Genomic DNA, 112,721 nt, shown 5'->3' with positions numbered 1-112,721 from the left:
TTCTGGCCGGCCCCGAAGCAGTCGTACACGGTGCAGCCGGGGAAGCCGCGCTGCCTGAGCTCGGCGTGGATGGAGCAGCGGAAGTCGTCACGCAGGTTGCGGCAGGGCTCCCCGGCCTTCTTGTCCACCGCGAAGTCGGCCGACGCCGAGAACGGCAGCGCGACGCAGCACAGCCCGAAGCAGCTCTCACAGTCGGCCAGCAGGCCGAGCTCGCGCGGGTTCGTTCCGGGCAACGTGCGGGCCTCCTTCGACGGGATACGACCTTCAAAGGGTACTCACTCGTGGACGTACGGCGTCGTCGTGGTGATCGCCTCGAACCCCAGCCGCAGCAGGATCGGGCGGCTCTGGCTGGAGGCGTCCACCTGCAGATGGTCGTAGCCGCGCGCGACCGCCTCGCGGGCCCGGTAGGCGATCAGCGCCCGGTAGACGCCCCGCCCGCGCCATTCCGGCACGGTGCCGCCGCCCCACAGGCTCGCGAACCGGGTGCCCGGATGCAGGTCCATGCGGGCCGCGCTCACCGGCGTGTCGCCGGCCATGGCGAGCACGGCGACGACCTCGCCCTCGGCGAGCTGGGCGAGCAGCCGTTCCCTGAGGTGGTCGCCGGTCGCGCCGAAGGCGCTCTCGTGGACGTCGACGACCAGCTCCACGCCGTCGGCGTCGGTCACCGGGACCAGCCGCACCCCCTCGGGGGGCTCCCCGCCGACCGGCAGGCGCCCGATCTCGGCGATCATCAGCGTCTCGGCGGGCTCCGGGGTGAACCCGGCCGCCAGCAGGCGCCGATCGAGGCCGGCGGGCCGGTCATAGCCGTACAGCTTCCATTCGAAGGGCCGCCCCAGCTCCCCGAAGTAGCGCACCTGCTCGGCGATCGCCGCGTCCGCGGTCTCCTCGTCGAGGCCGGACCAGAGCACACCGTTCCAGCAGTGCTCGGGCCCGACCTGGCGCACCACGTTCCCGGCCCGCTCCACCCTGGCCTCCGGCGCGTCGGGGCGGGCCCCCTGCCGCAGCTGCCGGTCGAACAGCTCCAGCACCTCAGCCCCCGAACCGTCGCTGCCGGGCGGCGAAGCTGCGCAGCGCGCGCAGGAAGTCGATCTCGCGGAAGGCCGGCCAGTACGCCTCGCAGAAGTACAGCTCGGAGTAGGCGGACTGCCAGAGCAGGAAGTTCGACAGGCGCTGCTCGCCGCTGGTGCGGATCACCAGGTCGGGGTCCGGCTGGCCGGCCGTGTAGAGGTGGGGCGCGATGTCGTCCACGCTCAGCGTCGAGGCCAGCTCCACCATGGACTGCCCGGCCTGGGCCCGCTCGTACAGCAGCTCGCGCAGGGCGTCGATCACCTCCTGGCGGCCGCCGTACCCGATGGCCAGCGTGAGGTGGAAGCCGGTGGCACACGTACGGGTGGCCTCGACGGCGCTCTTGAGCGCGCGGGCCGTGGTGTCGGGCAGCATGTCGAGCAGGCCCGCGACGTGGACGCGCCAGCGGGCGTCCGGCCGGTCCAACCGTTCGGCGACCATCTGCTCGATCACCCGCAACAGGTAGGCGACCTCCTCGTCGCCGCGGCGCTGGAGGTTCTCCGTCGAGCACAGGAACACCGTCACATGCTCGATGCCCAGGCCCTCACACCACGACAGCACGTGGTCGATGTGCTCGGCGCCGTACTTGTGGCCGATGCTCGGGCTGGCCAGGCCCTGCTTCCTGGCCCAGCGCCGGTTGCCGTCCATGATCAGGCCGACGTGGCGGGGCAGCGGGCCCGCCGTGACCTGGCGGCGCAGGCGCTGGGCATATAGGGAATGAAGGAGATCAGTCGTCCACATCCCTCAAGGATGGCCCACCCGGCGAACCGGGGGCCGCCCCTTCCCCATTTCGTGGCCTGGATCTGTGACGGTCAATCCGCGTCGGTTTCAGCCGGTACGGGCCAGCCGTCGCCCCAGTCGGCGTCCCTGGCCGCGCGGTAGAGGTCGCCCTGCCGCTTGGACACGATCACGTCGGAGATGCCCTCCTCCCCGGCGCACAGGCGCATGGACACCACGCCCTTGCGTTTGACCGGATGGCGCAGGATCCGGGCGGCGGCCCGCTCCCCCGGGGTCGTCGTGGCGGCCACGTAGGAGAACTTCTCGTCCTCGAAGCTGAGCGTGCCCGCCTTGATCCGGCGGTGCAGGGACGTCCTGGGGAGCCTGACGGAGAAGTGGCACCAGTCGCGCCCCCGCTGGATGGGGCAGCGGCCGTCATGGGGACAGGGGGCCGCGACACTCAGCCCCTGGGCGAGCAGGACCTCTCTGGCCTCGGCGACGGTGGCGTACCCGGCCGGGGTGCCGGGCTCGATGACGATCACCATGGCGGCGCCCGCGGCCAGCCAGCGGACGATCTCCGGGCGCTTGTCCTGGGGGAGCTCGCCCAGGGCGTACGACATGGTCACCAGGTCGGCCACGGGCCGGTCGAGGCCGGGGCGCACCGACGCCTGCCGCCACGTGGCCCCGCGCAGCGACCCGGACGTGCGGGCGAGGCGTTTGCCCAGGTCGATGATCTGCGGGTCGTGCTCGATGACCGTGACCTGCTCGATGGACGGCCAGGTCTCGCCTGCCGCCCAGATCGCCGCCCCGGTGCCGCCGCCGACGTCGAGGTGGCTCCCCGGCCGGAAGCCCGGGGTCAGGACCGCCGCCTGGCGCATGGCCGTGGCCGCGGCGGCGTAGGTGGCGGGCATCCGGTACGCGGCGTAGGCCGCCACGTCGGCCCGGGACCTGATGTGGGTGCCACCGCCGGTGGCGGCGTTCGTACGGTAACGCTCGGTGAGCCGCGCGACCGAGTCGGACAGCTCCTGCGGCGAGTAGCCGGACAGGGCACTGTCCAGGGCGGCTCTGAGTTCTTCTGGAAGCATGGATGGGTTCACCTGTGGTCCGGACGTGGCTTGCCTGCATTACATGATGCCGTCCCCACCAGCCCGCCCATCCCGGACATGGTCGGCGGCGGCCCGTCCCCCGACCGCGCCGGCTCGCCCGGCTGTGCCCCTGGCGAACAGGCCGATCTCCCGATCACGCACGGCAGTAGCGTGGCAGGCATGCTGCTCATCGACGGCGTCAAGATCGCGTACGAGGAGGCCGGCCCGGCGACTCCCCTGGGCACCGTCGTGCTCGTGCATGGCGCGACGACCGACCTGCGCCTGTGGGAGCACCAGTTCCGGGCCCTCTCGCGGCGCTACCGCGTGATCCGCTACGACAGGCGCGGAGCGGGCCGGTCCGGCGACGCCGAGGGCGAGGTGTGCCATCACGAGGACCTGCTCGCCGTCATGGACGCGCTGGGGGTCGAGCGGGCGGCGCTGGCAGGCAGCTCGCTGGGCGGCGCGTACGCGACCGAGGCCGCCCTGGCCGCGCCCTCCCGGGTGGCCGCGCTCGCCCTGATCGGCTCGGGCCTGACCGGCCACCAGTGGCCGCGGGAGATGCTGGAGCAGGCCCGCGACCGCGTCCACACCTCGGTCCCGGCCGACCGCCTGGCCCGCTACCGCGCCGGCACCGCCGACCACGTCGACCCCGCCGACGTGCGCGCGATGGCGGAGGCCCACACGCTGTGGCAGACCGCCGGCCCCGACCGCCGCCGCGACGCGCTCTCCGACGAGGTCTGGGGGTCGGCGGTGGAGATGTGCCGCCTGATGTTCGAGCGCTCCTGGAGCGGCCCCCGATCCACGGAGCGCCAACTGGTCCCGCCCGCCGCCACGCGCCTGTCCGAGATCACCGCCCCCACCCTGGTGGTCAACGGCCTGTCGGACGTGCCGGGCATCCAGCAGGTGTCCGGCCTGCTCACGGCCGGCATCACCGGCGCCCGCCGCGTCGACCTCCCCGAGACGGGCCACCTTCCGCCGCTCGAACGCCCCGCAGAGGTAACCGAAGCCCTGACGACGTTCCTGTCCACCGTCCCCACCCCCTGACCCACACCCGGCGAGGCTGGCGGGTCGACCGGCAGGTGGAGCCCCGGTCAGGCCGGTGAAGCCGGGGTGCGGTCCGGCTGGGGGCGGGTGCGGCCGGCGTACCCGGTCAGGATCCCGTCGATGGCCGACGTCAGCAGCTCCCGGTGCACCTCCGGCAGCTCCCCCGTCAACGCCTCCAGCCGCGCCGCGACCCCGTCGTGCGCCAGCGCCCCGACGCGCTCCCCCTCAGGGGTCAGCTCGATGAGGCAGGCTCGCCGATCCCGGGCGTCACGCGTACGAGCCACCAGCCCGCGCCGCTCCGCCCGGTCCACGAGCCCCGTCAGGCTCGACTTCTCCAGGTGCAGCGCGCGCGTCAGCTCCGTCATCCCCACCGGCCCATCGACGAGCAGGCACAGCAGCTGCGCCTGCTGCGGCGTCAGGTCCTGCTCCCTGCCGACGTCACCGAACACCTGCTGCACCAGGTGCCCCAGCCGTACGAGAGCGGTAGTGAACGTCGTGACCACGGGATCGAGTCTAGTTGACAATGGTTCACAATACGAACTAATTTAGTTCTCGTTACCAACTGTTCGCACTACCAACTAAAGTCCGGCGGCGAACGGCACACCCAAGGAGCCACCCATGCCCGACTACGGCCACGAGCTGCTCTTCAGCGTCAGCTTCGCGCCCTCCGTCTCCCAGGCCGACACCGTCGTCGCCCTCTCCCAGCTCGCCGAGCGCACCGGACTCGACCTCGTCACCTTCTCGGACCACCCGTACCAGCCCACGTTCCTCGACACCTGGACCCTGCTCAGCTACGTCGCGGCCGCCACCGAGACCATCCGGCTGGCGGGCAACGTACACCCGCTGCCGCTCCGGCCGCCCGCCATGCTCGCCCAAGCCGCCGCCAGCCTCGACCTCCTCAGCCACGGCCGCTTCGAGCTCGCCCTGGGCTCCGGCGGATACTGGGACGCCATCGCCTCCATGGGCGCACCGCGCCTGACCCCCGGCCAGGCCGTGGACGCGCTCGAGGAGGCCATCCCGATCATCCGCGCCGCCTGGGACACCGACGCCCCGGGCAGCATCCGCCACCACGGCGAGCACTACCAGGTCACCGCACCGCGAGGCCCGCGCCCGGCCCACGACATCGGCATCTGGCTCGGCGCGTACAAGCCGCGCATGCTCCGCATGACCGGCCGCCTCGCGGACGGCTGGCTCCCCTCCCTCCCCTACCTCGAGAACCTCGGCAAGCTCGGCGAGGGCAACACCGTCATCGACGAGGCCGCGGCCGAGGCGGGCCGCTCGCCCGGCGACATCCGCCGCATGCTCAACCTCGGCGAGGAGCTGCCTCCCGCCCAGCTCGCCGAGATCGCCCTCACGTACGGCGTCAGCGTCTTCATCCTCGCGGCCAACGACGCCCGCCGACTCCAGCGCTTCGCCCAGGAGACCGCCCCGGCCGTACGCGAACTCGTCGCCACCGAACGCGCCCGAGCCGACCAGCCTCCCACCACCGTGAGCGCCACCCCCGCAGCACAGGCCGCAGACCCGGATGCGGGGGCCACCACAACCCTGTCCCCACGAGCCGCCACGCCCAGCGCCGGCCTGGCCGTCACCCCGACCCCCGACAACGGTGTACGGCTCACCGACGTCCGCGTCTGGGACGAGACCACCCGCCCCACCGGCCCCACCCCCGACCCCACCCGGCGCTACACCCCCGCCGAACAGGCCAACGGCCGGCACCTCATCGACGTCCACGACCACCTGCGCGCCGAGCTCGCCCAGCTCCGCGACCTCATCGACCAGGTGGCCTCCGGCGCGATCGACGCCGGCACCGCCCGCTCGCACATCAGCACCATGACCATGCGCCAGAACAACTGGACCCTCGGCGCCTACTGCGAGTCCTACTGCCGCCTCGTCACCATGCACCACTCCGCCGAGGACGCGATGGTCTTCCCCCACCTCCGCCGCACGGAGCCCGGCCTCGCGCCCGTGCTCGACCGCCTCCAGGAAGAGCACCACGCCATCCACAAGGTCCTCGAACGCGTCGACCGCGCCCTCGTCTCGCTCGTCGGCGAACCGGGCGGCCTGGACAACCTGCGCGACACCGTCGACCTGCTCACCGACAGCCTGCTGTCGCACCTGTCGTACGAGGAGCGCGAACTCGTCGAGCCCCTGGCCAGGCACGGCATCTAGGTTCGGCGGGCGGGGAACGCGCGCCGGCGCGCCGCGACCACGATCACCAGTGCCCCCGCCACCAGCGGCAACGAGGTCCACGGCAGCGCACCCGCCCCGGCGCCCTCCAGCACCAGCCCGCCCGCCAGCGACCCCGCGGCGATCCCCGCGTTGTACACGGTCGTCTGCATGGACGTGGCCGCGTCCGCGTTCCCCGCCCCGGAGGCGTCCACCAGCGCCGACTGCAGCAACGTCGGCACGCCGCCGAAGGCCGCCCCCCACAGCCCGACCGCCCCCAGCGGCGCCCAGCCAGGCCCTCCGGAGACGGCCAGCACCGTCATCGCCCCCGCCACCACGGCCAGCACCGCCACGAGCGTCACCCGCGGGAACCGGTCGATCACCACCCCGGTGACCCAGATCCCCGCCACCGTCCCGGCCCCGAACACGAGCAGCACGACACTCGTCCGCCCCAACCCGGCGAAGGCCACGAACGGCGCCAGGTACGTGTACATCACCTGATGCCCGACCAGCACCAGCACCGTCACCCCCAGGATGGTCCGCACGCCGGGAAGCACCGCCACCGTCCGCAACGGGACCCGCACCGTGGCCGCCTCACCGGGAAAGTCCGGCACCTTGAGCAGCACCCACCCCACCAGCGCGACCGCGACGACCGCCAGCCCCAGGAAGGCCGTCCGCCACCCGAACGCCGAGGCCAGCGCCGCCCCCGCCGGAATCCCGGCGCACAGCGCCACCGTGATCCCCGCCGAGACGATCGCGATGGCCCGCCCCCGCCGCTCGACCGGCACCATCCGCGCCGCGTACCCGACCAGCATCGCCCACAGGATCCCGCCCATGACCCCGGCCAGCACCCGCGCCCCGAAGGTCACCGCGTAAGACGACGAGACCGCGGTCACCGTGTTGAACAGGGCGAACCCCGCCAGCGTGCCCACCAGCACGGGCCGCCGCGGCAGCCCGCGCAGCAGCGCCGTCAGCGGGATCGCCGACAGGGTCGACGCCACCGCGTACGCCGTCACCAGGAACCCGGCCCGCCCCTCCGGCACCCCCAGCGCCGCGCCCAGCTGCGGCAGCAACCCCGCAGGAAGCAGCTCCGTCATCACCGCCGTGAACGCCGCCGAGAACAGCGCCAGCAACCCCGACCACGGCATTCTCCCGACGCGGACGGCGTCGGCGATCGTCGCACCAGACATGTCGAATATGCTGAAACCTTCACATCAATGTGAAGGCAAGCCGGGAGGCCACACCGTGAAGATCGGTGAACTGTCGCGACTGACGGGCGTGCCGACCCGCATGCTCCGCTACTACGAGGAGCAGGAGCTCCTCCACCCCGAGCGCTCCGAGAACGGCTACCGCCATTATCCGGAGTCGGCCGTCTACCGGGTGCAGCAGATCCGCGGGCTGCTCGACTCGGGCCTCACCACGGAGATCATCCGCCGCATCCTGCCGTTCCTGAACAAGCCGGACGAGATCCATCTGCACCCGCAGTGCCTCACCCCGGAGCTGTCCGACCTCCTGGAGGCCGAGGCGGACCGCATCCAGCAGCGCATCGAGTGCCTCTCCCGCAACCGCGACGCGATCCACGCGTACCTGGCGGCTGTGCGATCTTCCTGACGCCTTTACATTGTAGATCACTAGAATAGGCCCGGCGTACAGGGCAAAAGGGCCAGGTTCCCCGTACGTCCGAGTTTGCTGGCCAACGGCGGCCCGTTGATCGAAACGGGGCGTGGCGCTGCACCCGTCCCCCAAGATCGCTACGTATAGTGATCTCCGATGTCACTTCGTGATTACAGGGGGAGATCATGAGGAATAGCCTCATCGCCGTCGGCAGTGCGCTGCTCGCCGCGACCGCGCTGTACGGCAGCGCCGCGCCCGCCACGGCCGACACCTCGAAGAGCCACGACTCGATGCACTGCGGCCTCGGGGTGGACGACAGCCTCACCTACCACCACGTCACCCACCACGGGGTGTTCGCCGGCACCCGCGAGACCGAGGCCTGCAAGAGCGGCGGCGGCTGGAGCTGGGGCTGGGACAGAGGCCACGACGACAAGCACTGGAGACACCGCAACTGGCCCACCAGCGGCAACGGCAACTTCGTCGGCTCCTGGCCCCAACACGGCTTCCACCACGACGACTGATCAACCCCACATCACGCGTTCGTCCCGGTGCCCGCAACACGAGCACCGGGACGAACGCGTTCAGGCCCCATTGCCGAGCGCGCCGCACTACTAGAACGGCGCGCACGGGCCCGTTGCTTGGACAGCGTCCGCAGGCCCCGCCGCCGGAACAGGCGCGTTCAGACCCCGGCCACCGCTCACCCTCCCCCAGCCGGTTCGGCGTTCGGGAGACGTTGCCGCCATGCTGGAGGGATGGATGATCCACTGAGCTGGTTGGCACAGGACGCCGCATCCGGACCCCTCCCCATCCGCGAAGGCCAGTTCCACCGGGTCGTGATCGGCTCGGACCGGGTCGTGTGCCTTCCCCGCACCGAGGCGGCGGCAGTCCGGCTGCCGCAGCGGGCGGCCACGCTGCGCGTGCTCAACGAGCTCGCCCTCGGCTTCCACATCCCCCGGCCGCTGTTCGAGGGCGCGGGCGAGACGCCGTACCTCGTGCTCAGCCGCGTACCCGGCGCACCACTGGAGGGCGGCGTGCTCGACGACCCGGCAGCGGCCGGAGCGGTGGCGAAGCAGTACGCCGAACTGCTGAGCGCGCTGGCCCAGGCGGGGGCCGACGAGCAGGCGCGGGCGGCGCTGCCGCGGACCCCGCAGGACCGGTGGCAGCGGTTCGAGGCGGACGTCCACGCAGAGTTGTTCGAGCTCATGTCCGACGCCGGACGCCGACGAGCCGAACGGGAGCTCGCCGCGGCCTCCCGTCTCCCCCACGTCGCCACGTCGGTGACGCACGGTGACCTCGGCGCCGAAAACGTCCTATGGGAGATCGACAGCGGGCGCCCCCAGCTCACCGGCGTGATCGACTGGGACGAGGTCACGATCGGCGACCCCGCCGAAGACCTCGCGGCCATCGCCGCAAGCCACGGGGACACGTTCCTTGACCAGGTGCTCGCACTGGGCGGCTGGACCGACAACGAGACGTCGGCCCGCGTCGCGGCGATCCGCGGCACGTTCGCACTGCAGCAGGCCCTCGCCGCGCACCGGGACGGCGACGCAGAGGAACTCGCGGACGGCCTGACCCACTACACCTGACCGCCCACCTACGGCACCACTCCTCACCCCGCCTTCAGAACCCCCTGACACTCAACGCCCGCCTTCGACACCGCTACCCAACCCACCCACGAGACCCACTTACCCTCAACGCTCACCCACCTGCGGCACCGCCACTCACCCACCCGCAACAGGCAACCATCAAGCAGCAGCCACCCGCCGTTTGCCACCTGCCGCCGATCCTGGAGGAGCCGCTGTACGTGCCGGTGCAAACGAGCCACCGGCCGACCGACAGCGGCTTCCGTCCTGACGTGCCGTCCCGCACCAACGACGACAACCTGCCCTTCGAGCTGGTACGCAAGCGGCTGGACAGCGCGACCGTGCCGAAGCTGGCCATGATCGAGTCGCACGACATCCCCCCGGTTCAAGCTCGACCACCCGCCCGCCCCACGTCCGCGGAGTCTTCGCCGCGCGCCACGCGGCCGCCCCCAACCCACTCTTGAGCCAAGTGATCAGCAGACTCGGGACCCCCGACGACCCCGTCGGGCCCATCACGAGACACACCGGACAAAAAAGAATCTCACCACAACGGGACATCCTTTCCTTTTTCTAGAGCAATATCGCCTTTGACGTATATGCCGATTACCCGGCGTTGGGTCCGATCTGGCGGGATTATGACTAGTTTTGAAACAGGTCCGGTCATACCACGCCAAAGACCGGAACCCAAGACTGAACGAGCAGGTGAGGGCAGAGACGACTCTCGCCGCGTTACGCGCTAGACCGGGCGCCGATTCGGTGAGGCCGGAGGTGTTCCAATGAAGGCTGTCATCGTCGATTACGGGCTACGGGATCATGCCATGACGGCCGCGAAAATCCTCACCGTCGCGATCGCCTATTTCGTGGCCGCCGAACTGGGGCTGCAACAACAGCTGGTCCGAGGGCAGGTGACGCCGCTGTGGCCCTCGACGGGAATCGCTCTGGCCGCCATGCTCCTCCTCGGCCTCCGGATCTGGCCGGGCATCACCCTCGGCGCCTTCCTGGTCAACGTGTCGATCGGGCCGACGATGGCCGCCGTCCTGAGCATCTCCGTGGGGAACACGCTCGCGCCGATCTGCGCCTACCTCCTGCTCGAGCGCGTGGGCTTCCGCATCGAACTGGACCGGCTGCGTGACGCGCTCGCCCTGGTGTTCCTCGGCGCCTTCGCCGGGATGCTGGTCAGCGCGACCGTGGGCGCCGGCTCGCTGGTGCTCGCCGGCGGGCTGCAGCCCAGCGAGTTCTGGCCCGCGTGGTCGGTGTGGTGGGCAGGCGACGCGATGGGTGTGCTCGTGGTCACGCCGCTCCTGCTCGCGAGCCGCACGACCCGGGTGCCGTGGAACGCCCACCCGCTCCGCTGGGTCGAAGGCGCGGCGCTGCTGCTGGGCACCTTCCTCGTCACGCTGCTGGCGACCTCGGGCCCCATCAACCTGCTCTTCCTCGTCTTCCCCTTCCTGATCTGGTCCGCCCTACGTTTCCAACTCCTCGGGGCCGCGGCGTGCGCGCTGATCACGACGACGGTGGCGATCGTCTCGGCCGCGCACCACTCCGGCCCGTTCGCCCAGCACAACCTCTTCCTCAACATGGTCGCCCTCCAGGCCTTCAACGGCTCCGCGGCACTGACCGCACTGCTACTCGCCGCGATCATCGTCGAGCGCAACAAGGCCCACCAGAACATCAAGAACGTCTGCGCCCGACTCAACGAGGTGGCGGACCGGCTTGCGCGCGACAAGAAGCTGGACCTCCGCCTACCACCCCCACGCGCTGGAGAGCGGAGCAGGCACAGGTCGCAGTAGCCGGACAATCCCTCTCACACCCTCGACACCGAGGGGAGGCCGATCTTCCTCGAAGCGACCTTGGCCACGGCAGGCGCGGCCGAAGTCTCCATACGGAAAGCTCATAGCGACCACATCCCCGTCCGGTAGGCGAGGCTGTGCCGGACGGTCAGGGTGTCGGGGCGATCAGGGCCAAAGGCGCACAAGTTGTGGGTGTGGGCATGGCGCTGGATGTCCACGACGGTGGCTTTGCAGGTAGTCGACTACGTGCGTAAACCGAATGAGCCTGGGGGCAGACTGCGGTAGATGGGCCAGTTGGCCAAGCGCTTGGGGATGCCGGGAGCGCCGCTTGCAGTAGGAAAGCTGCCCAGCGGCGGACGGTGTCGCGCTGGTCGTTCGCGAGTTGGGCCAAGGTTGTGGCTTGGATGAGGCGGTACATGCCGATCAGGTCCTCCGGCCCGCCACTGTCCTGTCGTTGGGGCTGCTGGTCAGCGCGATGAGGCTGCAGGAGCCCGGGGCGCCGTCCACGGCCAAGTCGTCGGCCTCGTTCAGGCCGCTGAGGATGGTGCGGGGCAGGCTGCCGGGGGGCGTAGCAAGCCAGCAGGTTGAGCAAGCGCACGACCAGCGGCTTGACGGAGCTGACGCGTTCATGGGAGAGCGCCCACGTCGCGGCCACCGCACATAGGCCGTTTCCGCCGGCGGCGCGTCTCCGGGTGGGCGCGTCCCTTGGCAACTGCAGATAGCGAGCGTTGCGGTCCGTCGCCGACACAAGGCCGGTAGCTAGCCGGACGGACACATCGGCCGGATCTCCATGAACCGCGCGATCCGCACCCGGAGCACCTGCCCAGAATGCGACCATGACCATGCTCTTCCCGGACTCCGTCCCGGCGATGGTGCCGCGATCTGCACCACCTGCGCCAGCCTCTCCCAAACTTTCGACTGCTCACGCTGCGGTTTGAGGGCAAGCTCCGGGGAGAACGTTTCCAGACCGCGCGCGGGCCAGCTCTGCCACCCGACCACTTGTCCGCGCTCCTCAACGAGATCGGCCGCGCATGGAGCCGTTACGCCGTCCAAGACCACGCAAAGGCACCATCGAGCCCGTCCTCACCCACAGATCGCGACACCTCTCACAGGCGCGCGAACGTGAGCCGACACAACCGTTAGGTGTCTTTCCTGAGCCGGCTACGCACGAATAGCGCCACACCCAACCAGACAAGCACTTCGATCACGCCGGTCCTGACATATCGCCACCAGGGGATGGGCTGTTCTCCCGTAGCTAAGGAGATCGCGACTCCGAGAAGAAATAAGCAAACCGCGGCGATCACCCCAATGATCATCAGCGCGGCGATGGGACGAGCGACTATCCGCCTGCCATACCAGTTCCCGGCAGTGATGATTCTTTTCCGCACCACACCGATCAGCTTCATGATCACGATCATCTCACATTGCTCAAAGGCTGGAAGAAGGACGACTTGCGAGGTCAAAGCCGGTTTCGATGACAGGCAGACCGTTGCACGGACCCTCTGGGCCATCACGGCAGATCCACTGCCCATTGGTGGCCGGTGAGGCACTGTGGGAACTACTGGCCAGCCTCCAGCCCTACACGATGCAGATAGCGTCCGGGTTCGTGCCACCGGACAGTCACAGGGCCACCGCGCCGGAGCTGACGCCGCCGCCGACGAGGCGACCCACCTGCCGCCCGCGATCCAGGACGTGCCGCTGGTGTAGGCCGTCGACCCCGCGATGATGTCCACGGAAGAGATCGCCGAGCCGGTGAACGCGGACACTCCCGACGCCGGTCTGGCCGAAGCCGCGGTCCGGCTGTCGGCTCGCATCCCGCCCTCGACGACGGGCGGCGTGGTGTACGTACGCGACGTGCAGGAACGGACTCAACGGGTCAGGGTGCCGGCTCGCCGCCCAGATGCGGTCGCGGCTGGCGATCGTCGCGGCCATGTCCGAGGGCGGCCGCCAGAAGCGTGACGGGTTGATCCGCAGGATCAGCGCCTGGCACGACCCGGACGACACTCACCACTCGGCACGGCGGCCAGCCTGTCCCATCACGCCGGCCAGAAGATCATCAAGAGCCTGGCGGATCGGCCGTCCGAGCATGCGGCTCTTCGGCCGGCGCCGGTTTCACCCGCCAGACAGGCTTCCGAACCTCCGCTATTGGACTGAGCCAGGCGAAGCCGCACGTGCTTGGAGGTATCGGCGGAGCGCCTCCTGCCCATCTGGAATGAACCGGTGCCGCCCCACGACTTCGCTCAGCTCGGCGCTCGTCAGCCAGCCCACCCAGCTCACCGCCTTGGGATCGGGCGAGACGTCGCCGACGATGACCGCCTCGTACACCCCGAGCCAGTACGAGCCGATCTCGCCCCGGCACAGGAACGTGACCACCTCACGCACCGGGACGTCGACACCTAACTCCTCCGCGAGTTCGCGCGCGGCCGCCGCCTGGTAGGACTCCCCGACATCGACCGCCCCGCCGAAGGCCACCTCGTAATAGCCGGGATATCTGGACAGTCCCTCAGCCCGCCGGTACACCAGGAATCTTCCCAGCTCATCACGGCAGACAGTGGTGGCGATGCGGTGCAGCCAGCCACAACGAACCGCATCATCCCGGGCCACGACGCCCAGCACGCGGTCCTGATCGTCGACGCGTTCCACGAGTTCGGTCACAGGGCCATGATCTCGGCACCGACGTGAAGCCGCCTCCTCAACATGGTGGGTGTGCCACGCTCGATCCACCAGTGGTCAAGATCCCGCCTGACAGCGCCGGCTACCTGCCCAAGAGGTCTACATACCCCAACGGGCGGCAGGACGCATGTGACTTGGGTAGAGGGACAACCGGCCCTCGGGAAGGCTGCCCCGCGAGGCAGGGCCTTCCTGTACCAGGTGGAGTTCCTCTCCGGCGTCGGCTACCGGACTGTCGAGGATCAGCAGCGCACCACCGAAGCGGCACCCGCTGGCCAGGCCGTCATGGCAGAGCCACCCGCTGGCCCGGCCCGACCAGGCGCCGCTGCCCGCTGATGATCCCAACTGGACCACACGCCATGGCGTATCTCCTGGACTTCCTTCCTGCCAACTTCCGGGCCTACCCCGTGTGGTTCATGACTCGCACGTGCTGACGCGGATGGCCTCCAGCCACATCCGGCACACCCTGACCCCGTTCCGCACCGGCTACCGCGCGGCGGCCATCAAGGTCATGGGCAGGGCATTGCGCAAGCATGCGGGGATCCGGCAGTTCGAGAGCCTCAAGGGCGGCACAGCTCAGCGTCGTTGCGCCCTGGTCCGCCAACGATTGCGGCGAAACGCGACAGTCTCTGCTCCGGATGAACAGATCGTGAGCTTACGCAGGATCCTCATCGCCTTCGGCCCCATGATCATTGCCGTGCTGCTGGCGATCGTTCTCTTCATCCCTGACGCTGTCGGCAAAGATACCGCCCTGGCCTTCATCTGGACGCTCTCGGCGGCAATCTGCTCCACCCTGCCATCGGTCGCCCACGACACCCCTCTGAATACCCTGGACACAGGATGGCAACGATGGACCTACGCAGCTTTGATACACGCGGACGTGGTTCTCGCCAGCTCAATTTCTGCGATCCTTGCGATCCTCAACCTGTTCTTGGACGACGGCATGTTCTTGGGGAGTCTGAATCTCGGGGCTGTCCCCTTGGTCCTCGGGCTCGGGTCGATGTCACTGGTGCGTGCTCAGATAAGGAGGCGCTGGGAAGCCGTCCAGTTGCTACCGGCGGATGAACTTGAGCATCGTCTTGGCGTGGTTGCCCGGCGGCTTTCAGAGTCGGCAGAGGAGTTCGCCCTGCTGCAGAGCGAGGTGCAGGCCCGCACAATGGTGGCGCAGCAGCTGGCGCGGGAGGCTGACGAAAATCACCGCTATGCCGCCGAGAAACGGGCAGAGGCCGATGCCGTGGACCGCCTGGTGGCCACGCGCGCGGAGCCTCTGCTGCGCGAGATCGACCGCCGTGGCCGTAAAGGGCAGATCGCATATCTCGTCATAGGCGCCGCCTTGGGAACGCTGTTTCAGCTCATTGCCGACAGATTCTTCTGAGCAGGTGCTGGCGGCCATCAAGGTCGTGGGCAGGGTATCGCGCATGAGGGAGGTCACTGGAACAGAGCCGGAATGGACCTCCAGCCAGCCGCGGAGTTGAACGGGCTCTCGGCTGGCCCACGCCGTACGCGTAGCCCGGGTCGGTCCGGCACATCCCCCAGCCGCCTTCGGGCGATCGGCCCGTGCGACGCACTTTATGACGACGACCTCCAGGTGGAAGCAGCAGGCGGTCGCCATCTCCGGCGTGTACCTGCCACTGGTCAGGTACGGGGGTTTGCGCCTGCACCAAGCCCCCGGCGACCATTACTTGCTCCGCTTCTTACGCCTGATCATGCTGATGTCCCCCAGCAGTCCCCGCAGACGTTCCACCGGCGTGTCCGACTCGCAGAACAGAGCCGGTCAGCGCGAACCACTGTCATGGATCGCGGTGAGAAGGAACCCAGCCCCACCCCTACTATCGCGATTACGAGCGGAGCAGCGTCCGCCGTTACGCCTCCGAGGAAGGCGAAGCCAAGGATGATCCATCCGATGATCAACAAGCCAAACGCCTTGCTGCTGCGGTTCACTTGCGTCCTTCTTCGAGAGGGCAGGGCGAGAAGATGGTCACGCGAGATCAGCCACTGGGGAGGATCTCATTCAATACCTCGACACCATCCAGGAGGCTCTGACCGCGAACTCGAAGGACCAGGTGGCAGCACCCCAGACGTGTGCGGCCAGGCGGACAGAGACGCTTTCCCGGAAGGGTGTAGCTCTTCTTAAGGCAAGCGCCGAGCCGGGGAGCGGTCCCGGACCGCTGGTATAGCGTGCGGTGCATGGCTGGTTGCGCAGGATGAGCACCATCGGTTCCAATGTGAGGCCGCGACGCCGCCGGTCGTCAAAGCCGGCAGGGCGGAGCGGTTTGCGGGAGTACGCGTGCGGGCTAAGTCAGGCTGGCCATGTGACAGGCACGCCCCCGAGCTGATCACGTGGTGATCGTCTTTCGGGTGACATACCAGGCAAGATCACGCCACACAGTGGCCGCACTGGCCTTGAGGGCGGAACTTACTCCTTGGAGGAGCGTGACTTATGCAGGTCTTTGCCCGACGCGTGGAATGCCAGCACATCGTCTGGGCCGGGCCGCTGGCCGACACGAGGGCGACGTTGAACGTCGCCGACGAGCTACGCGGCCGTTCCTGTCCAACGTGTGGCGAGATCGTGCGCAAGGTCGACTTCGTGGCGATCAAGAAGTCGACCTCGACGTTCGACGAGCCACCCGCACCGCGCAACGCCGAGAACAAGCTGAAAAGGGCATCGAAAGCCGACGTCAAGAAGACCCGGCAGAGGTTGGCGGGGCTGGGCGCGGAGACCGCCAACCTCGCCGCCAACCTCAAGGAGGCTGCGCTCGGGCTGACCCCGCCGCAATGGCGCAGCCCCTTGGCGAAGATCCCCGTCGGCATCCTGCAGACCTACGAGCCCAACGCGGAGTGCATCAGGTTCAAGGACTCCGAGATGCCGGCGATCGTGTTCCACCAGGGTCTCGCCGGCTATCTGTTCAAGATGAACAGGAGCATTTTCCCACTGCTGCGCATGGGCTCGATGAACGGGGGCGCGAGTCGCTTCGTCGAGGATGAGAAGACCCGGTCGGCGTTGCGGGTCCAGGCGGTGGACACGGCACTTGAGTTCCTCGGCGTGGGCAAGCCGAGGTCCAAGGTCCTCGTGGAGATCCCCATGATCACGAGGTTACTGGAGATGCCGCTGACCAGGACCATGTCGGCCTTCGTGCTGTGCCACGAGTACGGACACGCGGTGCTGAACCACGCCGACGAGCTCCGTTCCGTCGGCCGCGACTCGAAGTTCTACCTTCTCGAACGCTCCAGGGCGATGGAGTTCGAGGCCGACACCTGGGGCCAGGACGCGGTGATCGGCGCGTTCACCGGCGGGAAGAACCTTGAGCCGAGCCTGGCAATGCTGGACAACCTGTCCCCCGACGGCGCGCCGGAGCTGAAACAGGACATCTCCCATGCCGCCCCGTGTGTGGCACTGCTGTACTTCGAGTTTCTCGACGCGATCGAGGAGCGGCTGGCCCGCCACGGTATCGACGTCACCAAGCGGGACGCGCTCACCAGGCGTCGTGCTCGAATGGCCGAGAAGAAAGCAACCGAGCACTCGACCCACCCCTCCAACAAAGAGAGGTTCCAGGCGCTTTACGCGCACTTGTCGGAGCACAGCAACTTCACCGCCCACACCTGGGTGGAGGCGTTCGAGATGTTGCTCAACGAGATCAAGGATGACCTCGACAAGCACATCGACAAGACCGGGGCGGTCGTGGGGAAGAGGCTGACGCCTCGCTTCCAGTGGCCGTGGGGCAAGGCGAAGCGCGAGTCGAGTTCCTGGCGCGACACCATCATCCAAATCGACGACGACGATGACACCCGCATCAAGCTGCAAGAAGCGTTGCAGAAGGTGGAGGGGCAGACGCTCAAGCTCGACGAGGCCGAGCTCTGGCGCCGCTTCGAAGCGCAGAAGGACAAGGCGGCAGCGCATTACGAGAGGAAGGAGTACGCCGAGGCGGAGAAAATCTACACGCAGATACTCGACTCCGGCGAGACGACCGAGACCGTGCAGCTGTACCCGCTGCTCGGGATGTGCCGCGAAGCGCTCGGAGACCAACAGGGTGCCATCGTGGCGTACCGCCGTTGCCTCGAGTTGGTGCCGGGTAGTGACTGCGCCGCCATATGCGGGTTTTCTCTCGGCCGAATCCTGCTGTTCGACACGAAGGATCTGAGCGGCGCCGAGAGTGCGCTTGCCGCCGCCACCACGTCGCATATCTTGGACATCCGCGCGCAGGCGATGTTCTGGCTGGGCACCATCGCGCACGAACGGCGTGACGTCGAGGCGGCGCTGGCGAGGTACCGGGACGTCTACGCGCTACGCGACAGCGAGTTCACCCTGCTTCCCTCGGTGATCCCACGCGCGGCGCTCAACATCGGCGGCGTGCTGGAGGAACGCGGGCAGTTCGCCGAAGCTGCGAAGATGTTCAAGTACTCGCGGGACCACCGCGCCATCGACCCGAAGAACCGCGCTATCGCCGAGCAGCGCCTTCGGGGAGTGCGTGGGAGGTAGCGTCAGTTTTCCCCTTTCTTCTTGCCGTTCTCGACCGCCTTCACCGGATTGTGCAGCAACGTCTCCAGCTCGTCGGTCGGGAAGAGCATGTGCATGCCGATCACCTCGTACATGCGGTTGCGGGTCTGACGGTCGCCGATTTCGGCGGTCGCCGCCAGCGCCCCCTGAACCGCGTTGAACCGCCGCACACTGTCCTCGAGTCCACGCAGGTTCTCCGCCGCACGGCCACCGACGATGTTCGCCTGGCGGAACAGCAGCCGTCCTGCGGCGACCGGGATGACACCGGCCAGCGCCGTCACCGCGCCGACGTCGAGTCGAACGAAGTAGGTGAGCGCCCCACCGAGGAGTACGACCGAGAATCCCAGCAGGCCTGACCACAGCGACGCCTGCTGGTAGGCGGCGTGATGCTTGAGCGCGATCCGGTGGTGCTGGAGGTAGATCTCCGCTTCCTGCAGCGCGGTCCGTGAGATTGCGGCCATCCCCTCGGTCTGCACGATCTCCGGGTCCGCGTCGATCCGGGCCTTGCGCCGGGCGGACAGTCGGATCTCCTCATCGTCCGGATCACGGTGGATGCGTGCGAACACATGCTCCGCGTGGCCGGATTCCTCTTGGAGCCGCCGAGCCTGGGTCCGACCGACGTACACCACGCCGAGCACTGCCACCAGGATCGCGAAAGCAGCGATGACGAGGGTGACCTCCGCTGTGCCGACCTGAGGGAGCAATTCGAACCGCTGTCCTGTCATCGCCGTCCTCTCGGGTACTCAGCTCCATGTGCCGTCACCAACGCAGGAGCCTACCTTTCACAGGACTTCCGGCTGCTGGGATTGGCCGAAGGGTGCAGTGCCTTTCCAGGAAGGGTGTAGACCCTCTACCGGGACTCTTGCGATTACGAATCCTGCCTGGTAGCGGATGTTCATTGGCCATCATCTCCATCAACGCCGCGACCTGTTCCCGGAGTTCCTCAACCTGCGGTCGGCGGCTATCGCAATGCCCACGGCGCCGAGCAACGCGAGCCCGTTCACCGGGTCAACTTATAAGCGCAACAGCTTTTGGGTGTAGCTCGTTTTCAGTGGTGACACCTGAGCGATCACGCAGTGAGGAGCCTGCCGCGTCAGGAAGCGATTCTGTACGCGGCGGCCACCGCAGTGCAGTTGGGCTGACTACGGACGGGAAGATCACTCCCTGCGGCACGCTCGGCTCGGCGCTGCGGTCCTGTCCTTGATCAAGGCGATGCCGGGCAATGTGAACGTGGACTCGATGCTGACGGAGATCCGCAAGCTGAACGCGATCAGGGCCATCGAGCTCCCGGCCGGGTTTTCGCGCCCTGCTCGGCGTCACACTGCGGGCCGAGCAGGCAAAGACCGGCGCCAGCGCCAACGAACTCGCCGAGCGCGTCCGCGGCGCGATGTCCCGCCCCCTGGTCCTCAAGGCCCTTCGGGGCAACGGCTGACGAGCTGGCTGGGGTGCGCTCCGCTACCCGGGAGTGGTGAACGAGTAGGTGGCGGTGCCCTTGAAATGGGTGCCGTCGTCGAGCTTGCCGAGCTCGAATTCGTAGGTTGACATATACCCCCAGCCGGTATAGAACACTCCAGACATGAGTACCCCTAGGGGGTATGTGGTCGGTGCTTGATGGTGACTGCGGTTGCCCGGGAGGAGACGGACATGGGATTGTTCGCGATTCGCGACTACCGGCGGCTGTTCAGCGCTCAAGTCATCGCGTTGTTCGGTACCGGTTTGGCTACCGTCGCGCTGGGGCTGCTCGCGTACGAGCTCGCAGGTCCGCGTGCCGGTGCGGTGCTCGCCACCGCGCTGACGATCAAGATGGTCGCGTACGTGGTCGTCGCACCGCTCGCGGCCGCGTACGTCGATCGGCTGCCGAGGCGTTGGTTTCTCACGATCCTCGACGTGGTGCGCGCTCTGGTGGTGATCGCGCTGCCGTTCGTCACCGAGGTGTGGCACATCTACGTCCTGATCGGGGCTCTCCAGACCGCGTCAGCGGCATTCACCCCGACGTTTCAGGCGGTCATCCCCGACATCGTGACCAAGGAGGCCGACTACACCCGCGCCCTGTCCGCATCGCAGGTGGCCTACACCATGGAGAGCCTGTTGAGCCCCGTGCTCGCGGCTGTGGCGCTCACCTTCATGTCGTTCAACCTGCTGTTCATCGGCACCTCCGTCGGGTTCGCCGTGTCCGCGCTGCTGGTCCTGTCCACGCGCATCCCCAACGCGCGCCCCAGCTCGCACACGAACGCCTGGGACCGGGCCATGGCGGGGATCCGTACTTTCGCGGCCACCCCGAGTCTGCGCGGCGTCATGGCACTGAACCTCGTGGTCGCCGCCGTCGGCTCCATCGTGGTCGTCAACACCGTGAACTACGTCCGCGACGTTCTCGGCGGCGCCCAATCCGACGTGGCCTGGGTGCTCGCCGCGTCCGGAACGGGGACGCTGCTGGTGGCCCTCGTCCTCCCGCGCGTCCTGGACCGGGTGGCGGACCGGTTCGTGATGCTGATCGGTGCCGCCGTGCTGGTGTTCGCGGTCGGCGCGGCGGTCACGATGTCCGCGGCGAACGTCGCCGCATCACTGCCGACCGGGGTGATCTGGGTGGCGATCGGCGGCGGGATGGCGCTGATCGTCACGCCGACCGGACGGGTACTTCGCCGGGCGGTCGATCCCGCCGGAATTCCCGAGGTCTTCGCCGCCCAGTTCTCGCTGTCCCACCTGGCCTGGCTGGTCGCCTATCCCATCGCCGGATGGGTCGCCACGCAAGCGGGCTTCACGACCACCTGGACCGTGCTGGCGGGCCTGGCGGTAATCGGAGCTGTCACGGCGCTGGCGGTCTGGCCGCGCGACGAGAAGGCCGAGGTCGGAGGGCGTACGGCGGTTGCGGTCCAGCCACGCATCAGGAAGGCCGAGGCCGAAGACCCCGCCGGAGCGGTGGTTGCTTCCGCCAGGACCGAAGCCGCCGTGCGGGAAGCCGCAGAGGCTGCGGAGGGCACACTCGCGGCAGGCCAGTGCGCCTGCGTTCGCACTGTCTGAGTTCGCCGACCGACACCGCGTGGACAACGACGTATGAGCGTCGCCATTACCGCGTCCGCCCCATGAGCGTCGGATCAGCGGGGCCGCTGTGGTAGCAGGGGGCGGCGGCGTGCTGTTGCGCGGGCTCCTCCTGCTGGTGCTCCTGGGCGGCGGCGGTTCGAGCTCGACGGGTTCCTCTGGAACAGGCTCTGGCGTCATAGCATCCCTACTGTGACGATCATCTCGGAGTGCTACACCTGCCAGAACGAAGCCCGGTTTCCCGACCTGCCGCCCCGAGAGATGATCGCCGCGGACGATCGCTGGAGGGTCGCCCACGCCTTCAACACCGCCCTACCCGGGTGGTTGGTGCTGGTCCCGCGCCGTCATATCGGTTCCATCGCTGATCTGACGGATGCAGAGATGCGTGACCTCGGCTCGTGGCAGGTACTGCTCTCCCGGGCACTGCGGGACGTCACCGGGTGCGAGAAGACCTACGTGATGCAGTTCGCCGAGATGGAGGGCTTCAGCCACGTCCACTTCCACATCGTCCCGCGGGCCTCGGATCTGGGCGCCGACCTTCGCGGCCCTCGGGTGTTCGGGCTCATGGGCGGCGACCATCCCAACGTCTTGACCTCCGATGAGATGGACGTGATCTCCACGAAGCTCAGTCAGGCGCTGTCCGATGTACGGCAGAGCCATCCCGGCTAGGTAGTACTCGATCGCCGTGTTGGAGAACACCGGACAGATCGAGCCCGGCGAGCTGTCCGCCCCGCTCGCCGGAGGCGCTACGACGACTTCAGACCGTGCTCGCCCCGCGCAGGGCGGGCGCGCCATCAAGGCCGGCGCCCCGAGCCCGTGTTCGTCAGGCGGGCGGGGTGAAGCGTAGTCATCGCAGCTCGGTCATCAGTGCCACGCGGCCGGTCGCGACGTCGAGGCCGAGTAGAGGATCTTCCGATCCTCCTTCTGAGGTCATCACCACGGGTTTGCGCAGGCAGCGGCCGATCGCCCGCAGGAAACCGCACAGCACGTCCAAGCGCTCCTGGCCCTGCAGTTGCCGGAGGTCGACGTCGAAGTCGACGGTTTCTTCCGCGTACGAGCGGAAGATCGCCAGCACGTCAGGGTGCGGCCAGACGTTCAGCCGGGGACTGGCCTCATCACGGAGGGCCAGCATCAGCTCGGCGCTCGGCAGCCGGAGAGGGACCCCATCGACGCAGTATTCGTATCGCCAGCCCTTTGAGCGTACGAGGTCGAACACCGCTTGCCAGTCCTCGATCGAGGTGTTCGGGACGCACACGTCCGGCAGTACGCCGTTCACTTCGGGATCGAAGAGGTCCTTGACCTCTTCCCACAGCAGATCTGCCACCGCCTCATCATGCCGGATACCGACGCCGGCCCGGCGAGGTCGGTGACGCCACACGGGGGTGCCACTCCTCAGAGGTGTTCTCCATCGGTCGCGCCACCGTCTACCGTGTCTTGACCGTGCAGCGACCTCGGCCTCATTCGGGGTGGCGCCACGGAGATCGCCGATCGAAGGGCGGCCGCTATCCTCGCGGCGAGGGTGCTGGTGGAGATTCGATACCTCGCCGGGCCCATCCGGCGCGAGGAGCCGGACGCCTCGCTGGATGATGACCTGGAGCGAATCAGGGCCCATCGCAGAGCTGCTGATGGGCCAGGTCCGGGTCCTGGTCCCCGGCCGGGGACGCTCCTGGGCAGCTCGCGCAGCCCAGCCCGGCGGCCACGGTCGTGGCGGGGGTCGTTGGCGGGGGTCGTTGGCGGGGGTCGTGGCTATGGTGCGGTGGTCGGGTGGGTGAGTGGTTGCAGGAGGCGGTCGATGGCTGCGCGGCCGGCTTCGAGCGCGGCTTTGAGGGGTTTGCCGTTGCGGGTGAGGCGACCGACTTGCGGGGCGTCAGGTGCGGGGCGCACGGACAGGACCGCCGGGTCGGGCCGGGCCTGGCCGTTCGTGGGTGGGCGGGTCGTCGGGGGGACGGGTTGGTCGTACTGCGCGAGCAGCACGTCGTCGTCCAGCAGGCGGTGGTCGCGCGTGTAGAAGCTTCGGTGCAGTGCCTCCGGATAGTCCCGTAGGACGGTCGCGGCGATCAGGCGCGCCCCGTAGGACGGTCGCGCGGCCTGGCCGGCGGCGGACGGTGTTGCGATCGCGGTCGGAGTTGCGGGACGGGACCGCAGTACGAGGACGTGGCTGGCGCCCTGTGCCAGGGCGGTGCGGTAGGGGATGGACTCGGCGAGCCCCGCGTCGTAGAAGAGCCGCCCGGCCAGTTCGACCGGCGGCCCGGCGAGGAACGGCAGTGCGGCACTGGCCCGCAGGGCCAGCCGCAGTTCGGCGGGGCCGGTCAGGTGCGGGCGCAGATCCGTGGATTGCCCGGTCTGTACGTCGGTGGCCAGCGGGTGGTACTCGATGGGGTTGGTCAGGACGGCGTCGAAGTTCATGCGGGTCACCTCGCAGTACAGGTACTCGACGAGGTTCCGCACATCGACGATCGGGCGGCCGCGCAGGAGGTTGGAGGGGCGGATCATCGCTCTCGCGTAGACGGGTTCGGCCCAGCCGGTCAGTTGTTCGGGAGTCCCGCTGAGCAGCCACGCGCCGGTGATGGCCCCTGCCGATGCCCCGTAGATCGCGTCGAAGGCGTGCGCCACTCCGGCCTCGTGCAGGGCCAGGGCCATGCCGGCGGAGACCGTGCCGCGCATGCCGCCGCCCTCGATGGCCAGTGCCACCCGGTGGCCGTCCTGGCGAGCGCCGGGACGGCTACCGTGACGGAGCCGGTCGGTTATGACCCGCAGCACTTCGTGTTCGAGCATTTGTCCTGCCTCGTGTGGTGTCGCTGGTCACGATGCCCGAGTTTCGTCGCCGGACAGGTAGGCGCGGGCCTGGGCCCAGATGCCGGGGTCGGGTTGGGTGGTCGTCCACGTGGTGGACCTGAGCCGTCCGCGCCCGCGGTAGCGCCGCACGATGGCGACGTGGTCCGGCCAGGCGACGAACTCGCGCAGGGCCTGTTCATCCTGCCAGATCGACACCGAGCCGCACCTGCCACGCAGCGGCTCCGTCCACAGCCACATGCCGACGGCGCCGGGCAGGTCGGGCCAAGCCCGGCGCAGGGTGAGCCCGGCGCGGTAGACGCCCGGCAGGTCGTGCAGCCGGCTGCTCCGGAAGTCCGTGACGCTGACCAGCACCGAGCCGGTGGCGCCGGCCGCCGATCCAGGAGTCCAGCGGGATCTCAGCATGGCGCCGCCCACGGCCGGGAGAGGTCGCTTTCCCGGCGACGTCCGACGCGCGCCGGTCCGGGGTCCCGGAGGGCCACGGCTGGGAGAGCGGTCATCGTCAACCTTTCTTTGTACGAACGTTCGTGCCGAGAATAGGGACGTACCGAAGGCGACGTCAAGCCGCTATCCTGGGCCGAACGTTCGTACGCGGAGGGGTGGAGATGGCGGGACGGCCACGGGACGACCGGGCACGCAACGTGATCCTGCGCCGGGCGGCGGACCTCGCTTCGCGGGACGGGCTGGAAGGGTTGTCGATCGGCCGGCTGGCCACGGATCTCGGCGTGAGCAAGAGCGGCCTGTTCGGCTACTTCGGTTCCAAGGAGGAGCTTCAGCTCGCCACGATCCGCACCGCGATGAGCGTGTACCTCGACGAGGTCGTCCAGCCCGCGTTGGCCGTGCCGCCGGGCCTGGGGAGGTTGCGACGGCTGTGCGAGAGCTGGTTGAGCTACTCGCAGCGGCGGGTCTTCCCTGGCGGCTGCTTCTTCTTCACCGTCGCCGCGGAGTTCGATGCCCGACCGGGCCGGGTACGGGACGCCGTCGCCGCGGCCGGCCTCGACTGGACCCGCTTCGTGGCGCGTACCGTCGACGATGCCCGCCAGCTCGGCGAGCTCGCGGACGACACGGACGCCGACCAGCTCGCCTTCGAGCTGATCTCCTTCATGGAGAACGCCAACGCCACTTCCTTGCTGCACGACGACCCGAACGCCTATGAGCGAGCCAGAACCGCCATCCGCAACCACCTGGCAGGCAGGGCGGGAGCCGAGCCTGGGAGGTGAGCGCGCGTGGCCTCGGCTGCCGGAGCCCGAGCCCCCAGAGTCCGACGGCCGGGGGCTCGACGGGCGGGGTGGTCAGGTTCGTAGGCGGGAGGAGGGGGTGGTGGGGGATCTTGGGCGGCCGACTCTGGCTATGTGGAGGAGGGTGCGGGGGTCCGGGACGTTCAGCCGGTCCGCCAGGGTGTTTCTGGTCGGCTCGCAGTCGATGATCTGGCTCAGCGGGTGCGTGGCGTACCCGTGGGCGGACAGGGTGAGCCAGTGCCGCATCAGCACGCGTCCCATCTCCAGCTCATCCTCGACCCGCCCCACCAGCACCAGCACGTCCCCGTCGTAGTCCAGCAGGTCCCGCGAGGCCCCGGCCAGCACCCTCGGCAGGCCCAGGTGACGCAGGGCCGGGTAGAGGGCCAGGGACGCGCGCAGGCCGATCGCCTCCGCCCGGCTGAGGGTCAGGGCGCGGTCGGTGAGGCCGTCCATCAGGTAGCGGCGGTGGCGGCGGGTGAGGCGCAGCCAGGCGCGCAGCTCCCGCGTCACCTCCCGGTCGCCGAACTGGTGCAGGTCGGCCGCGTGCAGCAGGTCCGCGAGGTCGCGGCAGGCCAGCCGCCGCATCCCGGTCAGCTCCGCGACCATGGGGTCCGGCAGGCGTCCCGGGTGGTACTCGCCGCGGTTGGCCCCGCGCGCCCGCACGTCCGCCGTCGTGAAGGGCGTCCGGTACGGCTGCGCGGCGGCGTACAGGACGCCCACCCGCAGCGGCCCCGGATCGGGGCGGAAGCCGACCGGCAGGCCCGCGTCGGCGCAGACGATCAGGCAGCACTCCACGAACGCGCCCAGGCTCAGGCGCAGGTCGCGGCCCGTGGGGTCGCTGATGGGCAGGGCGCGCGACGGGTCCCAGCCGACCTCGGCCCCGTCCGCCGTGTAGGTGAGGGTCCAGGGCTGGGTGTTGTGGGCGCTGGGGGCGCGCCAGAAGTCCGGCTCCAGTGGCCGCAGCCGGTCCTTCACGACGTCAGGCCCTTCTCGTAGAAGGTGTAGCCGTGCAGCGGGCGGCCGCCCATCGCCGTGTACTGGGCGGCGGAGCCGGGGTTCGTGCGCTCCACGTACGTGCTGCGCAGCGCCCGGTAGCCGCCCCGGCGCAGCCCTTCGTGCACCTCCCGGGACAGCAGCCGCATGTAACCGTGGCCCTGCTCGCCGGGGACCGTGCCCTTGATGATGAGCACGGCCTCGCTGCGGTAGCGGGATCGGGTGGCCAGCAGGCGGAGCTGGTTCAGAAAGTGCAGGTTTCCACGAATTTTCACGATAAATCGGGAAATGTCGGGGAGGCACAGCACAAACGCGACCGGCCGCTCCCCCTTGGTCAGATACAGCAGCAGCGACTCGTCCAGCAGGTACGCCAGCCCGTCCGTCTGCGCCGCCAGCTGCTCCGCCGAGATCTCCGTGTAGTAGCCGAGCTGCGCGAAACTGGCGTTCAGCATCTCCCGCAGGATCGGCAGCTGCTCCGCCACGCGCCGCCGGTCGCCCCGGTGCACGCGCAGCCCCTCGGCCGCGATCCGCTCGTCGTCGAACGCGAACACCGGCTCGTCCGGCACCGGGCAGATCCACGTGTCGGACTCGAAGCGACGGGCGAACCCGTGCGCCTCGTAGGCGACCGGGTAGTACGGGTGGTTCCAGGCGCTGTCGATGAAGCCGCGCTCGCCGAAGCCGGAGGTGATGACGCCGCCCGACTGGTTGGGCAGCAGCGACACCGGCCCGAACACCGCCTCCTTCCCGGCGGCGCGCCCGGCCGCGAGGATGCCGTCGAACAGCTCCTCCGCCCCCTCCTCCGCGAACTCGGTCAACCCGAACAGCTGCGTGGCCCGGCCCAGCTTGGCGTCCAGCGCGGCGTCGGTGTGCAGCGTGGTCCGCGCGACCACCCGCCCGCCCCGCCTGAGCAGGAACAGCCGTACGCCCTGCCGGTGCCATGTGCGTACCTGCGCGTGCAGCGGCGGGATGAAGCGCGGCTCGCCCGCGTAGACGCGGTCGGTCAGCGAGAGGAAGTCGCGCAGGTCGCGGCGGCTCTCGACGGGATGCAGCCTCACCCGCGCCTCACCTGAGGCCCTTCGCCGTTCTCCGTCGACAGCGGGGTGAACGTCGCGATGTGCGCCATCGGCCCGCCCTCCGCGCGCCAGACCCCGTTGCTGTAGCCCTCCGGCTCGGCGTTGTAGAGCCGGATGTATCCGCCGGTGGCGTTCCTGGTGCCGTCCGTCACCCACTGCATGAGCCTGCGGTGGTGGCGGCTGCGGGCGAAGCGCAGCAGCGCGTCGCGGTCCTCGAAGAACGCGAGCGTCCCCAGCGTGAACGGGAACTCCCAGTAGACCTTGTGCCAGCAGTAGCCGCGCATCCGCTTCATGTCCCGCACCATGCGGAACCACGTCAGGGTGAGCGTGACTATCGACAGCGGCCCCCGGTAGCGGGTCGCGCCGACGAACATCGCCGTCGCGCGCCCCTGCGGCGGGGCCTTGCTGAAGTCCGTGGTCCTCATGCGTCCTTCACCAGGTAGACGTTCTTCATCTTCGTGAGACCGGCGAACGGCCCCTCGCCCGGGTCGAAGACCTTGACGCGCAGGTCGGCGGCCGTCGGGTCCTCCTTGAGCGACTCGGCGAAGTCGCGCGAGACGGCGCTCAGGTGGGCGACCACGCCCTTGCGGCAGATCTCCGCGAGCTCGCCGCGGTCGGCGGCGTCCGGGGCGCGGAGCTCGATGTTGATCACCGGGCGGTATTCCAGGCCCGGCAGCTCCTCCAGCGACAGGCAGAACCGGTTGATCGCGGCGGCGTACGGATTGCCCTGGTAGAGGCCGTACTCGACGTCCTGCGGATACAGGTTGGCCCCCATGTAGGAGATCGTCGAGTCCTTGCGGCCGAACAGGAACAGCAGCGGCAGGTTCATCCGCTCGTCGGTCCACGCGCGCTCGTACTCCTCGGCGCCGAGGGCCCGCTTGACGTCGGCGAGGGTGTGCAGCCTGGCCTCGTCGCCGACGTTGTAGCGGAGCTTGGGCTGCAGGCAGCTCTTGGTGTTGATGGTGCACAGCAGCTCGCCCGCGCCGTTGACCTCCAGGAACGTCTCCAGCGGGTTGTAGTGGAAGATCATCGGCAGCCGCTGCTCCCCCGGGCCCAGTAACAGCTCGCGCAGCCGCTGGTCGGTGGCCAGGCGCCGGCGCAGCCACACGCTGAACCCGCTCTCCGCGCCCATCCCGATCGTCAGGTCGCTGGCGCCGTAGCCGGAGCGGACCTCCTCGAAGCGCTCCTCCAGGTAGTCGCGCAGCGCCTCGGTCATGCCCTCGCCGCCGACCATGCCGCGGATGCGGTAGTCCCGCCACGGGAAGCCGCTCTCGTCCAGGCGGTCGCGCAGGTGCTTGAGGAACGGCGGGTACGCGGCCACCACGTAGTCGTAGCCGGGCCCGAAGTGCTCCAGCGTGTCGGCGATCTTCTCCAGATCGGGGCCGGTGTTCTTGACCATCGCGACGCGCGCCATGGCGGTGCCCGTGGTGGTGCCGGTGGCCCAGGCGCCCATCGAGTACGCGTTGATGACGAACAGCCGCTTGCCGGGGAAGACCAGCTCGATGTATCCGGCCGCGTTGCGGTAGATGCCCTTGAGCTCGCGCGGCCCGCGTACCCAGTTGTACGGCTTGCCGCTGGACCCCGACGACTCGTCCACGATCACGCCGGGCCGGTGCAGCTTCCCCTCCTGGCAGCGGCTCTCCTCGTCGTACGCGGCGGCGTAGTTGTGCTTGGCGGTCTCGGGGAAGTCGGCCAGCCTCCTGGCGTGCTCGGCGCCGTTCGCCCGCAGGAAGTGCCGGTACGCGGGCACGTCCACGGCGGCGAACTGGCAGGCCAGCCGGGCGTGCCGGGCCGCCAGCCAGTCGAAGGCGGGGTGGTAGCTCCGGGCGACGAGCCGCCAGATGGCGGGGTGCAGCGCGCCCAGCCGGTACGCGCCGGTCAGGGACCAGGAGTAGGCCTGGAGCCGGGCCCTGCGCCAGCGCTGGCGGACGGTGAGCGGCCCGAGAGCCGGACTGAGGCGGGTCATGAACGGTGAGACTAGTGGGCCGGATAGAAGATCGCTTTACAGCCACTTTCATCGCTTTCATCCCCGTTCGCGACTCGATCGGCGTCGGCCGGAAATCTTCCCTATCCTTCCCCATCGTGTGCCATCATAGGGAGCGATATGGAGCAATACACCGTCGAGCAAGTGGCGACCCTGCTGGGGTTGCACGTCAAGACCGTCCGCAACTACGTACGGGACGGGCGGCTGCCCGCCGTACGCATCGGCAAGCAGTACCGGATCGCCAAGGAGGACCTCGCGGCGTTCACCGGCACGCCGCTCGGCACGCCCCGCCGCGCGGAGGCGTCCAGCATCGTGCAGATCGACGGCATCGCCAGGGCCGACATGGACCGGGTCAGCACGATGGTCCTCGGATCGCTGGCGGGCCGGCCCCATGGCCTGCGCGTGGAGTTCGTCTACGACGAGGAGCGCGAGCACCTGAAGGTCATCGTGCTGGGCGGGCTGGAGGACAGCGCCCAGGTGCTGAGGATCATCGACGCGCTGGTGCGGGAGTGATTGCCGTGGCCGGGATCTACGCCTCGCCGGAGGGCGCGCGGGCCGTCGAGCGGCGTTACCGGGAGCTCCTGAAGCGCCGGCCGGGCGGGTGGATGGCGCTCGACTACGCCACCCGGTGGCCCGAGCGGGTCGAACGGCTCGCCCTGATGTGCCCGAGCGGCACCGGCCACCTGCTCCCCGCCCACACCCGAGAGATCATGGACTTCCTGGAGAACGCACATGCTTGACGACCGTGTATACGTCTGCGAGCCCCACGGCGAGCCGCTGCGGGAGACCCGCGACGCGCTCGACCTCCTCGGCGAGGCCTTCGGCAGGGGCGCGACCTGGGTGGCCGTGCCCGCCGGGCGGCTCCACGACGACTTCTTCGCGCTGAGCACGGGCGTGGCGGGCGAGATCGCGCAGAAGTTCGTCAACTACCGCGTCGGCCTGGCCGTCGTCGGGGACATCTCCCGGTTCACCGCCGCCAGTTCGGCGCTGAGCGCCTGGGTGCTCGAGTCGAACCGGGGCGGGCACATCTGGTTCGTCGGCGACCTGGAGGAGCTGGCGGCACGGCTGCCGGCCCGCGAGGATCCCGCGGGCCGGGCCTGAGCCGGGTTCAGTGAGGGTCAGCGGCGGGTTCAGAGACGGGCGGCCACGGCGGCGAGCATCTCCCAGGCCGCCTCCGGGTGCAGCGTCTCGTCCGGGTCGCCGTGGAACGGGTCGAGGACGACCGTGTCCGCGCCGAGCCGCCGCAGCTCCTCCAGGTCCGCCATGACCTGCTCGATCGTGCCCTCACCGGCGAGCCGCTCCGCCGGCGGCGAATCGGTGAGCCGGAGCAGGATCCGGGGCGCCAGGGCGGGCACGGGCCGGCCCTCCTCGGCGGCGATCTCCTTCAGGCGCGACCAGTTCTCACGCAGCCAGGGGACGGTGTTCCTGAGCGGGTGCCAGCCCTCGCCGTAACGCACCGCCCTGCGCAGCCCCGCCTCGCTGCCGCCGCCGACCCAGATCGGCACGCCGCCGGAGCGGTAGTCGCCCTCGTCGGCCCAGGCCGCGCGGATGGCGGCGAGGTGTTCGTCGGTCTCCTTGCCGCGCCGCTCGTACGACGCCCCGAGCGCCTCGAACTCCTGGCGCGCCCACCCGATCCCCACGCCCAGCACCAGCCGCCCGCCGCTGAGATCGTTGAGGTTGGCCGCCATGCGGGCGACGAGCAGCGGGTGGCGGTACGGCACGATGAGCACCGTGGTGCCGAGCCCGATCCGGGTGGTGACGCCGGCGAGCCAGGCCAGCGTCGTGAACGGGTCGTAGAACGGCGCGGGATACTTCGCCGCGACGTCGGGAGTGATCGCCACATGGTCGGAGACCATCAGCAGGTCGAACCCGAGCCCCTCGACCGTCTGCGCCCACCTGCGCAGCACGTCGGGGTTGGTGCCGGGGCCGAAGTTGGGAACATTCACGCCTATTCGCACTGGATCAGGCTATCCGCAGGCGGCCCGGACGTCCGCCACGAGGCCCGCCGCGGCGTCGATCGTCCGGCAGATCTCCTCCGGGGTGTGCCCCACCTCCGCCAGCAGCGCCTGGGCCCGCTCGCCGAACCCGGGCGGGGCGGAGGGGAGCCGGGCGGCCGAGGCGACCATGCCCTTCTCGTTGATCAGCCAGGCGCCGTCGGCGGCGTGCAGGGCGTGGCAGGCGACGCCGACGGCGCGGAACAGCGCGCCGGCCGCGTACGCCGGGTCCTGGCCCTTGGCGCCGTAGCCGCCGATCGTCAGGGCGAAGTCGGCCTCCCACAGGCCGCCGATCAGGGCCTGGCGCAGCGCGGGCGGGTATCCGTCCGCGACCTCGCGCCGCAGGGCGGCGAGCTCGCCGGTGGGGTCGGCGAGGACCTGGCACAGGGCGACCTCGCCGGCGTAGGCGTGGGAGTAGAAGCCGAGGGGATGGCCGCCCTGGAAGCCGATCTCGTAGCGGCCCTGCCGGCAGTCGGCCCAGACGCGGCGGACGCGGTCGAGGTCGCGGTAGATCCAGTCCACCCGGTGGCCGTCCACGGTGAGCCAGCCGCCGCCGTCCACCCACGGCCCCCAGCCGCCCGGCTCGGTCACCTCGGTCGGCTCGCCCGTCACCTCCCGCGCCAGGGCGCGCAGGCCGTCGACGTCGAGCGGGCCCCGGTAGTAGAGGCCGAGGTCGATGTCGGAGTCGGGCCGGTGCGTGCCGCGCGCCCGGCTCCCGCCCAGGACGACGGCCGCCACCCCGCGGACCTCGACCAGTCTGGCGGCTATGGCGTGAATGTTCGGCTCCTGCACATGTCGATCTTAGGCCCGTCCCGGCGCGTGGAGAGGGCGGGCGACGTGGCGGCGCTGGAGACGTTGGTCGAGGAGCGGGCAGGAAGACGGTCGTGAGAGTCGTCGCGCTGTCGGACACGCACGCGCCCAGGCGCTGGCGTTCCTGCCCGCCCCGCGTCGCCGAGCACCTGCGCGGCGCGGACGTCATCCTGCACGCCGGTGACGTCTGCGTGGCCTCCGTGCTGGACGAGCTCGCCGCCTACGCCCCCGTCCACGTCGTGAAGGGCAACAACGACGGCCCGGACGTGGTGGCGCCGGAGACGCTGGAGCTGACCCTCGACGGGCTGCGGATCGGCATGATCCACGACAGCGGCCCGGCCAAGGGGCGCCTGGACCGCCTGCGGCGCCGCTTCCCCAAGGCGGACCTGGTCGTCTTCGGCCACTCGCACATCCCGCTGGACGAGTCGGGCGCGGGCCTGCGCATCTTCAACCCCGGCTCCCCCACCGACCGCCGCCGCCAGCCGCACGGCACGCTGGGGCTGCTCACCATCGAGGACGGCGTCCTGACCGGCGCCGAGATCGTGCCCGTCACCTGACGAGGTCGTCGCGGGCCTCGTCCAGCTCGGCCGCCAGCTCCTCCATGACCTTGGCGTACCCGAGGTAGCTGTAGCGCTCGGCGGCGTGCCACGGGTAGAGCTGGCCCGCCCTGACCGCCGGGAGCTTGGCCCAGGTCGGCTTCTTCGCCATCTCCTCGATCTTCATCGACTGCGAGCGGGCGTCCACGAGGATCACGTCGGCCTGGTACTTGTCGGCGTTCTCCCAGCTCACCACCTCCCAGAAGCCGCCCTCGCTCTCGGTCGGCCCGGCTGGGTGGACGATGTTCAGCCCGAGCTCTCCCCAGTACTTGATGTCGGGGTGATCCGGCAGGTAGGCGACGTAGAGGTTGTCGGGCGTGGCGGTGACCACCATGAGCTTGAGGTCGGGCTTCCGGGCGGCGACGGCCTTGAGCGCGGCGCCGGCCGCGTCGAAGCGGCTTTTCGCCTCGACCACGGGCGCGGCCTTCGGGTCCGCGCCGAGCGCGGCGGCGAGCTGCCCGTACTTCTCGATGATCTCCACGAGGGGCTTGCCGCTGAGCTGCACGCCGGCCGACGGGGCGATCTGGTCGACGGCCGGGACGGACTCCTCGGGGACGTACCAGAGGGTGTTCTGCCGGTACATGCCCGCCACCAGCAGGTCGGGCCGGAGCGAGGCGTACTTCTCGACGTTGAACTCCCCCCACACGTTGCCGATCGACTCGACCTTGGAGATGTCCACCTCGCCCACCTCGGGGTCCCGGCCGCCATCCTTGAGCCGGTGCGGGCCGAACACCGCGACGGGCCGCACGCCGAAGTCCCACAGCGCGGCCGCCGCCCCCGACTGGGCGACCACGCGCTGCGGCCGCCGTGGGAGGGAGATGCTCTTGCCGCGGTCGTCGGTCCAGGTCCAGGCGCTCTGTCCCGCGGCGGGCGCGGGCGGCGGGGCCGTGCCGCCGCAGGCACTGACGCCGAGCACGGCGGCGACCCCGACGGCGAGCAGGGCGCGTCGCGGAACAGCGGGCATGAAAGCTCCTCGCTAGGCGGGCTTCTCGACGGAATATTAGATTAGCCTTACCTAACTTGGAAGTCTTCATGGCACCCGGCCGTACGACCGGCGGCGTAGGACGGGTGGCGGCGGCGCGCGGGATCGTACGTCCCGCGGCGTACCGGAGACGGAGACGACGGGCGGATTCTGTCACCCCCGCTTGCGAGGATCCTCGGGACTTAAGGGCCGCGGTAAGCCGACGGGAAAGAAGCCGTAAGCGCCCTCCAGCACAGTGATCTCAGATCACAGGAGAGAAGGGCCGAGAGATGAGCCAGCCGTACACCATCCAGGACGAGATCGCGCTTCCCGGGTTCGCCGGGACCGTGCACCTGCCGGGCGAGACCGGGTACGAGGAGCTGCGCCGCTCACTCAACCCGAGCGTGGACGCCCGACCGGCCCTGGTGGCCGAGGCGTACGGCGTGGGAGACCTGCGCGGCGCGCTGCTGGCGGCGCGGGGGCACGGGGTGCCGTTCGCGGTGCAGGCGACCGGGCACGGCACGCACGCCCCGTGCGACGGCGGCGTCCTGGTCAGGACCGGCCCCATGGCCTCGGTCCTGGTGGATCCGGACCGGCGGATCGCCCGGGTGGGGCCGGGGGCGCGCTGGGGCGAGGTGATCGCGGCCGCCGCGCCGTTCGGGCTGGCGCCGCTGTCGGGCTCGTCGCCGTCCGTCGGCGTCACCGGCTACACGCTCGGCGGCGGGCTCGGGTGGCTGGCGCGCAAGCACGGGTTCGCGGCCGACAGCGTGGTGCGCGCCGAGGTGCTGCTGGCCGATGGCCGGCACGTCGTGGCCGGCCCGGACAGCCACCCCGAGCTGTTCTGGGCGCTGCGCGGCGGCGGTGGCGGGTTCGGGGTCGTCACCTCGCTGGAGTTCCGCCTCTACCCGGTCGAGCGGGTGTTCTCGGGGTTCGCCTACTTCCCGATCGAGGCGGCGGCCGAGACGCTGACCGCGTACCGGAGCTGGATCGACGGCGCCCCCGACGAGATCAGCACGGCGGTGGTGCTCAGGCGGATGCCCGAGGACGCGCCGGAGCCGGTGCGCGGCAGGCACGTCGTCATGGTCAAGGTGGTGCACGCCGGCGAGGCCGCACAGGCCAGGCGGCTGCTCGCGCCGCTGTGGCGGGCGGCGGGCCCGGCGCTGCTGGACGAGACCCGCCCGACCACGTACGCGGCCACCTCCATGGGCGGCACGCCGAACCGGCACATGGACATGTTCGAGGCGGTGCCCGACGAGGTGATCGGCGCGCTGGTGCGGGCCGCCGAGCACGCGCAGACCGTCGAGATCCGCCACTGGGGCGGCGCCATGGCCCGCCCGGGCCAGGACGCCGGTCCGGTCAGCCACCGCGGCACGAAGCTGTCGGTCATCGTGGACACCGTCGTGCCGGGGCTGGCGGAGGAGCTGCGCCCGTACGCCAACGGCGGGACGTTCCTGAACTTCCTGGCCGACCCCTCCAGGACGGCGGCGGCGTTCACGGCCGGCGACTACCGGCGGCTGCGCGAGGTCAAGCGGGCCTACGACCCGGACGGCTTCTTCCGCGTCGGCCACGTCGCCTCATGACCGGGCCTCATGACCGGGAGAGGTGGTCGGCGGGGCGAGGCCGGCCATGACGAGCCCGAAGAGGTGGTCGCGGCGCGAGGTGAGGGACGGCGCCTGGTCGGTGATCCAGCTGAGCGCGTTGGCCAGCGCGAACACGTCCGTCCCGTCCACGTCGGCCCTGACGCGGCCGGCCGCCTGGGCGCGCTCCAGGAGGCGGCCCGCCGCCGAACGCATCGTCGCGCAGGACGCGTGCAGCGGTGACTCCTCGTCGCTGATCGTGGCCATCATCGACGCGGCCAGCCCCCGGTAGACGCCCGCGCCCCCGATCAACTCCCCCAGGAACTCCACCAGCGCCTCGTACGGCGTCGCGCTCTCGCCCAGGGCCTCCGCCCGCGCGGCGAGCCGGTCGAAGCTCTGCCGCAGCAGCGCCTCCAGCAGCGCCTCCCTGGTCGGGAAGTTCCGGTAGAGCGTCCCGAGCCCGACCTGCGCGCGCCGGGCGATGTCGCGCAGGGACGCCTCGGTCCCCTGCTCCTCGACGACGACCCGCGCCACGGCGAGGATGCGCTCCCGGTTGCGCCGCGCGTCGGCGCGCAACTCGGGGGACGGTTTCGGCGCAGCGGCATCCGGTGGTTTGCCCGGCATGAACGATCCTCCCCATTGACAAGTGGAGCAGTGCTCCAGTTACGATTCGGAGCACTGCTCCGCATCATAGCCGGGGCCGATTCGGATATGGGAGAGATCATGCCCGCGACCATGCATGCCGTGCGCGTCCACGCTCCTGGTGGGCCGGAGGTGCTCGCGTACGAGGAGATCGCCCGGCCCGAGCCGGGGCCCGGCGAGGTCCTGGTCCGCGTCCACGCCGCCGGGGCGAACCCGCCGGACTGGTACGCCCGCCGGGGCTTCGCCAACATCCCCGAGCACATGCGGCCGGAGGTGCCCCTGCCGTTCACGCCGGGCACCGACGTGTCGGGCGTCGTGGCGGCGCTCGGGCCCGGCGTCACCGAGTGGCAGGTGGGGGACGAGGTGTTCGGCCTGCTGCGCTTCCCGAGCCTGGAAGCCCGGGCGTACGCCGAGTACACCACCTCGCCTGCCGGGGACCTCGCGGGGAAGCCCCGGTCCGTCGATCACCTGCACGCGGCGGGCGTGCCGATGGCCGGGCTCACCGCGTACCAGTTCCTGTTCGACCACATCAAGCTGGAGCCGGGCAGCCGGGTGCTGGTGAACGGGGCGGCCGGCGGCGTGGGGCACTTCGCCGTGCAGCTCGCCGAGGACGCCGGCTGCCAGGTGATCGGCGTCGCCTCCGGGCGCCATGAGACGTTCCTGAAGGAGCTGGGGGTGACCGAGTTCGTCGACTACACGCGGGTGGCGGCCGGGGAGGCCGTGCGGGACGTGGACTGCGTGCTCGACTGCGTCGGCGGGCCCCAGGCGTACCGGCTGCTGCCGGCGATCAAGGACGGCGGCGTGTACAGCCCCGTCTTCCTCGGGGAGTACGGCGAGGAGGAGCTGGCCAGGCGGGGCATCGAGAAGCGCGGGGGCCAGGTGCGCTCGGACGGAGGGCAGCTGGCGGAGCTGGCCCGGCTGATGGACGAGGGCCGCCTCCGGGTCGGCGTCGACTCCGTCTTCCCGCTCCGCGACGCGGCCAGGGCCCACGAACGGGCCGAGCAGGGGCACATCCAGGGCAAGATCGTGCTCCAGGTTGCCGACTGAACGGCTGAGACGGCCTTAGCATTTCGCAGGTGACCACCTACGACGACGCTGACCCGTTCGAGTACCTGGACGTCTCGTCCCTGCCGCAGCGCCAGCAGCGCATTCTGGCCATGATCCGCGACTGGGTGGTCAGGCACGGATACCCGCCGGGCACCCGCGAGATCGGCGACGCGGTCGGGCTGCGGTCGTCCTCGTCGGTGTCGAAGCACCTGCGGAGCCTGGAGGAGCAGGGGTTCCTGCGCCGGGGCGCGAGCATGACCCGGCCGATCGACGTCCGCCTGTTCCTGCGGGCCTCGGCGCCGGAGCCGGCCGGCGACCTGGTGAGCGTGCCCGTGGTCGGCGACATCGCCGCGGGCACGCCCATCCTGGCCGACGAGCACATGGACGACATGCTGACCCTGCCCCGCGACCTCACCGGGCGCGGCAACGTGTTCGGCCTGCGGGTGCGGGGCGATTCGATGATCGACGCCGCGATCTGCGACGGCGACATCGTCGTGGTGCGGCAGCAGCCCGAGGCGCACTCGGGCCAGATCGTCGCCGCGATGATCGACGGTGAGGCCACGGTCAAGGTGTTCCGCCGGCGCGGCGGGCACGTCCTGCTCGAACCGCGCAACCCCGCCTACGACGTCATCGACGGCGACGGCGCCGTGGTGCTGGGCATCGTGGTCTCGGTCCTGCGCAGCGTGTGACCGCCCTCGCGACGCTGCCGGCGGCGGGCCGGGCCGACCATCGGGCGGCTAGGCCGCCGGGCGGAGGCGGGCGGCGGAGGTGACGTTCAGGAGGGTGCGGGCCAGGGCGTCCGTCTGGCGGAACAGCGGGGCGTCGGCGCCCGGGCGGGCGAAGCCGGCCGTGCCGGGGCCGCCCGCGGTCCACGGGCCGAGGGCGAAGCGGCGGGGGTGGACGGCGCCGGTGCGGGTGAGGAGGCGGCGGTCCGGGAGGCGGACGTCCAGGAGGCCGGACGCCTCGCGGCACTCGCCCCGCGCGAAGAGCGCGCCGAGGAGCGGGTCGGTGCTGCGGGCCACGGTCGGCTCCGGCAACCGGGCCTCCACCAGCGCCCGCGCCTCCACCGCGCCGGGCACGCTCGTGCTGACCGCCCGCCAGACGCCCGCCCGCTCGTCCCGCCCGACCCGGATGCCCTCGCCCAGGAACGTGACCACGCCCGCCCGCGCGAGCGCCCGCAGCTCGGCGAGCCGGGGCGCGGGCGGGCCGCTGGCGACGAAGTTGTAGAGCCCCTGGAACCAGGGGTCCTGCGGCACCACCGCGCGCAGCGCGTTCAAGGCGTGGATCACGGCCAGGTCCGCGCTGTGCGCCGGGTCGGCCCGCCGCTCCAGGTCGGCCGCCAGGTAGCCGGCCATCCAGCGGCCCAGCCCGGCCAGGTCGCCGAAGCGCATCCCGTGCAGCGGCCGTTCCAGCCGGTCCAGGTGCAGGCGGTCGGTGAAGCGGGGCACGGACCTGGTGACGAGCGCGCGCAGCTCCTTCCCGCCCCACTCGGCCCGCGCGAAGGCGGGCTCGAACGCGTCCCAGCCGATCCGCGTACGCGACGGGTGCCCGTTGAACAGCTCGTGGTAGTACGCGTACGCCAGCTCCTTGGCCACCGCCCGCCGCAGCTCCCCGGCAGGCGTGCCCAGGGTGACGAACCTGGGCAGGCCGGGCGGCGGCGCGGCGAGCCGGTAGCCGGTCTTGGCGTGGTACGGGACTCCCCTGCGCGACCCCACGTACAGCCGCGGCTCCGCCCCGCCGGGCACGTAGCGCAGCTCTCCGCCGTGTTCGTCGAAGCGCCCGCCACGCCCCGACGTGAGCAGCGCCAGCAGGTCGACGAAGGCCAGCCCGGCACCCCGTACGAGCACCGCCTCCCCGGCCGGGATCGCGCCGGGGTCGAGGTCGGCGGCGTATCCGGCCGGAAGGTAGGCCAGGCCGTGCCGGGCGGCGAAGGCGAGCTCCTCCGCCTCCACCGGCGAGGGCAGCGCGCCCTGGTGGCCCTGGGCGAGCACCACCGCGTCCACCTCCAGCGCTCCCCCGTCGGACAGCTCCACCCGCTGGCCCCCGCGCACGTCGGTCAGGCCGACCGCCGTGGCCCGGTGCGGGTGCACCCGCACGTTGCCCGGCGCGCTCCGCACCACCTGGCCGAAGGCGAAGGAGAGATAGCGGCTGAGCACCGGCCGCGGCGCGAAGTACCCGGACTCGCTCCCGAGCCACTCCGCCAGCGACGGCCCGGGACGGAGCGGACCCTCGCAGCGCACCGAGCGGTCGGTGAAGACCGTGATGTCGGCGGCCGCCGAGTTGGCCCACAGCAGGTCCGGCTGGCCGGCGCGCCACACGCGGCCCGCGCCGTGCGGGTACGGGTCCACCACGTGCACGTCCAGCACGTGGTCTCCGAGCAGCTCGGGGGCGTTGGCGCAGATCCGCTCCACGAGAGACGTCCCCGTGGGACCGGCCCCGATCACCGCGACAGCGCTCACCCCGACCCCGCCCCGCTCTCCCGTGATTGCGCGCCGCACCGCCACCGCCCTCCCCAACCAGGCAGGGGTCCGCCGGGAGGAGGCGGACGCCTCTCCCCGGCGGAGCGCTAATACCTACCTTAACAGTAGGTATTATGGGGAAGATCGTCAACCCGGGCACGGACCCGGTCCTCGGCCGTCCTGGCCAGCGCCGCGCGGGCCTCGGGCCGCCGGCCCCCGGGCGGCACCGGCGGTACGGGGGCGAACAACGTCACTTCGACGACCAGGTCACGGGTCGAGGCCACCCGGACCATGGAGGCGAGCAGCGAGTCGTCCCCGACGAAGCTGGCGCGGGTCGAGGTCCGCGTCCCTTCGCGGTAGCGCAGCCTGGCCGGGCGGACCGCGGCACCCGCGTCGACGGCCGCCTGGAACACCGCCGGCCGGAACCGTCCCATCCCCCGCCCGCACCACGTGGTGCCCTCAGGGAAGGCGACCACGGTGTCGCCTTCCCTGAGGGCGTCCGCGACCGCCGCGACCGTGGACGGCAGCGCGAAGAGCCGTTCCCTGTCGATGAACAGCACCCCCGAGCCCTTCGCGAGCGTGCGGATGACCGGCCACTCGCCGATCTCGCGCTTGGCCAGCGGCCGCGAGGGCAGCGTGGCCGCGACGACCAGCGGGTCGAGCCAGGACACGTGGTTGGCCACGACCAGGGCGCCCCCGTCCGAGTCCGCCGGGGCGCCGGTGACCTCCAGCCGGATCCCGAGCGCGCGCAGGAGCAGCCGCGCCCACGCCATGGTCAGCTTCGCCCGCCACGCCACCCGCAGCCGACCCACGACGGACACCGGCACCCCGGCGAGCACCACGAACAGCGCGGCGCACAGCCGGGCCACCATGCGGAGGGGCCCGGTCACGTCGGCGGCGGGCGCCACGCAGGCCTGCGCGGTGCACGGGCCGAACGGGCGCCAGGGGTTGAGGCTGTCGACCGGTTTGTGGGTGTCGACCGGTTCGAGGGTGCCGGCCGGCAGCAGGACGTTGAGGGCGGCGTTCACAGTGGCTCTCCGAGGAAGTGGCGCAGGTAGCGGGTGTTCACGTTGGCCATCGAGAGCAGGACGAAGAAGTCGGCGGTGCCGAAGTCCCGGTCGTGCGCGGGCGCCCCGCACACCCACGAGCCCAGCCGCAGGTAGCCGCGCAGGAGGGCGGGCAGCACGAACCGGTCGGCGTGCGCCGCGCCCCGGGAACGCCACGGCGTGCGCGGCGTGACCCGGTACTCCTCCGGCCCCAGCGGCACCCGGTCCACCACGGCGGCGGCCACCGCGCCCCGGTCGTCGAGGGGCACCGAGCAGCAGCCCGCCAGCCACTGGTGACCGCCGGAGACCATGTAGCGCGCGATGCCCGCCCACATCAGCCCGACCACCGCGCCGCCCCGGTGGTCGGGGTGCACGCAGGTCCGGCCCGCCTCGACCAGCCCCTTCCTGATGGGCGCGAGGTTGGTCAGGTCGAACTCGCCGTCGGAGTAGAGCCGCTCCGTACGCCCCGGGGGAAGCAACCGGTAGGTGCCGACGACCTCGCGGCCGTCGCGTACGAGGAGGTGGTCGCAGTAGGCGTCGAATCTGTCCACGTCGAGGCCGGAGACCGGGCTGTCGAGCCGCGCCCCCATCTCCTCGGCGAAGACCTCGTGCCGCAGCCGCTGTGCGGCCTGAACGTCGGCGGGGCTGGTGGCCATGCCGATCGTGTAGCGACCGGTGTCAAGAGAGATCGTCATGGGCGCGGGGTCCTTCCCTGAAAGCGTCTCACGCCTATGTCGACATGCGGAAATGACGAGTGAGCCGCACATCGGGGTCAGCGAGGCGACCGCGTGGTGAACCTCGCACACCCGCGACAAATCGCTTTCTTCGCCCGCCCTCCGTTGACTACACTCGCCACTGATCATCGACGAGGGAGAGGAGTACGGCCGTGCGCAACAGCACCGCTGCCGTCGTTCCCCCGTCGCGCTACGAGGTGATCCTGGTGTCTCCGTCGTCCCGGTGCCGGCTGCGCGGCCGCCACTGGACGACGCCCTGACGACACCCGCCTCCTGGCCTTCCGTCAGGGGAATCGCGCTGTCCCGCTGAAGAAACCTCCCGAAAGGGTCTTGGGCTGTGCGTACCCGAATACCTGACAACTCCCTCGCCGTCGTCCGCAACCTCGGCATCCTCGCCCACGTCGACGCCGGCAAGACGACCGTCACCGAGCGCATGCTGTACCTGGCCGGCGCCACGTACAAGCGCGGCGAGGTGCACGACGGCACGACCGTCACCGACTTCGACCCCCAGGAGCGCGACCGCGGCATCACGATCTTCGCCGCCGCGGTGAGCTGCGTCTGGGACGGGCACCGCGTCAACCTGATCGACACCCCCGGCCACGTCGACTTCTCCGACGAGGTGGAGCGCTCGCTGCGGGTGCTCGACGGCGCGATCGCGGTGTTCGACGCCGTCGCGGGCGTCGAACCGCAGAGCGAGTCCGTGTGGCGGCGGGCCGACCGGTACGGCGTGCCGCGCATCGCGTTCGTCAACAAGCTCGACCGGCCCGGCGCCGACCTGGACACGGCCGTCGAGTCGATCCGCCGCCGGCTGCACAAGGCGCCGCTGGTGGTCCAGCTGCCGATCGGGCGGGAGGACGGGTTCGCCGGGGTCGTCGACCTCGTGCGGATGCGTTCGCTGGTGTGGGCCGGCGGGGTCTGCTCCGCCGGGCCGGTGCCGGAGGACCTGCTGGCGGAGGCGCGGCGACGGCGCAGGCTGCTCGAGGAGTCGGTGGCCGAGCTGCACGCCGGCGCGATGCAGGAGTTCTGCGTGCGGCCGTCGATCTCCGACGAGACGCTGGCCGGCGCGCTGCGCGACCTCACGCGCAGCGGCGCAGGACTGGTGGTGCTCTGCGGGTCGGCCTACCGCGACCGCGGGATCGAGCCGCTGCTCGACGCCGTGGTCGCGTACCTGCCCTCGCCGCTGGACGTGCCGCCGGTGCGCGGCGGGGACGGCGCGGAGCGGGCCGCCGACCCGCGGGAGCCGCTGGCGGCGCTGGCGTTCAAGGTGAACGCCACCGCCACCGGACGGCTGACCTACGTGCGGGTCTACTCGGGAACGATGCGGAAGGGGGACACGGTGCTGGTCACGGTGCAGGACACCGGCGCGGGACGCGCCGAGCGCGTCAGCCGCATCCTGCGCGTGCAGGCCGACCGGCACACCGAGGTGGACCTGGCGGTGGCCGGGGACATCGTCGCGGTCGTCGGCCTCAAGTCGGCCCGCCCCGGGACCACGCTGTGCGCGCCCGGCGCTGTGCTGGTGCTCGAACCCCCGGCCACCGCCGAGCCGGTGGTGTCCGTGGCGGTCGAGGCCCGCAGGAGCACCGACGCCGACCGGCTGGCCTCCGGGCTGGCGCGGCTGGCCGAGCAGGATCCGTCGCTGACCGTGCGTACGGACGCCGAGACCGGCCAGACGCTGCTGTCCGGGATGGGCGAGCTGCACCTGGAGGTCGCGGTGGAGAAGCTCCGGCGCGACCACGAGCTGGACGTCGCCGTGGGCCGGCCGCAGGTGGCCCGCCGGGAGACGGTCGCGCGCGGGGTGTCGGGGCTGCTGTACCGGCACGTCAAGCAGGACGGCGGCGCCGGGCAGTTCGCCCACGTCGTGCTGGACGTGGAACCGCTGGACGGGGACGGCTTCGAGTTCGCCTCGACCGTGGTCGGCGGCCGGGTGCCGCGGGAGTACGTGCGCGCGGTGGCGGCCGGGTGCCGCGACGCCCTGGCCGACGGCCCGCTCGGCGGCCACCCGGTGACCGGCCTGCGGGTCACGCTGACCGACGGGGCCACGCATGCGAAGGACTCCTCGGACCTGGCGTTCCGCACGGCCGGGCGGCTCGCGCTGCGCGAGGCGCTGCGGGCCTGCGCCATGGAGCTGCTGGAGCCGGTGGTGGAGGTCACGGTCACCGTGCCGGACGACGCGGCCGGCGGCGTGCTGGGCGACCTGGCGGCCCGGCGCGGCCGGGTCTCGGGCTCGACGGCGCGGGCCGGGACGGTCGTGATCACCGCCGTGGTGCCGCTGGCCGAGGTGTTCGGGTACGCGACCCGGCTGCGTAGCCGTACGCAGGGCCGCGGCACGTTCACCACCAAGCCCGCGGGTTACGCCCCCGCGCGTTAGGGGGCGGCCCCGTCCGTACGCGGGCGGGGCCGCCTGCGTGGAACGAGATCCACACGTCGGGCGCCAGGTCCGGCCGGTCCGGCACGGCCCTGCGCTCCTCGGTCCAGCCGGTGCCGGCGAGCTCGGTGGCCACGCGCCGCCAGAACGCCACGGCGCCCGCGTTGGCGTCCTGGAAGGCGACCTCCCAGGGGCCGGGGTGCCGGGCGACGACCTCGCGGACGGCCCGCAGGCCGACCCCGGACCTGCGGGCGCCGCGTACCACGAAGAAGCTGTTCAGCACCCTCACCGGCCCGGACAGGCCGCGGACGAACGCCAGCCCGGCGGGGCGCTCCGCGCTCGTGATCAGGTACGCGGCCCAGTCGGGGTCGTGGAAGGAGGAGTGGAGGCGTTCGCTCCTGAACGTGCCGTCGGAGTTGGGCAACTGGCCCCCGAACTCCGACATGTCATGACGGAACATCAGCCAGAGGCGCTCCACGGCGGCTCGGTCGGCGGCGGTCGCGGGCCGCACGGCGGGGTGAGGGTGGAATGAGGGCATGAAAAAAGCCTCCCGGGCCTGATGCCGGAAGGCTTAAATCGTTTCGAGATCATAGCAGAAGCCCGGCGATCTACGTCCTCAGCGCCGCAGGGCGACCAGTTCGCCCTTGCCCACGTTGATCGTCGTGCAGGTCAGGCGCGGCTCCCGGAGGAGCAGTTCGCGCAGCGGGGCGATCTCCTCGGGGTGGGACAGGGCGTTGTCGGCCACGAGCAGCCCGCCCTGGCTCAGCACCCGGTACGGGTGCGGCCACCAGGAGGGGGCTGGAACCGCCCGTGTAGCAAGGCAGCCCTGCATGCATGAGCTCACTTGAGCGAGCATTTGCGTTGACGGAGAGGCGCCGTACGTGTACTTTGCGTGAGCGATCTGAGCCGCCCAGCGCGGTGTCGGCGTTCGGGGCCCCCAGTTCACCGGAGTGATGGGCCGGGGCCTCCCCGGTCGCCTTAGGCCGCGCCGAGGTGACCAGGTCGCCAGGGAACCTACCGCCGTGGGACGGACCGCACGCGGGACGTGCGTCACCGCCCGGGGTTGTACGTGGGGGACCAGTGCGCTCAAGACCGTTCGGGGCGTGCCGCTGTGCAGGACCCACTCCTGCTCAGTGTCGAGGAACGGTACTCGACCCGTTCGGCGTCGAGGAAGAGAGGATCGACGTTCTGGCGGGGCGCCTGGCGTTCTTGGATACTTGGGCCATGTCCATGATTGTCAGGGTCTCGTTAGGGATGGCACTCCTCGGCGGCCTGCTCACGGGGTGCGGTTCCGGCAGTCCTGCCGTGACCAGCTCACCTGCGGCGTCCGCCACGACTCCCGGCTCATCCGCGGAGTCCGCCACCACTCCCGCGCCGACCGCGCCGGTCGCCACGACCGCGCCGGCCACACCGGCACGGGCCTTCGCCCTGCCGAAGGACTGCGACGATCCCCGGCTGGTCGCGGCCATGGGGGCGTTGATCAAGGGCAAGAAGTTCGACAAGCGGTTCGACGCCGACGGCAAGCTGACCTGCTCGTGGGGGAAGAAGGTGCCCACCGCCGCGGTGACGATCGCCCTTCCGTCGGCGCCGCCCAAGTACAAGGACTTCCCCGAGGTCGAGATCCCCGAGCTGACCGCGCTCGGCGTGAAGGCGCAGTCCGGCGGCACCGAGATCTCCCTCGGCGCCCGATCCCTTTACAACCAGGCGTTCGTGGTCGTCGCCCCGCAGTTCCGGCTCACCGTCGACCAGTTGAGCGAGGAGCGCCGCGACGACGATCTGCGCGAGGCCGCCGTCGCGTTCACCACCTGGTTGACGTCGTAGCGGCTCAGGACGTCCCGAGCTCCCGGCTGCTCTCGACCCGGAAGGAGCCGCCGTCGGGGACCAGGTTGAGCCTGCTCACGGTCCCGTCCGTGCCGAGGCGGAACACCTGCGCGCCCGCGGAGGTGACCGCTTCCAGGGCGACGGCGCGCGCGCCGTCGCCCGATGCGGCCGACAGCAGCGCCGTCGCCCGGCCGGACGGCCACTCCCCTGTGGTCATCTCGGCCGAGTCCGGCCGCGGGCTCGCCGGCCAGACGTGGTCCAGCTTCCACACGGTCCCGACGCCGCGCATCTCCATGACCACGCCGCCGCGACGGTAGCCGCTGGTGTCGTCCCTGGTCGTGACCGTCTGGCCCCAGACCAGCACGACGACCCGATCACTGCGCGCGGCGACGATCCCGCTCTCGGACGCCACCGCCTTCTGCACGATCTTCTCGTCGCGGATCCGCCGCGCCTCGTCCTGGAGCCGGCCGGTGTACTCCACGCCCGCGCGTCCTGTGGTCGCGTCGTCCACGGCCCGAAGATCCTGGTCAAGGGTCTTGTACCCGAAGCTGTTGATGATGCCGAAGGCGCCGCGTGCCGCGTCTTCGGCCTCCTGGGCGTACAGCGGCGGCGGGACCACACCCCCCGCCTCCGCGCTCGCCTGCCCGCCCGCGCCGCCGGCCTGCCCTTTCCATATCGCCGCGCCGCCCCCACCCGCGAGGACGACGGCCGCCACCACCGCGGCGATCACCCCCCGCCGCCGGCCACGGGCCCGCGCCGGCACCCCGGCGGGCTTCATCGGCGCGCGGTCGACGAGGTGATAGAGCAGGTCCTGGGCGGACGGGCGGAGGGCCGGGTCTTTGGCCAGGCAGGTCTGGAGGATCGTACGCAGGAAGCCGCCCAGCTCGGTGGGCGGGCCCAGGTCGGGTTCCTGATGGAGAACGCGGTAGACGACGGTCGGCACCGCGTCGTCGCCGAAAGGGGGGCGGCCTGTCGCGGCGTAGGCGAGGGTCGCGGCCCAGGAGAAGACGTCGGCGGCGGTGGTCGGCGGACGTCCGGCCAGTTGCTCGGGCGCGATGAACGCGGGAGTGCCGGCGACGAGGGCGTCCGCGGTGGGGCCGCGGACGGCGCGAGCGAGGCCGAAGTCGACGACGCGGGGCCCGTCCGGGCCGATGATCACATTGCGGGGGGTCAGGTCGAGGTGGGCGACGCCCGCGCCGTGGATCGCGGTCAACGCGGTGGCGGTGGCGACGGCCAGCCGCTCCAGGTCCTCCCCCCGACATGGGCCCTCGTGCCCGACGAGCTCGGCCAGCGACGGGCCGGGGACGTATTCGGTGACGATGTGCGGCAGGCCGGCGGTCAGATCGGCGTCGAGCACCTGGGCCGTACAGAACCCGGAGACCCGGCGAAGCAGGTCGAGCTCGGCGGCCATGCGGTGCCGCGCCGCCGCGTCGGAGATCCGGGGCAGCGTTTTCACGGCGACCCGCCGTCCGTCGTCCCCCATCGCGAGAAAGACGACGCCCTGGCCGCCCGCGCCGAGCCGGCCGAGCACCCGGTATCGTCCGATCCTCTCCGGATCACCTTCACGAAGCTTGGCTAAAGGGCTCATTTCGTACGCCGCTCGAACATGGACCGGTTGTCCTTCGGCGACGTGATGTCCTCCAGCTTCCATCGACCGTCGACCCGGCGCAGGTGCAGGCGGTAGCTCACGACCTTGTGGTCGGGCGCCTTGGCCGAGTCTCCGAGGTGGATCAAGGTCGCGACGTCGGGCCCGTCGAACCGTTCGAAGGCCGTGCCGATCTCCCGGTACTGCCAGGTCCACCAGTCGGGAACCTGAGCGTCGGGGACCGCGGCCAGCTCTCGCCACCACTGCTCGGCCCGTCCCGTGGTGCAGCGGTCGAAGAAGTCCGGGCGCTCTTCCAGGCGGGGTCCGTTGATGAAGGCCTCGGTCTGGCAGCGGGCCGCGTCGGCGACCATCCGGCGGACGTCCGCGGAGGGCCAGGCGGCGTCGGCGGGGGCCGCGGAGCCGGACGGCGTGGTCCGCGCGTAGTCCATCTTCCAGCCGGCGCCCGAGGGCACCATCTCGGCGAACAGCAGGGGGTCCTCCGACTGCGCGGGAGTTCCGTTCCGGGTGATGGCGCTGAGCCCGGTGACGATGACCGACACCCGCCGCGGCGACGCCCATACGATGCCCGCGGCGGTCGCCCGTGCCGTCTGCTTCGCCTTCGCGGCCACCACCGCGTTCTTGGAATTGCCGGCCAGGTGCTGGTAGTCCTGCGCCGCCACCCCGGAGAGCAGGGCCAGCGTACGGCGCGCTCCGCCGTCGTAGTCCGTGTAGTCGAGGCTGTACCACGCCTCGAATGCCGTCCGTGCCGCCCCCGCCGCCGCTTGGGCATATCCGGGAGGCTCGTCGGACGTGACGGTCTGCGTGACCGTCGTCGGCTCCTTTCCTCCCGCCAGCCAGACCGCGCCCACCGTCAGCGCGATCGCCGTGACGATCGCGCCCGACGCCAGCATCGCCCGGCGCCACACCCGTGGCTTCGTTCGCGTCGGTAATCGTCCGGCAGGACGTGGTTCGGCTTGGGCGTCGAGATCCATGATGGACAGCGGGAGCTCGGAAGCCGTGGGACGGTCGGCGGGGTCCTTGGAGAGGCAGCGCCCTACCAGGGAGCGGAGATGACCTGGGAGGAAGCCGAGGTCGGGCGGCTCGTGGAGCACGCGGTACAGGACCGCCGGAAGCGTGTCCGCCTCGAACGGGGAACGGCCGGTGGCGGCGTAGACGATGGTGGCGCCCCAGGCGAAGACGTCGGCGGCGGGGCCGAACTCCTCGCCCCTGATCTGCTCGGGAGCCATGTACCGGGGGGTGCCCACGTGGGCGCTGGCGAGGGCGGCGCCGTCCTGGAGAACGCGGGCGATGCCGAAGTCGATGACGCGCGGCCCGTCGCGTCCCAGCAGGACGTTCTGCGGTTTGAAGTCGCGATGGACGATGCCCGCCCGGTGGATCGCGATGAGAGCCGTGGCCGTCGCCACCGCGAGCCGGTCGAGCTCGCCTCCCGCGAGGGGCCCGTGTTCGGCGACGAAGGCGTGGAGGGATTGGCCGGCTACGTACTCGCTGACGATGTAGGGCGGGTCGGCCGTCACATCGGCGTCGAGGACCTGCGCGGTGCAGAAGCTGGAGACGCGCCGCAGGACGGCGAACTCGCGCTCGAACATGCGGCGCGCGTCAGAGCCGACCTCGGCGTTGATGACCTTCAACGCCACCTGGGCGCCGTCTGGCGCGCCGGCCAGATAGACGATGCCTTGGCCGCCGGCTCCCAGCCGTCCCGTCAACGTATAACGCCCGACGTGCTTCGGGTCGCCGGGAAGCAGCCCTTCAACACTCATCACCGCACAGGGTAGTGGTCGTTCAACTTACCGGCCAGAGTGGCGGCATGATTCCGGTCGACCTGCCGCGGCCGGCACCACGTGCCGCGAGCCTCGCCTCACCACGGCCGCGGCCTTCGCCCCGGTCCTTACGGGGTGCGGCCGGGGTGGCGGACGACGGCGGCGGCGATCGCGAGCGTGGTGGCCGGGCTGGGTGATCAGGTCCGCCATAGTGGCAGCATGAGGTTGCTGGCCGGGGTCGACGTGGGGACCACGCATGTCAAGGTGGGCTTCTTCGACGAGCGGGGCGGCTGCGTCGCGGCCGTGCGGCAGCCGACGCCGCGCGAGCTGCCCGCCCTCGTCGGCGCGGTGACGGCGGCGCTCGGTGAGTGCGCCGCGCGGGCCGGGCGGGGGCCGGACGCGATCGGGATCGCGGGCATGGCCGAGACCGGCGTACCCCTCGACCGCGCGGGACGGCCGCTCACCCCGCTGCTGTGGTGGAACGACCCCAGGGCCGCGCAGGAGGCCGCCGAACTGAGCCGGGACGCCGAGGCGCTCTACGCGCTGACCGGCCGCCGCGCCGACCCCAAGGCGCCGCTGGCCAAGTGGCTCTGGCTGCGCGCCCACTCGCCTGGGGTGCTGGAGTCGATGCGGTGGTGGGCGCACGTTCCGGACGCCGTGGCGTACGCGCTCACGGGGCGGCTGCGAACGCACGAGACACTGGCCGCCCGCACCCTGGCCTACGACCTGGGGGCCGGGGACTACGACCCGGAGCTGCTCGCGCGGGCCGGGCTCCGTACCGGGCAACTGCCCGCTCCGGCCGGGGCCGTCGAGCCGGTAGGGCCGCTGACGGCGCAGGTGAGCGGGGTGACACCGGGTGTCCCCGTGGTGCTCGCGGGCCACGACCACGCGGTGGGGTCGTGGGCGGCGGGGGTACGGCGGCCCGGCGACGTAGCCGACTCCCTCGGCACGGCCGAGGCGGTGATGGTGCTGTCGGACTCCCACCCGGATCCGCGTACGGGGCTGGCACTCGGCATCACCACCGATCCCTCGCTGGACGGAAGCCGCAAGGTGGTGGTCGGCGGCCTCCCCACCAGCGGCGCCATGCTCGACTGGCTACTCGGCCTACTTTCCCCCACGGGCCAGGGCGGGAGCACGAGCAAGAGCGGAGTCACGGGCGGGGGTGCGGGTGGGGGTGGGTACGCGGTGCTGCCCCGGCTGCTGGGTGGGGTGCGGTTGCCGACCGGGATCGTGGTGGAGCCGTACCTGCGGGGCCGGGTCGCCCCCGCGCCCGACCCCGCCCGGCGTGTGACGGTGTCGGGGCTCGGGCCCGAGCACACACCGGGCGACCTGCTGGCGGCGGCCATCGAGGGCACCTGCCTGCACGCCCGCTGGATGCTCGACGGGCTCACCACCGTGACCGGCACCGCTCCCGAGCGCCTCGTGGTCCTGGGCGGGCAGATCAGGATCCCGCTGTGGATGCGGGTCAAGGCCGCGCTCTCTCCCGTCCCGGTCGAGGTGGTGCGTTCCGACGACGCGGTGTGCGCGGGTGCGGCGCTCATCGCCGGGCAGGCGGGCGGGTCGCTGGACGACGTACCCGTGCTCCCCCGCGAACGCCAGCCGCCCGAACCCGACCTCGCCGCCGCCTACGTCCCCATCTACGAGCGATTCCTGGCCTCAGCCCGCAGGCCCCAGTGACGAGCCGGCCTGCGCTCGACCCGCGTACCTCGGTGACGGGCCGGGCCGCCTTCAGCGCGAATCCGGTGAGGCCCGATCCCTTCGGCTCCATCGTCGAAGCCGACAAGTGCGTAGCGGCGGCATGATGTCTCAGCCGGCACGGAGACGGGGAACATCGATGGCCGAAGGGCCGGGTCTCAGGGGATGCGGAGGACGATGCGGCCGCCGGCCGTGCCTGTCGCCTGGCGCTGCCAGGCCGGTCCCGCTTCCTCCAGTGGCACCACCTCGTGGGCCACCGAGAGTCGTCCCAGCGCCGCGTGTTGCGCGATCAGCGTCATGGCCTGGGCGCGTTGCTCCCGGGTCAGCTCGTTGTTGGTGTAGCCGAGCACCCGCAGCGACCGGCTGCGCAACGTGGACGAGTCGAGGGGGCACGTCTCGGCGGCCGAGCTGCCGAGGTTGACGAGCCTGCCGCCCGGCCGGAGGGTGCGGGCCGCCGCGGCGGCGGGGGCGCCGAAGAGCGGGTCGAGCACCAGGTCCACCGGCCCGTCGCAGGCGGCCGAGAGGCGGGCGGCGAGGTCTGCCACGTCCTGCGTGTCGAGCGCCACCACCGCGTCCGCGCCCGCCCGCGTCGCCCGTTCCCGGCCCTCGGGCGAGCGGGCGCCCGCGACGACCCGGCGAGCGCCGGCGAGGCGGGCGAGCTGGACGGCCGCCTGGCCCACCACGCCCCCGCCGCCCAGCACCACCACCTGCTCCCCTGCCACGAGCTCGCCGCGCCAGGTCAGCGCCATGTGGGCGGCCACGGCCGACAGGCCGAGCGCGGCGACGGCGTACGGGTCGGCGCCGGCGGGCAGCTCCACCAGGTCCTCGGATCTCGCCACGGCCAGCCCGGCCATGCTCCCGTCGCCCGCCGCCATTCCGGCCGAGGTCGGGAACCACACGGCCGTCTGGCCGACGGTCCCGACGCCCTGGACCCCGGGCACGTAGGGGACGACGGGTGTGCCGAAGTAGGAGGCACCGCCCGCGCACAGCAGGTCCAGCGGCGTGACCGGGGCGGCGCGTACGCGCACCAGGCTCTCCCCCGGCCCGGCCAACGGCACGGGGATGTCACCCACCACCGGCGGCCGGCCGCACGTCTCGATCCGGGCCGCACGCATGAGGCCACGGTCGCTCAGGTCGTCGCCGGTCTCCGTAGCACGCGTACGGTCGTGGTCGCTCGGGTCCGTGGTGGTCATCAGGTCGCGATGTCCGGGTACGGGAGCCGGAAGTGCGCCAGTCGCCGCGCGTACTCCGTCTGGAAGCCCAGCGGCGGGTGATCGCGTTCGAACATCGCGATGAACAGGGTCAGCGTGAGGAACGGGTGCGCCCCCAGCTCGAACAGCTTCGGGTAGTCGTGCGCGGCCAGCGCCTCGCGTTCGTCGTCGTCGAGGCGCAGCCAGGTGGACGACTCGCCGGTGTGGCAGCCGAGGATGCGGTTGGCGTACTCGGACTCCCACCATTCGACGGTGGCGCGCGGCTCCTCGCGGTAGCGTTCGACCAGCTCGGGGTCGCGGTCGACGGTGAAGAGGAACTTGTTCAGCAGGTACTTGCTCACGAAGAACCCCCGCTCGGATACCAGGTGAAGTACGCCTCCATGGTGTGGAACAGGTCGTACGTGTCCACGTAGTCGGCTTTGCGGCCCTCCCCCGCCACCCCCATCATCAGCATGAAGTCCATGAACCCGTGAGTGGCGTTCCCCGGCAGGTGGAGGCTGTCCAGGGTGACCTCCGACAGGCAGCCCTCGATGTCCCCGGCGGAGATCCACCCGACGGCCTTGCGGTCGAACTCCGGGTCGGGCCCGTGCGGCCCGAACTGGCGCGGCCCCCCGAGCTCCAGCGACAGGTGTCCGGTGCCGATGACCGCCACCCGCAGGTCCGCCGGCCAGGACTCCACGAGCTGCCTGATCGTCCGCCCGAGCTGCACGAACCGCTGGGGGCGCGGCAGCGGCGGGGCGAAGATGTTGGTGTAGATGGGCACGATCGGCAGGTCGGCCTCGGGGCGGAGGGTGATGATCGGGCAGGTGATCGAGTGGTCGATGCGCAGCTCGTTGCTGAAGGCGAGGTCGAAGCCGGCGTCCAGGCCCTCCCGCAGGATGTACGCCGACAGGTCCTCCTGCCCCTTCAGCAGCATGCGCGGCAGCCCGAACTCGCGTTCCTCGTTGTAGAAGTTCGCGTCGTAGAAGGGCGCCTTGCCGACCAGGAACTGCGGCATGTTGTCCAGCCACAGCTGGTGGAAGTGGTCGGAGCCGACCATCACCAGCACGTCGGGCCGCGCCCTCGTGAGGGTCTCCCTGAACGCCTCCACCTTGCGCACCCACTCGTCGGCGAACGGCGGGCGGTCCTCGCCGGTCGAGGTGCTGGCGCGGTAGTAGAAGGGGTGGTGGGTGGATGCGATGACCGCGACGAGTTCAGCCATGCGTACCTCCGTTGGCGGCATACGGCTCGGGCGGAATGGAACGGTTGTTGAGGTCCACCGAGAGGAAGATGTCGTTGGCCACGGGACGGCGCAGCTCCTCGGCGAGCTGCCCGATCAGCCCGGCCGTCCTGGCCAGCAGCGCGAAGCCGCGCAGCAGTTCCAGCGGCAGCCCCAGGTCGGCCAGCGCCGCGCCGCACGCGCCCGCCCCGTTGAGCGGCAACGTCCGGCCCAGGACCTGGGGGTGTACGCGGCCGACGGCGGCGAAGAGCGACAGGTGCGGCCCGAACAGGCCCTCTTCGGCCGCGATCTCGAACAGCCGCGCCGTACGCGGGTCGCCGTCCTTGTGCACGTGGTGGCCGAGGCCGGGGATGCGCCCGCCCGTCTCGCGCCGAGCCCGTACGGTCTCCAGCGCCAGCGCGTCCCAGCCGGCGTCGTCGGCCGGGAGGGGGTCCCGCGTCCGCAGCACGTCGGCGAGGAACCGGCCGCAGTCCTCGGTGACGCCCAGGAAGCGGGAACCGCCGCCGAGCAGCCCGGCGGCCAGCGCCCCCTGTACGGAGTCGGGAGCCGACAGGTACGTCAGCCGCGTCACGATCGCGGTGGGCGTGAACCCGTGGTCGGCCAGCGCGGCCAGCACGGCCTCGAACACCCGCACCTCGCCGCGCGCCGGCCGCCGCTGCGTGGCCAGCCAGAACGCCAGCTCCCCGAAGCCCACCTCGCCCATGACGTCGGCGGCGAGGTCATGCCCGAGGAGGGTGATCGTCTTCAGCGAGGACGCGCCCAGCGCGGTCGGATACTCCTTCGGCTCCCCGGCACGACCACCGCCTGCGCCGACCGCGTCCCCACCCGTGCCGACCGCGTCCCCGCCGCTCACGACCGCGCCTCCCCGGAAGGGTCGGCGGGGGCGTCCGCAGGAGCGGAACCAGCAGAGTCGGTGAGCCATTTGCGGAGTTCCGTGCCGTGTTCGTCGAGCTCCGGCGGCGGCAGCCGGTACCCGGCGGGCGTCTCCGAGAACCGGATCGGATGCCGCGTCGTCGGCACCGCCCGCTCCCCCTCCCCCACCACGACCACCGGCTCCAGCCCGAACCGCTCCGCCACCGCGAACCCGCCGTCGATCGTGTTGATCGGCCCGCTCGGCACCCCCGCCTCCACCAGCAGGTCGAACCACTCCTCCGCCCGCCGGGTCACGAGCCGCTCCACGAGGATCGGCTTCAGCTCCTCCCGCCGCGCGGTCCGGTCGGCGTTGCGGGCGAAGCGCGGGTCGTCGGCCACCTCGGGGATGCCCAGCACCTCGCACAGCTTGCGGAACTGCCCGTCGTTGGCGGCGGCGACGATCAGCTCGTGGTCGGCCGTCGGCAGCGGCTCGTACGGGAACACGCTCGGATGCGCGTTCCCCATCCGGAACGGCACCACGCCCCCGGCCACGTACGCCGAGCTCTGGTTGACCAGCCCCGTCAGCGCCGACGACAGCAGGTTGACCTCGACGTGCTGCCCCTGCCCGGTGGCCTCCCGGTGCCGCAGCGCGGCGAGGATGCCGATGACGGCGTGGTTGCCCGCCATCACGTCGAACACCGAGATCCCGGCCCGGTACGGCGGCCCGCCGGGATCGCCGGTCAGGCTCATCAGCCCCGACATCGCCTGCACCATCAGGTCATACCCCGGCACCCGCGCGCCCGCCCCGGCCCCGAACCCGCTGATGGAGGCGTACACGACGCCGGGGTTCAGGGCCCGCACGGCCGGGAAGTCCAGCCCGTACTTGGTGAGCCCGCCGGGCCGGAAGTTCTCCACCAGCACGTCCGCGCGCCGGGCCAGCTCCCTGGCCGCCTCCGCGTCGGCCGGGTCGCGCAGGTCGAGGGCGATCGACCGCTTCCCCCGGTTGACCCCGAGGTAGTACGTGGACGCCTCGCCCCGCGCGGGCGGCGTCCACGACCGGGTGTCGTCCCCGCCGGGCGACTCGACCTTGACGACGTCGGCCCCCAGGTCGGCCAGGAGCATCGTGGCGTACGGCCCCGCCAGGACCCTGGAGAAGTCGGCCACCAGCAGGCCGGACAGCGGCCCCTCAGGCACGATGGACCTCCCCCTTTCCATGTCCGCCCAACGGACATATGTCCGTTGGACCAGATCCCACCACCGACGCGAGCCCGCGTCAACCGTCTTGACATGCGTCCACACGCTCTTCACAGTGACTGTGACCGTATAGCGGACAATCGTTCGCAAGGAGCGTGCCATGAACGAGTTCGAGGCCGGACGGCCCGTGGTGCTGCGCGGCGGCACCGTGCTGCCCATGTCGCCCGGAGGGAGCAGGCGGGCGCTGCCCCGCACAGACGTCCTCGTCGTCGGGGACACGATCGCCGCCGTCGGCCCCGGCCTGGAGGCGCCCGAGGACGCGGCCGAGATCGACGCCTCCGGCGGCCTCGTCATGCCCGGCATGATCGACACCCACCGGCACATGTGGCAGACCGCGCTGCGTGGATACGGCGCCGACTGGACCCTCACCCAGTACTTCGTCTGGTTCTACCTGGAGCACGGCAAGCTGTTCAGGCCCGAGGACATCAACGCGGGCAACACCCTGGCCGCGATCGAGGCGCTGGACGCCGGCGTCACCACCGTCGTGGACTGGTCGCACGGCCTGCAGACCCCCGACCACGCCGACGCCGCCGCCGACGCGCTGGAGTCCGTGCCCGGACGGTACGTGCTCGCCTACGGCAACATCCAGCAGCCGCCCGCCGAGTGGACGGCCGCGCCCGAGTTCAGGGACTTCGTGCGCAGGCGCGTCACCGGCGGCGGCCTGCTCGGCTTCCAGATCGCCTTCGACGTGCTCGGCGACCCCTCCTTCCCGGAGAAGTCCGCGTTCGAGGTCGCCCGCGAGCTCGGCGCCGCCGTCACCACGCACGCCGGCGTGTGGGGCGCCACCAGCGACGACGGCATCCGCCTGATGTACGAGCACGGCTTCATGACGCCGGAGACGATCTACGTGCACGCCGCGTCGCTGTCGGCCGACTCCTACCACCGCATCGCGGCCACCGGCGGCTCGATCTCGGTCTCCACGGAGAGCGAGCAGAGCGCCGGCCAGGGCTATCCGCCCACCTGGGCCGTCCGCGCCCACGGCATCCCGGTGTCGCTGTCCATGGACACCAGCGTGTGGTGGAGCGGCGACCTGTTCTCCGCCATGCGGACCACGCTCGGCGCCGACCGCTCGCGCGAGCACCTGGAGGCGCACGCCAAGGGCGACACGGTCACGCACTGCGGCCTGCGCGCCGACCAGGTCGTGGAGTGGGCGACCCGCGGCGGCGCCCAGGCGCTGGGCCGCGACGACCTGGGCGTCATCGAGCCCGGCAGGAAGGCCGACCTCGTGCTCATCAAGAACGAGCACTCGCCGGTGTCGTTCCCGATCCTCAACCCGTTCGGCCACGTCGCGTTCCAGGCCCAGCGCGGCGACGTGCACACCGTGATCGTCGACGGCCGCGTGGTCAAGCACGAGCACCGCCTGCTCGGCGTCGACCTCGCCGCCGCCCGCGCGCAGGTCGAGCGCACGGTCGAGCACCTGCGTTCGACGATGGGAGACGAGGCCTGGGAGAAGGGCATGAACCCGGACATCCCCTCGGCGAAGGTCCTCGACAACCCGTACACGTACACCGACTACCGGAGCGATGCCACGCACCGCCTCTGAGATCGGCCGCTGTGCGGACGGGCGACCGTCTAAAGTCGGATCGGACGGATTCCGAGCGAGGCGAGGGCGTACATGGCACGTGGTGACACCGGACCTGACTTCATCGAGGCGCTGGCCCGCGGCCTCGATGTCATCAGGGCATTCCAGCCGGGGCGCCCGGTCATGTCCCTGACGGAGGTGGCGACGGCCGCCGGGCTGGCCCGGCCGACGGCCCGCCGCATCCTGCTCACCCTCCAGGAGCTGGGCTACGCCAGAGCCGAGGGGGGCGGGTTCGCGCTCACGCCGCGCGTGCTGGAGCTGGGCGTCACGTACGTCCGCTCGATGGGGTTGTGGGAGGTGGCCAGGCCGCACCTGGAGCGGCTGGTCACCCAGACGAACGAGTCGTCCTCGATCGCCCAGCTCGACGGCTCCGACATCGTCTACGTCGCCCGGGTCGCGGTGCCCAAGATCGTGGCGCTCCAGGTGCAGATCGGCACCCGCTTCCCCGCGCTCCAGACGTCCCTGGGCAAGGTGCTGCTGGCCGCGCTGCCGCCGGCCGAGGTGGAGCGGGTGCTGGCCGAGCCGGGCCGCTCGGGCATCGAGCCGCGCTGGCGTCCCGACGCCAAGGAGCGCGAGGCGGCGCTGCGCGCGGTCCGCGCCAAGGGGTGGGCGGCCACGGACGAGCAGCTCGCGCTGGGGATCCGGTCGGTGGCGGCGCCCCTCAGGGACGGGCTCGGCAACGTCATCGCGGCCGTGAACGTCAACGCCCACGCCGCCGAGACGTCCATGGAGAAGCTGACCGAGGAATATCTGCCGCTGCTGCTGACGACGGCCGGCGCGATCAGCGCCGACTGGGCCCTCTACCAGGCGGTCCCACACGTCACGGCGTCCTGAGGGGCGGCCCAAGAAACGGCCCAAGAGGCTGCGGGGTCTTGCCGGTTGGGGCAACACCGCCTTGAATGTGCCCCATACGGAAGATCCAGGAGGGGCCGATGCGTGGATTACGGGCGTCCGCAGTCGTTCTGCTGATCGTGCTCACGACGTTCGTCTCGGTCGAGCCGTCCGTCCCGGCGGTCGCCGGGCCGGCCGACCCGGAGCCGGCCTCGCTGGTCACGCTCTCCGTGCCCGACCGCGCCGCGATGGAGCGGCTGGTGGCCTCGGGCGCCGACCTCACCGAGCGGGTGCGCCCGCAGGCGGACGGCAGCGTCCAGGTGGACGCGGTGGCCACGCCCAGCCAGCTGGCCGCCTACGCCGCGCTCGGCGCGACCCTGGCGCCGGGCACGCCGCCCCAGGCGAAGACCAGGGCCACCCCCGCCCAGGACCAGATCGTCATCGAGCGGGCCGTCTGGATGAAGTCCCGCGACGGGTACTTCCTGTCGGTGGAGGCCTCCAGCGGCGCCGGCGAGGCGGCCACGCTCACCGTGACGTGGAAGGGCAAGGGCGGCGCGACCGGGCAGGCGCCGATGGTCGCGTACGTGGACGCGGGCGCGTACCTGGGCCACCAGTTCAGCACCCCGGTGCCCGCCGAGAGCCGCCCGCAGTGGGTCACCGTGACCTCCGCCGGCGGCGGCACGGCCGAGGCCAAGGTCAGGGAGTGGCCCGACGGCGAGCGGCCGGACCGCGCCGGTCCCGGCTACCAGAAGGACTTCGTCACCCAGTACATGCCGCCCGCGCAGCTCAACGAGCGCATCAAGGCGCTGCACCAGCGCTACCCCAAGCTCACCGAGCTGATCACGCTGCCCTACCCCACCAACGGTTACCGGCGGCACGCCCAGGCCCTGATCGGCACGCCGCCCGCCGCGGCCGTCGTGATCACCTCCGACGCGTACGGCTCCGAGGGCGGCAACGACCTGGCCGTCGAGGTGGTGAACCCCGGCGCGCCCGGCCGGCCGCTGCAGGTCAGCGTGAACGGCAAGCTCATCACGGTCAGCCTGGCCACCGACGGCTCCGGCGCCCCGGCGAGCACCGCCGCCCAGGTCGCCGCCGCGATCGGCGCCACGGCGGGCACCGGCGTCAAGGCCACGACGTACCGCACCAACGCGGGCGACGGCGTCATGGCGCCCGCGCCGCTCACCCAGCTCAGCGACTTCCTCAACGCGCCCGCGAGCGTGTCCCGCGCGCCCGCGCAGGTGCTGGCCCTGCGCATCGGCGCGCACCGCGACGGCAGCCGCACCGGCGTGCTGGCCTACGCCCAGGAGCACGCCCGCGAGTGGGTGGCGCCCCTCGTCGTGGTCGAGGCGGCCGAGCGGCTGCTGCGCAACCACGCCAGTGACAAGGCCACCCGCAGGCTGCTGGAGCGCACCGACGTCTTCATCGTGCCGACCGTCAACCCGGACGGCGCCAACTACAGCTTCTACGACTTCAACGGCCAGCGGAAGAACATGACCAACCACTGCCCGCCGCAGCAGTCCGACCCGGCGCAGCGCAACACCTGGGGCGTGGACGTCAACCGCAACTACGCCGTCGGGTCGCTGTCCGACGGGTACTTCGGCGCGTCGGCCAGTTGCCAGAGCGGCACGTACGCGGGCCCCTCCGAGCACTCCGAGCCCGAGAGCCGCAACGTCATGTGGCTGGCCGAGAAGTACGGCAACATCAGGTTCGCCATGAACGTGCACAGCTACGGCGGCTACTTCATGTGGCCGCCCGGCGCGTACAAGCTCGACGGCCGCGTCACCCTGCCCAGGCCCACGGCCCAGCAGGAGGCGTACTTCATGCGTTCGGCCCGCACGATCGAGCAGGCCATCGCCGCCGAGCGCGGCACCGTGATCTGGCCCCAGCAGACCGGGCCCGTGACGGACGTGCTCTACTCCGCGGCCGGCAACTCCGCCGACGAGCTCTGGTACGACCACGGCGTCTACGGGTGGGACTTCGAGGTGGGCGCCGACCTGTGGGACCCCGGGACGCGGAGGTGGCAGGCCGTGGGCTTCCAGCCGCCGTTCGCGGAGGGGCACGCGGAGGCGCTGGAGTTCGCGTCCGGGCTGATCTCGCTGGTGGGGATCGCCGCCGACTTCCGGGAACCCTGATCCGCAGCCTCTGGAGGACTCCCTTGCGCCTGCCCCCCGCCCTGCTCGCCGCGCTCCTCGCGATCCCGGTGCTCGTCCCGCATGCGGTGTCGGCCGACCCGGTCGCGCCGCCGGCCCCGGCCGTACGTGACTTCGGCAACGGCCCGGAGCGCAACGAGGTCGCGGCCGACGCGCCCGAACGGGCCGAGGCGCTGAAGGCCGCCCAGACCGAGCAGCCCGGCACCCTGTCGCACGACCGGGGCTACCCGCGCCGGACCCGCCTGCCGGTGCCGCCCGCGAACCCGGCCGACGCCTCGATCAAGCTCGGCCTGGTGCCCCACCACGACATCGCGCCCCGGCTCAACGACCTCCAGCAGCTCGGCGACCGGGTCAGCGCGCAGGTGATCGGCCGCTCGTACGGAGGCCGCGACCTCTACCTCGTGACCGTCACCACGCCGGAGAGCGCCGCAGAGGTCCGCGAGCAGGAGCGCATCCGCGAGCGCATCGAGAACGACCCGGCCGCCGCCGCCCGCGACCGGAAGCTGGTCAAGAAGTACAAGGCGCCCCTCTTCGTCAACGCCAACATCCACGGCAACGAGTGGGAGGGCACCGACGCCGCCCTGCGCGTCATCGAGGAGCTGGCCACCAGCAAGGATCCCGGGATCGCCGACCTGCTGGCGCGTACCCGCCTGTACTTCAACATCACCGCCAACCCCGACGGACGCGTCAACGGCGTGCGCCAGAACGGCGCGGGCTTCGACCTGAACCGCGACTTCGTCACCGCCTCCCAGCCCGAGGGGCGGGCGATGCGCCAGATCATGATCGACGCCCAGCCGGTCGCCATGATCGACCTGCACGGCTACGTCAACGGCACGCTGATCGAGCCGACCACGCCGCCGCACGGCGCCAACTACGAGTACGACCTGTTCATCCAGAACACCTACGCCAACGGGCTCGGCATGGAGAGCGCCGTGAACGGGCTGGGGTACACCCCCGAGAAGGACGGGGTGTACCCGGCGCAGATCCCGTTCCGCGACTCCGCCGAGGGCTGGGACGACTGGCCGCCGATCTTCACCCCGCAGTACGCGCCCTTCCACGGGGCGGTGGCCGCGCACACCGTCGAGATCCCGCTGCGGGTCAACGGCTCCGACTACACGCAGCTGCCGGTCGAGGAGCTGCGCCGCCGCTCCGCGATCAACACCGACGTGGCCGCCGCCGCCATCCGGGCCACGTACGCCTTCGTGCGGGACCGGCACGACCGGCTGATCACCGACCAGATCGAGGTGTTCCGGCGGGGCTCGGCCGGGGAGCCGTCCAGGGCCGTGCCGCTCGGCATCGTGCCCGGGTTCGGGCCGGAGGACGTCTACGACACCACCTTCCCCCGGGCGTACGTCATCACCGGCCGGCGCTCGGAGGCGGCGGCCGCACGCCTGGTGGACCACCTGATCGCGAACGACGTGCGGGTCGAGCGGGCCAGGCACGCGTTCCGGGCGGACGGCAGGACGTATCCGGCCGGTTCGTACGTGGTGGACATGCGCCAGCCGAAGCGCGGGCTGGCCAACGTCATGCTGGAGGCGGGCGCGGACATCTCGCCCAGGGTGGACGCCATGTACGACATCTCCGGCTGGAGCCACGGCCTGCTCTGGGGCGCCGGCGTGGACGGCGTCTCGTCCCTGCGCGTGCAGGCCGACCCGGTCAAGGCCGCCGCGCCGACCGGGTCCGTGCCGCGTACGCCCGGGGCGCTCGCGCTCAAGGTGGCCGATGCCAAGGACGTCCTCGCCCTGAACGACCTGCTGGCCCAGGGCACGGCGGTGACCTGGGCGGACGGCGCGGCCATCGTGCCCGCCTCGGCCCGGCCGGCCGCCCGCGCGGTCGCCGACCGCTACGGTGTCGCCTTCACGACGGCGAGCACGACGGGCACAGCGGCGAGCACAACGGCGGGCGTGCCGCTCGCGCCGGTCAGGATCGCCGCCGCGGTCTCGGCGGACGAGCTGTTCACGCTGCGGGAGCTGGGCTTCGCCGTCACCCCCGTCTCCACGGCGGTCCTCAACGCGGGCTACGACTGGAGCGGGACCGACGTGCTGTTCGTCTCCAGCGGGCTGAGCTACACCGCGCTCAACCCGGCGGCCAGGGCGGCGCTCGACGCGTTCCTGGCCACCGGCGGCGTGATCACGCGCGGCGGCACCGGCGCGGCCTTCAACGCCGCCGCCGGGCTGCTCACCGCGACCGCCGTCGCGGGCCGGGGCGACGCCAACGGCGTCGTGCGTGTGCTCTCCACGGGCGGTCAGGTGGGCGCCGGATCGCCGGACCACTCGTTCGTGTACTCGCCGCGCTGGTTCACCGGCCTCGGGCCGGAGGTCACGGTCGAGCAGTCGTACGCGGCCGAGGGCCCGCTGGTCTCCGGCCACTGGCGGCCCAACGCCGACGGCACCGGCGGCCAGGACGCCGCCAGGGGTCAGGCGGCCGTGGTCAGCGGCCGGGACGAGCGGGGCGCGGCCGTGGTGCTGTTCGGCACGGAGCCGATGTTCCGCAACCACCCCAAGGGGCTGTTCCCGCAGGTGGCGCGGGCCCTGTACTGGGCCTCCTCGGTCACGGGCGCGGCCGTCAGGCGGTAGTGACCCGGTCCAGGAGCTCCAGAAGGTGGTGGTACGGCTTGCCGGTGGCTCGGGTCAGGCCGAGCTCGCAGGTTCGGTTGACCGAGGCGTGGGCGGCGAAGTCCTCCTCGGCGACGGCGGCGGCCTCCGCGCGGGTGGCGGAGGCAGTCAGCTCGGGGTGGAGCAGGCCGCGGTCGCCGGCGAAGGCGCAGCACTGCCAGCCGTCCGGCACGACGACGCGTTCGGCGACCGTCTCGGCGACGCGGGTGATGGCGGCGTCGAGGCCGAGCCGGGTCGAGGAGCAGGTCGGGTGCAGGGCCAGCGAGGGCAGGCGGCGGGCCGCGGGCAGGCGCGGCAGGAGGTGCTCGGCGGTGAAGGCGACCGCGTCGAGCACCCGGACGGCGGGTGAGGCCGCGGCGGTGAGGCGTTCGAAGCCCTCGGTGCAGGAGGCGGCGTCGCTGACGACCGGGATCCGCCCGCCGTCCGTGGCCGCCGCCAGCGCGTCGCCCACCCGGCGGCGCATCACCTCGTAGCCGTCGGTGAGGCCCTTCGACGACCAGGGCGTGCCGCAGCACAGGCTGCCGATCCCGTCGGGCACGCGCAACCGCACGCCCGCCCGCTCGGCCAGGCTCAGGAGCGCCGCCATCGCGCCGGGGCCGCCCTCGGCCGGGGCGAACAGGGTGTTCAGGCAGGACGGGACGAAGACGGCGTCGGCGTCCTCTGCCGGGGCCGGGCGGCGGGGCGTCCCGCCGCCGGGCAGGTCGCGGCTCCATTGCGGGACGGCGTCCTGGCCCGCCACGGCGCGGGCGGCCTTGGCGGCGCCCTCCGCGAGCGGGGCCGGCGCCGCGGCGGCGGCGTCGAGGGCCAGGTCCAGGGCGCGGGTCACGCCGTTCCAGTGCTTGGCGGCGGACTTCCAGCCCGCGCGGGCCAGTCGTCCGTGGCGCTCCTCGCGCAGGCGTTTCGTCAGGTCACCCGTGTTGATCAGCACGGGGCAGGCGGTGGCGCACATGCCGTCCACGGCGCAGGTGTCCACGGCGTCGTAGCCGTACTCCTCCTCCAGCCGTCTCGCGAGCTCGTGGTCGCCGGCCGCATGGGCGGCGGCCAGCTCGCGGCGCAGCACGATGCGCTGGCGCGGCGTGGTGGTGAGGTCGCGGCTGGGGCAGACGGGCTCGCAGTAGCCGCACTCCACGCACCGGTCGACCTCGGGCTCGACGGTGACGACGGACTTGAGGTCGCGCAGGTGGGCGTGCGGGTCGTCGGTGAGGACGACGCCGGGGTTGAGCGTGTCGCCGGGGTCGCACAGCCGCTTGACCTCGCGCATCACCTCGAACAGCTCGTCGCCGTACTGGCGGCGGACGAAGGGGGCCATGACGCGGCCGGTGCCGTGCTCTGCCTTGAGCGTGCCGCCCCGGTCGAGGACGGCGGCGACCATGTCCTCGGTGAAGTCGGCGTAGCGCTCCAGGCCGGTGTCGAAGCGCTCGTTGAGCATGAAGTGCAGGTTGCCGTCCTTGGCGTGGCCGAAGATGACGCTGCGCTCGTAGCGGTGCTTGGCGAACAGGGCCGCCAGGTCGTCGCAGAGGTCGGCCAGGACGGGCACCGGGACGGCGACGTCCTCCAGCAGCGCGGTGGTGCCGCTGGGGCGGGCGCCGGCGACGGTGGCGTACAGGCCCTTGCGGATGTGCCAGAGCGCGGCCCGGCCGCCCGCGTCCCTGCTCAGCCGCGCCGGGGCGGCCAGGTCGAGCGTGGCGAACAGGTGCTCGGCGGCGCGCTCGTGCCCGGCGAGCTGTTCGGGGTCCGGCTCCTGCCACTCCACCAGGAGCGCGGCGTGGTCGCGCACGGTCAGCGTGCGCAGGACGTCGTCGGCCCGCGGGTCCTGCTGGGCCACCCGCAGGGACTCGGCGTCCAGCAGCTCGACGGCGGCGGGGCCGGCGGCGACGAGCTGCGGCATCGCCGCCATCGCCCGGCGCAGCGTGGGGAAGACGAGCAGCCCGGTCGCGGCCAGGCGGTGCGCCGGGACCGTGCGCAGGACCGCCTGCGCGACGAAGCCCAGGGTCCCCTCGCTGCCGACCGCGAGGTGGGCGAGGATCTGCGCGGGCGTGTCGTGGTCGAGGAAGCTGTTGAGCCCGTACCCCATGGTGTTCTTCAGGGAGAACTGGGCCGTGACGCGGCGCACCCACTCGGGGTTGCCGCGTACCCGGTCGCGCAGCCGCTCCAGGCCCCGCGCCAGCTCGGGCTCCAGGGCGCGCAGCCGCGCGTCGGCGTCGGGGGCGGCGGTGTCGACGACGGTGCCGCTGGGCAGCACCAGGACCAGCGAGTCCAGGGTCTGGTACGTGTTGGCGTGGGTGCCGCAGGTCATGCCGCTGGAGTTGTTGGCGACGACCCCGCCGATCGTGCACGCCGACTCGCTGGCCGGGTCGGGGCCCAGCTTGCGGCCGTAGGCCGCCAGCCGGGCGTTGACCTGGCGCAGCACGGCGCCCGGCTGCACGCGGACCCGGGCGCCGCCGTCGAGCACCTCGATGCCGCGGAAGTGCCGCCGGGTGTCGACCAGCAGGTGCTCGCTCACGCCCTGCCCGCTCAGGCTGGTGCCGCCCGAGCGGAACGTCAGCGGCAGCCCGGTCCGCATGAGCGCCGCCACCTGCTCGGCGCTCTCCGGCACCAGCACCGCCTGCGGGGTGAGCAGGTAGTGGGAGGCGTCGTGGGCCATGCCGAGCCGGTCGGTGGCCCGCGTACGGGTGATCCCGGGCACGGCGGCCTCCACCGCCGCCAGGACGGCGGGGTCCGGTGCGGCCAGCCGCCGCGGCTTCTCGGAATGGGTGACGCTCATGTCGATCCTCTTATCGCGGGCCCAGGACGTGCTGGCGCTGCGCGCCCAGGCGGTCGATGCCCAGCTCGATGACGTCGCCGGGCTGCAGCCAGATGGGCGGGTTGTGACCCATGCCGACGCCGGGCGGGGTGCCGGTGTTGATCAGGTCGCCCGGCTCCAGCACCATGAACTGGCTCAGGTGGTGCACGATGAAGTACGGGTTGAAGATCATTGTCTTGGTGGAGCCGGTCTGGCGGCGAACGCCGTTGACGTCGAGCCACATGCCCAGGTTCGTGACGTCGGGGATCTCGTCGCCGGTGACCAGCCAGGGGCCGGCCGGGTTGAAGGTCTCGGCGGACTTGCCCTTGGACCACTGGCCGCCGCGCTCCATCTGGAAGGCGCGCTCGCTGACGTCGTTGACCACGCAGTAGCCGGCGATGGCCTCCTTGGCCTCCTCGACCGAGTCGAGGTAGGAGGTGCGCCTGCCGATGACGATGCCGAGCTCGACCTCCCAGTCGGGCTTGGTGGAGCCGCGCGGGATGCGCACCTCGTCGTTGGGGCCGATGAGGGTGTTGGGCGACTTGGTGAACAGGATCGGCTCGGCCGGGACGGCCTGGCCGGTCTCGGCGGCGTGGTCGCTGTAGTTGAGGCCGATGCACAGGATCTGGTGCGGGCGGGCGATCGGCGCGCCGACGCGTTCGCCCGCGAACGGGTGCACCTGGCCGCGGGCGACGCGGTCGGCGACGGGCCCGGCGAGCAGGGCGCTGCCGCCGGAGCCGAAGAACTTCTCGTCGAAGTCGGGGGTGAGGTCGGCGACGTCGACGTAGTGGCTGTCGTCCACGCGGACGACGGGCTTCTCGGCGCCGGGCGCGCCGATGCGCATCAGGTACAACGCGTTCTCCGTGTTCGGATCGGGAGGGTACGGGCGGCGGTGCGGTTCATGGGGTCTCCCGCCCGGCGACGATGCCGCGGATGGCGGGCAGGTCGTCGACGAGCGTCTTCAGCGGCGTCCGGTAGGCCAGGCCGCTGACGCTGACGGCGCCGCTGGGCACGGTGGGCGAGGTCAGGTAGGCCGGGACCGCCACGCAGTTGACGCCCGGCTCGTTCTCCTGGTCGTCGACGGCGTAGCCCAGCTCGCGGATGCGGGTGAGCTCGCCGTGCAGCTGCTCCACCGTGCCGATCGAGCGCTCGGTCGGCAGCTCCAGCCGCCGCTCCCCCACCCACCGGCGGACCGCGTCCTCGGTACGCAGGGCGTCGGCGAGCAGCACCTTCCCGACGGCGGTACAGTGTGCCGGGTTCCGGCCGCCGACGACGGAGGTCAGCCGGACGGCGCCGTCGGGCGGGTCGAGTTTGGACCGGTAGACGACCGAGGCTCCGTCCAGCACCGCGTAGTGCACGGTCTCGCCGTAGCGCTCGCACAGGGCCTGGAGGATCGGCGTGACCCGCACGTGGTCGGGCCGGGCCTCGTGGTGGGCGAAGGCCATCCGCAGGAACTCGTCGCCGAGCACGTACCGCCCGTGGCCGTGCTGGGCCGCGAAACCGGCGCGACGGAGCGACGCCAGGGCACGGTGCACCGTCGGCTTGGGGCTGGCCACCGCGCGGGCCATCTCCTCCAGGCCGATCCCGTCGGGGTGGCGGGCCAGCTCGGCCAGAACCGCCAGCACGCGGTCGGATCCGACGAGCTTCGACTCGGCGACCATCTCGGACATGTTCCGAACGTTAGACTATCGTTCCGAAAAGTGAAAGTTGACCCCCCTCTGCGGGCCCGCACTTCCCTACCGCGACGACTGATTCACCGAAGCGGATCACCCAACCTTCAGGGCGGCTGAAGCCTGCGCTAGGCTTCAGCCACACTGAAGGTTGGAGGTCTGAGGAATGCTGGAGCATGTCCTGCTGTCGGTGCACGTCCTGGCCGGCATCGTGTTCGTGGGCGGCTCGGCCGTGGCGACGAGCCTGTTCCCCCGCTACGCGCCGGTCGCCGCCGGGTCCGGCGATCCGCCGGATCCGGGCGAGCGCAGCCGGGGCGTGGCGCTCGCGCTGCACCGCATCACCGGCGGTTATGCGGCCTTCGGGCTCGTCGTTCCCTTCGTCGGGATCGTCCTGGCGAGCGTGCAGGGCCGGATGGGCGAGATCTGGATCATCATCTCCATGGTCCTCACCGCCGTCGCGGGCGCCCTGCTGGCCACGCAGATCCACCCGCGCCAGCGCGTGGCGCTCGACGAACCGGGCGACGAGCGGCGGCTGCGCACGCTGTCCATGCTGGCCGGCTTCTACAACCTGGCCTGGGCGGTCGTCGTGGTCCTGATGATCGTACGGCCCGGATCGGGAGACTGACCCGGCATGCGCCTGCTGCGAATCGCGGCCGCCGTCGAGGCCGCCTCCCTCGTCGTCCTGTTCGGCAACCTCCTCACCGTCCACGCCAAGGCGATCACGACCTTCTGCGGTCCGCTGCACGGCACCGCCTATCTCGCCGTGATCGCGGCCACCTGGACGGTCCGGCCCGCCGCCCGGGGGCGGGCGTTCGTCCCGGGGATCGGCGGGCTGCTCGTCCTGCGCGCCCGCGCCGGAGCCTGAACGCGGGGCGGCCGTCTCCCCGGACCCGCGTCAGATCAGACTGTCGCGACGGGCCGTCGTGGCGGCCTCCACGCGGGAGGCGGCGCCCAGTTTGGCGAGGATGTTCGAGACGTGCACGCCCGCGGTCCTGGCCGAGATGAACAGCCGCCCGGCGATCTGCCGGTTGCTCAGCCCCTCGGCGACCAACCTGAGCACCTCCAGCTCGCGGGGCGAGAGGACGGGTTCCGCGGTGAGGCTGATCCGCAGCGTCGCGGCGGTCCGCGCCACCTGCCGCCGCAGCGCCCGCGCGCCCAGGCCCGCGGCCGTCGCCGCCGCCTCGCGCAGCGGCTCGCGGGCGTTCGCGGGGTCCTGCTCGGCCGCTCTGACCAGGGCCTGCGCCAGCGCGTACGGCTGGCCGACCGCCCGCCAGCGGGCCACCGCCGCCTCCCAGGGCCCTCCGCACTCGGCTTCGAACGTGGCCCGGTACGCCTGCTGCACCCGTCCCGTCGTGGCGATGCCGTCCGGGGCCTCGCGGACGCGTCCGACGCGGGCCGCCAGGGCCAGCAGCGGCCAGGCGTAGCGGCGGCTCAGCGTGAGGTCGTGCTCGTTCAGCACGTGGTCGACCACCCGCCCGGCGCGGCCGGGGTCCTCGCCGGCCACGGCGAGCCGGCATTCCAGCAGGTCGGGCTCCAGGCAGGAGTCGTAACCGCGGGACCGGCCGCGCATCAGCGGCCTGGCCAGGCGGACGACGTCGTCCGCCTCCTCGAAAGAGCCCTCCCACACGGCCACCGTGCCGAGGACCATGAGGACCCAGGCGCGGTGGATCGGCGGCGGGTCGAGCGCCAGCGCCGATCGCACGACCTCGCGGGCCTCCTCCCACCTGCCGAGGGAGGCCAGGGGTTCGGCGAGGTTGGCGGCCAGGTGGGCGCCGCGGGAGCGGGTCAGGCCCAGGCGTCTCGCCCTGGCGACGCCCTCGCGGGCGACCGACTCGGCCCTGGCGTGCTCGCCCGCCGCCTCCAGGACGTCGGCCTGGCTGGCGTAGGAGACGAGCAGCGTGTCGTCGTCCGGCGCGCGCCTCCTGGCCTCGGCGTACAGGCCCGAGGCCGCCTCCAGGTCGCCGTCCAGGGCGGTGAGGGCGGCCAGGGTGACCAGGGATCCGGTGTCGCCCAGCGCCCGCGCCTCCTCGGCGAGGGCGCGCGCCTCGGCGTCCTGGCCGTTCCAGGCCAGGGTGGTGGCCAGCGCGCCGATCAGCCTGGCCTGTCTCGGCGCCAGGCGTACGGCCTCGCGCAGGTCGTCCAGGCCCTCCTCGCCGAGCAGGTCGCGGATGGCCGCGCGGAGCTCCAGGAGGTGCGCGGCCCGCAGCGGGTCGGCCACCTCGTCCAGGGCCCGGCCGGCCAGCTCCTCGGCCCGCTCGGCCTCGCCCGCGCGCAGGGCGTCACGCGCGGCCATCTCCAGCACCCAGGCGTGGTCCCTGGCGGCCGCCCCTGCGTCGTCGTCCCAGAGTTCGAGCACGCGGTCCCAGCGGCGGGCCTGCCAGGCGGCCTCGAAGGCCAGGCGGCGCTCCCCCGCCGCGTACCAGTGGTCGGCGGCCCGCTCGGGCTGGGCCCGCGCGCAGCGGGCGTGCAGGCGCCGCCGTTCGCCCGGCAGCAGGTCGTCGTAGACGGCATCGCGGATCAGCGCGTGCCTGAAGACGTACGCGTCGCCGTCCACGAGCAGCAGCCGCGCGCGTACGACCGGTCGCAGCGCCTCGTCCAGCGCCAGGTCGTCGTCCAGCCCGGCCACCGCCCGCAGGACGTCGTGCGGCGTCCTGCGGCCCGCCACGGCGGCGATCCGCAGCACCTCCAGGCTGCCGCGGCCGAGCCGTTCCGCCCCGGCGAGCAGCAGCTCGCGCAGCGTGGCCGGGGTGGCGGCGCCGGCTCCCGCGTCGGCCAGCGCCTCGACGAACAGCGGGTTGCCCTCGCTGCGCGCCATGATCAGGTCCAGCTCGCCGCCCCGCCCGGCCTCGTGGAGCGGCAGGCCGGCCCGCGCTTCACGGCGACCGTCGGCGTGGCCGGGGGAGCCGTCCGCGTGGCCGAGCATGCGGGCCACCTCCGCCCGTCCCAGCGGCGGCAGCCTGAGCACCTCGGCGCCCGGCAGCCGCAGCGGCTCCCTCGACGTGACGACGAACAGCACGCCAGGGCGCATCGCGTTGCGCAGCAGGAACATCAGCAGGTCGCGGGTGGCCTGGTCGGCCCAGTGCACGTCCTCCAGGACGAGCGCGAGGGGGCGGCGGGCGGCGGCGCGTTCGACCAGGAGCAGCACCTCCTCGAAGAGCCGCGCCCGCCCCAGCTCGGGGCCCGTTTCGGCGTCCGCTTCGGGGCCCAGCTCGGGCAGCAGGTGCGCGAGGCCCCGGCGGCCGCCGCCCGGCACCAGGTCCGCCCCGTGCTCCCTGACCAGGCGGCGCAGCACCGGCACGAAGGGCGCGTACGCCGTCCCGCCCGGATCGGCCCCGCCCTCCGCCACCAGCGCGTCGAGCCCGCCGGTGAACTCGCGCACCAGCCGCGACTTGCCGATCCCCGCCTCGCCGACGACCAGCACGGCGGCGGGCGTGCGGTCCCAGGCGGCGGCCAGCCGGGCCAGCTCGGCCTCACGTCCGACGAACACCTACCCATTATGAAGAGGCGGCTAAGCATGATGCCCGATGTGCCGGATACGTCGTTCCGGCAGCGTCGTGACCATGATGTCGCGCTCGATGAACCTGATGATGGCCGCCTCCGTGGCCGGGCTCCTCGGCTTCTACCTCCTCTACGCCACCGTCCCCCTGTACGTGGCGACGGGCGGCGCGGGCGAGATCGGCGCCGGCGCGGCCACGGGCGCCATGATGCTCGCCACGGTCCTGGCCGAGCTCGCGGTCCCGTGGCTGCTGTCCAGGATCGGCTACCGCGCCGCGATGGGGCTCGGGCTCGTGCTGCTCGGCCTGCCCGCCCTGCTGCTGCCCCTGTCCCCCGCGCTGCCCCTGGTCCTCCCGGTCGCCCTGCTGCGCGGGGCCGGACTGGGCATCCTCGTCGTGACGGGCACGGCGCTCACCGCCGAGCTGGTGCCCGCCGAGCGCCGCGGCGAGGGCCTGGGCCTGTACGGGGTGGCCGTCGGCGTCCCGTCGATCCTAGGCCTGCCGGTCGGCTTGTGGGCCGGCGGCGCGGCCGGGTTCACGGCCGTCTTCGTCGCGGCGGGGGTCGCGTCCCTGGCCGGACTGGCCGCCGTGGCCGGGCTTCCGTCCACCAGGCCCGCACGGGTCGGAGCGCGCCGCCTGGGTGGGCGGGGCCTGGCGGGGCCGGCGCTGGTGTTCACGGGGGTGACGGTCGCGACCGGCGTCATGGTGACGTTCCTGCCGCTCGCGGGATCGCCCGAGCTGGCCTCCGCCGCGCTGCTCGCCCAGTCGCTGGCCACGCCGGCGGCGCGCTGGCTGGCGGGCAGGTACGGCGACCGGCACGGCTCGGGCCGCCTCCTCGCGCCCGGTGTGCTCGCCGCCGTCGCCGGCGTCGCCCTGCAGATCGCGACCGGGGACGCCGTGGCGGTCGTGGCGGGGATGGCGCTGTTCGGGTCGGGGTTCGGGGTGCTGCAGAACGCGACGCTGGCGGTGATGTTCGAGCGGGGCGAGGCGTCGGGTGTCAGCGCCCTGTGGAACCTGGCCTACGACGCGGGGATGGGGGTGGGGGCGATGGGGTTCGGGCTGGTGCTCGGGCACACGGGCTACCCGATGGGGTTCGCGCTGGTCGCCGCCCTCATGGCCGCCACGTTGCCGCTGACCCGGGCCGGGACCGTACGGCGCGAACCGTCGATCCGGTGATCGCCGTCCCGCTGGCGAGCGCCCGGCCCGCGCACCGGACGGATCAGGCACTCGCCACCCGGCCCGCGACCAGGCGTCCGCCGGTCCACTCGCGACCAGGCACTCGCCGCCCCGCTCGTGATCAGGCGTCGAGCTCCCAGCGTTCGCCGGTCGGCAGGTTCGTCACCCGCAGTTCCGGGCCCGCCAGGGCGACGGCGTCCGAGGCGGTGCCGGTGGGGCGGAACAGCCGCGACAGCGGGTCGTCCCCGTGGGCGTCGTGGATGGGGACCAGGACCTTGGCGCCCAGCGCGGACGCCCCCGCGACGGCCTCACCGGGCCCCATGACCAGGCGGGGCCCGAGGGGCGAGCGCAGCCCGTTCACGGGCAGCAGGGCCAGGTCGACCGGCGGCCGCCCGGCCCGGTAGCGCTCCAGCGGCGCCACCTCGCCCATCTCCCCTCCGAAGAAGACGACCCGGCCGCCCGCCGTGGTGAAGACGTAGGCGTTGTTGGGCCAGACGGCGGTTCGCCCGGACGGCACGACCGTCATGGACAGGCCGGGCGCGAGGTCGAGTGTCCGCCCCCACGTCAGGCGTTCCGCCCGCCGGAACCCCAGGGCGCGGGCCCGGCGGGCCATGCCGCGCGCGGGCACGTACAGCGGCGTGTCGTCCTTGGCCGGGAAGCGGCGCAGCGCGCGCAGGTCCCAGTGGTTGGTGGCCACGTTGGTGACGACGATGGCGGTGAGCGGGGGCAGGTCGGGAACGCGCAGGCCCAGCGGCTCCCCACGGCGCAACCACCAGCGCTCGGTGAACCACGGGTCGGTGAGGACGGCGTGGCCGTCCAGTTCGAGCAGGACGCAGGAGTTGACCACCCGCGTCATCGCAACGGTCGGCTTGATCATGCCGCAACCGTGCCGGTTAATGTACACATGAAGTCAAGCGAGGAGATGGCCATCGGAGAGCTGGCGGAGCGGTTCGGGCTGGAAACGCATGTTCTGCGCCATTGGGAGAGCATGGGCCTGCTGGCACCCGCGCGGCACGCGGGCGGCCGGCGTGCTTACGGGCAGGCCGATCTCGAACGGGTGGCGCTGATCCTGATGGGCAAGGAGGCCGGCTTCACGCTGGGCGAACTGCGCGTGCTGCTGTCCACCTCCAGCCCGATGGACCACCGGGACCTGCTGGACCACCACGTCCAGGAGCTGGAACGGCGGATCTCGCGGGCCCGGGCGGCCAAGGACCTCATCGAGCACGCCCTCGCCTGCCCGCAGAGCTTCGCCGAGTGCGAGCACGCCCGCCGGCAGGTCGCCGCACGCATCCCGCCGCTCCACGAAACCTCAGAATCCTTGGACAAGTGATCATCATGACCAGACTCCCCGGACGCGTCCTCGTGACCGGAGCCGCCGGGAACATCGGCCAGGTGCTGCGCCGCACGCTCCTCCAGAAGATCGCGCAAGTGCGCCTGTCCGACCTCCGCGACGTCGGCCCGCTCGCCGCGCACGAGGAGTTCGTACCGGCCGACCTCGTGGACCTCGACCAGGTGCGGGCGGCCGTGCGGGGCGCCGACGCGGTGGTCCACCTCGGGGGTGTCGCCGACGAGGCCGGCTTCGACGCGATCAAGGGCCCCAACCTGGAGGGCGCCTACAACGTCTTCGAGGCGTGCCGCAGGGAAGGCGTCCGGCTCGTCGTCAACACCAGCTCCAACCGGATCACCGGCTTCCACCCGGCGGGAGCCACTCTCAGCGGGGAGGAGCCGATGCGGCCCGACGGCCTGTACGGCGCGGCCAAGGCGTTCGGGGAGGCGCTGGGCAGCCTGTACGCCGACCGCTTCGGCCTCGACGTGGTCTCCGTACGCGTCGGGTCCTTCGAGGAGCGCCCGGCCGAGCCGCGCCACCTGCACACCTGGCTGAGCCACGACGACGCGGCGCGCCTCTACGGCGCCTGCCTGACCGCGCCGCCCGGCACGGGGCACGTGATCGTCTACGGCGTCTCGCGCAACACGCGGTCGTGGTGGACGCAGAGCGCGGCGGCGAGCGCCCTCGGATACCGCCCGATGGACGACGCGGAGGACTTCGCGGCCGAATTGGGGGCCTACACCGAGCCCTGCCAAGGGGGCCGGTACACGGACTACGAGTACGGCGGATGGGCCACCCGGCCCGGAGACACCCGTTAACTGGAGCGGTTCCGCGATACGCGCTAGCCTTCCATAAAGCGGAACAGGGAGGCGAGGGCCGTGGCCGACGGGCAGTCCCCGGTGGGCAGCGTCGATCGTGCGCTGCTGATCTTGCAGGAGATCGGCAAACACAGCAGAGGCGTTACGCTCGACGAGCTCGCCACCAGGCTCGGCCTGCCCAAGAGCTCGCTGCACCGGCTGCTGGGCGCCCTGAAGCACCGGGGGTTCGCCGCGCAGCCGGAGCCGAGCGGGCCTTACTTCCTCGGCACCGAGATGCTGGCCACGGCCTTCAGGTTCTACGAGACGATGGACCTGCGCAGCCTGGTGCGGCCGCTGCTCCTGCGGTTGAGCGAGGAGTTCGCCGAGACGGTGCACATGGCCATGCTGGACGGCGGCGAGGTCGTCTACCTGGACAAGGTGGAGGCGGTGCGCACGATCACGATGACGTCCGTGGTGGGCGGCCGCAACGCCGCCCACTGCACGGGTGTCGGCAAGGCGCTGCTGGCCTGGACGTACCCGACCGACGAGGCCCTCAAGGCGTGGGCCGCCCAGTACGGCCCGCTGGCGACCAGGACCCGCAACACCGTGACCAACCCCGCCAAGCTGGCCACCCACCTCGACCAGGTCCGCCGCCGCGGCTACGCGCTCGACCTGGAGGAGAACGAGCCGGGCGTGCGCTGCGTGGCGGTCCCCGTCTTCCTGGGCAGGACCGCGCCGGTCGCGGCGGTGAGCGTGACGGCGCTCAAGGACCGCATGTCGCCGGCCAGGATGGAGGAGATCGGCCACAAGCTGCGGCAGGCGGTCGCCGAGCAGGTCTGAAGGGCGCGTGACGCGGCGCTCCATCGTCGGAGCGGCGCGGAACAGCATTCCGCTGTACGGATAGGAGTGAGGATGAGGCTGGAGGCGGTGCCGGTCCCGCGGGCCCGGCTGGGCGAGGGGCCGCGGTGGGACGCGGACACGGGGACGCTGCTGTGGGTGGACATCCCGGCGGGGCTGGTGCACCGGCTCGATCCGGCCGGCGACGAGCAGGAGACGATCGACGCTGGGCAGCCGGTGGGCGTGGCGGTGCCACGGGCCCCCGGCGGGCTGGCGCTGGCGGTCCGCGACGGCTTTGCCGTACTGGACGGGGGGAAGCTCGAGGTGGTGGCGGCGGTGACCGCCGCCGAGCGGCCGGGCAACCGGATGAACGACGGCGCCTGCGACCGCGCCGGGCGGTTCTTCGCCGGGACGAAGGCCGAGGACGACACCCCGGGGGCGGGCAACCTGTACCGGCTGGACCCCGATCGCGGCTGCGAACACATCGTCGACGGGGTGACGATCTCCAACGGCATCGGCTGGAGCCCCGACGAGCGGCTGCTCTATTACGTGGACACGCCGGCGAACCGGGTGGACGTGTTCGACTACGACCCGGCGACCGGAGGGATGGCCGGTCGCCGGACGTTCGCCGAGCTCCCGCAGCCCGACGGGCTCACCGTGGACTCCGCGGGGCACGTGTGGGTCGCGTTGTGGGGCGGCGGCGCGGTCGTGCGGCTGCGGCCCGACGGCGGCCACGACCTGACCGTGGAGGTGCCGGCCACCAACGTGACGAGTTGCGCCTTCGGCGGCCCCGGCCTCGACGTGCTCTACGTGGCCACCGCGTGGGACGGCAGGACGGGCGGGGAGCTGTGGCGGTGCCGCACCTCCGGCACCGGGCTCCCCGCCAATCCGTACCGCGACCTCAGCCCTTGACCGCCCCGGTCAGCGCCTGGACGAACCGGCGCTGGCCGAACAGGAACACGGCCAGCACCGGCAGGGTGGTCAGCACCGTGCCCGCCATGATCGCCGGCCAGTCGGCCCGGTGCTGGCCCTGGAAGGTCGTCAGCCCCGCCTGCACCGTGAAGTTGGCCTCGGAGTTGATCGCCACCAGCGGCCAGAACAGATCGTTCCAGGCCGTGATGAACGTGATGACGGCCAGCGCCGCCATCGCCGGCCTGGCCACCGGCAGCACGACCCGGAAGAACACGCCGAAGCGCGAGCAGCCGTCGATCCGCGCGGCCTCCTCCAGCTCCTTGGGGAACGACTGGAAGAAGGAGGTCATCAGGTAGATGCCCACGGCCGAGGCCAGCGACGGCACGATCAGCGCGCCGAGGGTGTCGGTCAGCCCGGCCTCGCTGAAGATCAGGTACGTCGGGATGACCGTGAGCTGGAACGGGATCAGCGCGGTGGCGATGACCAGGACCAGCACCGTCTTGGAGCCGGCGAACCTGATCCTGGCGAAGGCGTACCCAGAGCACGAGCTGGGCCGCCACGATGACGCCCGAGACGATCACGCTGTTGAGGAACCAGCGCGGGAAGTTCGAGCGCTCGACGACCGTGCGGTAGCCGCCCAGGTCCACGGCCTCGGGCCAGACGGCCGGCGGGAACCGGTTGAGCTCGGCCTGGGTCATGACCGAGCTGAGCAGCAGCCAGGCGAACGGCAGCACGACCACCGCCGACATCGGCACCAGCACCAGGTGCCACTTGCTGGGCGGTCTCATCCGGTGGCTCCCCTCCGCCGCGCGATCAGCAGGCCCGTGACGATCAGCGCCAGGGTGCCGGCGAACAGCACGTACGCCACGGCCGCGCCGTACCCGGCGGTGTTGAAGGTGAAGGCGAGCTGCCAGACGTAGTAGACGATGGTCACGGTCGCGTTGGCCGGGCCGCCCTTGGTGGTGGTCATGACCAGGTCGAAGAACTGCAGCGCGTCGATCACGCCCCAGACCGTCAGGAAGATCGTCATCGGCCGTACGGACGGCACGATGACGTGCCGGAAGGTCGCCCACGAGCTCGCTCCGTCGATCGCGGCGGCCTCCAGCACCTCCTTGCTGATCTCCTGGATGGCCGCCAGGTAGATGACCACGGCGAATCCGAACCGCGTCCAGAAGAAGATCGCGGTGAGCACCAGCATGGCCTGCGACGGGTCGCTCAGCAGCCCCTGCACCGGCAGCCCGAGCTGGACGAACAGCCCGTTCATCAGCCCGAAGTCGCGGTCGAAGATGTAGCCCATGAGCAGCCCGGTGGCGGTGGCCGAGACGATGTACGGCACCAGGAAGCAGGTCCGGTAGAACCCGATCCCGCGGACCTTCCTGTTCAGCAGCACGGCCACGAGCAGCCCGGTGATCAGGGAGGCCGGGATGTAGAGCACCAGCAGGAGCCCGGTGTTGGTCACCGCCTGGAGGAACACGTCGTCGTCGAGCAGCGCCCGGTAGTTGGCCAGCCCGACGTTCGTGCCCGGTGTCATCAGGTCGGAGTCGGTGAACGACAACGCCAGCGCCCAGGCCATGGGCACGAGCGAGAACCCGAGGATGACCAGCGACGCGGGCCCCGCGAACGACCAGCCGGCGACGTTGTCGCCGAGCCTGCGGCGGTCGCGGGGCTGCCGGTGCCCGGCGCGGGCGGCGCTGAGCGCGGTGCTGCTCATGATCCCGGTACGGCCAGCGCGCCGTCGGCCTTGCCGGCCGCCTGGTCCAGGGCGGTCTTCGCGTCGCTCCTGCCGAGCAGCGCCTGGGCGATGGCCTCGGCCACGAAGGCGGAGACCCTGGGGTAGCGGGTGGTCGGCGGGCGGACCCGTTTGGCGTTGGCCAGGTTCGCCGAGATCACCTCAATGCCCGGATATTTCGCGACATAGTCCTTATAGCCGGGCAGCTTGGTGATCGACTCGCGGATCGGCAGCGAGCCGGTGTCGCTCATCCACTCCAGACTGCGGGCCGGCTCGGCGGTCCGCAGTCCGTCGACGGGACAGAAGGCGGCGAACCAGGCGGCGTGGGCGGCGTCGTCACGTTCCAGGTTCGCCGCCGGCCCACCGAGGCGGGGCCGCGGCCCCCACGGGTCGCCGAGTCTCATAGCTGCCCCTAATTCTGCGATACGGAATGTCATTCCGAATCCGTGCCAGAACACCAGGAAGCGAGGCCACTGTCAAGGGCCAGCCCAGATTCCACATTCCGGAACGCTGGTGCGCGATTCGGAATCGGTGCTAGTTTCGGGGAAATCTTCCGAAGGGGCGGTCCATCGATGTACCCCGAACTCGACACTCCGGCGCTCGTCATCGACCTAGACGCAGTCAGGGCCAACATCACCGAGATGGCCGAGGCCGCCGCCAAGCACGGCGTCAGGCTGCAGCCCCATATCAAGACGCACAAGATGCCCGAGCTGGCGCGGATGCAGCTCGACGCCGGGGCCGGCGGCATCACCTGCGCCAAGCTGGGCGAGGCCGAGGTGATGGCCGACGCCGGCATCGACGACATCCTGCTGGCCTTTCCCATCTGGGGCGAGCCCAAGCTGCGCCGCCTGGCCGCCCTGCGCGAACGGGCCAGGATCCGCGTCAGCCTCGACTCGCCCGAGGTGGCCGCAGGGCTCGGCAGGCTGGGCGGGCCGCCGGTGGAGGTGCTGGTGGAGGTGGACACCGGTCAGCACCGGCTGGGCCGCCCGCCCGGCCGTCCCACCGCCGACCTGGTCGCCGAGATCGCCGCCGTCCCGGGCGTCGAGGTCGTGGGGCTGCTCACGCTGGCCGGTCACGCCTACCACTCGCGTACGCCGGCCGAGCTCGCCGAGACCGCCCGCCGCGAAGGCGCCGACCTGGTCGCGACCGCCGAGCTGTGCGCGCGGGACGGCATCGAGCTGCGGGAGATCAGCGTCGGCTGCACCCCCACCGCCCGGCATGCGGCCGGGGTGGCCGGCGTGACCGAGATCCGGCCCGGCACCTACATCTTCAACGACACCGCGATGATGCGCCTGGGCGTGGCCACCGAGCAGACCGCGGCGGCCCGCGTGCTGACCACCGTCATCGCCAGGCCGACGCCGGAGCGGGTCGTCTTCGACGCGGGCACCAAATGCCTCACCTCCGACGGAAGCGGCACGCCCGACTGGATCAGGGCCGTGGGCCTGCCGTACCTGCACATGGACTTCCTCAACGAGGAGCACGCGGTCGCCCACCTGGAGCCCGGACATCACGGCGAGCTGCCGGTCGGCACGCGGGCGCAGCTCATCCCCGGCCACGCCTGCTCGGCCGTCAACCTCTTCGACCTCGCCTACGGTGTCGAGAACGGGCAGGTCACCACCGAACTCCGCGTCGCGGCCCGCGGCGCGGTCCGCTGAGGAAAGGGACGTCATGCGGGGACTCTCCGGCAAAAGAGTGCTGATCAGTGGGGGGAGCAGCGGCATCGGCGCCGCCACGGCCCGCAGGTTCCTGAAGGAAGACGCCAGGGTGGTGCTCGGCGGGCTCGACCGGGCCGAGGTCGACGGCGCGGTGGCGGAGCTGTCCGCGCTGGGCGAGGTGCACGGGCTCGCCGGCGACGTCAGCGCGCAGGCCGACGTGGCCCGGCTGACGGAGGGCGCGATCGCGACCCTGGGCGGCCTCGACGTCCTGGTCAACAACGCCGGCACGGCCTGGCGCGAGCCGTTCCTCGACATCACCCCCGAGCACTGGGACAGGATCATCGCGGTCAACCTGCGCGGCATGTTCCTCGTGGCCCAGGCCGTGGCCCGCCACCTGGTGGAGCAGGGCACGGGCGGGGTCATCCTCAACATGTCCTCCACCAACGGGCTGGGCGGCGAGGCCGACTACGCCCACTACAACGCCTCCAAGGGCGGCGTGCTGCTGCTCACCAAGACGATGGCCGTCGAGCTGGGCAAGCACGGCATCCGCGTCAACGCGCTGTGCCCCGGCTACATCCAGACCCCGCTCAACGCCTCGATCTCGGCCGGGCTGGCGGGCGACTTCGTCACGGCGTACGAGCGCGACCACATCCCCCTCGGCCGGGCGGGGCTGCCGGAGGAGGTCGCGGCCGGGTACGCCTTCCTGGCCTCCGACGACGCCGCCTTCATCCACGGCACGGAACTGGTCATCGACGGGGGACAACTCGCGATCATGTAACGGCGGCTCACGGGTGCGACGTCCGGACACAGCCGACGCACACCCGTCCGAGCCCGGCCCTCTCCCCTCCCCCTGAGACGGGCGGGGCTTCACCCCTACGTGTGAATGGTCGACCCGGTAGCCGAGGGACGACTCCCGGGGCAGCGAGGTCACCCACGTTCCTTTGCGCGGACCAGCCGGCGGATGCGCGGCCGCCGCCACATGACCACACCCGAGGCCGGCAGGACGGGCACGACGACCCGGCGCATCGCCACCTGGGCGGAGAATCGGCGGGCGGCATCAGGCAGACGTAGGCGCCGATCGCCAGCCCGGCGATCAGGTGCACGGCTCGCTGATCAGGCGACGACAGTACTCCCCGGGCCATCCGCTGTTACGGACAAGCCCAATGTCAGTGCCAAGACCCAAAATGACGGACATGAACCAAACGCTGCCACTGGCTCTGCCGACCACGCTGGTGAACCTCCACCGCATCGACTTGACCGCGCCCTACTCCAGGGGCTGGGGCGTCTGTGCATACGACGTCGCGACCGCGCCGAACGGTGAGGTATACGCGCTGTACGGGGTCAGCCGATACACCTCCGGTGTGGCCGACGACGAACAGGACCCGGCGATAGCCAACTTCGGCTACCGAATCATCACCCGGTACTCCACAGCCGGGGACGCGCTGGCGAGTGCCCTATGGGAGACCTCCGACAGAGCCGCCACAGCGGTGGCCGAGGGCGGCGACATGACCTTGTGCGTCCTGCCGGACGGCACCCTCGCGGTCAGCGCCTCCCCGAACAACACCACCCTGATCACACCCGACCTGAGCCGGGTGGTGACCACCTACGACTCAAAGGACCTGCGCCCCTTCGAGGAGTTCACGCCGGGCGATGCCTTCGCCAGTTCCATCGGCGTCACGCCCTCGGGCCGTCTGCTGTGCACCGTCGCCGAATACGGTGTGTGGAAGTACGGCAACCTCCTCACCAACATCGTCGGTGTGGCCGACGGTGCTCTGACTGCCACTTCCAAGCCGGTGATCGAGGCGCTCGCCTCGCTCGATCCCGAACCGGCCCACCAGAGCGAGGTCGATGTGCGCGCGCACATCGCGTATCAGGGCGCCCCGGTAGGCCTGGCCAATCGGCCCCGGCCGGCACTGACCGAACAGGTGGCCGACGAGGATCGCCTCTCAGGCTGGCACCGCTCACACCTCGGGCGGGCCGTGCCGCTGGCCGATGACCTGTTCGTCGTCCCCGTGTACGCCAAGACTTTCCGCGGCGGCAGCCGTGGTCAGCCGTTCGTCTTCGCCCTTGTCGATGACCAGGGAAAGATGACCGGGCGCCTCGATGGTATGGACAAGTGGCGCGACTCCCCTTTCACCGGCTTCTGCTTCAACCTCGCCGCCGACCCTTACAGGGGCTTCGCCTACCACCTCAACCGCTACGGCCTGTACGCCTGGGATAAGTCAGGGATCCTGCGTGTCAAGCTGGACACCGAAGGCAAGGCCTTCAAACCGCTGACCCACTTCACCCTCACCACCTGCTCGCCCGCCGGTGAGCTGCTGCTCGTCCACAACAAGCAGCACCTGGTCCTGCGCGTGCCTGCCCCTGATGATCTCACCGGCCTGGCGGCCTCCGTCGAGGAGGCGCTGCACGGGTACGCCAGGCAACGCACCGTCCTGAAGAAGCAATGGGCACCCGTCAACTGGCACTGGACCCAGAGGGACGTACCTCTTCATCGCCTCTGACAACCCTCATCGGTATCGCCCCACGAACTGCGTGCCCGTGTACAACCTGATCCCTGAACCCGCTGCATGGGGCGACAATCGAGCCAAGATGGCAGGTCATCAAGCCGTTGCTGCCCTGGCCCGCCGGAGCCGGGCCGAAGCCGGAGGCTGGCTCGGCGAGGTCGAAGGTCTCCGGGTCAGCCTGGCCGGCGCCGAGGAGAAGCTCCGCCGGCTCGATCGGGGCCACGGGCAGCATACGGCCATGGCCCTTGGCATCCCCACCGCGCGTGGTGATCGATGAACCCACGAGAGTGGGCTGCCGCATGGCCCTCAACCGAGATCGAGAACAAGTTCAAAGAAACGTGCGTCAAACGCCCTTCAGAACACGATCAAGTGCCGCCCGGCCTGCAGGTCCCCAGTTCGGCTTCCCGCCGGGAAGGCCCCGATCTCCGTTCTGCCCCATGAGCATCAGGAAGAGGCTCTTCATGGCGGCCAGCCCGCGGGCGCGCCTGATCGTCGCCTCGTCCGCGTGCGCGTACGCGTCGAAGAACCGTGCGGCCGTGCCCGCGGGGAGCAGCACCCACGCGGCGCCGAGGTCCCACGCGGGATCGCCGGCGAACAAGGCGCCGAAATCGATCACGCCCGAGAGCGTCCCGCCCGAGACGACGACGTTCGCGGGATGGAGGTCACCGTGCACCCACCTCGGCGGGCCCTCCCACTCGGGGGCCGCGACGGCATCGGCCCAGACGGCCCGGACGGCGCTGACATCGCCGACGGCGTCGGGGTCAATGGCCTGCAAGAACTGTTCGAAGCCGCCCGTGCACCTCTTGGGGTGAGCGCCGAAGTCCGAACTGGCCGGGGCCTCGGCGGGCGCCTCCACATGGAGCGCCCTGAGGAAGCCCGCCAGCGTGTCGGCCGCGTGGGCGCCGCGGCTGATCGAGCCGTGGTCCAGCGGCTCGCCGGGAACCCACGTCATCACGGTCCAGTGCTTGGGGAAGCGCTCGGACGGTTCGCCGAACCGCACCGGGGTCGGCACCGGGAGCGGCAGCCGCGGGGCCAGCACAGGGAGCCACCGCCGCTCCTTGAACTGGAGCTCCGGGGTGGGGTCCATGCGCTGCATGCGTACGGCCAACTCGTCCCCGAGGCGCCACATTTGGTTGCCCCAGCCGCCCGCCACCTCGCGAATGGCCAACCCCGCAAGGTCCGGATGTTGCTCCTGCAGCAGATCGCGGACCAGGTCTGCGGTGATCTCGATCTCGGTGTCGGTCATGCGAAGCCACAGTACTGAGGCGGCAGGCGGAGCAGCTCTCGCTCTCCGGAACATCTCTCTGTGATCTGCCGGAGCCCAAGAAACCCGATCTCCAGTGTCATCAAGGAAAGGAGCCTACTGAGGGGGCGGTATATCGCCGGTATGTTCTCGGACGCGCTTTCTTCGACTGCGCGTACGGTATGCCGCGGGTATATCCGCCCAGGTCCAGCGCCCGAATTTGTTGACAACCAACCCGACGGCTGGCGAAATAGGCGTCCTCTCTTCGGAAGGAAACCCGTGCGTCCAGCTCGTCCTGCGGCCGCCGCCGTGTTCGTGGCCGCTGCTTTATCCGTCCCGCAGCCCGCGCAGGCGGCCGTGTTCAAACACCCCGGCGTCCTGGTCAGTCGCGCTCAGCTCGACTTCGTCAGGGCCAACCTCGGCAACGAGCCGTGGAAGTCCGCCTGGACCGCCTTGCAACGCAGTTCCTCTGCCTCGCTCTCCTACGCGGCCAAGCCTCGCGCCGTCGTGGACTGCGGCCCGGTGTCGAACCCCGACCTCGGCTGCTCCGACGAGCGCAACGACTCCATGGCGGCCTACACGCACGCCCTGCAGTGGTACCTCACCAAGGACTCCCGCTACGCCAAGAAGGCGATCCAGATCATGGACGCCTGGTCCGCCGTGATCACCAAACACACCGGCAGCAACGCCCCGCTGCAGACCGGATGGGCGGGCGCCAACTTCTCCCGCGCCGCCGAGCTCATCAAGCACACCTACTCCGGTTGGGCCCAGGCCGGCCGGTTCGCCGGCAAGCTCCGCACCGTGTACCTGCCGACCGTGATCGCCGGCGCACCCAACAACAACGGCAACTGGGAACTGATCATGACCGATGCCGCCATCGGCATCGCCGTGCACCTGGACGACCGCGCCTCCTTCGACCGGGCGATCACGACCTGGCGCGGCCGACTGCCCGCCTACATCTACCTCACCACGGACGGCTCACTGCCCAAGGCGCCACCGGGCAGCAAGTACGACACCAAGGCCGAGATCATCGACTACTGGCACGGGCAGACCAAGTTCGTCGACGGGCTGACCCAGGAGACCTGCCGCGACTTCTGGCACACCGGCTGGGGTCTCGCGGCCATCTCCCACGTCGCGGAGACGGCCAGTCACCAGGGTGTGGACCTGTACGCCAAGGCCAAGCACCGGCTGAGATACGCGATGGACTTCCACGCGCGCCTGCAACTGGGCGGGACGGTGCCGTCGTGGCTGTGTGGCGGGAAGGTCACCCGCGACCTCGGGGCGCATTTCGAGGTCGGCTACAACGCGCTGCACCAGCGTCTCGGATATGACGACATTCCTTACGCCACGCAGTGGGTCGAGCAGAAGCGTCCCGTCGGGGTGTCGCATTTCCTGGGCTGGGAGACCCTCACCCATGCGCAGAACCCGCAGTACGCCGGTATGGGGACATCGGCCACGCCGGACTTCAACGCCGACGGCGTGGGCGACCTCTTCTCCACCGCCACCGGAACGCTGACCGTCTGGAACGGCGAAGGCGGCAATCAGTTCGGCCCGGCCACCGCCATCAGCCCCGGGTGGACGCCGTACTTCTGAGTTGTCGCCGACGCAGTGGGCCCTGTACGGCACCGAACGCGACAACCTCAGCGATTTGCCTCCGTAGTCAAGGCCCCGGTGATCCACCACTGTTGGTGCTGCTGAACTATGGAGATGTCCTCCCCCATGCTGCTCAGGAGCTGGGATAGTTGCGGGCAATCGGCTTGCAAGGGTGCTACGGACAATGGCTGGCATGACGAGTTTCTCCGTGGCGCGCCGGTACAGCGTCCTCCTCTTTCTCGCACTGCTGGCGCTGGCGGGATGCGGTCTCGCAGGCGGTGGCACAAAGGGCGATGACGCCGCTCCCGCGCCCGTGACCGGCAGCGCGACCGCCGCACCCAGGGAGAGCGCACCCGCTCAGGCCAAGAGCTCACCCACTCAGGCTGACACCTCGACCGCCCAGACTGAGACCGGCCAGTCCCCGAGGGCGGTCGAGCCGGGAGGCGTCCTGACCGACGGCAGTACGGTCTCGGCCGAGCTGACCAGGGCGGGGCAGAAGGACAAGTTCACCCTGGACCTGGGCGATGCCAAGGAGTTCTACGTCACCGACATGCAGGGGGACGACATCCAGTTGCAGGTGTTCTCGGACGTCGACGGTGAGCCGTTGGGCCCGTCCAGCGTCGCGCTGAGCTGGGGCACCTCGATCTTCAAGCTGAGCAAGGCGGGCGGGCACCGGCTGGAGGTCTGGGGCAACACGAACGTCATAGGGGCGTACAGCTTCCGGATCGCGACCGTCAAGGTTCGCACCTTCCCTGTGGCGATCGGCCTGAAGATCGGTGAGGGCAGCCCCTCCGGGGCCGGGCGACTGGACGTCCCCGGACGGATCGACCGCTTCGAGTTCGACTCCGACGGCGCCACCGCCGTCAAGGTCCTCGGGGGCGCGGGGGCATGCATGGCCATCGAGTTGGAGCTGTACGACGCCGCCGACAAGAGCGTTGCCAAGGCCCGGCAGCCGTTCCCGCTGTGCGGCTACGAGTTCGACATTCCGCTCTCGAGCGGGGACGGGCGCTATGCGCTGGTCGTCAGGTCGGGCGAAGCGAAGACCGGGGCGTACTCCTTCCAGATCGCGCGTGCCGGCTGAACGGTCAGGAGCGGCGCAGGCTCCCGCGGTATTCCAGCGCGCCTGAGCCCTCCTGCCGCACGACGTCCAGCCTCTCGGGACCATTCAGCGTGAGCGTCATGTCTCCGCCCACGCATTGATCCCGCTGCGCCACGGTCATCTCGAGCACGGTGTCGCTCCTGACGCGAGTCAGGGTGGCCTGCTGCTCGCAGCCGCCGTTCGCCCACGTCCCGGTGCTCTGCCCGCCCGTCAGAGTGATCGTGACATCGGCGCCCTGCTTGCGGTCGTCCTGTGAGACGACCCGTCCCGTCCAGGTCCCCGCGAAGGCTTCAGGGATTCCGCCCGCCCTGGCCTGGGATGGTGCCGGGGTCGATCCAAAGGCCGACTCCCGGGCCGGGGACGAAGATGCCGATTTCCGGCCTGCGGACGTATCAGCCGGCGCCGGTGTCGTCGCCCCGTCGCCTGCGGCCAAGCCGCCGATCGTCCCCGTCGCGTACAGCACACCGGCCGTCGCGAACACCGCCAGGGTGACGGCGATCAACGGCATGGCAGGCCGCATCCTCCGCCGCGTGATCGGTTCGCCGTACGGCGGCGCGGAGAACGTGTCCTGCCCCGAGAGGCTGTTCGGCGTCGTCGGCCTATCCGCGGGCGGAGAGGCCGGGCCAGGCGCAGGCTCGGCAGGGAGCACTTTGGTCGGGCCGAGAGCGGGCCAGTCCGGCGGAACGTACGAACTGGGGACCGGGCCGACGTCGGGAATCGTGACGGTAGAGGCCCCAGGGTCCACCAGGCGGATCAGGAGCGACCGAGCGGAGGGGCGTGTCCGAGGATCCTTCGACAGGCAGGCGGCCAGGGTCTCGCGCAGGCTCTGCGGAATGCTCGAAAGGTCAGGCTCCTGGGTGAGAATGCGGTGGAAGACGGCGGCAACGGTGTCGCTGCCGAACGGCGCCTGGCCGGTCGCGGCGTAGACCATGGTCGCGGCCCAGGCGAAAACATCGGCCGCGGGAGACCCGTGTTCTCCCTTGAGCTGCTCGGGCGCCATGTACGGCGGGGTGCCCGACATCGTCGAGGACGCCGTACTGGCGTCGAGCGGCCGGGCGATGCCGAAGTCGACCACGCGCGGCCCGTCGGGACCGAGCAGCACGTTGGCGGGTTTGAAGTCCCGATGAACGACCCCGGCCCCGTGGATGGCCGCCAGGGCGCTGGCCGTGCCGACCGCCAGCCGCTCAAGGTCGCCGTCTCGCAGGGGGCCGCCCGCGCGTACCCGCTCCTGCAACGACGGGCCCGCGACGAACTCGCTCACCACGTACGGAACCGACCCGTCAGGCTCGGCTGCCAACACGCGGGCCGTGCAGAACGGAGCCACCCGGCGGGCCGACTCCAATTCCCTGGCCAGCCGGCGGCGGGTGTCAGGATCGGCACCGCCTCGCAGGACCTTGATCGCAACCCGATCCCCGGACGGGCTCCGCCCTTCGTAGACGATCCCCTGCCCGCCCTCGCCCAGGCGTGCGACAACCTGGAACGCTCCGAGCACACGCGGGTCTCCTGGCTCCAGCGGACCTGCGGGCATGATCTCCTCCGCGCACGTTAGGGCGGGCTGCCACCGGCACGCCGTGATTCTCCAGGATCATGCCCGATTGTAGTGACAGGTCGTGGGCCAGTGAGGTCTCCCGCTGTCAGCGCGGGGTTGCCGACGGTGTACTGGCGATCCACGGCCCTCGGCGTACACCTCTCATGCCCGAGTCGCCGGCTGACGTCGTGGTCTGACGGTCGACGTAGCCGACCGCTTCCTTGGAGAGCTCGCCCCACAGGCTCGGGGCGGGGTGGGGGACTCAAGCGCCCGTCGACGAACCATCGAGATGATCGACTCCATCCTGCGCCAGAAAGACGGCAAGTTCATCCGAAAGCATCGAGAAATCCTAGGCGCGGTAAATCTCGGAGACCTTTGGTTAAAGAATCACGGACAGGAGGTCTCCCCCACAGGCAGAACACAGGTAGACAGAAAACGTGAAGTTCCCAAAGGGACTCCCGCACCGGCTCCTGGAACTCCCATCATCGGACCGCCGGAAGCTCGTCGCCGTCCCGATGATCATGATCTTCGTGATCGTGATCGCCGACATCCTGACCCCTCCGAGCGTCCACCTGGGGCCGCTGCTGGTGGCCGCCCCCGCGATCACGGCGTCCTTCGCCGGCCCCGGGCTCACCGCCGCCATCAGCGCCCTGGCCATCGCGGCCGAAGTCCTCGTCGGCATACACGACGAGGGGTTCCAGACCCTGAACGTTCAGGCTGGGCTGGCCGGCCTGACCATGGTCTCGTTGTTCGTCGTCCTGTTCACACTGGTCAGGGAGCGCCAGCAGCAGGAATTGACGCAGGTCCGCTCCGTGGCCACGGTGGTGCAGTCGGCCCTGCTCCGCCCGCTTCCCGAACGCCTCGGACCGCTCCACCTCGCCTCCGCCTACTTGGCGGCCGAGGCCGAGGCGCAGATCGGCGGCGACATCTACGCCGCCGTCCGCGCGCCGCACCGCACCCGGCTGATCATCGGCGACGCCCGGGGCAAGGGCCTGCCCGCGATCTCCGAGGCCGCCGGCCTGCTCGGCGCGTTCCGCGAGGCCGCTCGCCGGAGCCCAGAACTGCCCGAACTCGTCGCCGACCTGGAAGAGGGCTTCGACCTCACACAGAGCCAGTCCGACGCGGCCGATGAGGTGTACGCGGAGAGCTTCGTGACGGCTGCGGTCGTCGACATCTCCGACGAACGGCCGGTGCTCTCGATCCTCAGCTGCGGCCACCCGCCGCCGCTGATCCTGCGCGAGGGCCGGGTCATCCCCCTCGGAGTCAGCCGGCCCGCGCCGCCCCTGGGCCTCGGCAAGCTCTGCGAGCCGCAGTACGTGCCCACCGAGTTCTCCTTCGGGCAGGACGATCTCCTCCTGCTCTACACCGACGGCGTCATCGAGGCCCGCGACGCCGCCGGCACCTTCTTCCCGCTGGAACAGAAGGCCGCCCGCTGGACCGGGGAGCAGCCGGCGGCCCTGCTCAAAGGCATCTGTGACGACCTGCTCGAGCACGTGGGCGGCCGCCTCGGCGACGACGCCGCCCTCATCGCGATCCGCCGCATCACCGACGCGTGACCCGGCGCGATGATCGGCCCTTTCCGGAATCAGAGGTGACGGACGTGTAGACGGGGACGGCACCCGGGGCCGGCGCCTGGCAGGTATGGGGGGATGGAGCCGATGGACAGCATCTTCCAGAATGGGCAGGGTGGTCGTATGACTGCCGCAGCGAGTCGGCACACCACATCCGGCTCAGATGAGTACGAGAAGACCCGACCGATGGCCTCGGCGTTGTTCCAACGGATCGTGCTGATCAACGGCTTGGTGTTCGCCACCGGGCTGACGATGCTGGCGGTACAGAGGTGCGGTTGACTGTGCCTCTTCCCGCAGGCGGCCGCATGGCACCAGGTGCTGAGCCGGCCACCGGCCCTGTGGAGGGGGCAGCGTGATCTGCGCCGCCGACCGGCCGACCCGGACCCTGCTCGCCGACGATCACGCGCTGGTACGCCAGGGGCCGCGCTTGATCCTTGAGGCCGAGCCCGATCTGACGGTGGTGGCCGAGGCCGGCGACGGCGCCGAGGCGGTCGAGCAGGCCACCCGGTCCGGGGACAGCTGCCTGGAGCTTCGTCCACGCCTCGAACTCCGCGCGGTCGCGCATGCCCTGGTTAGTGCGTGGGGCCCGTGCACCTGCGGAAATGGGTGCTGAACCCGATGGTGATACCGCCGGCTCACATGTGATGGTGGCAGGGAACTCCTTACCTGCTGGTCTCGGAAGGAGGAGCCATGACGCAGCCCGGTACCAACCCGCCGCATGCTCGTGACGGGCTGCTGCCGCGAAGCGACCCGCGTTTCGCTCGCGGCGTGGAAACAGGGCACCGGCGACGGCGCGGCCCGGCCTGGGTTCTGCTGGCCCTCTCCACGGCGATGCTGATCTCGGGCATGACACTGCCGCAGGGCCTGCTTCTGACGGCAGGTCTGGTCACGGCGGCGATAGCGGCGCACCTGCTCATATCCCCGCAGGACCCACACCACCCCGGCCTCCCCTTACAGGCAGCGGCGCATCCCGGCGCGGAAGCAACCATCAAAGCGATCATCCGCACCTGACAAGACCCTCAACGCACAGACGTCCTGGGCCTTCCACGCTGCGGAAGGTGGTGACCTGTGGGACATGCTGACACTCTGCTCGCCATGGGCGGCGCGTTCCTGGCAGCCGCCGTCCTCGCCCGGCTGGGCAGCCGGATCGGCTTGCCGACCATCCCGCTGTTCATGCTCGCCGGCATCCTGCTCGGCCCGCACACCCCAGGATTGGTTCTGGTCGAGGACGTGCACGACTTCGACATGCTCTCCGCGCTGGGCCTGGTGCTTCTGCTGTTCTACCTGGGGTTGGAGTTCCACCTCGACGACCTGAAAAGGGGCGGCAGACGCCTGCTGACCGCCGGTGGCATCTACCTGCTGTTGAACGTCGGCGCTGGCCTGGCCTTCGGATTCGCTCTGGGATGGGGGGCGCGGGAGGCCCTGGTACTCGCCGGCGTCCTGGGCATCTCTTCCTCCGCGATCGTTACCAAGATCCTCATCGACCTTGGCCGCCTCGCTCACCCTGAGACCCGGCTTGTCCTCGGCGTCACCGTCGTGGAGGACATCTTCCTGGCCCTGTACCTTGCCGTGCTCCAGCCTGTCATCGGCGGCGCCCAGGGCATTGTGGAGACGATCCTCCAGGCGGCCAAGGCCTTCGGCTTCCTGATGGTGCTGGCCGCCGCAGCCCGCTACGGCACCCGCCTGATCGGGCGTCTGATCGCCGTACGCGACAACGAGCTGCTGGTCATCAGCTTCCTCGGCGCTGCGATTCTCACCGCAGGAGTCTCCGAGGTTCTCGGGGTCGTCGACGCGATCGGTGCTTTCATGGTCGGCCTGATCCTCGCCGGAACCCGCTCCGGGCCTCGGATCCGCAAACTGGTGCATCCGCTGCGTGACGCCTTCGCCGCGATCTTCTTCTTTGCCTTCGGACTGGCCATCGACCCGGCAGACATCGCCGCCGTCGCCGTCGTGGTCGCCGCCGCTGCAGCACTGACCATCGCCATGAACGTCGCCGCCGGATTGTTCGTCGCCCGGCTGTACCGGTACGGCCCGCAACCTGCGGCGAACATCGCCACCACTCTCCTGGGGCGCGGCGAGTTCGCGCTGATCCTGGCCGCCATGGCCGCCGGTGCTGGACTCGACGGCCGCCTCGCCCCCTTCATCGCCAGCTACGTCCTGGTCCTGGCTGTCCTCAGCCCCATCATCGCGGCGCGCGCGCATCTGCTCGCCCGAGCTCTCCAGTTCGTGACCACCCGCCGACTTCGCTGCCGCGCTCCGGTCCGCACCGCCGCCGCCTCGCCTGCCGACCCGGCACCCTGTGGCTCCAACACCACCGCGCTCTCACCAGCCAGCACCCCATCTGCCGACGGCAACACCTCGTCCGCCCCTCCCGTCCAGCCACAACGACCGCACCTGCCATGAGGTGAGCTCGGCAGTCTCACCAGGCGTGGCCTGCGCATCACGTCGATGGCCACGTACCCAGGGTCTCCCAGCGGGCGACCTCGCCCGGGGCATGAAAGACGCGAGCGATCTGATCAACGCGCCGGTCAGCGGTGTGGCGATCGGCCCCGGTCCCAACGGTGCGGCCACGGTGGTGAGCGTCACGGACAATGACGTCGTCCACGCGCAGGAGCTTCCCGCCCACACTCCGTACCGGCCTGCCTCGGCGCCCCGCCAGGCCGCCCGTGGCAGCGGCATAGAAGGCCTCGACATCGTCGCGTCGGCGATCACCAGGCCCTTGACGGCTGCGCTTCCAGGCCCTTCACCGCGTCCATGGCCTTCGCCCTGGGTTCGGGGGCTCGGCTCTCCCTGTCCCTCGACCACTGGCCGGGACCTCTAACGACGCCGCGGGCTTCGCTTCATGCTACGGCCCGCATCGTTGCTCCCCCGTGAAAGGGCCTTTGGCGCTGGGCTTCGACCCTCCGTCCTGCTGGGCGCACGAAAGATCGAGGCAAGGGTTCAGCTTGCTTGTCGCAGACAGTGGTACCTGCCCGTTTCATTCACCATGACCCTGACCTGCTGAACGATGATGTGACACCGAAAGACTTTTATCCTCCATGGTCTACCGGAGTCCAATCGAAGGTGGCGCGTGCCCACGGTCGGCTCATTCTGTCAGGACCGGACAGAGTCCACGCTACTGACCGATAACCGCTGGAAGGCGCTGTATGAAACGCTCGTTCAACCTCGTCGAGATTCTCAGGACATGAGGAGCTGCCGTCCATGATGCAGGTCGTACCCTTGGTCCCACCGGCCACCCATTTTAGCTCGATATACCAAACACAGTCACAGTTATCAGTGCTGGCCAGAACTCGAAAGTTAACCGACTTCTCCTTTTCAAGAGCGTACGGAAACCCGGTCGTCCCCTTACTTGAAGGCGCCAGTCGACCGAGCGGGTCATCTAAATTCAGTTTGTACTCCTGGAGCTCGCCTCCGGCGCCACAGCTCTTCCCCACATGCAACTGAACGAGCGTTGCCGACTTGGGCCTGTCGTCATGCCGAACGAATACGACGCGAGCATCCTGGAGCGTAACCGACTTGTCTTTTGCGGTGACCGTGAACGCGTACATTGTGCGGTCAGGGTCTGCCGCACCATAACGCGTAACCCATTCGGAAATCTTTGCAAATTGGTCGCCGGCATCAAAATCCGGCGGCTGGATTTCCGCTCGCGCCTTTGGCACGACCGACACTATCGAGCATTTCGGACTGTGCCGATCCGGGTCTGATCCCACTGAAAATCCCGGATTGTCCGAGGTCCAGTATGGATAGGATTCTCCGGCTGCGCGGCTCCCCGCCACTTCGATGGGATCACCACCGAACACCCATTCCCACGCCTTCGCTCCGACACCCGTTACCGCTGCCACAGCCACGCCGCCGACAACCGCTACAACCAGAGCAAGCCATGCTGCCCTGTTTCCTTTGGCTCGCTCTTCCTCACGACGCCGTTCCTCTGCGAGTCGTGCAGCCTCTGCGACTGCCGCTTCCTCTTCTTTCCGTCTACGCCTGGACTTCCACATAACGAACTCCCACGCATCGAACAGGGGCAGAGTAGTTGGAGCTGAATGCCTCAATTCCTTAGCATAAAGGCCTGAGATCTAGTATCGATAGTCCTGACCTGCAGTCCAGGCCTTGGTGACGGAGATCTTGGCGTCGCCGAGGAACAGCCAGTCCGGTGGCGTGATGAAGCCAGGAAGTGCGGACATCTCACGGGGATTCGGGCTCACATCGGTGACCCTCAGCCGGATCTTGCCGCCCGTTACGGTCAGCGACGCCTCGACGCCCTCCGGCCCCGGGGCGTGGAAGACGAATCCCGCCGGATCTGCCTTGATGGAGCGGCCCTCGACGGTCAGCGAGCGCACCGTCACGGTGTCCCCGTCCACCCGCAGGCCGACCATGTTCGCTCCGCGCTCGGAGCGGATCCGGACGCGCAGGGTTCGCAGGCCCTGCCGGGTCGTGTCCGCGAGCACCCGGAGCGAAGGCGCCGGCAGCGCGGCGGCCTTCGCCGGGCTGAGGAGCTTGGACCCGCCACCCCACAGCTCCGCCTGCGGCCGGCCGGTCGCGTCGGCGCCGCCATAGCGGCGGGCCCACTGGTCGGGCTTCTTCGAGGTCAGCCAGACGGCCTTGCCGGTGTCCGCGTCGAGGCCGTACGCCAGGCTGGTTCGCCGCGGGTTCTCCTTGTCGATCGGCTCGACCAGCAGGCCCGCCGCCACCAGGGTGATCGAGACGACCAGTGCGGTCAGCGGGATCAGCGGGGAACGCCTGCGCGGCCACATCGTCTCGACCATCGGCAGCAGGAGGCCACCGAACAGGATCACCAGCGGCATGGGTGCGTAGCCCACGTACTGCAGGCCCGTCGGCAGGGTGTTCCACGCGCTGGGCAGCAGGATCAGGGCGGCCGGGACGAGACCGACGGCGAGGGTGAGGACCCGCCACCGCGGCGGGCGGCGCAGCGCGGCCAGCCCGCCCAGCGCCGCCCCGAGGGCGGGCCAGGCGGCGAGGTGTGACGCTCCGGGCGACACGATGCCGAGTCCGAGACCGATCAGGGCCGCCCAGGTCAGCATCCCGAGCGCCAGTTCGGTGGTGCCGACGCGACGGCGCAGCAGCGCGTACCACGCGGCCAGGATCGTGCCCGCGAGCATCAGTACGGCGAGCCACAACAGCTCCGGCCGGTACGGTGTCGTGGTGGCGGTTCCGCCGAGTTCGGGCCGGATCACCTTGAGCAGGTCCCAGAAGAAGACACCGGCACCCACCCCGAGCCCGATCGGGATCGCGGCGAGCGCGGTGCCGAGGAGCGTGCGCCGCAACGTGACCACGCCGCGGCGGCGGGTCAGAAAGATCAGTGCCAGTGCCGCCAGCAGGGCGACCGCGCCCAGCAGGGTGGCCGCCCAAGCCGGATAGCGGACCAGCAGGCCGGGTGGGACGTTGAAGTAGACCAGGTCGTTCCCTGTGGTCAGCCGCGCCAGGTCGGTGCCGCCGAACGCGCGCACGAGCGCCAGCGTGTTGTCGCCCATCTGCTGCAGTGCCGCGAGATCAACATGTGCGGGGTCGTCGAGAACGCTGTGGTACAGGGTGCCCGCGTTGGCGTAGGCGGAGTCGAGCACGGCCATCCCGCCGGGTTGGAAGGCGGTGAAGTCGGTGTCGTTGTTGAGCAGTTTCATGAGCTCGGCGTACACGGAGTCGGCCACAGGCATGGGCGCCGCCGATCCGAACATGGAGATCAGGCCGGAGTTCGGCTCCGTGCTCCGGAACATCAGCACCGGCCCCTTGGAGCCGCGCGCCTCGTTGTTGATCACCACGCTCCGCCCCTGTGCGAGCGGGTGGTCCTTGACGAACGCCTCCGATCCCAGGAGCCCGGCCTCCTCAGCGTCGGTGATGAGGAACACGACGTCGTTGCGCAACCGGGTGCCGGCCGCGACCAGCGCCCTGGCCGTCTCGATCGCGCTGGCCGTACCGGCCCCGTCGTCGTTGGCGCCCGGCCCCTCGGGGACCGAGTCGTAGTGAGCGGTGACGAAGACCCGGCCGGTGGAAGCGGTCCCGGGTATCACGGTGACGATGTTGAAGACGCGCCCGGCGGTGACAGGGTCGCCCGGGCCGTCGATCGGCGAGATGCCCACCGCCTCGTGCACCTCGGGCCGCAGGCCCAGCCCTCGCAACTCGCCGACGAGGTAGTCCCGGACCCGGGTGTGCTCGGCCGTGCCGACGGGGTGGGGTGCGACGGCGATCCGCTCGACCTGGGTGAAGGCCCGCTGCGCGCTGAACTCCCGGACGGGGGCGTCGGCCGGGCTCACGGCAGTGGGAGTGGTGTCCCTGATCGCGCCGACGGCGATCAACAGGAGCACGCACAGTGCCATGAGTCCGGCAGCGAGTGGGCGTCGTCCCGATGTGTGCTCGTCTGATGTCATCCTCGTTCACTCCCGCGTTCCGTGTCCCAAATGTTCCGTGTGGCGGCATCAGGGATCGCCGCGACGGAGTATTACAGAAAAAATGCTGCAGCGAAAATTCTGCAATACCGTGGGGGGTTGTAGGCTCGCAGCGTGGCGAACAAACGGGCGATCCGGCAGCTCAGTGATCCAGGTGCGCACAAGGCACTCGGCCATCCGCTGCGACAGCGGATCCTGCAGCATCTCGGCATCCACGGCCCAGCCACATCCACCACGCTCGGCCGGGCACTCGGCGAGAACACCGGGACGCTCAGCTATCACCTGCGCCAGCTTGAGCACAACGGGTTCATCGAGGAGATCCCCGAGCGGTCGACCGGAAGGGAGCGCTGGTGGCGGCAGATCAGCGCCGACCTGAGGTGGCCCTCGGCGGGTGAGATGGACGAGGAGTCGCAGAAGCTCCTCGACGAGATCACCGAGTTCAAGGTCGACCAGGAGCTGGAACTCGCCCGGCGCTTCTTTCGCGACCATCGGCGGTACGGCGAGTGGGCGAAGGCGTCCCGCGGGCTCACACACCTGACCCAGGAGGAGCTCGACGAGTTCTTCGAGGCGTACATGGAACTGCTGTCCAGATTCAGCCGCACGCCCGAGGACGCGTCGCCCAGCGCGCGGCCGGTGTTCCTCAGATTCTTCACGATGCCCGCCACCGAAGACCCGCCGTCCTGACGCCAGTGAACAGAGGGCCCGGCGGCAGCCGCGATGGACGCCGAGGGCATCGTCAAGGGACGCGCCGTGCGCCGGCTCATGCTCGCCCGCCCCGGCGGGTGGACCTACTACTCCAGTGACATTTCGCGATCATGGTTCGAATCTGCGCTGGTAGTGGCAGCGCCGGGCGGTGGCCTGGCGGCGTCGGCGCCAGTGTGACCAGCGCAGAACGTCCGTGATGGAGCGGTGCTGGGTCAGCATGAGTGCGGCGAGCAGCCGGCGGATCTCGGGCAGTGTCAGCGGTGTGCGGTCCTGGTGGCTGGGTGGCTGGGCGGCGGCGATGGCCGCCAGCAGGGCCGGCGCGAGCATGGCCAGGGTGATGTGCCGGTGCCAGGCCGTCCAGCCGCGTACTTGGTAGTGGTCCAGGCCGACCTGGCCCTTGGCCGCTTGGGAAGGACTCCTCAACCGCCCATCGAATTCCGGCGATCTTCACCAGGGCCGTCAACGGCTGCCGGGTGGGCGCGTAGCAGCGGTAGAAGGCCGGCTCGCCGGTGGTCAGATTGCGCCTGATCAGCAGCCACCGATATCCGTGGGCCTCGCATTCGTCGATCCGTGCCCAGGCCCAGTGGTACCAGCGGGGCCCCGGTGCCGTCGGGCACTCGGCACGGGCGGGTCAGCCAAGAGCAGGGCTCATAAGGTCGAGCACCAACCGATTCCCCCAGTCGTTGGTGAAGACGGCGCTCATGCCCTGGTAGTGCACTCCGACGAACGGGTTGGAATAGAACATCACGGCGACCCACTGCAACGAGCGGTCGGCGTTCACACGGGCGAGGTAGCCGATGTTCCCCATCCCGCCGCCCCCACCGGACATCCATCCTGCTCCGTCCGGTAGCGGGCTCTCGAAATATGTGTCCACCTCCTCGATGCCGTGCTCCTCAATGGCCTGGACCACATCGATCGGTCCTCCGATACGGAAGGGAATCGGCTGCCCGGCATCCGGGTGGTACTCCCCCGGACCCTCAACATGCAACTCCAAGCCAGTGTCGTCCGGCCGGTACAGCCCGTCACGGAGCGGCATCTCCCCGCCCTTCCAGAGCCCCTCGACCATTCCCATATCCCACCCCACCGCCAACTACCAAGACGGGTTAGTTCCGAAGTCTGGCTGCGCGCAAGGACAGAGGGTGTCCAAGATCCGGTTTGTGACGGCCGACCTGAACACGCTCTTGACCGCACTGTATGTGAAGATCGACGACAAGATCGTAGGAGCCCGGTGCATCGGCAGGCCGCCCTTGCTCGGCGACTCCGAGCTGGTCTGCCCGGCAGTGGCCCAGGCCGGCTCGGCTTCCGCTCCGAGGCCCGGTGGCTGCGGTTCGCCCACGCCCCACCTGGCTGGTCTGGTCGATCACGGATCACTCCGCCCGCCAAGGCGGGCGTACACGGGCCTCCTACCCGGTAAGACGCAGCGGCCCTGCGACGTCCGCAGGGCGCGCGCCGGATGACGCACGCCATCGCCAGCCGACCGTGGAAGCAGCGGGTCGTCAATGACTTTCCCTTCCAGTTGCAGAGCCAGGCTGCGGCGCTGTTTCTTGACGGGCCACGGGCAGGCCGCCCACCGGCTGGAGAGGAGCTTCGATGGTGAGCCCGCTGATGGAGCCGATCGCGGGCATGGTGCGCACCGAACCGCGAGGTGGCTGCATCCCGTACGCGGCCCGCCGGCGGGTTTGGTGCCGAAACGGCGAACCGCTCATGGCCGCAGACGTACCCGGGTCACCGTGACGCCGGCCTCAGCCCGTGCAACACCGCTCGGGTCACCTCGTCGGCCACCTGGTCGGGTGGGGTGTCCGGCAATCCGTTCTCCCGCCACCAACAAACCGCGCCGACGATCGTCGAGCCGGCGATGTGGGCCGTTACGGCCGACTCGTATGCGCACCGTTCGACGAGCGTGCAACATACCTCGGTGCGGACCGCGCGCTGGATCAGCGGGCGCAGAACGTTGATGTCCCGCCGGCAGCCGTTCACCGGGCTGGAATCCTCCCACAGCAGCACCGCCAGGGCGTGGACGAGGTTGGCGACCGGCGCCGGCGCAGCCGGGAGCCGGGTGGCGAACCGGCGCCGGATCTCATCGCGCACCAGTTCGTCGGCGAGCGCATACTTGTCGGCGTAGTGCGCGTAGAAGGTGGCTCGGTTGACGTCTGCGCGTTCGGTGATGTCGCGTACCTGGGCCGCGCGGAAGCCCTTCTCACGGATAACCTCGATGGCCGCCTGGCGCAGCAGCGATCGCGTCCGCCGGACCCGCCGGTCCGTGGTCATGCGAGCGCTTCCGAGTCGCCGACGAGCGCGAGAAGGCGGTCGCGGATCGTGGTGACGCCCCCGATGAGATGGCCGGCGAAGAGCAATCGGGTGACGCGTAGCGTCGTCGCGCAGCGGCTCGGCACCAGCCGTCCGCCGGGCCGGTCCGGCACCCGCTGGTCGAGCAGGGACGCGAACCTGGCCAGATCAATGAGCGTGAAGCCGGCGACGAGCAACAGCCGATGCCGCCGCAGATCCGGCGCGGCCCGTCGCCGTACCCGGCCAGAGTGCGCAGCGCGTCGAAGAAACCCACCCTCCCCGTACGAGCGCGTCACCCACCAGCTCACGCCGCCCCCGTGATCGCTCCGCATTCGTCAAGTAGACCACGACGGCCCGGATATGCGGCGGTCCGGCGTAGAAGCGACCTTGACCTGCGCGATGATCTGCGGGCTCGGGTCTGGCCTCGTATCCCCAAGGCGCGGCTCGGTACATCGTTCGCGGAGCTGGGGTGAGCCGCGGGTCCAAGTACTTCTGCAGCTGATCGCGCCGTTCTTGATGCCCCCTGACTCCCGGCGCGTCCCGCGGGGAGTCTTCTCTTATCCATCGGGCAGGCGGTCCAGGATCTGGCGGACTACCGCGGTGGTGTCGGGGCTTCGTACCTCCAGCACGAGGTTGCTCACCCGGACCCACAGCGTGCCCTCCAGCCGAAAGGCCTCGTCCCCCAGGCCCTTCACGGTCTTGGCCGGTCGCTTCCTGTAGTAGGCGAACATCTCCTTGGCCACCTCGAGCCCGCTCTTGCCGTTCCACGGCGGCGCGTGCCGTACCGTCAGGGACGCGTCTTTGCGATGGCAGGCGGTCGCCGGGCCGGGGGAGCCGTCCGCGAGCAGTGAGCACGCGTACGGAGCCGCGGCGAAACGCCCGTCCGCCGCCGCGTTGGCGGCGGGCGCGGGCCTGCCCATGACCTCCGCCGTCCACAGGGCGGCCTTCTGCAGGTTGTCGCGCTGCCGCGGGTCGGCCTCCTCGTCCCTGGAGTACTGGAGAGCGATCATCGCGTTGCTGAGCCGGTAGATCATGTACGTCGTCGTGGTCATCTGATAGACGGCCGACTCGTCACCCACCCCTGGAGCCGGGATGGAGAGCCGTTCGGCCCGAGCCTGGACCTGCTCCCACGGATCCATGGCCGGGGACGTGACCGGCTGCTTGAAATACGTGCGTGCCGCCGTGACGTCCGCGGCCACGTGAACGTCGACCAGGAGCGTGTAGACCGAGGACGCCGGCAGGCTGACATGGCCCGGGAGCGACCACAGGCACCCCGTTTCGGAGTAGTTCGGCAGGCCGAGCGGGACCAGGTGCTGCGCCTGCTCGATGGTGAGCAGGGAGCACGGATCAGGGAGACGGGTGTACCGGCCGGGTCCCGCCTGCGGCGTACTGGCCGTCGGGGAGGGTCTTGCCGGCGCGAGATCCGCCGAGCACGCCGTGGCCAGCAGCGCCAGAAGCACCGCGAGGATCCTGGTCATGACAGAGCCTCCACGAGCCACCGGGCGGCCTGCTGCGCTTGGGCCGGGGTTTGCGCCGTGAGGCTGGCGATCAGGTTGGATTTCCTGAAGACCACCATGGAGCCGGTGACGAGCGCCTCGTCCCCGATGTCCACGGGAGTCGACTTCGGGAACTTCCATCCGGCGAACATCTCCTTCGCCTGAGCGACGGCGTCGCCCGCCGGACCCCGCTGAGGCGCGTGGAAATCCAGGAACAAGCGGTCCTGGAAAATCTGCCGGGACCAGGTGCAGCTCTCGGCACTGCGCCCCACCTTGCCGCCGACGTCCACGCCCAACTTCTTGAGCTGCGCCGAGGTGAACATGGCGCACGCGATCGGCGTCTCCGCGTAGATGCCGGGCTCCGGCGTGGGTCCGGGCTCCGGCGGGCTCATCTCGTCGAGAGTGGCGGCCATGCTGCTGCTCACCGCCAGTGCGCCTTCGCGCAGGCGCTTGGCGCTCGCCCGGGCGTCGATCGCGGTGTAGTCGACCTCGAACAGGAGGTTGCCGGCGCGGAAGGTGACGTAGACGCGCTCCAGCGCTTTCGTGCGCAGCCTGCGGTGATCGACGATGTGGGCCTCGTCGCCCACGCCTTCCACCGTCTGCGCCGCCGTCGTGGTGACACGCCGCCGCTTCTCTGAGGGTACGCCGATGGCGCGCCACCCCCAGATGGTCGTCTGGGAGGGACGGAGGTCGTTGGCCAGGCGCTTCCGGTAGAGCTCGTGGACCTGCGCGTTGGTCAAGCCCCACGGCTCCTGCTCGTAGTTTTCCATGATCGGCTCGGCCGTCAGGCCCACGCCCTGGCCCGTCCAGGCGCACGCGTATCGGTCGTGGTCCGCCTTGGCACCTGGGACGAGCTGCTTGACCAGGCTTGCGTCCACCAGCGCGCACAGGTCGATCGGTACGGGGAACCTCGGTTGCGCCGCCGGTGCGGGCAGCGGGTTGAGCCACAGGAGCATGGCGATCATCGCGCGCATGATGCGACACGGTAGGCCCCGCCGGTATGTCGCGGGTATATCAGTGGGCGGATACGGGCGCAGAGGAGGGCGGCCGGTCGGGTCGTCGTCGGCGAGCGCGATGCGTTCCTTGCGGCCGTCGGCGCGGACCCCGATCATCACCAGCAGGAACAGCTTGTGCTCCTCCAGCCGGAGGTTGACCTGGATCCCGCCGGCCCACAGGTAGACGCATTCCACCGCCGACAGATCGCTGGCCGCGAAGGAGCACTGTTCGGCACCTACCCGATGTGCTTGGTGTGGATCTCACCCGCTTCCGACCGGGTCGTCACAGGCCAGATCGCCTGCCCTCCCACTCATCGGGACCGACCCGCCGCCACGCCAGCGGCAGCACCGCCCGGTCGTAGAACTCGCTCTCTGGCGCGTACGACGCCAACGGCGGGATCGCGTCCTCGTCGGATGGGTTCGGCTTCACCGCTCACCCGATCGGCATCCACGACAAGCGCTGTGAAGGCCGCGTACCTGTGCCACTGACGACGGCAATCACTCGCTGTAGCTGATGAGGAAGGGAAGCTGCTGGTTTCCGTCCTCCATGGTGCCGATCGTCCCGTTGGGGTGGAGGACGACGTTGCCCTCGGCGTAGCTGTCACCCCTCCAGGAGTAGATCCACGCCGGGCCGTCGAGGTATTTGGCGGCACTGGTGCGCCATGTGTCGGAGGGGATGTCGGCCAGCTGGTGTCCCTCTCCCCTGGATGCGGCGAAGGCGTGGGCCTCGTTGCGCGTCTTCTTCAAGCCCTTTCCGTACCAGTACAGGCGGTAGGTGCCCTGGGCGGCTCCCTCGTCCTCGGCGGCGAGAATGGGAATCTGGGTCAACTGTTCGGTCATCGCTGCTCCACCTCTCACTTTGGGGATGCGTGCCGAACACCATCCCCCCACTGTTACCCAGAGCTATATATCCGTCGCCCAAAGTGATGAAACGGTGGAAGAGTCAGGCGATCTTCGCCGACGAGACGCTGGACGGCAAGCCTGGATCGACGTGACGATGCCCGTGGCCTGCCGCCCTTATCGATCACGGTTACGCCACCGGGCCGCAGGACAGCCTGGACACCCCGATGGGAATCGGCGGGTTCCGGCTTTCAACGGGCTCGACCGGCGCGACGCCCCGGGACCCAGCCGACAGGCGTACACCGAGGCGCTGGCCACCCGTGCCGCCATCGCCGGTCGCCGCACCTACGAACACGCCGACAGGGCGACCATCACGACGGCGCTCCCGTCTTCGTCCTGACCCACGACGTCCCGGACGACCCGCCGCCGGGCAGCCTCCGCTACGTCACCGACGTCCGCGCGTGCGCCGCACAGGCCCGCGCTCCGGCCGGGGACGGCGACGTGATGGTGCACGGTGCGCCGGGATGGCCGCCCCCACGTGACACCGTTGCCGGCGATCTGGGCGCTCGGCGCGATGTGGTTCACCACCGGCGACACCCAGCTGAAAGCCAAGAAGCGACGAGTTTGGTGTGTTGACGCTGTGCGGGTTGAGGCGGCCTTGTCGTGGTCTCTGGCGGAAGTCGCTGACCAGCCGATATCGCTACAGGAGAGGTGCCTGATGGCCCTGCCGGCGATGACGGCGGAGCGGCGTGCGAAGGCGTTGGCAATCGAGGGTTTCTGAGAATCAGGCCTGGATACCGCCCTGGCCACGGGCGCGCTGGGCACGGAGACCCGGCAGATGCCGAGTGCGAAATCGATGAGCAGATCCTCGGCCGCCCCCGAATTGGTCCTCAATCGACTTAAAGAATCGGACCTTATCGAGGGTACCGATTCCTGTCAGGCTGAGTGGCATGACAACGACAGCGACCCGCTTCGACGGCCAGGTACTCACGCCTGGCGACGCCGGCTACGACACCGCCCGTACCGTCTGGAACGCCATGATCGACCGGCGTCCACGCGTGATCGTCCGCGCGGCGGGCGTCGCTGACGTGGTCGCCGCCGTGCGGATGGCGCGCGAACTGGACCTCGAGATCGGCGTGCGCTGCGGTGGCCACAACGCCGCCGGCTTCGCCGTGCCTGACGGTGGTCTCATGATCGACCTGACGCCCATGGGCGGCGTGCGGGTCGACCCGGCCCGTCGCCGAACCCAGGTGCAGGGCGGCGCGCTGCTCGGCGCGCTGGACCAGGCGTCCCAGGCCTACGGCCTGGCCACCACCGCCGGCAACGTCTCACACACCGGCGTCGGCGGGCTCACGCTCGGCGGCGGCATGGGCTGGCTGGCCCGCCAGTACGGCCTGGCCTGCGACAACGTCGTCTCCTACACGATGGTCACCGCCGAGGGCGACGTGGTGACCGCGAGCCGTACCGAGAACCCCGACCTGTTCTGGGGCCTGCGCGGCGGTGGTGGCAACTTCGGCGTCGTCACCCAGTTCGAGTTCCAGTTGCATCACACCGGCACGCGGACGCTGGTCGCCGAGTTCGACTTCCGCGCCGAGGACGCCGTGCCGGTCATCGAGGGCTGGCGCGACCTGAACGCCGTCGCGCCCCGGCAGGCGACGTTCACCGCCAGTGTCGGCAGCGCTCCCTCTGGCCCGATCGTTACGCTGGGGTTCGTGTGGGTCGGCGACCCGGACGAGGGCCGCCGGCTGCTCCCCGCGATGCGGGCGCTCGGGCGTCCCGTCGCCTCCCGCGTCACCACACCGTCGTACCTCGAACTTCAGCGACGCGAGGACTCCACCGGCGGCCACGCATACCGCCGCTACTCCAAGGGGCACTACCTGCGGAGCTTTCCCACCGCGGCGATCGAGGCGTTTTTGCTGCGCGGTGGCTCCGACCTGAGCGCGAGCCCGGACCTGCCGGGCGTCGGCCTGCAGGCGCACGGCGGCGCGATCGCCGATGTCCCGGAAGCGGACGCGGCGTTCAGCCACCGCGGCACGATGTTCGAGTTCGGCGCCGGCTCCCGCTGGAGCGACCCGGTCGAGGACGACGCCAGGATGGGTGCCGCCCGCGCCGCCGGCGCCTCGCTCGAGCCGTACGCCAGCGGGATCTACGTCAACTCGTTGACGGCCGACGAACTGGCCGATGGGCAGCGCGGCGTGCGGCGGGCGTACTCGTCCGCGAAGCTGGCCCGCCTGACCGCGGTGAAGACCGCGTACGACCCGGCGAACGTGTTCCACCTGAACCAGAACATCCGTCCGGCACTGTGACTGGCCGCGTCAGGATCCCCGTACCTCCCGGATGGCCGTCGCCAGCAGCGCGACCCCCTCGGCGATGGCGCTCTCGCTGAGGATGGCGTAGCCGAAGATCAGGCCACCGGGCCCGGCGCCGGCGATCCGGAACGGCCCGACGCCCTGGATGCCGAGCCCGTGCCGGGCGGCTGCCGCCACCACCGCCGCCTCGTCGAGGTCGGGCGGGAGCCAGGCGACCACGTGCTGCCCGGCGGCGATTCCGGCCAGTCGCAGATCCGGCAGATGGGTACGCAGTGCGTGCAGCAGCGCGTCGCGGCGGCGCCGGTACACCGGACGCATCCGGCGCAGGTGACGGTCGAACTCGCCGCGGCCGAGAAAGTCGGCGAACGTCAGCTGGTCGATGACCGACGAACCGCGGTCGGCGAGCAGCTTTGCCGCGGCGACGTCGGCGACCAAGTGGGGAGGCACTACCATCCAGCCGAGCCGCAACCCCGGCGCGAGCGTCTTGCTTGCCGTGCCGCAGTAGACGACGTGATCGGGCGCCAGGCCCTGCATGGCGCCCACCGGAGACCGGTCGTAGCGGTACTCCGCGTCGTAGTCGTCTTCGACCACGATCGCGCCGCGGCGCCGCGCCCAGCGGATCACCTCGGCCCTCGCCGCCGCCGACAGCACCCCGCCGGTCGGCCACTGGTGCGACGGCGTGAGAACCAGCGCGTCGGCATCGGCCAGGTCGAGGGCGTCGACCTGAACGCCGTCCGGACCCACCGGGATGCCGACCACGTCCAGTCCCGCGGCCCCGGCCAGCACCCGGGCATCGTCGTCGGACGACGGGTCCTCCAGGGCGATCCGCCTGGCGCCGCGCCGCGCGAGCACCTGGATCAGCAGCGAGATGCCCTGCCCGTAGCCGTTGCAGATGACCACGTTGCCGGGGACGGCCAGCGTGCCGCGTACCCGGTTGAGATAGTCGCACAGGGCCTGGCGCAGTTCCGGCACGCCGCGCCCGTCGAGGTAGGCGAACCGGTCGTTGGGGGTGGTGGTGAGCACGGTACGAACCGAACGCAGCCAGGCGGTCCGCGGGAACTGCGACACGTCGGTGCGCCCGTACCCGAAGTCGACCCTGAAGCCGACACTGAAGCCGACGCTGCGGGCGGCCGGCTGCGCCGTCGAAGCCTCGGAGCCCGCGCCGCCGGCGGCGGCGGCCGGTGGCATTGACGCGGCGACCTGGGTGTAACCGCCCGATCGGCTGGCAAGGTAGCCCTCGGCCACGAGTTGCTGGTAGGCCTCCACGACCACCCCGCGGGAAACCCCGAGCCCGGCCGCGAGAGTGCGGGTGGGTGGGAGCGACGCACCCGCTCGCAACCGACCGGCCCGGATGCTCGCGCGGATGGACGCCTCGATTTGCCGGTGCAGTGGCACTCCGGCGTCGCGGTCCAGTTCGATGAGCAAGTCCTCGGCCAGCCCGGAATTGGTCCTCAATTGCCCCACAGGATCGGACCTTACTGGCGTGTACCAATTCCTGCCAAGCTGAGTGACGTGAGCGACACGGGCGGGGCACCTGCGGGTGGGGGGCGGCGGTGTACGCCACATGGGCGGCTGGTAGGAGGAATGTGGTGAAGGACCCGACTCCTCGACGGAGCTGAGTCCTCCACCACTGCGGCTGTCGAACCAGCCGAGCAACCGCCTGCGACGAAGATCTGCTCGTCGAGGGAATCCACCCAGCGTGACCGCACAGGCGGATTCCCTCGTTCGTCACCGGCTCACGGGAGCTTCATGTCGTTGCATTCGCGAACGGTGTCCGCTTCCCACGGCGGCGCGTCCGACTCGTTGGCCGAGAGGGAGCCCGTCAGGTGACCCACCTCGTGCAGCAGCGTCAGCGCCCGCCACTCAGTGTCGCCCAGACGGCCCCACGAGTCCTTGAAGACAGCCGCGGCCCAGGGTGAGTAGAGCTTCATGAGGCCGTTGGACCCGATGCCGACCTTGTCGACCGAGGCGTTCATGAGATTGCCGCTCCGGTGGACGGGGTTCTCCGAGAAGTGTTCCTCGATTCTCTTGTTCACGACGAGGGTGTAGAGGATCTGGTCCGCGGTGAACTTGGAACCCTTTCCCGTCACCTGCTGGTCGCAGGCGCTGATGTTCTCGAGGAGCCCCTTGGCCAGCCGGATCGCCTGCTTGGTGTCGTGCGCGAGGTGGGTCATGGCCGCCTCGAACTCGCCGCTGTCGGCGGGCGGCGGTTCCTCGGCGAGGTCCGTGTCTCCCGGAAGGTCCGTGATCGGAGCGTCCGCGTTCTCGGGCTCCGGGAGGACTTCGTCGTCGTACCAGTCGAAGAACTCTGACATGCAGGAGCTGTCCGCCTTCGGGTCGCAGGAGTCGGCGAGGGCCGGGTTCACAGCGAGGTAGCCACTGGCCGAGACGACGGCGAGCGCTGCGACGACCATGGGAAGACGTCTGCGCCGAGTGGTCGTTCGAGATCGGAGTTTCACGGTGTTGCCTCCTTGGCGGGTCGATGAGCCGGTTGACACCTTGTGTAGGCGCCAGGTTGATGACCAGCCAGGCGGCGTTGTTGTCCAGCGTTGATTCCCGCGAAAGTCCCTTGATGAAGCGGTGTGCAATGCGGGCTGATGTCGCCTTGTCTGTCCCCGTCCAACGGTCGGCGAGAGGTCTCCAGTTGCGGGGCATGTTCGACGTGCCGCTGGAGGAGAAGTTACTCAAATCCTTCTGCGCCGGCGGCGAGTACACCCGAGCGGAGTTGACCCAGGTAGCAGGGCAATCGCGCGCCGTGAAATAGCTCTTCAGACAGTCGTCACAAGGGGATCAGCCAGTAACGGCCCACCTGCTGCCACTCGACCTGCCGCACAGGCCAGGCCGGGTCGGATGTGGCCAGCTGCATGACCCACTGCCGCGTCATCGACTCGCATAGCCGAGCGCGACGGCACGGTGGCGATCTCGGTCACCGTCACCAGCTCACCCGGCTTCGCGAGCGTCGCTTATGATCACGCGGATGACCGACATCAGCGGCCCCCCGATCGCCCGAGTGGACGTGGTGCGCGACGTTCACCACGGCATCACGCTGGACGATGCCTACCGGTGGATGGAGGCGGACGGCGAGGAGTTCCACCGCTGGCTCGACGGCCAGGCCAGCCATGCCCGCGAGCAGCTGGACACCCTGCCCCGCCGGGAGGAACTGCTGACCCGGATCCGCGAGCTGGGCGGCGCGCTCCCGCAGTACTCGGACTTCACGCCGGCGGGCGACAGGATCTTCTACCTGGCGCGCGAACCGGGCGCCGGCGTACTCGTGCTGATGGTGCGTGAGCCCGAGGGAGCGAGCAGGGTCCTGTTCGACCCGGACACCGTGCCCGGCGAGGCACACCACGCCATCGCCTGGTACGTGCCCTCCCCCGACGGCCGCCACATCGCCTGCGCCGTCTTCCCGTCCGGGTCGGAGGAGAGCACGATCCAGGTCATTGACGTCGGCTCCGGTGCCATCCTGGAGACGATCCCGCCCACGACGCGCTTTGCCTTCCTGAGCTGGCTGGAGGACGGCCGGTCGTTCGTCTTCCACCGCTTCGTGACTCCTCCGGCGGGCGCTCCGCCGGAGGAGCGCCGCCTGGACAGCCGTTCCTTCCTGCACCGGCTGGGCACCGACCCGGCGCGGGATGAGGTGGTGCTGGCGCGCGGGCTCAACCCCCACGTCGAGCTGACCCCGCAGGATCGGCCCTTCCTTGTGGTGCCGCCGGGCGGTGAGTGGATGCTGGCGATCGTCTCCCGCGGCGCACTCGGCCCCTGGACCAGCGAGCAGTTGAGCGATTGCTCGCTGTACGTGGCGCCACGAGCCGGGCTCGCCGATCCGGCCACCTGCCCGTGGCGGAAGGTAGCGGGCGTGGCGGACGGTGTGACCGCCTTCGCCACCAGCCACGACACCCTCTATCTGGTCTCCCATCGGGACGCGCCCCGCTCCCACGTGCTGGCCGTTCCGTTTGCCGTACCGGATCTGTCTCGAGCCCGGGTGGTCGTGCCCGCGGGTGAGCGCGTGGTGGAGGCGGTGCGGGTCGTCGGCGACCGGCTGCTGGTGCGCGATCTCGACGGTGGCGTCCATCGGGTACGGCATGCGCCCCTGTCCGGCGGTGAGCCCGCCGACCTCCCGCTGCCGGTGGAGGGCGCCATCTGGGAGTTGACCACCCACCCGGAACGGCCCGAGGCCCTGCTGCTGGCTGCCGGTTGGACAGACGCGCCGCGGCTCTACCGCTACGACCGCGAAACCCTCGAGGACACCGGGCTGGCGCCCCGCTCACCGGTCGACTTCGGCGACGTGCACGCCCGCACCCTGCATGTGCCCGCGAGGGACGGAACACAGATCCCGCTCACCGTCATCCACCACAAGGACCTGGTGCTGGACGGCGACAACCCGGTCCTGCTCACCGGCTATGGCTCCCATGGCATGTCCGAGCTGCCTGAGTTCCGTCCGGAGATGCTCGCCTGGTACGAGCGCGGCGGCGTCTACGCCGTGGCGCACCTGCGCGGTGGCGGCGCCTATGGCCGGGAGTGGCACGAGGCCGGGCGTGGCCTGCGCAAGGAGGCCACCATCACGGACTTCATCGACTGCGCCGAGCACCTCATCGCCCTGGGCTACGCCCGGCAGGGACGGCTGGCGGGTGAGGGTGTCAGCGCCGGCGGCATCCCCACTGGCGGCGCGCTGGTGCGTCGGCCGGAGCTGTGGGCTGCCATGGCGATGCAGGTGCCGACGGTCAACGCCACACGGACCGAGTTCAGCGAGAACGGGCCGATCAACGTGCCGGAGTTCGGCAGCGTCACCACTGAGGACGGCCTGCGCGGTCTGCTGATCGCCGATGCCTACCTGCGGGTCGAGGACCGCGTGCCGTACCCGGCGGTGCTGCTGACCACCGGACGGCGCGACGCGCGGGTGCCGCCGTGGCAGCCGGCGAAGCTGGCCGCCCGCCTGCAGGCGGCCAGCGCCTCCGGCCGGCCGGTGCTGCTGCGTGTTGAGGAGCACGGCGGTCACGGCGCCGGCTCGACCCGAGAGCAGGAATATGCCCTGCTCGCTGATGTGCTGGCCTTCCTGTTGCACGCTTTCGAGGCGTCACGATGAGTACGACTGAGCAGCGGGCCCTTCGTCATGTCGCGTCGCTGTCGTCCGGCGGGCCGCTCGATCCCGGCCTGCGGGTGACGCCCCCGAAGTGACCGCATGGTGTCGCCGTGCCGTCGCTGAGTACCTCGTGCCCGCCCCCGACCCGGTCGCGGCTGGCATCGACGGGTCCGGTGCACCGCGCAGCAGGAGCAGACGGGCCTGTGCGGTGTCGGTCGGGGCATCGAGCGCTCTCCTCAGCGAGTTGTGGCCGGTCAGTGGCGTCGGCGGCCTGGGTCGTGTTCGGCGAGCGCGGCGGCGACGGCATCGGTGCTGGGCTGGACGTAGATGCCGAGGGAGCGTAGGTTCCGGTGGCCGGACAGGGCCATGAGCATGGAGGATGACCAGCCGTCCTCGCCCAGGTGGGTCAGCCGGGAGTGGCGCAGCTGGTGGAGGGTGTAGCCGGCACCGGTTGGATCGATGTTCTTGGTGGCCTGCTTGAACAGGTACTCAGCACGCTCATAGGACAGGCGGGCGCGTCCGGTGAGCGGGCACAAGTCGACGGCCGCCGGAGTGCGGGCCGGGCCTGGGCGCCGGTCGGTGAGGAAGACCGGCCCGCGGGTGTGGCCGCAGAGCAGGCGGGGCAGCAACCGAGCGGTGCCGGCCTGCCACAAGATCCAGTCGGTGGCGCCGCCTTTGCGCCGCACGCGGCCTCGTTTGGCAGGCCGCCCGCCAGGCCGGCCCTCGAGGTGGCTGCCCCTGTCAGCTACGACCGCAGCGAGTTCATGCTTCACCTGTTCGCCAAGAGATCTGGGAGTCGCCGCGCTCGGCGCGACCCGAGGCGACCCGCCATGACCGGCAGGGGACGGACGCCGGCCACCGCCGGAGCCATGTCCGCGCTCCACCGTGACGGCTACCTCATCCTGCCCGACCTGCTCACCCCAGACACCTGCAGCCGCATCCGCGCCGAGGCCGGCCGGTTCGTCGACCGGACGAGCGTTCGGCGAGGCGCCGGGCGGCTTGCTACGTGATGGTGAAAGCGCCGCTCGGTCCAGCGAACTCCAGGACGCGGCGGACTCTGCCGCTCACGTGCGCCAGTTCCATGATCGCACCCGTGCCAGTGGCCTTGTCCTGAGCCTCCAACAGTGCTTCCAACCCGTTCGAGTCGCAGAAGGGTGTGTCGAACGTGTGGCAGACCGAGTCAGCCGCCTGCCCGATGCGGGATGAGTGCGCCCGCGGCGATTCCTCAAACCGCCCTGGTGCACACCTTGCCCGTTGCGCCTGCGCGCGCCGCCCTGACCGAGGCGGGTGCCACGCAAGCCCGCGCCGGTATACCGTCCGGGGCGTAAACTTGGTCGGAGTAAATGATCCCGGTTCCCTTGTCGCCGCCGGAGTACTGGGTGAGAACCTTGTCCGAAACCTTGGCCACCGCCTTCTCCAGGGTCCGCTCCACCCAGACGTTGTAGCTGTTGCCCTGACCCTGCATGACAAAGCGCGCCCAGTTGACCTGGCAGCTCGGCCGACCGTTGATCAGCTGGCCGGGTCCATAACGCAGTTCGACGTATCCGCCGAAGGCGCGGACGCGGACCGGTTCGCCTCCGGCCACTACCGTGTAGGCGTTCCTGGTGCAGGTGGTGGCGGCCGGATCCCTGCCGTCGCAGTCCCCGCCGAAGCAGGGGCGGGCTGCCGCGCGGACGTCCCCCAGATCTCGTCCCGCATGCCCCGACCCGGGATCGTCCGTGGCCCCGCTCGCCCCCGTGACGGGCAGGAGGGCCAACGGTACGGCCAAGACCAGGGCGCGCAGGGCGTGCGTGCATCTCGATGGGCTCATCGATACCTCCCGGGGTGCCGTCGATCGGCTCGTCACCCTTGATTGTGGGAGGTCAGGGCTGGTTCGTCTGTCGTGCGACGTGTCGTGTGATGAGAGAGGGTCAAACCTCCGGCGGCAGCGGGATGCGTACCGTCACGTGCGTGCCCTCCCCCTGCACGGACTCGACTTCGGCGCGGCCGCCGGCCGCGCGCGCCCGTTCCACGATCGAGCGGGCGATGCCCAGCCCCGCTGTGCGCGCGCCGGGGTCGAAGCCGATCCCATGGTCCAGCACGCTCAGCGTCACCGTTCCTGAACGGTATTCGGCCCGTACCACGGCGTGAGGTACTCCGGCGTGCTTGCGCACGTTCGTCAGCGCCTCGCGCAGCACGCCTGCCAGCGCCTCCACGATGTCTGCCGGGATGCGGCCGCGTTCGGGCGCCGAGCGCAGCCTGCCCGCGTTGAACTCCACCTGCAGTCCCTCAGCCACCGCCGACCGCACCGCCTCCTCCAGGGCGGCCAGCGCGTCACCGCCCGTTTCGCGGTCGTCGCCGCGCAGGTAGGCCCGCAGCCACTGCGACTCGGCGGCCACCCGCGCCCGCACCTCCTGGTCGGGGATCCAGCTGTCCCGAACCAGGGCCTCCAGCGTCTGCAGTACGCGGTCGTGCAGGAGCCGGGCGGTCCTGCCACGCTCCCGCTCCCGCGAGAGCTGCGCGGAACGCTCCAGCTCGGCGGCGCGGGCGACCTCGAGGGCGCGGGCGTTGCGCATGAGGACGCGGGTCACGTACGAGGCCATGAACGCGTTGGCGGCAAGGCCCGCGACGTGCGGCAGCGCCGCCCACCACACGTGACCGGCCAGCAGGTAGCCCAGCGTCAGCGCTCCGCCCAGCGCCACCGTCCAAGCCGCCGCTGCGGCCACGGTGCGGAAGGAAACGCCGATCATGATGGCAGTGAGCAGCGCGTACGGCAGCACGATGCCGGGCCAGCCGTTGGTGACCCGGTCACCCGCGTACCAGCCGATCAACGGTAGTGCCACCACGACGAGCGCCAGGTCGAGGCCGCGCAGCGCGACTCCCGGGAGTTCGCCACGCGTGGCACAGAGCACACAGACGGCCGTGCCCGTCAAGGCCAGTACCCCCAGCAGGGCCGGCAGTGGCCAGATGAGCAGCCACCGGCCGTCGCCGAGCAACTCGATGGCGCCGCACAACACCACCGCGCCGACGCGCACGACGACCATCGTGACGGCGCGCAGCCGCTCGATGTCAGCCACCGCCGACCGGTCCGGGGCGGCGGAGGTCATGGGCGCTCGCGGCGTTCGAGCCGGTTGAGCGCCGCACGGGTGAGCTCGGCCTTGTTGCCCACCTGCAGTTTGGCTCTGACGCGCTCCACGTAGGTGTCCACGGTCGTCTTGCTGACGCCCATCCGTCGCGCGACCTGTGCGTGCGTGAACCCCTGTGCGATGAGCGAGAGCGTCTCCTGCTCCCGCGCCGACAACTGCGGCCGTTCAGGCCCGGACGCGGGCGGGGCCGGGGAGTCCAGCTCGCTCTGCACGATGTCGGCCAGCCCAGCCGAAAGGTAGAAGCCGCCAGTGGCCACCGTACGCACAGCGGCGACCACCTGATCCGTCGGGGCGTCCTTGGTGACATATCCGTTGGCGCCGGAGCGGATGGCGGCCAGCACGTCGACGGGCCGGCCTGACGCCGACACGACCAGCACCCGGGTGACCGCCGACAGCTCTCGCACCGCCGCCACACACGGCTCCCCCGCAGCCAGGTAGAGGTCGAGGATCAGCACGTCGTGGTCGGCCTCGCCCTCCCGCAGGTCGCCGATCGAGACGCCGCTGAGGACGACTTTCATGTCGTCGTGGCGGTGCAGGAGATACTCCAGCCCGTGCCGGATCAGCTCGTGGTCGTCGATCACGGCGATCCGAATCACGTCCTGCTCCGTAGCGGGGGGAGTGCGCGGTGGCATATCAACAACGGTGAGCACCCGCAGGGCCATGCGGCAAGTCCCGCAAAGGCACCACAGACCAATGGTAGATCCATGGGCGCTGGGAGCAATGCATGAGATCCGTGGACCGCCGGAAGGCCGGGGATGATCCGCTCAGCCATGCTCGGCGCGGGTTGGTAAGGCACCCGCCGATCCGGGCTTTCGGGAGAGGACTCCCACGTTCGTCCGCGCAATGAGGTTGTCGTCGGCGTGGACGGCTCATCCGGCGCCGAGGCCGCCATGGAATTCGCCTTCGATGGGGCCTCCCTACGCGGCGCCGAACTGTACGCGGTCCACTCCTGGAACCCAGTGGGCGGCGGCGGTCGCGGACTTCCGAGACCGCTTTCCAGGAGTCAAGCTGGTCTGCGGGCATCCTGTCGACGTGCTGCTGAGGGCGTCCGCGGAGGCCGGTCTGCTGGTGGTGGGGTCTCGTGGGCACGGCCCCGCCGCCGTGGCGGACAAAACCTGATCTTCGACTGGCTAACCGTCAGGCTTGCGGCGGCGCCACCGTGCGCACGCCTCCGCCCAGGAGGCGTCCCACGCCGCGTACCGGCCTCTGTCAAGCGACCAGCTGAAGATCCGGAACGCCGACATCAGCGTGACCGCCGATCCCGCGACGACCAGGAAGGCCGTGGCCGCGGCGCTCGTCAGCGTTTCCGCGTGGCTCGTCGCGGGCCTGGTCAACTCGCCGCGAGCGTCGATCCATACCTTCACGGACGTACCCGCTCTGGTGCCCGCGGGGACGGC

Annotated in this window: 104 protein-coding genes and 5 pseudogenes (1 of these 109 running past the window's edge); 49 read left to right on the top strand and 60 right to left on the bottom strand. The window is 70.9% G+C overall.

The annotated features are described in order from the left end of the window. The 4 genes and pseudogenes from ABZS69_RS21915 to ABZS69_RS21900 all read right to left on the bottom strand — a co-directional run. Positions 1–257 (bottom strand): annotated as a pseudogene (locus tag ABZS69_RS21915) (pentapeptide repeat-containing protein) (its annotated part extends 574 nt beyond the left edge of the window); the annotation flags it as partial. An 18-nt stretch (positions 258–275) separates the two neighbouring features. Then, positions 276–1,028: a GNAT family N-acetyltransferase gene (locus tag ABZS69_RS21910; RefSeq protein WP_355375237.1), complete on the bottom strand. Its 753-nt coding sequence runs from the start codon at positions 1,026–1,028 to the stop codon at positions 276–278. 1 nt (position 1,029) lies between these two features. Further along, positions 1,030–1,806 carry a polyprenyl diphosphate synthase gene (uppS, locus tag ABZS69_RS21905; RefSeq protein WP_355375234.1) on the bottom strand — a complete coding sequence of 259 codons (777 nt, stop codon included), beginning with the start codon at positions 1,804–1,806 and terminating at the stop codon, positions 1,030–1,032. A gap of 71 nt (positions 1,807–1,877) precedes the next feature. Continuing rightward, the gene (locus ABZS69_RS21900) at positions 1,878–2,867 is read right to left on the bottom strand and encodes a small ribosomal subunit Rsm22 family protein (RefSeq protein ID WP_355375231.1); all 990 of its coding nucleotides are present in this window, start codon (positions 2,865–2,867) and stop codon (positions 1,878–1,880) included. A 180-nt stretch (positions 2,868–3,047) separates the two neighbouring features. On the opposite strand from ABZS69_RS21900, the gene ABZS69_RS21895 reads away from it, so the two are divergent. Next, positions 3,048–3,911, top strand: a complete 864-nt coding sequence (locus ABZS69_RS21895; protein ID WP_355375229.1) for an alpha/beta hydrolase — start codon at positions 3,048–3,050, stop codon at positions 3,909–3,911. A 47-nt stretch (positions 3,912–3,958) separates the two neighbouring features. On the opposite strand, the gene ABZS69_RS21890 is transcribed toward ABZS69_RS21895, so the two are convergent. After that, positions 3,959–4,414: a MarR family transcriptional regulator gene (locus tag ABZS69_RS21890; RefSeq protein WP_355375226.1), complete on the bottom strand. Its 456-nt coding sequence runs from the start codon at positions 4,412–4,414 to the stop codon at positions 3,959–3,961. A gap of 115 nt (positions 4,415–4,529) precedes the next feature. Here ABZS69_RS21890 and ABZS69_RS21885 point away from each other — a divergent pair, with 115 nt between their 5' ends. Then, the gene (locus tag ABZS69_RS21885; RefSeq protein ID WP_355375223.1) at positions 4,530–6,080 is read left to right on the top strand and encodes an LLM class flavin-dependent oxidoreductase; all 1,551 of its coding nucleotides are present in this window, start codon (positions 4,530–4,532) and stop codon (positions 6,078–6,080) included. Here the strand turns inward: ABZS69_RS21885 and ABZS69_RS21880 are convergent. Further along, the gene (locus ABZS69_RS21880; RefSeq protein ID WP_355375220.1) at positions 6,077–7,267 is read right to left on the bottom strand and encodes an MFS transporter; all 1,191 of its coding nucleotides are present in this window, start codon (positions 7,265–7,267) and stop codon (positions 6,077–6,079) included. The genes ABZS69_RS21885 and ABZS69_RS21880 overlap by 4 nt on opposite strands. A 55-nt stretch (positions 7,268–7,322) precedes the next feature. On the opposite strand from ABZS69_RS21880, the gene ABZS69_RS21875 reads away from it, so the two are divergent. From ABZS69_RS21875 to ABZS69_RS21855, 5 genes are all read left to right on the top strand, one after another. Beyond that, positions 7,323–7,688, top strand: a complete 366-nt coding sequence (locus ABZS69_RS21875) for a MerR family transcriptional regulator (protein WP_355375217.1) — start codon at positions 7,323–7,325, stop codon at positions 7,686–7,688. Positions 7,689–7,876: 188 nt separating this feature from the next. Then, complete coding sequence (locus ABZS69_RS21870) at positions 7,877–8,212, top strand: hypothetical protein (RefSeq protein ID WP_355375214.1); 336 nt, start codon at positions 7,877–7,879, stop codon at positions 8,210–8,212. Positions 8,213–8,443: 231 nt separating this feature from the next. After that, positions 8,444–9,277, top strand: a complete 834-nt coding sequence (locus ABZS69_RS21865; protein ID WP_355375211.1) for an aminoglycoside phosphotransferase family protein — start codon at positions 8,444–8,446, stop codon at positions 9,275–9,277. Positions 9,278–9,495: 218 nt separating this feature from the next. Next, positions 9,496–9,738 (top strand): hypothetical protein, encoded by a 243-nt coding sequence (locus ABZS69_RS21860; protein WP_355375208.1) that lies wholly within the window; start codon positions 9,496–9,498, stop codon positions 9,736–9,738. 312 nt (positions 9,739–10,050) lie between these two features. Continuing rightward, positions 10,051–11,064, top strand: a complete 1,014-nt coding sequence (locus ABZS69_RS21855) for an MASE1 domain-containing protein (protein ID WP_355375205.1) — start codon at positions 10,051–10,053, stop codon at positions 11,062–11,064. Positions 11,065–12,203: 1,139 nt separating this feature from the next. On the opposite strand, the gene ABZS69_RS21850 is transcribed toward ABZS69_RS21855, so the two are convergent. From ABZS69_RS21850 to ABZS69_RS21840, 3 genes are all read right to left on the bottom strand, one after another. Beyond that, positions 12,204–12,470 (bottom strand): hypothetical protein, encoded by a 267-nt coding sequence (locus ABZS69_RS21850; protein WP_355375202.1) that lies wholly within the window; start codon positions 12,468–12,470, stop codon positions 12,204–12,206. Between the two features lie 214 nt (positions 12,471–12,684). Next, entirely contained in the window at positions 12,685–13,068 is a 384-nt protein-coding gene (locus ABZS69_RS21845; RefSeq protein ID WP_355375199.1) for a hypothetical protein, read from the bottom strand. Positions 13,069–13,206: 138 nt separating this feature from the next. After that, a complete protein-coding gene (locus ABZS69_RS21840; RefSeq protein ID WP_355375197.1) occupies positions 13,207–13,719 on the bottom strand; it encodes an NUDIX domain-containing protein in 513 nt (170 codons plus the stop codon). Between the two features lie 442 nt (positions 13,720–14,161). Between ABZS69_RS21840 and ABZS69_RS21835 the strand changes: the two genes are divergently transcribed. Both ABZS69_RS21835 and ABZS69_RS21830 read left to right on the top strand, forming a co-directional pair. After that, positions 14,162–15,109 (top strand): hypothetical protein, encoded by a 948-nt coding sequence (locus ABZS69_RS21835; protein ID WP_355375194.1) that lies wholly within the window; start codon positions 14,162–14,164, stop codon positions 15,107–15,109. A gap of 1,065 nt (positions 15,110–16,174) precedes the next feature. Next, a complete protein-coding gene (locus tag ABZS69_RS21830) occupies positions 16,175–18,211 on the top strand; it encodes a tetratricopeptide repeat protein (protein WP_355375191.1) in 2,037 nt (678 codons plus the stop codon). Positions 18,212–18,213: 2 nt separating this feature from the next. Here the strand turns inward: ABZS69_RS21830 and ABZS69_RS21825 are convergent, their stop codons facing one another. Continuing rightward, positions 18,214–18,954, bottom strand: coding sequence for a hypothetical protein (locus ABZS69_RS21825; RefSeq protein WP_355375188.1), 741 nt, complete (start codon positions 18,952–18,954; stop codon positions 18,214–18,216). Between the two features lie 919 nt (positions 18,955–19,873). On the opposite strand from ABZS69_RS21825, the gene ABZS69_RS21820 reads away from it, so the two are divergent. Beyond that, positions 19,874–21,247, top strand: a complete 1,374-nt coding sequence (locus ABZS69_RS21820) for an MFS transporter (RefSeq protein ID WP_355375185.1) — start codon at positions 19,874–19,876, stop codon at positions 21,245–21,247. A gap of 210 nt (positions 21,248–21,457) precedes the next feature. Continuing rightward, a complete protein-coding gene (locus ABZS69_RS21815; protein ID WP_355375182.1) occupies positions 21,458–21,934 on the top strand; it encodes an HIT family protein in 477 nt (158 codons plus the stop codon). Positions 21,935–22,112: 178 nt separating this feature from the next. On the opposite strand, the gene ABZS69_RS21810 is transcribed toward ABZS69_RS21815, so the two are convergent. The 3 genes from ABZS69_RS21810 to ABZS69_RS21800 all read right to left on the bottom strand — a co-directional run bounded on the left by ABZS69_RS21810 (position 22,113) and on the right by ABZS69_RS21800 (position 24,463). Then, positions 22,113–22,589: a hypothetical protein gene (locus ABZS69_RS21810; protein WP_355375180.1), complete on the bottom strand. Its 477-nt coding sequence runs from the start codon at positions 22,587–22,589 to the stop codon at positions 22,113–22,115. 422 nt (positions 22,590–23,011) lie between these two features. Further along, a complete protein-coding gene (locus ABZS69_RS21805; protein ID WP_355375177.1) occupies positions 23,012–24,040 on the bottom strand; it encodes a patatin-like phospholipase family protein in 1,029 nt (342 codons plus the stop codon). Between the two features lie 27 nt (positions 24,041–24,067). Continuing rightward, entirely contained in the window at positions 24,068–24,463 is a 396-nt protein-coding gene (locus tag ABZS69_RS21800) for a hypothetical protein (RefSeq protein WP_355375174.1), read from the bottom strand. A gap of 200 nt (positions 24,464–24,663) precedes the next feature. Between ABZS69_RS21800 and ABZS69_RS21795 the strand changes: the two genes are divergently transcribed. Beyond that, positions 24,664–25,278, top strand: coding sequence for a TetR/AcrR family transcriptional regulator (locus tag ABZS69_RS21795; protein ID WP_355375171.1), 615 nt, complete (start codon positions 24,664–24,666; stop codon positions 25,276–25,278). 72 nt (positions 25,279–25,350) lie between these two features. Here the strand turns inward: ABZS69_RS21795 and ABZS69_RS21790 are convergent, their stop codons facing one another. Genes ABZS69_RS21790 through ABZS69_RS21775 form a run of 4 tightly spaced genes read right to left on the bottom strand, consistent with a single transcriptional unit; the run spans position 25,351 to position 29,328 of the window. After that, positions 25,351–26,271, bottom strand: coding sequence for a hypothetical protein (locus ABZS69_RS21790; protein WP_355375168.1), 921 nt, complete (start codon positions 26,269–26,271; stop codon positions 25,351–25,353). Next, positions 26,268–27,344, bottom strand: a complete 1,077-nt coding sequence (locus tag ABZS69_RS21785) for a hypothetical protein (RefSeq protein WP_355375166.1) — start codon at positions 27,342–27,344, stop codon at positions 26,268–26,270. Before ABZS69_RS21785 ends, ABZS69_RS21790 begins: the two co-directional genes overlap by 4 nt. Further along, positions 27,341–27,787: a DUF4188 domain-containing protein gene (locus tag ABZS69_RS21780; RefSeq protein WP_355375163.1), complete on the bottom strand. Its 447-nt coding sequence runs from the start codon at positions 27,785–27,787 to the stop codon at positions 27,341–27,343. Before ABZS69_RS21780 ends, ABZS69_RS21785 begins: the two co-directional genes overlap by 4 nt. After that, on the bottom strand, positions 27,784–29,328 hold the full coding sequence (locus ABZS69_RS21775; protein WP_355375160.1) for a phenylacetate--CoA ligase family protein: 1,545 nt from the start codon (positions 29,326–29,328) through the stop codon (positions 27,784–27,786). Before ABZS69_RS21775 ends, ABZS69_RS21780 begins: the two co-directional genes overlap by 4 nt. Before the next feature lie 138 nt (positions 29,329–29,466). Here ABZS69_RS21775 and ABZS69_RS21770 point away from each other — a divergent pair, with 138 nt between their 5' ends. The 3 genes from ABZS69_RS21770 to ABZS69_RS21760 are packed head-to-tail and all read left to right on the top strand — an operon-like array spanning position 29,467 to position 30,447. After that, on the top strand, positions 29,467–29,859 hold the full coding sequence (locus ABZS69_RS21770) for a helix-turn-helix domain-containing protein (protein WP_355375157.1): 393 nt from the start codon (positions 29,467–29,469) through the stop codon (positions 29,857–29,859). A 5-nt stretch (positions 29,860–29,864) separates the two neighbouring features. After that, positions 29,865–30,086, top strand: coding sequence for a hypothetical protein (locus ABZS69_RS21765; protein ID WP_355375154.1), 222 nt, complete (start codon positions 29,865–29,867; stop codon positions 30,084–30,086). Beyond that, positions 30,079–30,447 carry a DUF4180 domain-containing protein gene (locus ABZS69_RS21760; protein ID WP_355375151.1) on the top strand — a complete coding sequence of 123 codons (369 nt, stop codon included), beginning with the start codon at positions 30,079–30,081 and terminating at the stop codon, positions 30,445–30,447. The genes ABZS69_RS21765 and ABZS69_RS21760 overlap by 8 nt, the downstream gene beginning before the upstream one ends. Before the next feature lie 29 nt (positions 30,448–30,476). On the opposite strand, the gene ABZS69_RS21755 is transcribed toward ABZS69_RS21760, so the two are convergent. Both ABZS69_RS21755 and ABZS69_RS21750 read right to left on the bottom strand, forming a co-directional pair. Then, positions 30,477–31,304: an LLM class flavin-dependent oxidoreductase gene (locus ABZS69_RS21755; protein WP_355375148.1), complete on the bottom strand. Its 828-nt coding sequence runs from the start codon at positions 31,302–31,304 to the stop codon at positions 30,477–30,479. Between the two features lie 9 nt (positions 31,305–31,313). Then, positions 31,314–32,132: a nucleotidyltransferase domain-containing protein gene (locus ABZS69_RS21750; RefSeq protein WP_355375145.1), complete on the bottom strand. Its 819-nt coding sequence runs from the start codon at positions 32,130–32,132 to the stop codon at positions 31,314–31,316. Between the two features lie 92 nt (positions 32,133–32,224). On the opposite strand from ABZS69_RS21750, the gene ABZS69_RS21745 reads away from it, so the two are divergent. Further along, on the top strand, positions 32,225–32,707 hold the full coding sequence (locus ABZS69_RS21745) for a metallophosphoesterase family protein (RefSeq protein WP_355375142.1): 483 nt from the start codon (positions 32,225–32,227) through the stop codon (positions 32,705–32,707). Here ABZS69_RS21745 and ABZS69_RS21740 read toward each other — a convergent pair. Next, on the bottom strand, positions 32,700–33,710 hold the full coding sequence (locus tag ABZS69_RS21740) for an ABC transporter substrate-binding protein (protein ID WP_355375139.1): 1,011 nt from the start codon (positions 33,708–33,710) through the stop codon (positions 32,700–32,702). The genes ABZS69_RS21745 and ABZS69_RS21740 overlap by 8 nt on opposite strands. Positions 33,711–33,997: 287 nt before the next feature. On the opposite strand from ABZS69_RS21740, the gene ABZS69_RS21735 reads away from it, so the two are divergent. Next, positions 33,998–35,287: an FAD-binding protein gene (locus ABZS69_RS21735; RefSeq protein WP_355375136.1), complete on the top strand. Its 1,290-nt coding sequence runs from the start codon at positions 33,998–34,000 to the stop codon at positions 35,285–35,287. Here ABZS69_RS21735 and ABZS69_RS21730 read toward each other — a convergent pair. Beyond that, positions 35,282–35,908 (bottom strand): helix-turn-helix domain-containing protein, encoded by a 627-nt coding sequence (locus ABZS69_RS21730; RefSeq protein WP_355375133.1) that lies wholly within the window; start codon positions 35,906–35,908, stop codon positions 35,282–35,284. The genes ABZS69_RS21735 and ABZS69_RS21730 overlap by 6 nt on opposite strands. A 99-nt stretch (positions 35,909–36,007) precedes the next feature. On the opposite strand from ABZS69_RS21730, the gene ABZS69_RS21725 reads away from it, so the two are divergent. Beyond that, the gene (locus tag ABZS69_RS21725; RefSeq protein ID WP_355375130.1) at positions 36,008–36,973 is read left to right on the top strand and encodes an NADP-dependent oxidoreductase; all 966 of its coding nucleotides are present in this window, start codon (positions 36,008–36,010) and stop codon (positions 36,971–36,973) included. 29 nt (positions 36,974–37,002) lie between these two features. Continuing rightward, on the top strand, positions 37,003–37,662 hold the full coding sequence (gene lexA, locus ABZS69_RS21720) for a transcriptional repressor LexA (RefSeq protein ID WP_355375126.1): 660 nt from the start codon (positions 37,003–37,005) through the stop codon (positions 37,660–37,662). A 48-nt stretch (positions 37,663–37,710) separates the two neighbouring features. On the opposite strand, the gene ABZS69_RS21715 is transcribed toward lexA, so the two are convergent. From ABZS69_RS21715 to ABZS69_RS21705, 3 genes are all read right to left on the bottom strand, one after another. Then, entirely contained in the window at positions 37,711–39,471 is a 1,761-nt protein-coding gene (locus ABZS69_RS21715; protein WP_355375123.1) for an FAD/NAD(P)-binding protein, read from the bottom strand. An 80-nt stretch (positions 39,472–39,551) separates the two neighbouring features. Next, entirely contained in the window at positions 39,552–40,460 is a 909-nt protein-coding gene (locus ABZS69_RS21710) for a lysophospholipid acyltransferase family protein (RefSeq protein ID WP_355375121.1), read from the bottom strand. Beyond that, complete coding sequence (locus ABZS69_RS21705) at positions 40,457–41,173, bottom strand: GNAT family N-acyltransferase (RefSeq protein WP_355375118.1); 717 nt, start codon at positions 41,171–41,173, stop codon at positions 40,457–40,459. The genes ABZS69_RS21710 and ABZS69_RS21705 overlap by 4 nt, the downstream gene beginning before the upstream one ends. A gap of 376 nt (positions 41,174–41,549) precedes the next feature. Here ABZS69_RS21705 and fusA point away from each other — a divergent pair, with 376 nt between their 5' ends. After that, complete coding sequence (gene fusA, locus ABZS69_RS21700) at positions 41,550–43,580, top strand: elongation factor G (RefSeq protein ID WP_355375115.1); 2,031 nt, start codon at positions 41,550–41,552, stop codon at positions 43,578–43,580. Here the strand turns inward: fusA and ABZS69_RS21695 are convergent. After that, positions 43,543–44,115: a GNAT family N-acetyltransferase gene (locus tag ABZS69_RS21695; RefSeq protein ID WP_355375112.1), complete on the bottom strand. Its 573-nt coding sequence runs from the start codon at positions 44,113–44,115 to the stop codon at positions 43,543–43,545. The two genes, fusA and ABZS69_RS21695, sit on opposite strands and share 38 nt — an antisense overlap. A gap of 78 nt (positions 44,116–44,193) precedes the next feature. Beyond that, positions 44,194–44,421, bottom strand: coding sequence for a hypothetical protein (locus ABZS69_RS21690; RefSeq protein WP_355375110.1), 228 nt, complete (start codon positions 44,419–44,421; stop codon positions 44,194–44,196). A gap of 380 nt (positions 44,422–44,801) precedes the next feature. Between ABZS69_RS21690 and ABZS69_RS21685 the strand changes: the two genes are divergently transcribed. Next, positions 44,802–45,398 carry a hypothetical protein gene (locus tag ABZS69_RS21685; protein WP_355375107.1) on the top strand — a complete coding sequence of 199 codons (597 nt, stop codon included), beginning with the start codon at positions 44,802–44,804 and terminating at the stop codon, positions 45,396–45,398. Between the two features lie 4 nt (positions 45,399–45,402). Here the strand turns inward: ABZS69_RS21685 and ABZS69_RS21680 are convergent, their stop codons facing one another. Together ABZS69_RS21680 and ABZS69_RS21675 are read right to left on the bottom strand one after the other, a co-directional pair. Beyond that, positions 45,403–46,929: a serine/threonine-protein kinase gene (locus ABZS69_RS21680; RefSeq protein ID WP_355375104.1), complete on the bottom strand. Its 1,527-nt coding sequence runs from the start codon at positions 46,927–46,929 to the stop codon at positions 45,403–45,405. Between the two features lie 53 nt (positions 46,930–46,982). Next, positions 46,983–48,761: a serine/threonine-protein kinase gene (locus ABZS69_RS21675; RefSeq protein WP_355375101.1), complete on the bottom strand. Its 1,779-nt coding sequence runs from the start codon at positions 48,759–48,761 to the stop codon at positions 46,983–46,985. Between the two features lie 219 nt (positions 48,762–48,980). Here ABZS69_RS21675 and ABZS69_RS21670 point away from each other — a divergent pair, with 219 nt between their 5' ends. Further along, positions 48,981–50,438, top strand: a complete 1,458-nt coding sequence (locus ABZS69_RS21670; RefSeq protein ID WP_355375098.1) for an FGGY family carbohydrate kinase — start codon at positions 48,981–48,983, stop codon at positions 50,436–50,438. A 176-nt stretch (positions 50,439–50,614) separates the two neighbouring features. On the opposite strand, the gene ABZS69_RS21665 is transcribed toward ABZS69_RS21670, so the two are convergent. From ABZS69_RS21665 to ABZS69_RS21645, 5 genes are read right to left on the bottom strand one after another with little or no spacing between them, the layout of a single operon-like run. Further along, the gene (locus tag ABZS69_RS21665; protein ID WP_355375095.1) at positions 50,615–51,649 is read right to left on the bottom strand and encodes a zinc-binding dehydrogenase; all 1,035 of its coding nucleotides are present in this window, start codon (positions 51,647–51,649) and stop codon (positions 50,615–50,617) included. After that, on the bottom strand, positions 51,649–52,008 hold the full coding sequence (locus tag ABZS69_RS21660; RefSeq protein ID WP_355375091.1) for a hypothetical protein: 360 nt from the start codon (positions 52,006–52,008) through the stop codon (positions 51,649–51,651). Before ABZS69_RS21660 ends, ABZS69_RS21665 begins: the two co-directional genes overlap by 1 nt. After that, the gene (locus ABZS69_RS21655) at positions 52,005–52,868 is read right to left on the bottom strand and encodes an extradiol ring-cleavage dioxygenase (RefSeq protein ID WP_355375089.1); all 864 of its coding nucleotides are present in this window, start codon (positions 52,866–52,868) and stop codon (positions 52,005–52,007) included. Before ABZS69_RS21655 ends, ABZS69_RS21660 begins: the two co-directional genes overlap by 4 nt. Next, entirely contained in the window at positions 52,861–53,739 is an 879-nt protein-coding gene (locus ABZS69_RS21650; RefSeq protein ID WP_355375087.1) for a citryl-CoA lyase, read from the bottom strand. Before ABZS69_RS21650 ends, ABZS69_RS21655 begins: the two co-directional genes overlap by 8 nt. Next, positions 53,736–54,932, bottom strand: coding sequence for a CoA transferase (locus ABZS69_RS21645; protein WP_355375084.1), 1,197 nt, complete (start codon positions 54,930–54,932; stop codon positions 53,736–53,738). Before ABZS69_RS21645 ends, ABZS69_RS21650 begins: the two co-directional genes overlap by 4 nt. Positions 54,933–55,092: 160 nt before the next feature. On the opposite strand from ABZS69_RS21645, the gene ABZS69_RS21640 reads away from it, so the two are divergent. The 4 genes from ABZS69_RS21640 to ABZS69_RS21625 all read left to right on the top strand — a co-directional run bounded on the left by ABZS69_RS21640 (position 55,093) and on the right by ABZS69_RS21625 (position 62,131). Beyond that, positions 55,093–56,535 carry an amidohydrolase family protein gene (locus ABZS69_RS21640; RefSeq protein ID WP_355375081.1) on the top strand — a complete coding sequence of 481 codons (1,443 nt, stop codon included), beginning with the start codon at positions 55,093–55,095 and terminating at the stop codon, positions 56,533–56,535. Positions 56,536–56,607: 72 nt separating this feature from the next. After that, positions 56,608–57,408 carry an IclR family transcriptional regulator C-terminal domain-containing protein gene (locus tag ABZS69_RS21635; protein WP_355375078.1) on the top strand — a complete coding sequence of 267 codons (801 nt, stop codon included), beginning with the start codon at positions 56,608–56,610 and terminating at the stop codon, positions 57,406–57,408. 98 nt (positions 57,409–57,506) lie between these two features. Continuing rightward, positions 57,507–59,537 carry a M14 family zinc carboxypeptidase gene (locus tag ABZS69_RS21630; protein WP_355375075.1) on the top strand — a complete coding sequence of 677 codons (2,031 nt, stop codon included), beginning with the start codon at positions 57,507–57,509 and terminating at the stop codon, positions 59,535–59,537. A 23-nt stretch (positions 59,538–59,560) separates the two neighbouring features. Continuing rightward, positions 59,561–62,131, top strand: coding sequence for a M14 family zinc carboxypeptidase (locus tag ABZS69_RS21625; protein ID WP_355375072.1), 2,571 nt, complete (start codon positions 59,561–59,563; stop codon positions 62,129–62,131). On the opposite strand, the gene ABZS69_RS21620 is transcribed toward ABZS69_RS21625, so the two are convergent. From ABZS69_RS21620 to ABZS69_RS21610, 3 genes are read right to left on the bottom strand one after another with little or no spacing between them, the layout of a single operon-like run. Continuing rightward, positions 62,121–64,934 carry an FAD-binding and (Fe-S)-binding domain-containing protein gene (locus ABZS69_RS21620; protein WP_355375069.1) on the bottom strand — a complete coding sequence of 938 codons (2,814 nt, stop codon included), beginning with the start codon at positions 64,932–64,934 and terminating at the stop codon, positions 62,121–62,123. The genes ABZS69_RS21625 and ABZS69_RS21620 overlap by 11 nt on opposite strands. 10 nt (positions 64,935–64,944) lie before the next feature. Further along, positions 64,945–65,805: a fumarylacetoacetate hydrolase family protein gene (locus tag ABZS69_RS21615; RefSeq protein WP_355375066.1), complete on the bottom strand. Its 861-nt coding sequence runs from the start codon at positions 65,803–65,805 to the stop codon at positions 64,945–64,947. Positions 65,806–65,851: 46 nt separating this feature from the next. Beyond that, entirely contained in the window at positions 65,852–66,622 is a 771-nt protein-coding gene (locus tag ABZS69_RS21610; RefSeq protein ID WP_355375063.1) for an IclR family transcriptional regulator, read from the bottom strand. Between the two features lie 166 nt (positions 66,623–66,788). On the opposite strand from ABZS69_RS21610, the gene ABZS69_RS21605 reads away from it, so the two are divergent. Both ABZS69_RS21605 and ABZS69_RS21600 read left to right on the top strand, forming a co-directional pair. After that, a complete protein-coding gene (locus ABZS69_RS21605; protein WP_355375060.1) occupies positions 66,789–67,247 on the top strand; it encodes a hypothetical protein in 459 nt (152 codons plus the stop codon). Between the two features lie 6 nt (positions 67,248–67,253). Further along, on the top strand, positions 67,254–67,487 hold the full coding sequence (locus ABZS69_RS21600; protein ID WP_355375058.1) for a hypothetical protein: 234 nt from the start codon (positions 67,254–67,256) through the stop codon (positions 67,485–67,487). 30 nt (positions 67,488–67,517) lie between these two features. Here the strand turns inward: ABZS69_RS21600 and ABZS69_RS21595 are convergent, their stop codons facing one another. Then, positions 67,518–70,109 (bottom strand): AAA family ATPase, encoded by a 2,592-nt coding sequence (locus ABZS69_RS21595; RefSeq protein ID WP_355375055.1) that lies wholly within the window; start codon positions 70,107–70,109, stop codon positions 67,518–67,520. 73 nt (positions 70,110–70,182) lie between these two features. On the opposite strand from ABZS69_RS21595, the gene ABZS69_RS21590 reads away from it, so the two are divergent. Then, positions 70,183–71,292 carry an MFS transporter gene (locus tag ABZS69_RS21590; RefSeq protein ID WP_355375052.1) on the top strand — a complete coding sequence of 370 codons (1,110 nt, stop codon included), beginning with the start codon at positions 70,183–70,185 and terminating at the stop codon, positions 71,290–71,292. Between the two features lie 121 nt (positions 71,293–71,413). Here the strand turns inward: ABZS69_RS21590 and ABZS69_RS21585 are convergent, their stop codons facing one another. Beyond that, positions 71,414–72,169, bottom strand: a complete 756-nt coding sequence (locus ABZS69_RS21585; RefSeq protein WP_355375050.1) for an MBL fold metallo-hydrolase — start codon at positions 72,167–72,169, stop codon at positions 71,414–71,416. Between the two features lie 27 nt (positions 72,170–72,196). On the opposite strand from ABZS69_RS21585, the gene ABZS69_RS21580 reads away from it, so the two are divergent. From ABZS69_RS21580 to ABZS69_RS21565, 4 genes are all read left to right on the top strand, one after another. Continuing rightward, positions 72,197–72,622: a MerR family transcriptional regulator gene (locus ABZS69_RS21580; protein ID WP_355375047.1), complete on the top strand. Its 426-nt coding sequence runs from the start codon at positions 72,197–72,199 to the stop codon at positions 72,620–72,622. A gap of 5 nt (positions 72,623–72,627) precedes the next feature. Continuing rightward, positions 72,628–73,437, top strand: a complete 810-nt coding sequence (locus ABZS69_RS21575; RefSeq protein WP_355375045.1) for an NAD(P)-dependent oxidoreductase — start codon at positions 72,628–72,630, stop codon at positions 73,435–73,437. 60 nt (positions 73,438–73,497) lie between these two features. After that, positions 73,498–74,256, top strand: a complete 759-nt coding sequence (locus tag ABZS69_RS21570; RefSeq protein ID WP_355375042.1) for an IclR family transcriptional regulator — start codon at positions 73,498–73,500, stop codon at positions 74,254–74,256. A 72-nt stretch (positions 74,257–74,328) separates the two neighbouring features. After that, positions 74,329–75,165 (top strand): SMP-30/gluconolactonase/LRE family protein, encoded by an 837-nt coding sequence (locus ABZS69_RS21565; RefSeq protein WP_355375041.1) that lies wholly within the window; start codon positions 74,329–74,331, stop codon positions 75,163–75,165. On the opposite strand, the pseudogene ABZS69_RS21560 reads toward ABZS69_RS21565, so the two are convergent. From ABZS69_RS21560 to ABZS69_RS21550, 3 genes and pseudogenes are all read right to left on the bottom strand, one after another. Continuing rightward, a pseudogene (locus ABZS69_RS21560) lies at positions 75,155–75,691 on the bottom strand (carbohydrate ABC transporter permease); the annotation flags it as partial. The gene ABZS69_RS21565 and the pseudogene ABZS69_RS21560 overlap by 11 nt on opposite strands. Before the next feature lie 258 nt (positions 75,692–75,949). Next, positions 75,950–76,876, bottom strand: coding sequence for a sugar ABC transporter permease (locus tag ABZS69_RS21555; RefSeq protein WP_355375038.1), 927 nt, complete (start codon positions 76,874–76,876; stop codon positions 75,950–75,952). Beyond that, positions 76,873–77,298 (bottom strand): hypothetical protein, encoded by a 426-nt coding sequence (locus ABZS69_RS21550; protein WP_355375036.1) that lies wholly within the window; start codon positions 77,296–77,298, stop codon positions 76,873–76,875. Before ABZS69_RS21550 ends, ABZS69_RS21555 begins: the two co-directional genes overlap by 4 nt. 168 nt (positions 77,299–77,466) lie before the next feature. Between ABZS69_RS21550 and ABZS69_RS21545 the strand changes: the two genes are divergently transcribed. The 4 genes from ABZS69_RS21545 to ABZS69_RS21530 all read left to right on the top strand — a co-directional run bounded on the left by ABZS69_RS21545 (position 77,467) and on the right by ABZS69_RS21530 (position 81,333). Continuing rightward, positions 77,467–78,549: an alanine racemase gene (locus ABZS69_RS21545; RefSeq protein ID WP_355375034.1), complete on the top strand. Its 1,083-nt coding sequence runs from the start codon at positions 77,467–77,469 to the stop codon at positions 78,547–78,549. A 13-nt stretch (positions 78,550–78,562) separates the two neighbouring features. After that, the gene (locus tag ABZS69_RS21540; RefSeq protein ID WP_355375031.1) at positions 78,563–79,327 is read left to right on the top strand and encodes an SDR family NAD(P)-dependent oxidoreductase; all 765 of its coding nucleotides are present in this window, start codon (positions 78,563–78,565) and stop codon (positions 79,325–79,327) included. Between the two features lie 415 nt (positions 79,328–79,742). After that, a complete protein-coding gene (locus ABZS69_RS21535; protein ID WP_355375029.1) occupies positions 79,743–81,053 on the top strand; it encodes a hypothetical protein in 1,311 nt (436 codons plus the stop codon). A 37-nt stretch (positions 81,054–81,090) separates the two neighbouring features. Continuing rightward, on the top strand, positions 81,091–81,333 hold the full coding sequence (locus tag ABZS69_RS21530; protein WP_355375026.1) for a hypothetical protein: 243 nt from the start codon (positions 81,091–81,093) through the stop codon (positions 81,331–81,333). 66 nt (positions 81,334–81,399) lie between these two features. Here ABZS69_RS21530 and ABZS69_RS21525 read toward each other — a convergent pair whose 3' ends face one another. Beyond that, entirely contained in the window at positions 81,400–82,302 is a 903-nt protein-coding gene (locus ABZS69_RS21525; protein ID WP_355375023.1) for an aminoglycoside phosphotransferase family protein, read from the bottom strand. Between the two features lie 276 nt (positions 82,303–82,578). Between ABZS69_RS21525 and ABZS69_RS21520 the strand changes: the two genes are divergently transcribed. Both ABZS69_RS21520 and ABZS69_RS21515 read left to right on the top strand, forming a co-directional pair. Further along, complete coding sequence (locus tag ABZS69_RS21520) at positions 82,579–83,892, top strand: alginate lyase family protein (protein WP_355375020.1); 1,314 nt, start codon at positions 82,579–82,581, stop codon at positions 83,890–83,892. 193 nt (positions 83,893–84,085) lie between these two features. Beyond that, the gene (locus ABZS69_RS21515; protein ID WP_355375018.1) at positions 84,086–84,973 is read left to right on the top strand and encodes a hypothetical protein; all 888 of its coding nucleotides are present in this window, start codon (positions 84,086–84,088) and stop codon (positions 84,971–84,973) included. Positions 84,974–84,977: 4 nt separating this feature from the next. On the opposite strand, the gene ABZS69_RS21510 is transcribed toward ABZS69_RS21515, so the two are convergent. Next, positions 84,978–86,519 (bottom strand): serine/threonine-protein kinase, encoded by a 1,542-nt coding sequence (locus ABZS69_RS21510; RefSeq protein ID WP_355375015.1) that lies wholly within the window; start codon positions 86,517–86,519, stop codon positions 84,978–84,980. Positions 86,520–86,956: 437 nt separating this feature from the next. On the opposite strand from ABZS69_RS21510, the gene ABZS69_RS21505 reads away from it, so the two are divergent. The 5 genes and pseudogenes from ABZS69_RS21505 (at position 86,957) to ABZS69_RS21485 (ending at position 90,493) form a co-directional block, all read left to right on the top strand. After that, positions 86,957–88,075: a PP2C family protein-serine/threonine phosphatase gene (locus ABZS69_RS21505; RefSeq protein ID WP_355375012.1), complete on the top strand. Its 1,119-nt coding sequence runs from the start codon at positions 86,957–86,959 to the stop codon at positions 88,073–88,075. Between the two features lie 102 nt (positions 88,076–88,177). Further along, positions 88,178–88,369: a hypothetical protein gene (locus ABZS69_RS21500; protein ID WP_355375009.1), complete on the top strand. Its 192-nt coding sequence runs from the start codon at positions 88,178–88,180 to the stop codon at positions 88,367–88,369. 76 nt (positions 88,370–88,445) lie between these two features. Beyond that, positions 88,446–88,592: pseudogene (locus ABZS69_RS21495) on the top strand (DNA-binding response regulator); the annotation flags it as partial. Positions 88,593–88,780: 188 nt separating this feature from the next. Continuing rightward, positions 88,781–89,101: a DUF3040 domain-containing protein gene (locus ABZS69_RS21490; protein WP_355375006.1), complete on the top strand. Its 321-nt coding sequence runs from the start codon at positions 88,781–88,783 to the stop codon at positions 89,099–89,101. 84 nt (positions 89,102–89,185) lie between these two features. Beyond that, complete coding sequence (locus ABZS69_RS21485) at positions 89,186–90,493, top strand: cation:proton antiporter (RefSeq protein ID WP_355375003.1); 1,308 nt, start codon at positions 89,186–89,188, stop codon at positions 90,491–90,493. Positions 90,494–92,163: 1,670 nt separating this feature from the next. On the opposite strand, the gene ABZS69_RS21480 is transcribed toward ABZS69_RS21485, so the two are convergent. Beyond that, complete coding sequence (locus ABZS69_RS21480; protein WP_355375000.1) at positions 92,164–94,407, bottom strand: M20/M25/M40 family metallo-hydrolase; 2,244 nt, start codon at positions 94,405–94,407, stop codon at positions 92,164–92,166. A gap of 195 nt (positions 94,408–94,602) precedes the next feature. Between ABZS69_RS21480 and ABZS69_RS21475 the strand changes: the two genes are divergently transcribed. Beyond that, positions 94,603–95,172 (top strand): helix-turn-helix domain-containing protein, encoded by a 570-nt coding sequence (locus tag ABZS69_RS21475; RefSeq protein WP_355374997.1) that lies wholly within the window; start codon positions 94,603–94,605, stop codon positions 95,170–95,172. Between the two features lie 129 nt (positions 95,173–95,301). Here the strand turns inward: ABZS69_RS21475 and ABZS69_RS21470 are convergent, their stop codons facing one another. From ABZS69_RS21470 to ABZS69_RS21430, 9 genes and pseudogenes are all read right to left on the bottom strand, one after another. Continuing rightward, positions 95,302–95,616, bottom strand: a complete 315-nt coding sequence (locus ABZS69_RS21470) for a hypothetical protein (protein ID WP_355374994.1) — start codon at positions 95,614–95,616, stop codon at positions 95,302–95,304. Between the two features lie 208 nt (positions 95,617–95,824). Further along, a complete protein-coding gene (locus tag ABZS69_RS21465; RefSeq protein WP_355374991.1) occupies positions 95,825–96,265 on the bottom strand; it encodes a hypothetical protein in 441 nt (146 codons plus the stop codon). A 653-nt stretch (positions 96,266–96,918) separates the two neighbouring features. After that, on the bottom strand, positions 96,919–97,461 hold the full coding sequence (locus ABZS69_RS21460) for a helix-turn-helix domain-containing protein (protein WP_355374988.1): 543 nt from the start codon (positions 97,459–97,461) through the stop codon (positions 96,919–96,921). Beyond that, the gene (locus ABZS69_RS21455; RefSeq protein ID WP_355374986.1) at positions 97,458–97,676 is read right to left on the bottom strand and encodes a hypothetical protein; all 219 of its coding nucleotides are present in this window, start codon (positions 97,674–97,676) and stop codon (positions 97,458–97,460) included. Before ABZS69_RS21455 ends, ABZS69_RS21460 begins: the two co-directional genes overlap by 4 nt. Before the next feature lie 360 nt (positions 97,677–98,036). Further along, the gene (locus tag ABZS69_RS21450; RefSeq protein ID WP_355374984.1) at positions 98,037–98,957 is read right to left on the bottom strand and encodes a hypothetical protein; all 921 of its coding nucleotides are present in this window, start codon (positions 98,955–98,957) and stop codon (positions 98,037–98,039) included. 1,079 nt (positions 98,958–100,036) lie between these two features. Then, positions 100,037–100,177, bottom strand: a pseudogene (locus ABZS69_RS21445) (IS256 family transposase); the annotation flags it as partial. Positions 100,178–100,253: 76 nt separating this feature from the next. After that, positions 100,254–100,400, bottom strand: coding sequence for a hypothetical protein (locus ABZS69_RS21440; protein ID WP_355374982.1), 147 nt, complete (start codon positions 100,398–100,400; stop codon positions 100,254–100,256). A gap of 68 nt (positions 100,401–100,468) precedes the next feature. Beyond that, positions 100,469–100,810 carry a hypothetical protein gene (locus ABZS69_RS21435; RefSeq protein ID WP_355374979.1) on the bottom strand — a complete coding sequence of 114 codons (342 nt, stop codon included), beginning with the start codon at positions 100,808–100,810 and terminating at the stop codon, positions 100,469–100,471. Between the two features lie 345 nt (positions 100,811–101,155). Continuing rightward, complete coding sequence (locus ABZS69_RS21430) at positions 101,156–101,398, bottom strand: hypothetical protein (protein ID WP_355374976.1); 243 nt, start codon at positions 101,396–101,398, stop codon at positions 101,156–101,158. Between the two features lie 362 nt (positions 101,399–101,760). Here ABZS69_RS21430 and ABZS69_RS21425 point away from each other — a divergent pair, with 362 nt between their 5' ends. Continuing rightward, positions 101,761–103,116, top strand: a complete 1,356-nt coding sequence (locus ABZS69_RS21425) for an FAD-binding protein (RefSeq protein ID WP_355374974.1) — start codon at positions 101,761–101,763, stop codon at positions 103,114–103,116. Positions 103,117–103,125: 9 nt separating this feature from the next. On the opposite strand, the gene ABZS69_RS21420 is transcribed toward ABZS69_RS21425, so the two are convergent. Next, on the bottom strand, positions 103,126–104,574 hold the full coding sequence (locus tag ABZS69_RS21420; protein WP_355374971.1) for a PLP-dependent aminotransferase family protein: 1,449 nt from the start codon (positions 104,572–104,574) through the stop codon (positions 103,126–103,128). Between the two features lie 281 nt (positions 104,575–104,855). Further along, positions 104,856–105,533: a hypothetical protein gene (locus ABZS69_RS21415; RefSeq protein ID WP_355374968.1), complete on the bottom strand. Its 678-nt coding sequence runs from the start codon at positions 105,531–105,533 to the stop codon at positions 104,856–104,858. A 563-nt stretch (positions 105,534–106,096) separates the two neighbouring features. Here ABZS69_RS21415 and ABZS69_RS21410 point away from each other — a divergent pair. Next, positions 106,097–108,202 carry a prolyl oligopeptidase family serine peptidase gene (locus tag ABZS69_RS21410; RefSeq protein ID WP_355374965.1) on the top strand — a complete coding sequence of 702 codons (2,106 nt, stop codon included), beginning with the start codon at positions 106,097–106,099 and terminating at the stop codon, positions 108,200–108,202. 251 nt (positions 108,203–108,453) lie between these two features. On the opposite strand, the gene ABZS69_RS21405 is transcribed toward ABZS69_RS21410, so the two are convergent. Then, positions 108,454–108,885, bottom strand: a complete 432-nt coding sequence (locus tag ABZS69_RS21405; RefSeq protein ID WP_355374963.1) for a tyrosine-type recombinase/integrase — start codon at positions 108,883–108,885, stop codon at positions 108,454–108,456. A 144-nt stretch (positions 108,886–109,029) separates the two neighbouring features. On the opposite strand from ABZS69_RS21405, the gene ABZS69_RS21400 reads away from it, so the two are divergent. Continuing rightward, complete coding sequence (locus ABZS69_RS21400) at positions 109,030–109,209, top strand: hypothetical protein (protein ID WP_355374960.1); 180 nt, start codon at positions 109,030–109,032, stop codon at positions 109,207–109,209. Between the two features lie 215 nt (positions 109,210–109,424). Here ABZS69_RS21400 and ABZS69_RS21395 read toward each other — a convergent pair whose 3' ends face one another. The 3 genes from ABZS69_RS21395 to ABZS69_RS21385 all read right to left on the bottom strand — a co-directional run bounded on the left by ABZS69_RS21395 (position 109,425) and on the right by ABZS69_RS21385 (position 111,920). Next, the gene (locus ABZS69_RS21395; protein ID WP_355374957.1) at positions 109,425–110,009 is read right to left on the bottom strand and encodes a DUF2690 domain-containing protein; all 585 of its coding nucleotides are present in this window, start codon (positions 110,007–110,009) and stop codon (positions 109,425–109,427) included. A 100-nt stretch (positions 110,010–110,109) separates the two neighbouring features. Next, positions 110,110–111,285: an ATP-binding protein gene (locus tag ABZS69_RS21390; protein ID WP_355374954.1), complete on the bottom strand. Its 1,176-nt coding sequence runs from the start codon at positions 111,283–111,285 to the stop codon at positions 110,110–110,112. After that, positions 111,282–111,920 carry a response regulator transcription factor gene (locus tag ABZS69_RS21385; protein ID WP_355374951.1) on the bottom strand — a complete coding sequence of 213 codons (639 nt, stop codon included), beginning with the start codon at positions 111,918–111,920 and terminating at the stop codon, positions 111,282–111,284. Before ABZS69_RS21385 ends, ABZS69_RS21390 begins: the two co-directional genes overlap by 4 nt. A 294-nt stretch (positions 111,921–112,214) precedes the next feature. Here ABZS69_RS21385 and ABZS69_RS21380 point away from each other — a divergent pair. Continuing rightward, positions 112,215–112,277, top strand: a pseudogene (locus ABZS69_RS21380) (hypothetical protein); the annotation flags it as partial. A 177-nt stretch (positions 112,278–112,454) separates the two neighbouring features. Here ABZS69_RS21380 and ABZS69_RS21375 read toward each other — a convergent pair. Then, positions 112,455–112,721 (bottom strand): hypothetical protein (locus tag ABZS69_RS21375; RefSeq protein ID WP_355375696.1); only part of this gene is annotated, 267 nt, incomplete at its 5' end.

Origin of the sequence: Nonomuraea sp. NPDC005650, assembly GCF_040605375.1 — a bacterium.
Classification (GTDB): Bacteria; Actinomycetota; Actinomycetes; order Streptosporangiales; family Streptosporangiaceae; genus Nonomuraea.
This window is presented reverse-complemented; position numbering and strand designations above follow the sequence as displayed.

Coding starts and splice junctions, on each gene's coding strand:
- uppS (WP_355375234.1), bottom strand. CDS start 1,806: ATGTGGACGACTGATCTCCTTCATTCCCTATATGCCCAGCGCCTGCGC.
- ABZS69_RS21900 (WP_355375231.1), bottom strand. CDS start 2,867: ATGCTTCCAGAAGAACTCAGAGCCGCCCTGGACAGTGCCCTGTCCGGC.
- ABZS69_RS21895 (WP_355375229.1), top strand. CDS start 3,048: ATGCTGCTCATCGACGGCGTCAAGATCGCGTACGAGGAGGCCGGCCCG.
- ABZS69_RS21885 (WP_355375223.1), top strand. CDS start 4,530: ATGCCCGACTACGGCCACGAGCTGCTCTTCAGCGTCAGCTTCGCGCCC.
- ABZS69_RS21880 (WP_355375220.1), bottom strand. CDS start 7,267: ATGTCTGGTGCGACGATCGCCGACGCCGTCCGCGTCGGGAGAATGCCG.
- ABZS69_RS21870 (WP_355375214.1), top strand. CDS start 7,877: ATGAGGAATAGCCTCATCGCCGTCGGCAGTGCGCTGCTCGCCGCGACC.
- ABZS69_RS21865 (WP_355375211.1), top strand. CDS start 8,444: ATGGATGATCCACTGAGCTGGTTGGCACAGGACGCCGCATCCGGACCC.
- ABZS69_RS21855 (WP_355375205.1), top strand. CDS start 10,051: ATGAAGGCTGTCATCGTCGATTACGGGCTACGGGATCATGCCATGACG.
- ABZS69_RS21850 (WP_355375202.1), bottom strand. CDS start 12,470: ATGAAGCTGATCGGTGTGGTGCGGAAAAGAATCATCACTGCCGGGAAC.
- ABZS69_RS21830 (WP_355375191.1), top strand. CDS start 16,175: ATGCAGGTCTTTGCCCGACGCGTGGAATGCCAGCACATCGTCTGGGCC.
- ABZS69_RS21825 (WP_355375188.1), bottom strand. CDS start 18,954: ATGACAGGACAGCGGTTCGAATTGCTCCCTCAGGTCGGCACAGCGGAG.
- ABZS69_RS21820 (WP_355375185.1), top strand. CDS start 19,874: ATGGGATTGTTCGCGATTCGCGACTACCGGCGGCTGTTCAGCGCTCAA.
- ABZS69_RS21805 (WP_355375177.1), bottom strand. CDS start 24,040: ATGCTCGAACACGAAGTGCTGCGGGTCATAACCGACCGGCTCCGTCAC.
- ABZS69_RS21800 (WP_355375174.1), bottom strand. CDS start 24,463: ATGCTGAGATCCCGCTGGACTCCTGGATCGGCGGCCGGCGCCACCGGC.
- ABZS69_RS21795 (WP_355375171.1), top strand. CDS start 24,664: ATGGCGGGACGGCCACGGGACGACCGGGCACGCAACGTGATCCTGCGC.
- ABZS69_RS21780 (WP_355375163.1), bottom strand. CDS start 27,787: ATGAGGACCACGGACTTCAGCAAGGCCCCGCCGCAGGGGCGCGCGACG.
- ABZS69_RS21775 (WP_355375160.1), bottom strand. CDS start 29,328: ATGACCCGCCTCAGTCCGGCTCTCGGGCCGCTCACCGTCCGCCAGCGC.
- ABZS69_RS21770 (WP_355375157.1), top strand. CDS start 29,467: ATGGAGCAATACACCGTCGAGCAAGTGGCGACCCTGCTGGGGTTGCAC.
- ABZS69_RS21760 (WP_355375151.1), top strand. CDS start 30,079: ATGCTTGACGACCGTGTATACGTCTGCGAGCCCCACGGCGAGCCGCTG.
- ABZS69_RS21740 (WP_355375139.1), bottom strand. CDS start 33,710: ATGCCCGCTGTTCCGCGACGCGCCCTGCTCGCCGTCGGGGTCGCCGCC.
- ABZS69_RS21735 (WP_355375136.1), top strand. CDS start 33,998: ATGAGCCAGCCGTACACCATCCAGGACGAGATCGCGCTTCCCGGGTTC.
- ABZS69_RS21730 (WP_355375133.1), bottom strand. CDS start 35,908: ATGCCGGGCAAACCACCGGATGCCGCTGCGCCGAAACCGTCCCCCGAG.
- ABZS69_RS21725 (WP_355375130.1), top strand. CDS start 36,008: ATGCCCGCGACCATGCATGCCGTGCGCGTCCACGCTCCTGGTGGGCCG.
- ABZS69_RS21705 (WP_355375118.1), bottom strand. CDS start 41,173: ATGACGATCTCTCTTGACACCGGTCGCTACACGATCGGCATGGCCACC.
- ABZS69_RS21695 (WP_355375112.1), bottom strand. CDS start 44,115: ATGCCCTCATTCCACCCTCACCCCGCCGTGCGGCCCGCGACCGCCGCC.
- ABZS69_RS21685 (WP_355375107.1), top strand. CDS start 44,802: ATGTCCATGATTGTCAGGGTCTCGTTAGGGATGGCACTCCTCGGCGGC.
- ABZS69_RS21675 (WP_355375101.1), bottom strand. CDS start 48,761: ATGAGTGTTGAAGGGCTGCTTCCCGGCGACCCGAAGCACGTCGGGCGT.
- ABZS69_RS21670 (WP_355375098.1), top strand. CDS start 48,981: ATGAGGTTGCTGGCCGGGGTCGACGTGGGGACCACGCATGTCAAGGTG.
- ABZS69_RS21665 (WP_355375095.1), bottom strand. CDS start 51,649: ATGACCACCACGGACCCGAGCGACCACGACCGTACGCGTGCTACGGAG.
- ABZS69_RS21655 (WP_355375089.1), bottom strand. CDS start 52,868: ATGGCTGAACTCGTCGCGGTCATCGCATCCACCCACCACCCCTTCTAC.
- ABZS69_RS21640 (WP_355375081.1), top strand. CDS start 55,093: ATGAACGAGTTCGAGGCCGGACGGCCCGTGGTGCTGCGCGGCGGCACC.
- ABZS69_RS21635 (WP_355375078.1), top strand. CDS start 56,608: ATGGCACGTGGTGACACCGGACCTGACTTCATCGAGGCGCTGGCCCGC.
- ABZS69_RS21630 (WP_355375075.1), top strand. CDS start 57,507: ATGCGTGGATTACGGGCGTCCGCAGTCGTTCTGCTGATCGTGCTCACG.
- ABZS69_RS21620 (WP_355375069.1), bottom strand. CDS start 64,934: ATGAGCGTCACCCATTCCGAGAAGCCGCGGCGGCTGGCCGCACCGGAC.
- ABZS69_RS21610 (WP_355375063.1), bottom strand. CDS start 66,622: ATGTCCGAGATGGTCGCCGAGTCGAAGCTCGTCGGATCCGACCGCGTG.
- ABZS69_RS21605 (WP_355375060.1), top strand. CDS start 66,789: ATGCTGGAGCATGTCCTGCTGTCGGTGCACGTCCTGGCCGGCATCGTG.
- ABZS69_RS21600 (WP_355375058.1), top strand. CDS start 67,254: ATGCGCCTGCTGCGAATCGCGGCCGCCGTCGAGGCCGCCTCCCTCGTC.
- ABZS69_RS21590 (WP_355375052.1), top strand. CDS start 70,183: ATGATGTCGCGCTCGATGAACCTGATGATGGCCGCCTCCGTGGCCGGG.
- ABZS69_RS21585 (WP_355375050.1), bottom strand. CDS start 72,169: ATGATCAAGCCGACCGTTGCGATGACGCGGGTGGTCAACTCCTGCGTC.
- ABZS69_RS21580 (WP_355375047.1), top strand. CDS start 72,197: ATGAAGTCAAGCGAGGAGATGGCCATCGGAGAGCTGGCGGAGCGGTTC.
- ABZS69_RS21575 (WP_355375045.1), top strand. CDS start 72,628: ATGACCAGACTCCCCGGACGCGTCCTCGTGACCGGAGCCGCCGGGAAC.
- ABZS69_RS21565 (WP_355375041.1), top strand. CDS start 74,329: ATGAGGCTGGAGGCGGTGCCGGTCCCGCGGGCCCGGCTGGGCGAGGGG.
- ABZS69_RS21555 (WP_355375038.1), bottom strand. CDS start 76,876: ATGAGCAGCACCGCGCTCAGCGCCGCCCGCGCCGGGCACCGGCAGCCC.
- ABZS69_RS21550 (WP_355375036.1), bottom strand. CDS start 77,298: ATGAGACTCGGCGACCCGTGGGGGCCGCGGCCCCGCCTCGGTGGGCCG.
- ABZS69_RS21545 (WP_355375034.1), top strand. CDS start 77,467: ATGTACCCCGAACTCGACACTCCGGCGCTCGTCATCGACCTAGACGCA.
- ABZS69_RS21540 (WP_355375031.1), top strand. CDS start 78,563: ATGCGGGGACTCTCCGGCAAAAGAGTGCTGATCAGTGGGGGGAGCAGC.
- ABZS69_RS21535 (WP_355375029.1), top strand. CDS start 79,743: ATGAACCAAACGCTGCCACTGGCTCTGCCGACCACGCTGGTGAACCTC.
- ABZS69_RS21525 (WP_355375023.1), bottom strand. CDS start 82,302: ATGACCGACACCGAGATCGAGATCACCGCAGACCTGGTCCGCGATCTG.
- ABZS69_RS21515 (WP_355375018.1), top strand. CDS start 84,086: ATGACGAGTTTCTCCGTGGCGCGCCGGTACAGCGTCCTCCTCTTTCTC.
- ABZS69_RS21510 (WP_355375015.1), bottom strand. CDS start 86,519: ATGCCCGCAGGTCCGCTGGAGCCAGGAGACCCGCGTGTGCTCGGAGCG.
- ABZS69_RS21500 (WP_355375009.1), top strand. CDS start 88,178: ATGGACAGCATCTTCCAGAATGGGCAGGGTGGTCGTATGACTGCCGCA.
- ABZS69_RS21490 (WP_355375006.1), top strand. CDS start 88,781: ATGACGCAGCCCGGTACCAACCCGCCGCATGCTCGTGACGGGCTGCTG.
- ABZS69_RS21485 (WP_355375003.1), top strand. CDS start 89,186: ATGGGCGGCGCGTTCCTGGCAGCCGCCGTCCTCGCCCGGCTGGGCAGC.
- ABZS69_RS21465 (WP_355374991.1), bottom strand. CDS start 96,265: ATGGGAATGGTCGAGGGGCTCTGGAAGGGCGGGGAGATGCCGCTCCGT.
- ABZS69_RS21460 (WP_355374988.1), bottom strand. CDS start 97,461: ATGACCACGGACCGGCGGGTCCGGCGGACGCGATCGCTGCTGCGCCAG.
- ABZS69_RS21450 (WP_355374984.1), bottom strand. CDS start 98,957: ATGACCAGGATCCTCGCGGTGCTTCTGGCGCTGCTGGCCACGGCGTGC.
- ABZS69_RS21435 (WP_355374979.1), bottom strand. CDS start 100,810: ATGACCGAACAGTTGACCCAGATTCCCATTCTCGCCGCCGAGGACGAG.
- ABZS69_RS21425 (WP_355374974.1), top strand. CDS start 101,761: ATGACAACGACAGCGACCCGCTTCGACGGCCAGGTACTCACGCCTGGC.
- ABZS69_RS21415 (WP_355374968.1), bottom strand. CDS start 105,533: ATGGTCGTCGCAGCGCTCGCCGTCGTCTCGGCCAGTGGCTACCTCGCT.
- ABZS69_RS21410 (WP_355374965.1), top strand. CDS start 106,097: ATGACCGACATCAGCGGCCCCCCGATCGCCCGAGTGGACGTGGTGCGC.
- ABZS69_RS21400 (WP_355374960.1), top strand. CDS start 109,030: ATGACCGGCAGGGGACGGACGCCGGCCACCGCCGGAGCCATGTCCGCG.
- ABZS69_RS21395 (WP_355374957.1), bottom strand. CDS start 110,009: ATGAGCCCATCGAGATGCACGCACGCCCTGCGCGCCCTGGTCTTGGCC.
- ABZS69_RS21390 (WP_355374954.1), bottom strand. CDS start 111,285: ATGACCTCCGCCGCCCCGGACCGGTCGGCGGTGGCTGACATCGAGCGG.